The sequence below is a fragment of the Cryptosporangium japonicum genome (genome assembly GCF_039524755.1).
Taxonomy (GTDB): Bacteria; Actinomycetota; Actinomycetes; order Mycobacteriales; family Cryptosporangiaceae; genus Cryptosporangium; species Cryptosporangium japonicum.
This window is the reverse complement of the sequence record NZ_BAAAGX010000033.1, coordinates 31488-145553: the sequence shown is the minus strand read 5'-3', so window position 1 is coordinate 145553 and position 114066 is coordinate 31488. Positions and strand designations below refer to the sequence as shown.

Here is a 114066-nt window from a genome sequence, read left to right as displayed (position 1 = left end):
AGGACGGGTACCACCTCGACGGTGAGTCCTCGATGACGCGGATCAGCCGCGACCCCGCCGATCTCGCCGCCCAGCTGATGCGCAGCCACTTCTACCCCGACGGTGCCGTGCTCTACCTCGGCACGATGTTCGCGCCGACGGCCGACCGGCACACCCCCGGGCTCGGATTCACGCACGACGAGGGAGACGTGGTGACCGTGACGTCACCCCGCCTGGGCACGCTGACCAACCGCATCCGCCCCGCCGACGCGTGCGAACCCTGGACCTTCGGCCTCGCCGATCTGATGCGGAGCCTCCGCGACCGATGACTACTGGCATCAGCAGGTCGCGGAAGCGGTCGGCGACCCGATCGGTCACGCTCGCCGACGCCCCACCATCATCCGTGAAAGCACGTGAGGAGTCTTCGTGAGCACCGTTGAAGCAGTGACCCGGGCGGCCGCGGGAGCGGCGGCCGGGCTGGCGGCGATGGGGCGCGCGGGCCGGGCCCGGCTCCTGCGCGCGGCCGCCGACGAGATCGAGAAGCGCCGGGACGCGCTGATCGCGACCGCCGCGCGGGAGACGCACCTCGGGGAGGCGCGGCTCGACGGCGAGGTGACGCGCACCGCGTACCAGCTCCGTGTGTTCGCCGACGTCCTCGACGAGGGTTCCTACCTCGAGGCCACGATCGACCACGCCGGCGACACCCCGATGGGCCCGGGCCCGGACCTGCGCCGCCTGCTGGTGCCGCTCGGTCCGGTGGCGGTGTTCGGGGCCTCGAACTTCCCGCTGGCGTTCTCCGTGCCGGGCGGCGACACCGCCTCGGCGCTGGCGGCCGGCTGCCCGGTCGTGCTGAAAGCCCACGAGTCCCACCCCGAGACGTCGGAGCTGGCCTTCGAGGCCCTCGCCGCGGCCGTGGTCGCGACCGGCGCCCCCGACGGCACCGTCGGCCTGATCCACGGACGCGAAGCCGGCGCCGAACTCGTCACCGACCCGCGGATCACCGCGGTCGGCTTCACCGGCTCGCTCGGCGGGGGACAGGCGCTGCGCGCGCTGATCGAGACCCGCCCGGAGCCGATCCCGTTCTACGGCGAGCTCGCCAGCCTCAACCCGCTGGTCGTGACGCCGGCCGCGGCGGCCGCCCGCGCCGGGTCGATCGCCGCCGGCCTGGTCACCGCGGTCACCGGCTCGCTGGGTCAGCTCTGCACCAAGCCGGGCCTGATCTTCGTCCCCGCCGACGAGGCCGGCGACACGCTCGTCGCCGCGATGGCCACCGCGCTCGCCGACGTCCCCGCCGGCCTGCTGCTCAACGACCGCGTCGCGGACGGCTACGACTCGATCGGCGCCGACCTGCGCTCCCGGCCGGGGGTCGCCACCGCCGCCACCGGGGCCACCGGGGCCGGCGACGGCGCGACGCCGGCGCTGCTCACCGTGGACGCCGCGAACTTCACCGCGGACCTGGCCGAGGAGTGCTTCGGCCCGCTCGCGCTGGTGGTGCGGTACGAGTCGGAGAAGGACCTGGTCGACGTGCTGTCGACGCTGCCGGGCTCGCTCACCGGCACGATCCACTCCGCCGACGGCGACGACCTGGGCCCGCTGCTGGCCGTGCTGACGCCCCGCGCCGGACGCCTGCTCTTCGACGCCTACCCGACCGGCGTCCTCGTCGCCTGGGCGCAGACGCACGGCGGGCCGTGGCCGTCGACGAACACCGTGCACACCTCGGTGGGCCCGACCGCGATCCGCCGCTTCCTGCGTCCGCTGACGTACCAGAACGCCCCCGAGCAGGTCCTGCCGGAGGAGCTCCGGGACGGGTACACGGGCATTCCGCGTCGTGTGGACGGGGTGTTGCAGGCGTAAGTTGAGGGGGTGCGCCCCCCGCTTCCGCCGTTCACCGCCAAGACCGCCGCCACCAAGGTCCAGGCGGCCGAGGACGCCTGGAACACCCGCGATCCCGAGCGGGTGTCCCTGGCCTACACCGAGGACTCGGTCTGGCGGAACCGGGACACGTTCCTCACCGGCCGCGCCGCGATCGTCGAGTTCCTCACCGCGAAGTGGCAGCGGGAACTCGACTACGCGCTGCGCAAGTCACTGTGGACGTTCGCCGGCCACCGCATCGCCGTGCGCTTCCAGTACGAGTGCCGCGACGAGGCCGGGCAGTGGTGGCGCAGCTACGGCAACGAGAACTGGGAGTTCGACGACCAGGGCCTGATGCGCCGCCGCGAGGCGAGCATCAACGACCTGCGCATCACTGCGGACGAGCGGCGCATCATCGGTCCGCGTGCTCCCGGTGACGAGTCCGAACTGCCGTTGCGCTGAGGCGTCGCAGCACCGGCCAGAGCAGGATCACCGCGATCGTTCCGTAGATCACGTACGACAGCGCGCCGCCGAGCAGACCGGACGGGTCACCGCCGGAGAGCTGGAGCGCCATCCGGCCCTGCCGTTCGGCGATCGGGCCGAGGATGACCCCGACGATGAGCGGCAGGATCGGCAGCCCGAACCGGCGCATCCCGAAGCCGATCAGCCCCAGCACCAGCAGCAGGAGCAGGTCGAACGGCTGGGCGTTGACCGCGTACGCCCCCATCGAGGCGAAGAACAGGATTCCGGCGTACAGGTACGGGCGGGGCACGCGCAGGAGCTTGGCCCAGAGCGGCGCGAGCGGCAGGTTGAGCACCAGCAGCATCAGGTTGCCGATGAACAGGCTCGCGATCAGCGTCCAGACCAGCGAGGACTCGCGTTCCAGCAGCAGCGGGCCGGGCTGGATGCCGTAGCTGGTGAGCGCGGCGATCATCACCGCGGCGGTGGCGTTGGTGGGCAGGCCGAGCGCGAGCAGCGGCACCAGCGTGCCGGCCGCCGACGCGTTGTTAGCGGCCTCCGGCCCGGCGACGCCCTCGATCGCGCCCCGGCCGAACTCCTCCGGGTGCCGGCTGAGCCGTTTCTCCAGCGTGTAGGAGAGATAGGTGGGGATTTCGGCGCCGCCGGCCGGCATCACGCCGAACGGGAACCCCAGCCCGGTGCCGCGCAACCACGGCCGCCACGAGCGGCGCCAGTCCTCGCGCCCCAGCCACGGCCGGCCGACCGGGATGACCTGGCCGATCGTGTGGCGCAGGTGCGCGGCCACCCAGAGCGTCTCGCCGACGGCGAAGATCCCGACGGCGACGACGATGACGTCGATGCCGTCGGCCAGCTGCGCCAGGTCGAGCGTCAGCCGCTGCTGTCCGGTGACCCGGTCGATGCCGACCAGACCGATCGTGAGGCCGAGCAGCAGCGCGGCGAAGCCCCGGATCCGGGAGGCGCCGAGCACCGCGCTGACCGCGATGAAGCCCAGCAGCATGATCGCCAGGTAGTCGGGCGCGCCCAGGCTGACCGCGAACGTCACCATCAGCGGGGTCACCAGCACCAGCAGCAGCGTGCCGATCGTGCCGGCGACGAACGACCCGATCGCCGCGGTGGCCAGCGCCTGGGCCGCGCGGCCGGCCTTGGCCATCTTGTTGCCCTCGATCGCGGTGACGACCGACGACGACTCACCCGGCGTGTTCAGCAGGATCGACGTCGTCGAACCGCCGTACATGCCGCCGTAGAGGATGCCGGCGAACATGATGAACGCCTGGGTCGGCTCCAGCCCGTAGGTCAGCGGGAGCAGGAGCGCGACCGTCATCGCCGGCCCGATGCCGGGCAGCACACCGACCGCGGTCCCCACGGTCACGCCCAGGAGCGCGAACAGCAGGTTCAGCGGCGTGACGACGCCGGCGAATCCGTCGAGCAGGCTGCCCAGGTCGTCGATCACAGGATCCCCTGCAGTATCCCGGCGGGCAGGGCGACGCCCAGCCCGATCGCGAACCCGTAGAACGTGGCCAACGCGAGCGTGACCGCGACCGCGAGCGACACCAGGTGCCGGCGCGCGCCGAGCGCGAACGCGGTGCCCCAGAACAGCAGCGATCCGCTGATCACCCAGCCCAGCGGCTCGATCAGCACCGCGTTGAGCGCGAACGCGGCGATGACCAGCGCGACCGTCCGCCAGTCGATCGGCGAGCCGGGGTCGACGTCCTCTCCGCCCTCCGGCTCGCCCCGGCCGCCGCGCGCCACGTCGATCGTGTACGCGACGGCGACGACCAGCAGCAGCGCGCCGATCAGGATCGGCACCGGCCGCGGCCCGATCGGGTCGTTGCTGTTCGTCGCCGGGTCGGTGCGTGCCGCGTCGATCATCACGAGGACGCCGACGACCGCGAGGAACGCGCACACCCCGTACTGGGCGCGGTCGGGTGGCGCGGTGACCGGCTCGCTCACGTCAGGCCGAGGCTGGTGAGGATCTCCGCGACGGCCTTGTCCTGTTCGGTGAGGAACGTCGCGAACTCGGGCCCGGTCGCGAACGCGTCGGTCCAGCCGTGTTTGGCCAGCTCCGCCTTCCAGGCGTCGGTGCCGTGCATCCGCGTCAGCAGGTCGATCCACCGCTGCTGGTCGGCCTCGGAGATCCCGGGTGGCGCCACGATGCCCCGCCAGTTGGTGAAGATCAGGTCGATGCCCGACTCCTTCAGCGTCGGTGCGTCCTTCACCATGTCCAGCCGGTTCTCGCTGGTCACCGCGAGCACCCGCACCTGGCCGGCCTCGATCTGGTCGATGAACTCGCCGACCCCGCTGGCCCCGAACGCGATCTTGCTGCCCAGCAACGCCGGGAGCAGTTCGCCGCCGCCGTCGTAGGAGACGTAGTTGACCTGCCTCGGGTCGATGCCGACGGCCTTCGCCAGCTGCATCGGCAGCAGGTGGTCCGGGCCGCCGGGCGAGGAGCCGCCACCGACCGCGATCTTCTTCGGGTCGGCCTTCCACGCGGCGACGAGGTCGTCGATGGTGCGGTACGGCGAATTCTTGGGCACGACGATCGCGCCCGACTCCTCGATCAACTTCGCGATCGGCGTCGTCTCGGTCAGCTTGGCCGGCGACTTCTGGGTGTAGGACGAGCCGACCACGCCCAGCCCCATCTGCATGACGAGGTCGCCGTTGCCCTTCTCGTTGACGATGCGCTGGAGCCCGACCACCCCGCCCGCGCCGGAGAGGTTGAACACCTCGACGCCGACGGCGATCCGGCTGTCCTCCATGACCTTCGCGAGGGTGCGCGCGGTCGTGTCGTAGCCGCCGCCGGGGCTGTTGGGCACCAGGATCCGCAGGCCGCTGACGGGTTTTCCGGACGTCCCGCTCGCACCGTCCCGGTCGGCGGTCGCGCCGCAGGCGGTCGTGGCCAGCAGGGTCATCGCGGCGAACGCGGCCAGCACGCGAGGCGTTCTTTTCATCGCGATTTCTCTTTCGTTTCGGGAGCGTCCGACGCGATGATGATGAGCCCCACCGATGCCGTCATTGCGTTGTGTAACCAGTGGAGGTTTTATTCATTGTGGTCGTGACGTCGCGGCGCTCCACGCTCGCGGGCCAGCTCCTGGCGCTCCAGCTCGTCGTCATCGTCGTGGTGCTGGTCGCCATCGCCGCGCTGTCGGTGGCGCAGTCCGCGGCCACGTTCGACCGGGTCGAGGGCCGGCGGGTCGCGGCGCTGGCCGAGCAGCTGGCCGACAACCCGCTGGTGCGCACGCAACTCGCGCAGCCGGCGCCGGGCGAGACGCTGGCGCCGCTGGTGCAGACGATCCGGACCCAGTCCGGCGTCACCTCGGTGACGATCGCCGACGCGGACGGCATCGTGGTGAGCTCGACCGACCCGCTGCTGACGCGGGGCCGGCTGCCGCTGGGCAGCGCCGGGGTCGCCGACGGCCGGAGCTGGTCGGGCGAGCTGCGGCTGAACGGATCGCTCGAGCTGGTCGCGCAGGTGCCGGTGCTCGGCGCCGAACCGCAGAACCTCGGCCGGCAACTCGGCGTCGTGGTCATCGGCGAGGCCTCGCCCACCCTGCAGCAGCGGGCCCTGGACGCCTCGTCGCACCTGGCGATCTACCTGGGGCTGGCCAGCGTCGTCGGGCTGCTCGGCTCCTGGTTGCTGGCCCGGCGCATCAAGCGCCAGACGCTCGGACTCGAGCCACGGGAGATCGCCGGGTTGGCCGAACACCGCGAGGCGATGCTCTACGGCATCGCCGAGGGCGTCATCGCGCTCGATCCGCACGACCGCGTCACGCTCGTCAACGCGGTCGGCCTGCGCCTGCTGGACCTGCCGGAGGAGTGCGTCGGCGCGACGCTCACCGAGCTGGGCGTCGAGGGACGGCTGGGGGAGGTGCTCACCGGGGGCGCGCGCGACGAGGTCGTGCTGCGCCGCGGCCGGGTGCTGGTGCTCAACCGGATGAGCGTCACCAAGGACGGGCGCCGGCTCGGCTCGGTGACCACGCTGCGTGACCGCACCGAGCTCGCCCAGCTCGAGCGGGAGATGGGCTCGTTCCGCAGCTCGACCGAGTTGTTACGCGCACAGGCCCACGAGTTCGCCAACCAGCTGCACACGATCTCGGGTCTGATCCAGATCGGGGAGTACGACGAGGTGGTGCAGTACGTCGAAGCGCTCGCGGACCATCGCGAGTCGCTCGACCTCACGTTGACCAGCCGGATCCAGGACACCGCGGTGGCGGCGCTGCTGATGGCGAAGTCCGCGCAGGCGGCCGAGCGCCGGGTGCGGCTGCGGATCTCCGAACGCACCGCGCTGGGGCGCCTGGAACCCGATGACGCCGCCGACATCGCTACCGTCGTCGGCAACCTCGTCGACAACGCGCTCGACGCCGCGGCGGTCACCGACGGCGCCTGGGTCGAGGTCGAGTTGCGCCAGGACACGTCGACGGTGGAGATCGTCGTGCGTGACTCCGGGCCGGGGATCGCACCGGAGCTGGCCCAGGAGGTCTTCGCCCGCGGGTTCACGACCAAGGCGGCCGAGGGCGGGGAACGCGGGATCGGGCTGGCTCTCACCCGGCTGGTGTGCCAGCGCCACGGCGGTGAGGTATCGGTGGCGAACACCCCGGAGGGCACGATGTTCGTGGCCCGGCTGACCGTCGGCGCACCGGCGCCCGGCCGGGCGCCGGTGGACGCGTGATCACCGTCCTCGTCGTCGACGACGACTTCCGGGTGGCCCGCATCCACTGTGGCTTCGTGGAACAGGTCGCGGGCTTCGCCGTGGTCGGCGTCGCCCACACCGGTCGCGAGGCCCTCGACGCGGTCGCGGACCTGCGCCCCGACCTGGTGCTGCTCGACCTCTACCTGCCGGACGTCTTCGGCCTCGACGTACTGGCCGAGCTGCGCACGTCGGCCCACGACTGCGACGTCCTGGTCATCTCCGCGGCCCGCGAGGCCGACGCCGTGCGCGGGGCCGTCCGCAACGGGATCGTCAACTACCTGCTGAAACCGTTCGGGTTCGACGATCTCCGCCGTCGGCTGCAGCAGTACGCCGCCCAGCGGGCCGGCCTGTACGCGACCGAGCTGGAGAGCCAGGCCGACATCGACCGGGCGCTCTCACAGGCCGCGCGCTCGGCGACCCGGGCGCTCCCGAAAGGACTGAGTGCGGAGACGGCGGCGCTCGTCGAGCGCGTCGTGCGTGCCGCCGCCGTGACCCTGTCGGCGGCCGAGTGCGCGGACCGGGCCGGCATCTCCCGGGTCAGCGCCCGCCGCTACCTGGAGTTCCTCCGCGACGCCGGCCGGGTCACGGTCACGCTCCGGTACGCGCAGGGCCGCCCCGAACGACGCTACCGCTGGTCGGACTGACCCGGCTGCACGCCGCGTACGCCCTCGATGAACAGGTCGAGCCCCAGCTCGAAGTAGGCCGGCTCGTTGCCGCAGTCGGTGAACGCGTCCGCCGAGGCCACGGTGAGCGGGTACCGCTCGGGCGACAACGCCTGCAGCGACGCGCGTTTGAGCCGGATGTGCTCCTCCCGCGCGGCCGGGTCCTCGCCGACCATCAGCCCCGGCTCCTGAGTCACCAGCGCCACGATCGTCTGCAGCGCGTGGCCGGAGAGCTGGGCCGACTGCTCGGCGGTGAACCCCGCCGAGCGCAGCACACCGAGCGTGCGCTCGGCGAGCTGCAGGCCCGGCTCGGACAGCAGCACCCGGGTCTTCACCAGGTCGGCGACGGCCGGGTGGGCGCGGAGCACGGCGAGCAGCTCGGACAGCAGGACACGCAGCTGCTCGGGCCAGGGGTCGTCGGACTCCGGCGGCAGCGTCACGTCGGACAGCACCTTCTCGGCGATGCCGTCGAACAGCCGGTCCTTGTCCTTGAAGTGCCAGTACAACGCCATCGGCGTGACGCCCTGGTCCTGCGCCAGCCGCCGGATGGTCACCGCCTCGAGCCCCTCGGTGCCGGCGAGCGTGATCGCGCAGTCGACGATCCGCTCCCGCGTGAGCCGCTCCTTGACCGCCGTCTCCGCCCGTTTTCTCGCCACGGTTGACAACTATACGGCGTACATGTTTCGCTCTCAACCGTTCCTATACGGCGTACATGTACGTCGTACGTGATGCAGACGAGGCGAATCAGCTATGCGACGCAGTCCGTGGGCCACCCTGGTGGTCCTGGCCCTGGCCCAATTCATGGTGGTGTTGGACGTCACGATCGTGAACGTCGCGCTGCCCGACATCCAGGCCGACCTGGCCTTCACCCCCGACAACCTGCAGTGGGTGATCAGCGCGTACACCCTGGTCTTCGGCGGCTTCCTGTTACTCGGGGGCCGGGCCGCGGACCTCCTCGGCCGGCGGCGGCTTTTCGTCGTGGGGCTCGCGCTGTTCGGGATCACCTCGCTGATCGGCGGGCTCGCGCCGTCCCAGGAAGTGCTGATCGGCGTCCGCGCCCTGCAGGGCCTCGGCGGGGCGCTGCTCTCGCCGGCCGCGCTGTCGATCCTCACGGTCACGTTCGCCCACGGCCGGGAGCGCAACATCGCGCTCGGCATCTGGGGCGGTCTGGCCGGTCTCGGCGGCACGCTGGGCGTGATCGCCGGCGGTGTGCTCGTCGACAGCGCGGGCTGGGAGTGGGTGTTCTTCGTCAACGTGCCGATCGCGGCCGCGCTGGTGCTCGTCACGCCGGCGATCATCCGCGAGAGCAAGGTGGAGACCAGCGGGCCGCGCACGTTCGACGCCGCCGGTGCCGTGCTCGCGACCGGCGGTGTGCTGGCGCTGATCTACGGTGTCATCCGGGCCGAACCGCTGGGCTGGAGCGCCGGCGAGGTCGTCGGCTCGCTGGTCGCGGCGTTCGTCCTGCTGGCCGCGTTCATCGTCGTCGAGCGCCGGTCCGCGGCCCCGCTGGTGCCGATGCGGCTGTTCCGCTCGCGCGGGCTGAGCACCGCCACCGCCGCGCTGGCGCTCAACGGCGCCGCGTTCCTGGCGATGTTCTTCCTGACCGCGATCTTCCTGCAGCAGGTGCGTGGCCTGTCGGCGCTCGAGACCGGGCTGCAGTTCCTGCCGATGGGTATCGCCGCGATCGTGGCCGCGGTCGGCGCGTCCCAGCTGGTGGCGCGGGTCGGCACCCGGCCGGTGATGTTCGTCGGCGCCGGGGTCAGCGTCGCCGGGCTCTGGCTGCTCTCCCTGGTCGACGCGCGCGGCGACTACGTCACCGACCTGCTGCCGGGGCTGCTGCTCTTCGGCGTGGGAATCATGGCCGTCGGTACGGCGGCGCAGATCGCGGCCGTGGCCGACGTGCGTTCCGACGAGGCCGGCGCCGCGTCCGGCGTCGTCTCCTCCGGTTACCAGGTCGGCGGTGCGCTCGGCCTGGCGATCATCACCACGCTGTCCACGTCGCACGTCACCGACCTGGTGTCCTCGGGCACCGCGCCGGGGCAGGCGCTGGTGGAGGGGTTCCACCGCGGGCTGCTGGTGGCGGCCGTCTTCGCCGGCGTCAACCTGGTGATCGCCCTGGCGTCCCCGCAGCTCACCCCCGACGCCGAACAACTCGCCGAAGCCGTCGCGGTCTGAGCCCCCGAGGTACGGGCCGGGCCCTGATCCGGAGCCGGTCGGCGCGTCAGGCGTCGGACCAGCTCCGGATCAGGGCGGCCTGGCCCACCCGTTCGGAGTCCGGCGTGAGCAGGTTCCAGACCGTCACGTCGTCGATCCAGAAGCGACGACCCGACTTCGCGACGCGCGGCCCGCGGTAAGCGTCGGTGTAGCCCTGACGCCGTACCGCGTCCAGCAGCGCGGCGCGGGCGCCCCGGTCCTCTTCCCCGGCCGACAGCCGCGAGGGCAGGCCGACGAACTCGTCCCAGCCGTACCCGAAGTGCTGCTGCGCGGTGCGGTTGGCGTACACGAACACCGGGTCCGGCGAGGTGTCGTGGGCCAGCAGGCCGAACGGCGCGTCGTAGAGCCACCCGGCCACGTCGGACACCCCGTCCGGCACGAGCCGGCCACCCACCAGCCGGGCGTAGCTGCGGGTGAGCAGTTCGGCTAAGTCGTCCATGACGCCTAGTGTCCCGGTCGCCACCACTTGACGGAACGAACATGTTCGTTACGATCGTGTTCATGCCTCCGCGTCGAACTCCGGTCAGCCGTCGCGACCGACCGGCCAAGCCGCCGCTCAGTCGTGACGGCGTGGTGGCGGTCGCGCTGGGCATCCTGCGCGAGGAAGGGCTGGAGCGGGTGACGATGCGGCGGCTGGCCGCGGAGCTCGACACCGGGCCGGCTTCGCTGTACGTCTACGTCCAGAACATGGCCGAACTGCACGGCGCCCTGCTGGACGCGCTGCTGGCGGACTTCCCGCTGACCGCGTCCGACCCGGTCGACCTGCTCGTCGACTACACCACCCTGCTCCTGGAGTACCCGAGCCTCGCCCGCTCGGTGCTCACGCTCTGGCCCTCCGGGCCGAACTACCTCCGCGTCATCGACGCCCTGCTCGGCCGGTTGGCCGCGGCGGGGATACCGCCGCGGCCGGCCGCCTGGGGCGTCGACGTCCTGCTCCAGCACGCCACCGCGAGCGCGGCCGAGCACGGCACGCGCCGGGAGTCGGCGGCGGCCGACGGCGAGTGGGAAGGGCTGCGTGCCGCCGTCCGGGACGCTCCGGACGCGGCCTATCCACACATCGCCGCCCACCGCGAGGAGCTGGTTTCCGGTGCGGGGGAGCAGCGCCTGCGCTGGGCGTTCGCTGCTCTCGTGAACGGAATCGCCACGAGCGCGTGATCGTCGCGCGCCCATCACGAACATGTTCGTCACGAACGTGTTCTTCACCATCGGGAGAATTCATGAACATCGCGATAGTCGGAGCCGGCCTCGGTGGCCTCACGCTGGCTCGGGTGCTGCACGTCAACGGCATCGGCGCCACGATCTACGAGTCGGAACCCTCCGCCGACGCCCGCACCCAGGGCGGAATGCTCGACATCCACGAGGAGGACGGCCAGCAGGCCCTGCGTGACGCCCACCTGCACGACGAGTTCCGGGCCCGGGTGCACGCGGGCGGCGAGGCGACCCGGGTGCTCGACCGGCACAACACCGTGCGGCTCGAGCAGCCCGACGACGGTCAGGGCGGCCGCCCCGAGATCGATCGCGGGCACCTGCGCCGGCTGCTGCTGGACTCGCTGCCCGCGGGCACGATCCGGTGGGGGTGCAAGGTCGTCGGCGCCGCCCCGGTCGGCTGCGGTCGCCACGAGCTGACGTTCGCCGACGGGTCGTCGGTGGTCAGCGATCTGCTGGTCGGGGCGGACGGCGCCTGGTCGCGGATCCGGCCGCTGGTCTCCGGCGCGACCCCGTCCTACACCGGCATCTCGTTCGCCGAGGTGGACCTGCTCGACGCCGACCGTCGTCACCCGGGCCCGGCCGCGGTCGTCGGCGGCGGAATGCTGTTCGCGCTCGGCCCCGACCGGGGCTTCCTGGCCCACCGGGAGGCCGACGGCAGCCTGCACGTCTACGTCGCGGTGCGCAGGGAGGCCGACTGGATCCGCGCGGCCGACCAGGCCGCGCTGCTCGCGGAGTTCGCCGGTTGGACGCCGGAGCTGCGTGCGCTGATCACCGAGGCCGACGGGCCGATCGTCCCGCGCACGATCAACGCGCTGCCGATCGGGCACCGGTGGGACCGGGTGCCGGGGGTCACGCTGATCGGTGACGCGGCCCATCTGATGTCGCCGTTCGCCGGAGCGGGCGCGAACCTGGCGATGTTCGACGGCTCGGAGCTGGCGCGGGCGATCCTCGCGAACCCCGGTGACGTCGAGGCCGCGCTCGCCGCCTACGAGGAGCCGATGTTCGTCCGCAGCGCGCGGATCGCCGCGGAGGCCGCCGGGACGCTGGAGATCTGCTTCCGCGCGGACGCTCCGCAGGGCCTGCTCGACCTGTTCGCCGGAGTGCAGTGACCTACTACAGTCGGCCCATGACTAGGCCAAAACCGTGATCAGCGGGATGAGCGTCAGCCGGCACTCCGACGTTCCGGTCTACCGGCAGATCGTGTCGCAGCTGACGCTGATGATCGAGATGGGGATGCTCGCCGACGGTGAGCGGCTCCCCGGGTCGCGGCTGCTGGCCAGCAACCTCGGCATCAACCGCAACACCGTCGCCCACGCCTACGGTGAGCTGCGTGAACGCGGGCTGGTCGAGCCCCGGGGCCGCAACGGCATGGTCGTGGTCGGCGGGCAGGGCGCCCGCACGTCGTCGGAGGCGCGCAACCGGGCGCGCGAGGTGCTCGCCGCCGCGGCCAGGGAGTGCCTGCGGCTCGGGCTGACCGCACCGGAGATCCGCGACCTGATCGGCGGTCTGGCCGCCTGGGAGGCCGAGAAGGCGCTCGAGGTGTCGTTCGTGGAGTGCAACCGCGAGCGCGCGGAGTACTTCGCGGCCGAACTGGCGGCGGCGCTCGCGGTGCCGGTGAAGCCGCTCGTGCTGGGGGAGTTCGAGGCCGCGACCGAGCGTCCCGACCTGGTCCTGACGACGTTCTTCCACCTCGCCGAGGTGCGCGGCCTGCTGCGCCGCCCGTCCACCGAGGTCGTGGCGATCGTGGCCGCACCGCACATCCAGACGCTCGTGCAGATCGCCCAGGTGCCGAAGGACCGCACGGTGGGGCTGCTGTACTCGACGAACGACCAGGCCGTGAGCATCCGGGACTCGCTGGCCCAGGCCGGCGTCACGAACATCGCGGTGCTCTCCGGCACCGGCGACGCCGAGCTGCGTGGCGTCGACCTGGTCGTGGTTCCGAGTGAGATGCCCGAGCTGGCCCGGGCCCTGGCCGAGAAGCGGGTGCGGGTGATCGAGTACGGCAACGTGCTGGATGCCGCGTCGGTGCGGATGGCCGGCGAAGTGATGCGCGAACTGCAGCTGGCGCGTAGTCTGCGGGAATGAGTGGCATAGATGGCTATGGCAAAAACCTCGTGCGTTACAGCCCCGGGTTCTCGCCGCGGGTGATCTCGCGTGCCGCCGGCTCGTACGTCTACGACGAGGCCGGCACGCCGATCCTGGACTTCACGTCCGGGCAGATGAGCGCGGTACTGGGCCACTCCCACCCCGACGTCGTCGCGGCCGTCACGGCGGCGGTCTCGAACCTCGACCACGTGTTCAGCGGCATGCTCACTCCGCCGCTGATCGAGTTCGCGTCCCGGCTGGCCGGAACGTTGCCCGCCACGCTGTCGAAGGTGCTGCTGCTCACCACCGGGGCGGAGTCCAACGAGGCCGCGCTGAAGATGGCCAAGGTCTACACCGGCCGGTACGAGGTGGTCTCGTTCGACCGGTCGTGGCACGGCATGACCGCCGGTGCCGCGTCGCTGACGTTCTCGGCCGGGCGCCGGAGCCTCGGGCCCGCGATGCCGGGCAGCCTCGTGCTGCCGACGCCCGACCCGGTGCGCTCGCCGTTCCGCCACCCCGACGGATCGCACGACTGGCGCACCGAGCTCGAGTACGGCTTCGGCCTGATCGACCGGCAGTCGAGCGGGAGCCTCGCCGCCTGCCTGATCGAGCCGATCCTCTCGTCGGGCGGGCTGATCGACCTGCCGGCCGGCTACCTGGCGCGGCTCACCGAGCTCTGCCGTGAGCGGGGGATGCTGGTGATCCTCGACGAAGCGCAGACCGGGCTCGGCCGCACCGGAACGATGTACGCGTTCGAACGCGACGGGGTGGCGCCGGACGTCCTGACGCTGTCCAAGACCCTCGGCGCGGGGCTGCCGGTCGCGGCGGTCGTCACGTCCGAGGAGATCGAGGAAGTCTGCCACGCGCGGGGCTTCCTGTTCTTCACCACGCACGTCTCGGATCCGCTCGCGGCGTCGGTGGGGCTGGCGGTGCTCGACGTGATCGAGCGCGAGGGGTTGGTCACGCGCGCCGGGACGCTCGGTGCGCACCTGCGGGAACGGCTGCTCGACCTGCGGAAGCGCCACGACACCGTGGTGGACGTGCGCGGGCGCGGGCTGCTGCAGGGCATCGAACTCGGCGGGGACGAACCGGAGAAGCTGGCCGCCGCGGTCACCGACGAGTGCCTCCGGCGTGGGCTGCACGTCAACATCGTGCAGTTGCCGGGCATGGGCGGCGTGATGCGGATCGCCCCGCCGCTCACGATCAGCGACGCCGAACTCGACCAGGGAGCCGACGTCCTCGACGCCGCGATCACCGCCGTCGGATGACGGCACCGTCCACAGGGAGCAAACGCCGGGGCGACGTTGTCGGTGGAGGCTCCTAGGATCGTTGCCGTGGACGCGCCGACTACCCCCCTGGACGTGCTGCGCCGAACCTTCGGCTACGACGCCTTCCGCGGCGAGCAGCAAGAGATCATCGAGCACCTGGTCGGCGGCGGTGACGCGCTCGTCCTGATGCCCACCGGCGGCGGCAAATCGCTCTGCTACCAGATCCCCGCGCTGGTGCGCGACGGCGTCGGCGTCGTCATCTCGCCGTTGATCGCGCTCATGCAGGATCAGGTCGACGCGTTGACCGCGCTCGGTGTGCGCGCCGGGTTCCTCAACTCGAGCCAGCAGCTGGAGGACCGCCGCACGGTGGAGAAGGCGTTCCTCAGCGGCGATCTCGATCTGCTCTACCTGGCGCCGGAAGCGCTGGCCGGCGGCTCGTCGGCCACGATGCGGCTGCTGGAACGGGGCCGGATCTCCCTGTTCGCCATCGACGAGGCGCACTGCGTCGCCCAGTGGGGCCACGACTTCCGGCCCGATTACCTGGCCCTGTCGATGCTCCACGAGCGCTGGCCCGACGTGCCGCGCATCGCGCTCACCGCCACCGCGACGTCGAACACGCGGGCCGAGATCGCCACCCGCCTGAACCTCGACGACGCCAGGCAGTTCGTCGCCAGCTTCGACCGGCCCAACATCCGGTACCGCATCGCGCCCAAGGCCGAGCCGCGCAAGCAGCTGCTCGATCTGCTGCGCACCGAGCACCAGGGTGACGCGGGCATCGTCTACTGCCTGTCCCGGGCGTCGGTGGAGAAGACCGCCGATTTCCTGGTCGCCCAGGGCGTCCCGGCGCTGCCCTACCACGCCGGTCTCGACTCACGCACCCGCGCCGAGAACCAGTCCCGCTTCCTGCGCGAAGACGGCCTGGTGATGGTCGCGACGATCGCGTTCGGCATGGGTATCGACAAGCCCGACGTGCGGTTCGTCGCCCACCTCGACCTGCCGAAGTCCGTCGAGGGCTACTACCAGGAGACCGGCCGGGCCGGCCGGGACGGGCTCCCGTCCACGGCCTGGCTCGCCTACGGCCTGCAGGACGTCGTCCAGCAGCGGAAGATGATCGACAGCTCCGAGGGCGACCTGGCCCACCGCCGTATGCTGGCCCACCACCTCGACGCGATGCTGGCGCTGTGTGAGACCGTCGACTGCCGTCGGTCGCGGCTGTTGGCCTACTTCGGTCAGGAGGGCACGGCCAATTGCGGCAACTGCGACACGTGCCTGGAACCGCCGGAATCCTGGGACGGCACGGTGCCGGCCCAGAAGCTGCTCTCGACGATCGTCCGGCTCGACCGGGAGCGCGGGCAGAAGTTCGGCGCCGGCCAGTCGATCGACATCCTGCTCGGGCGGCAGACCGAGAAGACCACCCGCTTCAACCACGACGCGTTGAGCGTCTTCGGCATCGGCACCGAGCTGAGCGAACCCCAGTGGCGCGGGGTCGTCCGGCAGTTGCTGGCGCAGGGGCTGGTCGCGGTCGAGGGGGAGTACGGCGTGCTCGGGCTCACCGAGAAGAGCGGCCCGGTGCTCGGCGGCCAGCGCAAGGTGATGATGCGGCGCGAACCCGAGCGGGTGAAGTCCCGGGCCGGCGGAACGAAGGTGGCCAAGGGCAAGCCCGCGGTGGAGCTTGGCCCCGAAGCCCAGAGCCTCTTCGAGCGGCTGCGTACCTGGCGCGGCGCGGCGGCCAAGGAACAGGGCGTGCCCGCGTACGTCATCTTCCACGACGCGACGCTGCGCCAGATCGCCACCGAGTCGCCGACCTCGCTGAGCGCGCTGAGCCAGGTCAACGGCGTCGGCGAGAACAAGCTGGCCAAGTACGGGGAGCAGATCCTGGAGGTGCTCGCCGAGAGCGCGTGAACCTGATGCCCCGATCCTCCGACTGAACCCGGTGAGGAGGTCGGGATGACCGATGAACTGCTGGTGGTGCGGGCCCAGCTCGGCGAGCGGAACGCGTTCGCCGACCTGGTGCGCGCCTGGCACGATCCGCTGACGAGCTACGTCCGGCGCATGCTCGACGCCGAGCGGGCCGACGACGTCGTGCAGGAGGTGTGGCTGGCCGTCGTCCGGGGCCTGCCCCGGCTCCGCGACCCGGCCCGGTTCCCGCCGTGGTTGTTCAGCATCGCCCGACGCGCGGTGACCGACCGGCTACGCGAGGAGTACGCCCGCCCGGAGGCCGCCCACCCGGCCCGCTCCGAGCCGGGCGGTGAGGTGCGCGCCGGCGCCGTCGACGACGCCGTGCTCGATCGGGCCGCGGTGGTGGCGGGCGTCGCCGCGCTGCCGGTGCGCGAGCGGGAGGTCGTGATCCTGTTCTACCTGCTGGACCTGTCCCTGGAGACCTGCGCCGAGATCTGCGGGATCCCGGTCGGCACCGTCAAGTCACGCCTGTCCCGGGGCCGCCGGATGTTACGCACCGAGTTCACCGAGAAAGGGTTCGCGCGATGAACGCCGAGGACGTCGTCTCCCGTCTCGACCGGCGGCTCTCGCTGCGCCGCCGCGTCGCCACCGTGGCCGTGGCGCTCGCCGGTGGCGCGGTCGCCGCGGTGGTGCTCGCGCTCTGGGCCACCGAGCCGCACCTCCCGGCGCGGACGCAGGTGGCGTTCGGGGTGATCGCCGGGGGCGGGCTCGGCTGGGTCGGCTACGGCGTCTGGGTGGTGCGTCGCCGCACGCCGCTGCTGGCGCTCGACCGGGTCGTCGCCGGCTGGTTGGCGCTGGCGGTCAGCACCGTGGTCGGGGTGGTCGTCGGAGTGATCGCGGTCTCCCGTGGCCGCTGGGAGCTCGCGCTGGTCGGGGCGGCGTTCGTGCTGGTCGCGGCGGTCAACCTCGGCCGCGCCCGCGCGCACCGGGCCGCGCTGCTGCGTCGGAAACGCGAACTGGGCGGCTGACCGGTGTATCAGGCCGGCCGCGGCGCGGCTCTGTCTCCGTGAGAACCCGGGGAGGGACCGATGGAGCACACCGAGCGGCTGGCGATCGTCCGGCTCGCGGCCACCTACCACGACACGTTAGGGCGGGTGCAGACCGCGGGTCAGTTGGACGCCGTCCTGCGGCTGGGTCGTGAGCTGGCCACCACGCTCCCGGCCGACCAGGCCGAACTCTTCGCCCGCCTGTGCCGCGCCCGCGACGCGGCCGCCCGGGGAGCCGGTGGCCGCATCCCCCACCCCCGCCAGCCCCGCGACTAGATCCTGCTCCACCGCCCAGCAGCCGGCCCGGACGACGACCGGCCGCGCTGTCGGCCCTTCCGACTACGACAGCCGCCCACTGGCCGGCGGCAGCCGGATGGACCGCCGTGGGACGAACCCCGCGGTCCTGGTCGGCCTCCCGGCCCGGCTGGTCGTGTAGCTCACGCTCGGAATGCGCCGAGCATCTGCTCGTTGAGGGCGGTGACGAAAGCCTGCTCGTCGGGCCCGGCGTTGTGGCGGGAGGCGACCGCGGCGCCGACGGGCCCGGTGTTGACCCAGGGCGGCAGGATCTCCCGCACCCGCACGCTTGTCTCACGCAACATGAACCGCTGGGAGAGCGCGTAGGAATGCAAGGCCGCTTTCGTGGCGGAATAGACGGCGTGCACGGCAATCGGCGCGAAGGCGAGCGTTGAAGTCCGTGATGCTCGCCGGGTCGGAGAGGTCGAGCGCTGCCGTGTCGATGCCCGGCCGTGCGGCGGCGACTTCGTCGAGGACGCTCTGCCGGCGTCCGGCGACATCGTCCGTCGCCGCGGTCACAAGGATCGCCGCGTGGTCACCCTGCACGGGACGTCGAGCGTTCAAGAGAAGGCCGACTCCTTCTACGAGCCCCTGAACGCCGGCCTCCACGAAGTGATGGGGCACTATTCGGCGGCAGAGCTGGACCTCGTCGAGAAGATCGTCGACGAGTTGGGTGCGGTCGTCGGTGGGCCCTCGACGGCCCGAGCTGACTTCGACCTGCCGTTCACGTCGTCGTGGACGCGGGCTCGGTGGGGCCGTGACGCCAGCCCTAGGCTTCCGGGCATGACGGTCGAAGTGCTGCTCGGCGAGGTGACCTGCCCGTCCGGACATCTGGTGATCACGGACGGTGGTTACCTCGATCTGTGGTCCGGCGAGGAGGTCCCACACGACGAGGAACGCGCGGTCACCGACCTCGCGATCGTGGGACCGGACGCTCGAGCCGCAGCGGAGTCCTTCGACCGGCAACCAGGCCTCCGGCAGTACGACATTCCCGTGCACGCGGTCGCCGAGTTCACCGCGATCTTCGACGAGCACTGCCGCGAGCACGGGCACGACGCGCGCTTCCACCGGCTCGACCAGCAGATCCCTCACCGCCAACGGGTCCGGCACGCGATCACGGCGAGGGATCCCGGGTTCCGCGTCATGGGCGTTCCCGTGCACGCGGTGGAGGTGCCGGCCGACCGTGCCCTGCCGGTCATCGCCGTCCCGGGCGACCACGGCTGGCAGTCCATGCGCATCGAACTCAGTGACGCACCGGTGGCCGACTCGTGGGTCTTCTGGCACCTCGGTGTCGACAACGCACGGTTCGTCTTCGCCGACGCGGACGCATTGAGTTCGTGGGAACACGTCAAGCCGCTGGACGGGCTGGCCGACCTGGTCCTCTGGGGCCGCGACCAGGAACAGGTCGCTGCGGAGTTCGGCGCTCCTCGGCTCGGTGACTCCGCCGACGTCGAGTACGGGTGGGTGGACCTGCCGGTCGAGGAGGCCTACCGGCGAGGGCTGGCGATCGAGACGCGGCGCACCGAACCCGACGGGCCGAAATTCGCGTTCGACTTCCGGCCGCACTCGCATCACTGGCAGGTAATGGGTTCGGTGAGAGCCTCCGACCATGGGGCCGGCGTGGTCCAGGTCAACGGCGCTGACATCGTGATGACGATGACCTCTGTCGGTGACGGCTACTTCCCCGTACATCTGGACGTCGACGCCGCCGGCATCCCGGTCGCCCTCCGCATCGACGTCGCCGTCGAAGACTGACCCGTTCCGGATCGCGCCACCGACCGGTCTTCTCCTCCGGATGGTTGCCGGGTCCTCCGGATGGAGGACCCGGGGATCCATCGGGCGACGACCAGCTGACGCATGCCCCCGCGGCCGCGGTCACCCGAAGCTGGAGGCACCCCAAGAGAAGGGAGCCGACAGTGCCCGCCATCACCGCACGCGGACTCCGCAAGAGCTACGCCGGCCGCACCGTCGTCGACGGCATCGACCTCGACATCAACGAGGGCGAGATCTTCGCCGTCCTCGGCCACAACGGCGCCGGCAAGACCACCACGGTCGAGATGATCTCCGGCGTGCGTCACCGGGACGCCGGCGAGATCAGCGTCCTCGGCTTCGACCCCGACCGCGACGCCGAGAAGCTCTCCCACCTCGTCGGCGTGCAGCTGCAGGACTCGCAGCTGCCGGACAAGATGCGCGTCCGGGAGGCGATCGAGCTCTACTCGTCCTTCTACCGCGACCCGGTCAGCGGCGACGACCTGCTCGAACGCCTGCACCTCACCGAACACCGCAACCGTCCGTTCGCGAAGCTGTCCGGCGGGCAGAAGCAGCGCCTGGCGATCGCGCTCGCGCTGGTCGGACGTCCCCGCGTCGCGGTGCTCGACGAGCTGACGACCGGGCTGGACCCGAAAGCCCGCCGGGAAACCTGGGGGCTGATCGAAGGCCTGCGCGACGACGGCGTCACGGTCATCCTCGTCACCCACTTCATGGAGGAGGCCGAGTTCCTCGCCGACCGCCTCGCGCTGTTCGAGAACGGGAAGATCGTCACGGTCGACACCCCGGCCGGGCTGATCAACCAGCGGACCGACGGCCGCCAGGAGATCAAGTTCCGCCTCGACGAGGACCCCAAGTCCGTGATGGACGACTTCCGCGCGCTGGCCGACGTCCGCACCGTCCAGGTGCAGGGCCAGAACATGATCATCACCGGCACCGGCGACGTGATCCTCGCGGTCACCGCCCACATCGCCCGCACCGGCCTCACCGCCCGTGACCTCCGCGTCCACCAAGCCACCCTCGACGACGCCGTCCTCACCGCCGGGAGCCAGTCATGATCAAGACCCTGGTCAAGACCGAAACGAAGCTGCTGCTGCGCGAGCCGATCCTGCTGCTCTGGACCACCGGCCTGCCGATCGTCGCGTTCACGGTGCTGGCCCTGGTGCCCGGCACCAGCCGCCCCACCGATTCCCTCGGCGGCCTGAGCTACGCCCAGGTCTACCTCGGCGTCATCGCGCTGATCGCGCTGGCCCTGCTCACCACGATGAGCCTGCCCGCGGTCCTCGGCTCCTACCGGGAACGGGGGATCCTCAAGCGACTCTCGGTCACCCCGATGCGGCCCTGGCGGCTGCTCGCCACCCAGATCGGCATCAACCTGGCCGTCGTGCTCTCCACCGTGGCGGTCATGCTGATCGTCGCCACGATCACGTTCGACGACGGCTTCCCCGGCAACCCGCTGGGCTGGCTCGTCACGTACCTGCTGGCGGCCGGATCGCTGCTCGGCCTGGCCGCGCTGGTCGCCGCGCTCGCACCGTCGTCGAAGATCGCGAACGCGATCACCAGCATCCTGTTCTTCCCGCTGATGTTCTTCGCCGGCCTCTGGATCCCGCTGCCGACGATGCCCGGCTGGCTGCGCACGATCTCGGAGTTCACGCCGCTGGGTGCCGCGAGCCAGGCGCTGGCCGAGTCGATCGACGGTCACTTCCCGGCCGTGCGGCCGCTGCTCGTCCTGCTGGCCTACGCCGTGGTGTTCATCGGACTGGCGGTGCGCACCTTCCGCTGGCAGTGATTCGATGAGACGACCGACGAGGAGGTGGCCGTGAGCGTCTTGGGGATCGACCCGGTGGCGGAGCCCAGCCTCCGCCGCTGGATGCCGCTGGCGCTGCTCGCGGCGGGCACCGCGGTCGCCGTGGCCGACACGCTGATCCTCGACCGCGGCCACGAGCGCCTCCCGTTCCTCGTCGGGTTCACCGCGCTCACCGCCACCTGGACGATGCTCTGCCATCCTTCGGTGCGGAACATCCCCACCGTCTACCTCCTGGTGCGGCTCGTCCTCACCGCGATCCTCGTGGGACTCAACCCCTGGTACGGCATCTACGCCTGGTACGGATACGTCGAAGCGCCGAACTTCCTGCCCGGCCGGCTCGTGTACCCGGTCACCGGCGCGTTCGCGCTGATCGCGGCGGCCAGTTACATCGGCGGCTACCCGACGACGCCGGTGATGGTCGTCGTCTGGCTGATCCTCGGCGCCGGAAGTTTCGCGCTGGTGTGGTACCTGAGCCGGGCGGTGTTGAAGTCCCGGGAGCAGGAGATCGAGCGCGCTCGCATGCTCGACGAGCTCACCGTCACCAACCAGCGGCTGGAAGAGACCCTCGCGGAGAACCGCGGGCTGCAGTCGCAGCTGATCGGCCAGGCCCGCGAAGCCGGGGTGATGGACGAGAGAGCCCGCTTGGCCGGCGAGATCCACGACACGCTCGCGCAGGCCCTGACCGGCATCATCCGTCAGTTGGAAGCCGCCGAGCGGGGCGGCGAACTGGCCCCGGGCCCGCGACCGCACCTCGACCTGACCGCCGAGCTGGCCCGCGACGGGCTCGCCGAGGCCCGCCGGTCCCTCCGCGCGTTACGCCCCGGGCAGCTGGAAGGATCAACCCTTCCCAAGGCCATCAGCGACGTCGCCGGGCGCGCCGGTCTGCCGGTGGAGGTCGACGTCGCGGGAGCCGTCCGGGTGCTCCCGCCGGACCAGGAGGTCGTTCTGCTGCGCACGGTGCAGGAAGCGCTGACCAACGTCACCAAACACGCGGAGGCCACCCGCGTCGGCGTGACGCTCACCTACTTCGAGGACGCGGTGACGCTCGACGTCCGCGACGACGGCGTGGGGTTCGACCCGGACCGGGTGGGCATGCGTGCGGACGGCACCGGCCTGGGCCTCACCGCGATGCGTGAGCGGCTGGCCCGGGTGGACGGGGCGCTGGTCGTGGAGAGCGCCCCGGGCGAGGGCACGGCCCTGGTGGCCACGGTGCCGGCGGTGGTCGCGTGATCCGGCTCCTGCTCGCGGACGACCACCCGGTGGTGCGCGACGGTTTACGCGGCATGTTCGACAGCGTCGAGGACATCGACGTCGTCGGAGAAGCCTCCGACGGTGAGCAGGCGGTGATGCAGGCGGTGGCCCTGCGCCCGGACGTCGTCGTGATGGACCTGCGCATGCCGGGCGGCGGCGGGGTGGAGGCGATCCGCGAGCTGCGCCGCCGCGGCGTCGCGGCCCGCGTCCTGGTGCTGACGACGTTCGACGACGACGCCGACGTGTTGGACGCGGTGGCCGCCGGCGCCACCGGTTACCTGCTCAAGGACGCGCCCGGCGACGAACTGCTGCGTGCCGTGCGCAGCGCGCACCGGGGCGAGGCCGTGCTCTCACCGGCCGTGGCCAGCCGCCTGATGACCAGGGCCGCGTCACCGCCGCCGGCCGCCGCGGCGCCCGGCCTGAGCAAGCGTGAGCTCGAGGTGCTGCGCCTGGTGGCGGCCGGCGCCACCAACCGCGAAGCGGCCAAGACGCTGTTCATCTCCGAGACGACGGTCAAGACGCACCTGCTGCACCTGTTCGAGAAACTCGGCGTGCGCGACCGGGCCTCCGCGGTCGACGCCGCTCACCGCGCCGGCCTGCTGAGCTGAGACGGCCGGAGCGTCTCGGCCGAGCGGACGTGTGTCCCACCAAAACGGACGTGGTGCGCGCGGGACCGGGTTCGTCCGCGTCGGTCGCCGCATGCTCGGGGCATGACCACGCATGCTCCGGCCCGCCCGGCGTCCCTGCTGCGCCGCTGGCCCACCGCGCTCGCGTTCGCGTTCGCGGCCCTGACGTTGTCCGACGGCGCCGCGGAGCCCGGGGTCGGTGTCGCGCTGGTGGTGGCGGCCGCCGGGTACGTCGCGCTCGCCGCGCTCGATCGGCCGGCGCTGACCTGGCCGATCGTCGTGGCGCTGTTCCTCGGGGTGGTCGCGCTGCGTGCGTTCGAGGTGCCCGAGGTGCCGGTGCTCGCGGTGATCACCGCGGTCGCGGGCGTCGTCGTGGTGGTGCGCCGGCCCGCGCGGTGGCACCGGCTCCAGGTGCCGGTGGGGTTGGTGGGGGTCGCGGTGTTCGCGGTCGCGCTCCAGGTGCCCACCGCGGTCGGTGCGGTCGTCGTCGCGCTCGGACTGCTCGGGCACGCGGCCTGGGACGCGGTGCTCTGGCGTCGCGACGCGGTCATCGCCCGGTCGTTCGCGGAGTGGTGCGGGGTCTTCGACGTCGTCGTCGCGGTGGGTCTGGTTCTCCTGGTCGCGGTGGGGAGCTGACGCCGGCCCGCCGGAGCGGGCCGGCGGCGGATCAGGACCCGGAGTAACCGGCCGCGACGTCGAGCACCCAGGTGACCCCGAACCGGTCGGTGAGCATGCCGTACAGCGGTGACCAGCCGGCCGGCGCGAGGTCCTCGACGATCGTCGCGCCCTCGGAGAGGCCTTTCCAGAACGTCGAGATCTCGTCCGCCGACGTGCCCCGGACCGAGACGAAGAACGAGTTCGCGCCCCGCTCGAACGGCCGCCGGACCTGCACGTCGTAGGCCATCACGGAGAACCCGTTCTCGGCCGTGACCTGCCCGAACGTGATCCAGTTCGGCTCGGCCGCGTCCTGGGCGGTGTGCGCGTCGGCGTAGGTGGCGAGCACGATCTCGCCGCCGAAGATCGAGTGGTAGAACTCCAGCGCCGCCCGGGCGTCGCCGCGGAAGTTCAGGTGGGTGGTGGTGGTGATCGTCATGAGGTGAACAGTGATCCCAGTAGCGGTCAACTTCTGACCTCTACCGCCGGGCACAATCGATGACATGGGTCACCCGTCGGCGCGGTTGCTCGCGCTGCTCTCGTTGTTGCAGGCCCGCCGGGACTGGGCGGGGGAGGCGCTCGCCACCCGGCTGGCGGTCAGCCCGCGCACGGTGCGTCGCGACGTCGACCGGCTGCGTGAGCTGGGTTACCCGATCCGGGCGATCAAGGGCCCCGACGGCGGGTACCGGTTGGACGCCGGTACCCAACTGCCACCGCTGCTGTTCGACGACGAGCAGGCGGTCGCGCTGGCCGTGGCGCTGCGGATCGCGGTGACGTCCGGGGCCGGCATCGAGGAGGCGGCCGCGCGTGCGCTCACCACCGTGCGCCAGGTGATGCCCGCCCGCCTGCGTCACCGGATCGACGCGCTGGAGCTCACCGCGGTGGGCGACGCTCCGCAGGCCGACACCGCCGTGCTCCTGGCCGTGGCCGCCGCGATCCGGGCCGAGGAGATCCTCCGGTTCGACTACGGCGAGGCCGTCCGGCGGGCCGAACCGCACCACCTGGTGACCCGGCGCGGGCGCTGGTACCTGGTGGGCTGGGACACCGACCGCGACGACTGGCGCACGTTCCGGGTCGACCGGATCGTGCCGCGAATCCCCACCGGTCCCCGCTTCGCCCGGCGGGAGATCCCCGGCGGTGACGTCGCGACCTTCATCACCGCGCGGTTCCGTGGCTCGGACACCCCGGAGTGGCCGTGCCGGGGCGAAGTGGTGCTGGCGGCGCCGGCCGAGACGGTGGCCCTGTTCGCCGGGGACGGCGTGGTGGAGGCCCTCGGCCCGGACCGCTGCCGGCTGGTGGCCGGGTCGTGGTCGTGGATCGGCCTCGCCGCGAGCCTCGGCCGCTTCGACGCCGACCTCGAGGTGATCGGGCCGGTGGAACTGCGCCGGGCCTTCGCCACGCTGGCCCGGCGTTACGACGCCGCCGCGCTCAGATCGGGGTGACGAGCGTCCCGGTCTCCAGGAACGAGCGCAGGTTCGCGAGCGTCAGGTCGGCCATCGCCGCCCTGGTCGCGACCGTCGCGCTCCCGACGTGCGGCAGCAGCACGACGTCGTCGCGGTCGAGCAGTTCCGCCGGCACGTGCGGCTCGTCGGCGAAGACGTCGAGCCCGGCACCGCCGAGCTTCCCGGCGCCGAGCAGCTCGACCAGCGCCGCCTCGTCCACCACGCTGCCCCGGGCCACGTTGACCAGCACGCCGTCCGGGCCGAGTGCCTCCAGCACGTCGCGGCTGACCAGCCCGCGCGTCCCCGGGCCGCCGGTCACGGCCACCACCAGCACGTCGACCGCGGCCGCCAGCCGCACCAGCGACGGCTCGTACCGGTACGTCGAGCCGGGCACCGGGCGCCGGTTGTGGTACGCGATCGGGCAGTCGAACGCGGTGAGCCGGGTGGCGATCGCGGTGCCGATGTGGCCCAGGCCGACGATGCCGACGCGGGAGCCGCTCACCGTCCGCTGCAGCGGGTACGGCCCGTCGGTGGCCCACCGGCCGGCCCGTACGTAGCGGTCGCTCGCGCTCAACCGGCGCAGCACGTCGATCGTCAGCCCGACCGCGGTGTCGGCCACGCTGTCGTCGAGCACGCCCGGCGTGTTGCTCAGAACGATGCCCCGGGCCCGCGCGGTGTCGACGTCGGTGCCGTCGTACCCGGCCCCGAAGTGCACGATCGCGCGGAGCCCGGGCAGCGCGTCGAGCAACGCGGTGTCGACGCCGGCGTGCCCGCCGGTCACCACCACCCGCACCGAGTCCGCGTACGACGCCAGGCGCGCGGGATCGTGCACGACCGCGTCGTAGTCCCGGGCCAGTACGTCAGCCACCGCGGGCATCAGCCCACCGACCTGCAGAACCGTAGTCACGTCCTCATCGTGCCAGTGCGGGCCGTTTGGGATCGAACGTCCACCCCGGGATCAGGTGCTGCATCGCCACCGCGTCGTCGCGGCCGCCCAGACCGTACTCCCGGTACAGCTCGTGCGCGGCGGCCAACCGCTGGCGGTCCAGCGCGACACCGAGCCCGGGTGTGCTCGGCACCTCGATCCGCCCGTCCGCGATGACGAACGGCTCCCGGGTGAGACGCTGCCCGTCCTGCCAGATCCAGTGCGTGTCGATCGCCGTGATCCGCCCCGGTGCGGCCGCCGCCACGTGCGTGAACATCGCCAGCGACACGTCGAAATGGTTGTTGGAGTGCGAGCCCCAGGTCAGGCCCCAGGCGTCGCAGAGCTGCGCGACCCGCACGCTGCCGGCCATCGTCCAGAAATGCGGGTCGGCGAGCGGGATGTCGACCGCGCCCAGCTGGACGGCGTGGGCCAGCTGGCGCCAGTCGGTGGCGATCATGTTCGTGGCCACCGGCAGCCCGGTCGCGCGCCGGAACTCGGCCAGCACCTCACGCCCGGAGTACCCGTCCTCGGCACCGCACGGGTCCTCGGCGTAGGCGAGGACGTCGCGCAGCGAGCGGCCCAGCCGGATCGCGTCCGGCAACGACCAGGCGCCGTTCGGGTCGAGCGTGATCCGGGCGTCGGGGAAGCGCTCGGCCAGCGCGGTGACGGCGGCGGCCTCCTCGTCGCCGTCGAAGACACCGCCTTTGAGCTTGAAGTCGGAGAACCCGTACCGTTCGCGGGCCGCCTCGGCCAGCCGCACGACGTCGTCGGGCGTGAGCACCGGGCGGTTCCGCGCGCCGAACCACCCCGGTTCGTCGGAGGCCCGGTAGCCCAGGCCGGTCCCGTCGCCGACGTAGAAGAGGTACCCGAGCACCGGCACGTGATCGCGTCTGCGTCCCTCGCCGAGCAGGTCGGCCACCGGCACGGACAGGTGCTGGCCCAGCAGGTCGAGCAGCGCCGACTCGATCGCGGTGAGCACGTGGACGGTCGTGCGCAGATCGAACGTCTGCACGCCGCGCCCGCCCGCGTCGCGCCCGGCGAACGCGGTGCGCACCGCGTCGAGCACCGCGTGGTGGCGCCCGAGCGGCGCCCCGACGACGAGCGGCTCGGCCTCGACGAGCGTCGCGCGGATCGCCTCCCCGCCGGGCACCTCGCCCAGCCCGGTGTTGCCCGCGCTGTCGGTCAGCACCACCACCGTGCGCGTGAAGTACGGGGCGTGCGCGCCGCTGAGGTTGAGCAGCATGCTGTCCTGCCCGGCCACCGGCACCACTTCCATGCCGACGACGACCGGCGTCCCGCTCACCGCGGCGCCCCGTCGATCAGCCGCGTCCGTGGGTCGCGGCCGTGCACGGTCCCCGCCGTGCCCCCGACCGACCGGGCACCGATCAGCATCTCGCCGGTGAGCTCCATAGTCTGAAGCTAGGCACCAGGGTCGATACCTGTCCAAGTCGAAAAGTGCATCGAGTGATGCCCGGACCGGGGCCGGCACCAGTTCCGAGGCGCACGATCCCCGTGCCGGGCCGGTGACGCCCCCGGCCGTGCCCCCACCAGCATCCTCCGGACGAGGGAGCACACCAGCCCCGAACGTCGCCCCCGACCCGAACCGACGTCCAGACCTGCTCCGGGCGACTCGGAACCGACGAAAACGGAATTACAGTGCGCCCGTGGCCTCTGTGGACCCCTCTTCCGGACGACTCGCGTACGACGTGTGCCTCTCCTACGCGAGCGAGCAGTCCGGGTACGTCACGAAGGTCGCCGAGGACCTGAGAAGCCACGGTGTCCGCGTCTACTTCGACCGCTTCGCGACCGAACAGCTCTGGGGCGCGGATCTCTACCAGCACCTGAGCCAGGTGTACTCGGAGGAAGCCCGGTACTGCGTCGTGTTCGTGTCGAAGGCGTACGAGCGCAAGCTCTACACCAGGCACGAGCTGCGGATGGCGCAGGCGCGGGCGATCAAGGAGAAGAACGTCTACGTGCTGCCGGCCCGCTTCGACGACACGGTACTGCCCGGGCTGCCGTCGACCGTCGCTCATGTTGATTTGCGGAGCACCTCTCCGGCGGAGCTGAGCGCGCTCATCCGGAAGAAGCTCGACCTTCCGGTGGAGCCGCCGGACCCTCGGCCCTGGCCGCGTACCCCGCTGCTCGTCCTCGGCGCGGTGCTCGCCGTCCTTCTCGTGGCGGTCACGCTCTGGAAGATCAACTCCGACGACGGATCGTCGGACGACGCCACCTCCGAGGCGCCGGCCACGCTGGAGGAGGCCACCGGCGAGATCGCCGAGCCGGCGCCGGGCGCCGAGGTGAAGAGCTGCGCCTACTTCGCCGGCACGGCGGCCCTGCCTCCGGACACCACCCTCGTGCTGCTCAAAAGCAACATCTCCGCGGGCGGCGGGACCCGGTACGTCGAGACGATCTTCGGCTGGGACGAGCCGACGAAGAACGCGCGCCGGTGGCGGGGAGCGCAGTACTTCGGAGACGGGAGTGAGTCGGCGGGGCAGCGCTACCGGATCGAGCTGATGGTCGTCGACCTCGATACGGCCGTCGCGGCGATCCGTACCCGTCAGGACGACCTGATCAACGGCCTCGCCGGGCAGGGCAGGGTGCTGGACACGATCTCGGTCGAGCGCGTGCCGGGGCAGGCGAAGGACGACTGTCCGGGGCCGGCCTGAACGGGGCGTGGCGGCGCCCTCACCGGGGCGCCGCCGGCGGTGTTCGGCTCCTTCCTCGAGGTCGCGGTGGGGTCACACCCGGTCGGGCGGTGAGCGCTCCGTGCGGCGCGGAGCGCCGGTCGGGCGGAGGTCGGGGCGGAAGCGGCCGCGGGGGAACGCGCCGGGTGTTCCGGGCCCGGGGAACCCGGGCGCCGGCCGGGGAGCGGGCGGCTCCGGTGGCGGTTCCCAGACCGCGTCGATCAGCGCCTCGAACTCCGCCCTGACGAGCTCCGGGTCGGCCGTGACCAGCGCCAGGAACTCGTCGACGCCCGTGTCGGTGGCGTCCATGGCCGGGTCAGGCGTTGATCTGCTTCCGGTCCGGCTCGGAGTGGGCGATCGCGATCTTGCGCGGTTTCGCCTGCTCGCGAACCGGGATGCGGAGCGTCAGCACACCGTTGGCGTAGGCGGCGTGGATGCGCTCGGGATCCAGCGTGTCGCCGAGGAACAGTTGCCGGGTGAAGACACCCAGCGGGCGCTCGCGGACCTCCATCTCGGCGGGCTGTTCGGCGTGCGGCCGACGCTCGGCGCGGACGGTCAGGACGTTGCGCTCCACGTCGAGCTCGACGGCGTCCGGGGAGATGCCCGGCAGGTCGAACTCGACCACGAACTCGTCGCCGAGGCGGTAGGCGTCCATCGGGATCACCGCGGGCTTGGACCAGGTTCCGGGGATGCCGGCGAAGAGCTGGTCGAGCTGCCGGAACGGGTCGGTGCGCATCAACATGGCGTCCTCCTCGAATCCAGTAGTGGGTTCGTCAACGCGCACCTCAGTAATAGCACGTCATCGAAACGATGACAAGAACAAAGTCATCGTGACGATGACGGAACCAGCCGGGTCCCGGTGAGGCTGTCCAGGTGGCACGCGCCGTAGGAGTTCCGGTAGCCCCGGCTGAACGCGGCGAGGCGGTCGGCATCGGAACCGTGCGCGGTCGCGTCGAACCACGGCACCCCCGCCGGATCGGCGATCGTCATGATCGTCGTCATGATCTCCGCGGCGTCGCCGCGCTCCAGCTGCAGCGTCCCGGCCCGGGTCGAGTCGCCGATCACGGCGCCGGCCAGGCAGTCGGCCTGCAGCTCATAGGTGCGGCTGACCAGCCGGTTCGTGTTCACCCGGGTCTGGATCGCGTGGCCGTACTCGTGGGCCAGCAGCAGGTAGAGGAAACCGTCGCCGATCTTCTCGTAGCCGTCGCGCACGAAGTTGGCGTCGTAGCCGAGCAGGTCCGACGGCGGGCAGTAGAACGCGTTGTTCGTCGTCAGCGGCTCGCCGGCGCAGCTCAGCTCACCGTCCTTCGTGTACGACCTGACGTTCTTCACCGGCTCGAAGGCCACGGCGTTCGCGGTGAACTCCTGGCGCCAGTACGCGGTGACGAGCTCGAGCGCCTGGCTGAACTCGGTGTCGAACTCCGTCGACGGGCTCGCGGCGGCGGAGACCGACGTGGCCGGGTTCGCCCCGGCCGGCGCCGGCCCGCCCGAGCCCGCCGGGGACGCCGACGAGGCCGGGGCGCAGGCCGCGGTCACCAGCACCGCCGCCGCGCCGATCGACGCCGCCAGCCGGCGGGCCCAGGACTGTGTTACGCGCATTGTCGGTTCCCCTGTCTCCACTGTCGTCACACCGCACTGAAGCAGGGTGGGGGAGCGCTGTTTGTAGGCGGAACGACAGTCAGCCGGGGGAACCGCCGTGATCCGCGTTACGGTGCTGGCGCGTGCTGCCGCGCACCGCGTCGGTGCGGTCGATCAGGTCACCGATCGACCGGGCCAGCGCGGGGTGGCTCTCGCCGAGCGTGTCCCGGGCGTCGCGCAGCGGGCCGAGCAGCGCCGCGGAGTCGTCCTCGCCGAGCGTCCGGCGCACCACCTCGACGCTCTGCCGCGCGGTCTCCGGCGGGTCGCTCAGCTCGGCGACCCTGGCGGCGATCCGGCGCAGCACGGCCGCGTGCGCCCGCGCCCAGTCCACCACCGCGCGGTCCTCGGCGCGCCGGTCGCGTTCGTTCTGCACCCGCTGGTCGCGGGTGTCGCCGGCCTCGTCCGGCCGGGCCGGGCGAAGCCGCAGGTACCGACGTTCGGCGGCCTGCCTGCTGGCGACCCCCAGTGCGGGCGCGAGGTCGTTCCAGCTGACGCCGAGCGTGCGTGCGGCGTCGATCAGGCGCGGTTCCCAGTCCGCGAGCTCGGTGCGCAGCGCACGCAGCATGCGCAGCGCGGACAGGATCGTCGCGGCGTCGGCCGACTCGGCGTCGTCCGGCTGGGGGAGGACACCGTGGACCAGCCGCACCAGGTCCGCCGCCGCGGACTCGGGGACCGCCGCGTCGGAGAAGTGCGCCCGGAGCGCGTCGTCGGGTTGAGCCGACACCGTCGTCCTCCCGATGACGAGAAGTATCGACGCCAGTCTAGAGCGGAGGCAACGGCAGTGACTTCAGCCGGTCCGGGTCCGACAGGACGGTGATCGCCGCGACCGCCCCGCCGCTCACCGTGAACCCCATCACGGTCACGGGGCGCCCGGCGACCGTCACGACCACCCCGGCGGCCCCGTTGACCAGCACCGGGTGCAGCGCGGCCTCCGGCCGGGCGAACAGCAGCGCCCGCCGGGCGACCGCGGCGGCGCCCCGCACCAGCACGGACCCCGGCGCACCGGCGCCGACGTCCACCCGCAGCTCCACGTCCGGATCCAGCACGGCCACCAGCGCGTCGAAGTCGCCGGCGCGGGCGGCGCCGAAGAACGCGTCGACCGCCGCGCGCTGGCCGGCCGGATCCGCGTCCGGTCGCGGCCCGGCCGTACGCACCCGCTTGCGCGCACGCGAAGCCAGCTGCTTGGCGGCCGCCGGAGTACGCCCGAGCAGCGCCCCCACCTCGTCGAACGGCACGCCGAACGAGTCGTGCAACACGAACGCGAGCCGCTCCGCCGGTGACAGCTCCTCGAGCACGATCGTCAGCGCCATCCCCACCGACTCGGCCAGCAGCGCCTCCTGCACCGGGTCCATCGTGTCCGGCGCGGACACCACCGGGTCGGGCACGGCCACGAACGTCTCGCGTCGCGACGTCCGCGAGCGCAGCATGTCCAGGCAGATCCGGCCGGTCACGGTGGTCAGCCAGCCGCCGAGGTTGGCCACCGCCGAGGTGTCCGACCGGCTCAGCCGCAGCCACGTCTCCTGCACCGCGTCGTCCGCCTCGTGCAGTGAGCCCAGGAGACGGTAGGCCACCGCCCGCAGGTGCGCCCGGTGTTCGTCGAACTGCTCGGCCAGTGCTCGGTCACTCATCACAGCACTCTGACGTGAGTGAAGACGTGAACGTCACGGAGTCAGTGGCAAAACCTCGATCTGTGGAGTAACAAAACACTCTGTCTCTACCGTTACTACGGATAGTCAAGGGGGCGCAGCCATGATGGAGACGTTCACTCTCCACAAGCACCAGTTTGACCAGTATCGGGGAGAGATCGCGACGCGGTCGGGTCCGGCCAGCTACGTCGACACCGGAGGGGGCGGAACACCGGCGCTGTTCCTGCACGGCGTCGGCACCAGCAGTTATCTGTGGCGCAACGTGTTCGCCGAGCTCGCCGGCGACCGCCGGTGCATCGCGATCGACCTGCCACTGCACGGGCGCACACCCGCCGCGGACAACCAGGACTTCTCCCTCCCGGCGCTGGCCGAGTTCGTCGCGCACTGCTGCGACGCGCTCCGCCTCGGCCGCGTCGACCTGGTCGCGAACGACACCGGCGGCGCGGTCGCCCAGATCTACGCGGTGCGCCATCCCGAGCGGCTGAACTCGCTGACGCTCACCAACTGCGAGGCGCACGACAACGTCCCGCCGACGGCGTTCCTCCCGACGGTGCTGCTGGCCCGGGCCGGGATGCTCGCCCGCAGCGGGCCGCGGCTGCTGCGTGACCTGCCCCGCACCCGCGCGCTGGTGTACGGCGTCGGCTACCAGGACGTCGACGCGTTACCCGAGGAGATCGTGCGGGCCAACCTGACCCCGCTGATCGGCACGCACGACTCCGCCCGCCAGTTCCAGCGTTTCCTCACCTCGCTCCGGGCCCCCGACCTGCTCGCGGTCGAGCCGGAGCTGGCCCGGCTGAACGTGCCGACCCAGATCGTGTGGGGTACCGCCGACATCTTCTTCCGACGCAAGTGGGCCTACTGGCTGCGTGACACGATCTCCGGCGCGTCCCGCGTGGTCGAGATCCCCGGCGGCAAACTGTTCTTCCCCGACGAGCGCGCCCGCGAGTTCGCCGCCACCCTGCGCCGGCACTGGGCCCGCCCTTAACGGCGCAGAACGAAGAACACCACGACAGCGGTGACGACGAGCAGCGCGGCGATGACGGCGAGGGCGATCTTCACCTTGCTGTACGGACGCTGACCGGCGACCTCGGCCGTGCGGCCGTTGATCAGCACCTGGAACGAGCGACCCGCGTACAGGTACACGCACACCCACACCGGCAGCAGCATCAGCTTGAACATCACCCGCGAATAGCTGGTGTTGACCGAGTGCACGCGCTGCTCGTCGCCACCGATGTCACGACGGCAGTCCTGCTCGATCACCGAGGCCATCCGGCTCTGCGCGACGCTCATGCCCCGCTCGGGCTCGACGTCGTAGCGCAGCGTCTGGTGCCCGGCGAGGTAGTCGGCGTCGTAGGGCCTGGCGTCGGTGAGCGGCCACGGCTCGAGCGCGTCGAGATGGTCCGGCGGCACCTTCGACGTGCCACGCACCAGGACGTCGTCGAAGTCCCGGGAGACGTGGCCGCTCGCCGGCCACCACCGCGTCTTGCGGACCTGGCGGGTCTCGGTGCGATCGTTCCCGTCGCTGTCGCGCACGGTGTAGGTCTCGGTCTCGTAGTAGTACTCGCCGCGCTCGCCGGTGTAGGACGACGACGTGTTCGCGTCGTAGGTCCAGTGCGGCAGGTAGGTGCTGCGTACCGACTCGGCCGTGGTGACCTTCTTGAGCGCGTTGGGCGCGAACCAGCGGCTCTTCACCCAGCCCTGCAACGCCTCGCGCACGTGCGGACGGTCGACGGTGAACGGCAGCACCGCCTCCGGGACGACCATCTCGCCGCCGTCCACGCCGGCCACCACGGGGGCGCCGCAGAACTGGCAGCGGTCGGAGATCGCGTCGGACTCGGTGACCGCGCCGCAGCCCGGGCAGGTGAACACGTGTGCGCCCAGGGTGGCGACGGGCTTGCGCGGCAGCCGGACGAACTCGTCCCAGGAGTGCTCGCGGACGACCCGGCCGGCGGCGACCTCGATGTGCTGCGCGCTGCCGCAGTACGGGCAGCGCAGCGACTCGGTGCCCGGCGCGAACTCCAGCGTCGCCCCGCAGTTGGTGCACGGGAAGACCCGCTGCGTCGACGCGGGCGCCCCGGAGGGCGGCGCGCCGTGCTCCGGCGCGCCGCTGCTGGGGGCGCTCACTGCGGCGGGAGCGGCGGCGGGACGGAGCCCAGCACGCCGGCCAGCTCGGGCACCTGCTCGGCCGGCACCCACTGCGCCATGCCGGTCTTCCACACCAGCGTGGAGCGGGTGAGCGCGCCGGAGGCGACCTGGGCGGCCAGCGCGGCCTGGTCGTAGGGCCCGGCCTGCTGACCGCCGACGCCGAGGTACCACTGCGCCTGGGCGGGCAGCGGGGGAGGCCCGGCCGCCGGGGCCGGGGCCGGAGCCGGGTTCAGCGACTGGGCCATCCGCTGCCCGGCCGCCATGCCGAGGCCGAGGCCGAAGCCCTCACCGGCGCCGCCGCCCGGGTTGTTCGCGGCGTCCTCGATCGCGTTCGCGGTCTGGAACTTCGTGTACTGGTCGAGATCGCCGAGCACGCCCATCTGGGTGCGCTTGTCCAGCGCCTGCTCGACCTCCGGCGGCACCGAGATGTTCTCGATGATGAACTTCGGGATCACGATGCCGATCGGCGCGAGCTCCTCGCTCAGCACCCCGGCGAGCGTCTGCCCGATCTGCTGCTGGTGCGCGGCCAGATCGATCATCGGCACCTGCGCGGTGGCCAGGGCGCTGCCCAGGTGGCTGACGGTCAGCTGACGCAGGTACTCGGCGACCTCTTCGGTACGGAACTGCGGGTCGGTGCCGACGAGCTCGGTGAGCAGCCTCTTGGGGTCGGCCACCCGGACCGCGTACGCCCCGAAGGCACGCAGGCGCACGACGCCGAACTCCGGGTCGCGCACCGTCACCGGGTTCTGCGTGCCCCACTTCAGGTCGGTGAAGACCCGGGTGTTGACGAAGTACACCTCGGCCTTCCAGGGCGAGTCGAACCCGTACTTCCAGCCCTTGATCGTGCTCAGGATCGGCAGGTTCTGCGTCTCGAGCGTGTACGTGCCCGGCCCGAACGCGTCCGCGATCTGGCCCTCGTTCACGAACACCGCGACCTGCGATTCGCGGACGATGAGCTTCGCGCCCATCTTGATCTCGTTCTGGTAGCGCGGGAAGCGCCAGACGATCGTGTCGCGGCTGTCGTCCAGCCACTCGATGATGTCGATGAACTCGCCGCGGATCTTGTCCATCAGGCCCATCGGAATCTCCCCACCTTTGGTTACGCAAGCCCTGTGTAGCAGGCGACTCCGACGGATCGTTAAGCGTGGGATCCGATTCGGCAGGGTTTGTCAGGGGCGTGAGTCAACTATCCATCAGGCCGACCGCCGCGCGGCCCTCCTGGCAGGATCAACGCCATGACCAGGCCGCTCTACCAACTCAAAGCCGAGTTCTTCAAGACGCTGGGTCACCCCGCACGGATCCGGGTGCTGGAGTTGCTGAGCCGGCGCGAGCACTCGGTCGCCGAGATGCTGCCCGAAGTGGGCGTGGAGGCCGCGAACCTCTCCCAGCACCTCGCGGTGCTGCGGCGCACCGGCCTGGTCCAGACCCGCAAGGAGGGCTCGACCGTCTACTACTCGCTCACCGCACCGGAGGTGGCGGAGCTGCTCGCGGTGGCGCGGCGCATCCTCACCGAGGTGCTGAGCGGGCAGGCCGAGCTTCTTGCGGACTTGCGAACTCCAGCAAGTTAGAAACTGTTAATCTCCATCCGGACTCCAGGGGGCGCCTGGACCGAAGGGCTCTTCGGATGGCGAGCGTAGATGTCGCTCTGAAGGACGCCATGACGATCGAGGGATCGATCGGCGTGGCACTCGTCGATTACCACAGTGGAATGGCGCTCGGCACGCTGGGCGGCACGAAGGACTTCGACCTCGACGTGGCCGGCGCCGGCAACACCGACGTCGTGCGGGCGAAGATGCGTGCGATGGAGATGCTCGGCCTCGGTGACGTCATCGAGGACGTGCTGATCACGCTCACGCACCAGTACCACCTGATCCGGCCGGTGCAGTCCCGCTCGGGCCAGGGGCTCTTCCTGTACCTGGCGCTGGACCGTTCCCGGGCCAACCTCGCGATGGCCCGCCACCAGCTGGGCCGGGTGGAGGGGCAGCTCGAAGTGTGAGGAGCCGGGGGCGCGCCGCGCCCCCGGCTTCCGGTTACAGCTGGCCGCCGGCGTCGACGTAGTGCGTCGTGCCGGTGATGTAGCGCCCGGTGTCGGACACCAGGTACAGGATCGCGTTGCTGATGTCGCTCGGGTCGAGCGCGACCACCGGCAGCTTGTTCAGCTCCTTGGCGGCCACGTCGAAGTCCTCGCGGGTCGGGTTCTCCAGGTCCGGGCGGAAGAGCCGGTACGTGGGGTCGTTGAGGATCATCCCGGTGGCCACCGTCGTCGGGTGCACGGTGTTGACCCGGATGCTCTCCGGCGCCAGCTCCTTGGCCATGACCTTCGCGAGCATCACGATGCCGGCCTTGGCCGCGGAGTAGTGCGCGGTGTTGGCGTTGACCCAGGTCGCCGCCAGCGAACTCGTGATCACGACCGCGCCGCCCCGGCCGCCGGCCCGGATGTGCGGCACCGCCGCCTTGACCGTCTTCCAGACTCCGGTCAGGTTGATCTCGATCATCTCGTCCCAGACCGTCTCGTCCATGTCGAGCGTCGGCGCGGGTGTGGAGATGCCGGCGTTGGCCAGCACGATGTCGAGGCGGCCGAGCTCGGCGACGCCGGCCTCGACCGCGGCCGTCAACCCGGCCAGGTCGCGGACGTCGACCTGCGAGGCGATGATGCGCCGGTCCAGCGCCTCGACCTCTTTGACGGTCTCGGCGAGGTCCTCGGGCGTGGCCATCGGGTAGGGGACGGTCTCGGCCTGTGCGCAGAGGTCGATCGCGATGATGTCGGCGCCCTCGCGGGCCAGCGTCAGCGCGTGGCTACGACCCTGGCCACGAGCGGCGCCGGTGATGAACGCGACTTTGCCGTCGAGCTGTCCCATGTCGGAGTGTCCCTTCGTTGGGAGGTGGTCCCAGCCGACGCTATGCCTAACGGACAGCTGTCGTCCAGGGCGCGCAGATCGGTTCTCAGCTGGGTCTTTGCCTTTTCGACACGGAGTGCCACAAACCCGACGGCAGGTGTTCTGTCAAACAACTCTTCTGTGTGGAAGAATAGTTGCCATGACTGACTACGGACACGACCTGGTGTTCGGCACGTTCCTCACGCCGAGTGCCGACGACCCCGGGCGCGTCGTCGCGCTGGCCCAGCTCACCGAGCAGCTCGGCTTCGACTTCGCCAGCGTGCAGGACCACCCCTACCAGGCCCGGTTCCTCGACACCTGGACGCTGCTCTCGGTGATCGCCGCACGCACGACGACGTTGCGGGTCACGCCGAACGTGGTCAACCTGCCGCTGCGGCCGCCGGCGGTGCTGGCCAAGAGCGTGGCCTCGCTCGACCTGCTCAGCGGCGGCCGGGTGGAGCTCGGGCTCGGGTCGGGTGCGTTCTGGGACGGGATCGCCGCGCTCGGCGGGCGCAAGCTCGGTCCGGCCCAGGGCGTCGACGCGCTGGCCGAGGCGATCGGCGTCATCCGGGCGCTCTGGGCGCCGGGCGGGTCGGTCCGGCTCGACGGGGAGTTCTACCCGGTCCGCGGCGCGCACGCCGGGCCGGCGCCGGCCCACGACGTCGGGATCTGGCTCGGTGCGTACAAGAAGCGGATGCTCGCGCTGACCGGCCGGGCGGCCGACGGGTGGCTCCCGAGCAGCCCCTACGCCGGGCCGGAGAAGCTGCCGGCGATGAACGCCGCGATCGACGCCGCCGCCGAGGAGGCCGGGCGTGATCCGCGCGCGATCCGCCGCCTCTACAACATCACCCCGGAGTTCACCGCCGAGCAGCTCGCCGAGCTCACGCTCGAGCAGGGGATGAGCGGCTACTTCGTGATGGGCGACGACCCCGAGGTGGTGCGCCGGTTCGCCGCCGAGGTCCTCCCCGCCGTCAAAGCCCAGGTCGACGCCGAACGCGCGCGCCGCACCGCCGGCGCACCGGCCACCGGGACCGCACCGGCCATCGTCCCCGCCGCGTCCCCGGGCGATCACCGGGCGCCCAGCGGTCTGGGCGTCACGCCCACCCCCGACGACGGTGTGCGCCGATCCGACGTCACCCTGTGGGACGAGACGGACCGGCCCACCGGGCCGGCGCCCGAGCCGGGCCGCACCTACACGGCGGCGCAGCGCGCCTCCGGGCAGCACCTGATCGACGTGCACGACCACCTGCGCTCCGAGCTGGCCACCGTGCGCGACCTGATCGAGCAGGTCGCGGCCGGCCTCACCGATCCGGGCGCGGCCCGCTCGGCGATCAACGCGATGACGATGCGCCAGAACAACTGGACGCTCGGGACGTACTGCGAGTCCTACTGCCGGGTGGTGACCACGCACCACACGCTCGAGGACACCGCGCTGTTCCCGCGGCTGCGCCGGGCCGACGCGGGGCTCGCGCCGGTCGTCGACCGGCTGGCCGCCGAGCACGGGGTGATCCACGAGGTGCTGGAGCGGGTCGACCGGGCGCTCGTCGGCCTGGTCACCGACGAGAAGGACATCGACCAGGTCAGGGCCGAGGTCGACCTGCTGTCGGACACGCTGCTCTCGCACCTGGCGTACGAGGAGCGCGAGCTGGTGGAGCCCCTGGCCCGCCTAGAGATCCTCTGACCAGCGCCAGCCGGGTTCGGCCTCGTCGGTGACGAGGCCGGCCAGGCCGGTCACCTCCAGCACCCGCCGCACGAACAGGGTGGGGCGCGAGAGCACCAGTTGCGCGCCGTGGCGCCCGGCGGCGCGCGCGGCGGCGTCGAAACACCGCGCGCCGGGCCCGCCGATCCAGGACACCTGCAGCAGGTCGGCGATCACCAGGTCGACCGCGTCGATGCGTGCCGCCGCGACCAGGAGCTCCAGCAGCTGGGGCGCGGTGCCCTCGTCGAGGGTTCCGGACAGCTGGAACAACGCCCAGCGCTGGTCTTCGTCCACCGCGCGCGAGACCTCCAGGATGCCGTCGAGCGAGGCGAGCGGCACGAGGACGTCCGGCGGGCGGGAAATGGGCAGAAGAATGCGCTGTTGGTGCGCGACCACTACGTCTCCCCGGGTTCGGGCACGCGTGCAGAGTGCACTACCTGGTTCTCACTATGGAACGTGTTTGTCCCCTTCGCGATCCACTAGGCATGAATGCTGGCAAATCATATCTTCCCGGACGTTGGGAAGGCCGCCCGGACGACGTCGTGTGGGAGCGCGGGTACGTGGTGTCCCCGATAGCCGGTCATGTCGGCGTTCGCGACCAGGGCGTTGAGGACCGCTTCCTCGACCGCCTGCACCGCGGCGGCGTAGAACGCGTCGATCCGGCCCCAGGGCACGAACCGCAGGTGCTCGTACTCGTCGTCGCCGACCGGACCGGCGGGGAACGTGCTGCTCAGCGCTCCGGCGTTGGCGGTGGAGAAGGCCAGGAACAGGTCGCCGGAGAAGTGGCTCCCGGTGGTGCCGGTACGGCCGATGCCGAGCGTCGCCCGGCGGGCGAGCGCGGCGCACTGACCGGGGAGCAGCGGCGCGTCGGTGGCGAGCACCACGATGACCGATCCGGCCCCCGGCGGCGCGGCCGGCGGTGGGGTCGGTTCGGCCGTGCGGATCGGGGTGCCCGCGATCGTCAGCTCGCGACGGGCGCCGTGGTTGGCCTGGACGAACGCGGCCACGGTGTAGCGGTCGGACGGTCCGTACCCGAGCACCCGGGACGCGGAGCCGGAGCCGCCCTTGAAGCCGTGGCAGATCATGCCGGTGCCGCCGCCGACGCTGCCCTCGTCGACCGGGCCGATCCGGGCCGCGTCGAGCGCGGCGAGCGCGTGCTCGGGCCGGACGTGGCCGCCGTAGAGGTCGTTGAGCAGGCCGTCGTAGGTCTCGGCGACCACCGGCAGGGCCCACTGCGTGGTCAGCTCGGGGCGGTTGATCGTCAGCCACTCGACGACACCGGCGTGCGCGGGGCCGACCGCGGCCGTGTTCGTGATCACGATGGGCGAGTTCAGCGCGCCGGACTCGGCGATCCAGGCGGTGCCGGTCATCTCGCCGTTGCCGTTGAACGAGTGAGTGCCCGCGGCGCACGGCACACCGACGCCGTCGCGCCCGCGCGGAAAGATCGCGGTGACGCCGGTGCGGACGTCCGCGCCCTCGATCAGCGTCGTGTACCCCACCTCGACGCCGACGACGTCGGTGATCGCGTTCCAGCGTCCGGGCGTGCCGTCGAGGGGGATGCCCAGTGCGCGGGCACGCGTCCGCCCCGAGGGCGTGGTCAGCAGGTGTTCAGCCATGCGGGCATGATCGCCGACGTCGGCCGGCGCGGGTCAGCGGGCCAGGTGGTTGACGAGCGTGGTGAACGCTCGGGGCAGGCGCGTGGCGGCGGGCACGATGGCCCGGGAGAGCAGCGGACGGTTGCGGGCCCAGAGCAGGCCGCCGGTGAGCAGGCGGTAGCGGCGGGACGCGGCCGCCCAGCGGCGCTCGTAGTCACCCGGCCGGTCGGCGGCCACGCAGGCGACGAGTTCGGCCGCGCCGGCCCAGGCCACCGCGAGACCTTCGCCGGTGAGCGCGTCGACGTAGCCGGCGGCGTCGCCGACCAGCAGGATCCGGCCGTGCACCCGGGCCGACACCCGCTGGCGCAGCGGGCCGGCGCCGCGCACGGAACCGGCCGGGGAGTGCAGTTTCGCGGCGAGGGCCGGGAAGCGGGCCAGCTGCTCGGCGTAGGGGCCGCGGGTGGTGGTCAGGATCGCGACGCCGACCAGCTCGGGCGCCACCGGGGTCACGTACGCCTCGGCCCCGGGGGCCCAGTGCACCTCGACGAGGTCCGCCCACGGGCTCACCGCGTAGTGCTGCCGGAGCCCGTGGCGCGACGGCCCGCGCGACGGACGTTGCAGACCGAGCGCGCGGCGGATCGGGGAGTGCAGGCCGTCGGCCGCGGCCAGGTACCGCGCCCGGAACCCGGCGGTGCGCACCCCGTCGGCGTCCTGGGTGATCCGGTCGGCCGCGCGGGGCACGATCTCGATGCCGGCCCGCGCCGCCGCGTCGGTCAGGCCCGCGTGCAGCGTGGTGCGCCGCACGCCCCGGCCCGTGCCGGTCGCGAACAGCGCGTCGACGCCGCGCCGGGCGTCGGCGTAGTGGATGCCGCGGAAGGGCAGGCCGGGGACCTGGACGCCGAGCTCGGACAGGAGCTCGACCGCGTGCGGCATCAGCCCTTCGCCGCACGCCTTGTCGACCGGCAGCGCCCGTGGTTCGAGCACCGTGACGCTCAGCCCGCGACGGGCCGCCAGCAGCGCGGTGACCAGCCCGGCCGGCCCGCCCCCGGCCACCAGAAGGTCGATCACACCGTGGCCAGGGCTCTGTTCTCGGCGCGGATGCGGACGGTGAGCAGGCCGGCGTTGAGCACGGTGAAGACCAGCGCGGTGAGCCAGGCCGAGTGCACCAGCGGCAGCGCGAACCCCTCCACCACCACCGCGACGTAGTTCGGGTGCGCGAAGTAGCGGTACGGGCCGCCGGTGACCAGCGGCATCCCCGGCACGACGATGATCTTGGTGTTCCACTGGTGTCCGAGCGTCCGGATGCACCACCAGCGCAGCACCTGCGCGGCCACCGCCAGCACCAGCATCGGCCAGCCCAGCCAGGGCAGGAACGGGCGGTGGAACGCCTCGGCGATGCAGCCGGCCAGCAACGCGGTGTGCAGCACGACCATGAACGGGTAGTGGCCGGCGCCGTACTCCCGGCCGCCCCGCTCCACCGCCCACTTCTTGTTGCGTACCGCGACCACCAGCTCGGCGAGACGCTCCACGCCGACCAGCAGCACCAGGACGACGTAGAAGGTCACCACCGCAGCAACACCAGTTCCGCCGAGAAGCCAGGTCCCATCGCGATCAGCATGCCGGGTGTGCCGGGTTCCGGTGGGCGATCGACCAGAGTGTCCCGCAGGATGTGCAGCACCGACGCCGACGAGACGTTGCCGATCCGGCGCAGCGAGTTCCAGCTCGCGCCCAGTGCGCCCTCGGGAAGCTCCAAACCGGACTCGATCGCTTCGAGCACCTTCGGCCCGCCCGGGTGGCAGACCCAGGTCGTGATGTCCTTGCGGGTCAGCTCGTGCTCGGCGAGGAACTCGTCGACGCCGAGGCGCAGGTGCTTCTCGGCGAGCGTCGGGACCTCGGTGCCGAGCACGACCTTGAGACCGCTCGCGCCGACGTCGAAGCCCATCGTGCGCAGCGTGCCGCGGTAGAGCACGCTGCGGGTGGCGAGCACGGTGGGGCCCTGGACCGCGCGGCCGGGACCGACCGCCACCACCGCGGCCGCACCGTCGCCGAACAGGCCGCTGGCGACGAGGTTCGTCGGCGACCGGTCGTCGTACTGCACGGTGAGCGAGCAGAGTTCGACGTTGACCAGCACCGCGACCTGGTCGGGCCAGGCGCGGACGTAGTCGTGCAGGCGCGAGATGCCGACCGCGCCGGCCGCGCAGCCGAGCCCGACGATCGGCGTGCGCTTCACGTCCGGGCGCAGGCCGAGACGACCGGCCAGGTGCGCGTCCAACGACGGGATCGCGAGGCCGGTGGAGGTCACGGCCAGGATCGTGTCGACGTCGTCGGCGGTCAGGCCGGCGTCGGCGAGCGCGGCCTCGACCGCGCGGGCGCCGAGGTCGATCGCGCCGGTGAGGAACGCGTCGTTGGCGGCGCCGAAGTCCGGTAACGGGTACTGCTCGAGCGGGAGGGTGAGGTGCCGGGTGGCGACACCGGACGATCGGTGGACACGCTCGAGGAACCGGCGCTGGTTGTCGTCGAGCCCGCACGCCTCGGCGACCGCGTCGGTCAGCTCGGCTTGCGGATAGCGGTAGGCGGGCAGGACGCCGTGGACAGCGGCGAGCTGTGTCATTACTCGACCGTAAGCGGTTCAAGCCGATACCGCCCGTCAGCAAAGCCCACGGCGCCCCGACGACTATTCGACGACCAGTTCCACCGGGATGTTGCCGCGGGTGGCGTTGGAGTAGGGGCACACCTGGTGGGCGGCCTCGACCAGCTCGCGGCCGGCCTCGCCCTGGAGCGACTCGGGCAGCTCGACCCGCAGCGTCACGGCCAGGCCGAAGCCGCCGCCGTCGGTGGGGTTGAGGCTCACCTCGGCGGTGACGGCCGCGTCCTTGGCGTCGAGTTTGCGCTGCTGCGCGAGCATGCCGAGCGCGCTGGAGAAGCACGCCGCGTACCCGGCGGCGAAGAGCTGCTCCGGGTTCGTGCCGGCGCCGCTGCCCCCCATCTCCTTCGGGAACGAGAGCTGGACGTCGAGCTTCCCGTCGTTGGTGCGGGTGCGCCCGTTGCGGCCGTTGCCGTCGGCGGTGGCGATCGCGGTGTAGAGCGCTGACATGTCGTCGTCCCTTCGTTCGGTGGCCAGACAGACCTGTCTGTGCGAACCCCAGACTAGACAGACCTGTCTGGTACTTTCAAGGGGTGTCGTCGATCCCACTCGAACTGCCCGGTGCGCTGGTTCCCACACCCCGGGGGCGCCCGCGTGACCGTGTCCTGGCCACCGCGAGCGTGCTGTTCTACACGGTGGGTATCCGCGCGGTGGGCATCGACCGGATCATCGCCGAGGCGGGCGTGGCGAAAGCCACCTTCTACCACCATTTCCCCACCAAGGACGCGTTGGTCTGCGCGTACCTCACCGACCTGCACGACCGCTCGGCCTCGGCGTTCGCCGCGCTGGCGTCGTCGGTCGAGCCGGTCGACGCGGTGCTGGCGCTGTTCGACGCGCTGGGGGAGTTCACCTGCGGCCCCGGCTTCCGGGGGTGCGCGTTCGTCAACGCCGCGGTGGAGTACCCGGATCCGGCCAGCCCGGTGCGTGCGGTCGTGGCCGACCACCGCCGCTGGTACGCGGACGCGGTGCGCGACGTGCTGGTCGCGGCCGAGCACCCGAGCCCGGACGAGACGGCCCGGATGCTGGTGATGCTGCGCGACGGGGTGGTGATCGGCGGCCAGGTCGACGACCCGGCCGCGGTGAAAGCGACGCTGCGCGCCGCCGTGACGGCGCTGGTCGCCGCCTGAGCGGGCCCGCCCCGCGGCGTTTCGCGGCGGGGCGGGCCGGCGCGACTAGCTGGCCGGGGTGGTCGGCTGGGGCGAGACGACCGAGGGGTCGGTCGCGGTCTGCGTGGTGGTGGTCGTGGTCGTCGTCGTGGTGGTCGTGGCCGGAGCCTCGGCCGCCGCGTCGGTGTCCGGGACCTGCGCCGGGTCCGGGGCGTCGGTGACGGTGGTGGCCGTGTCGACGGTGCCGTCGGCGTCGGTGTCGGAGTAGACCGTGTCGAAGACGCCGTCGTCGTCGGTGTCGACGACGACGGAGTCCACGTCGCCGTCGTAGTCGCTGTCGACCTCGACCGCGTCGAAGTCGCCGTCATTGTCGGTGTCGGCGGCCGTGGCGTCGATGACGCCGTCGCCGTTCTCATCGACGACCGCGTAGTCGAAGTCGCCGTCGCCGTCGCGGTCGTAGAGCGCGGTGTCGGCGACGTGGTCGCCGTCGGTGTCCACGATCGCGTAGTCCACGTTGCCGTCGCCGTTGGTGTCGCTCACCACGACGTCGACGTACCCGTCACCGTCCGTGTCGCCCGCGACGGTCTCGGAGGTGCCGTCGTGGTCGAGGTCGAGCACCGCGTAGGCCGTGCCGTCCTCGTTCTGGTGCAGGTAGCCGTCGACGGTTCCGTCGCCGTCGTAGTCCAGCGGCACGTCGTTGTCGGCGATCGTGCTGGTGGGGGCGTCTGCGCCGGAGTCGATCGTGTCGCCGGAGTCGCTCATTGCCAGTCCTGTTCCTCGTGGGGGTCGTACGTGCTTGCCGACGACAGTAGGGGTGTCACCAGGCCCGGGGATCCCGGTTTCGTGCCACCCGGTGCGCGATCGTGCGGGCGAGTCGGGCACCCGACACCGTCGTGGCCACCGTTGGGAGGCCACCGACAACCGGTGCGGGGTCCGGGCGCCTTCCCGACTAGCATCGGAGCGTCGTACCCCACTCGAATCCGAGGAGACCGATCGTGTCCGCAGCACAAGCCGTCCACGCGCCCGCCCCCGTCGTGGTGCCGGCCGGGACGACGGCCGCGGACGCGCTGGTGGCCGCCGGGATCCCGGTCGAGGGCGGTGCCGCCGCGGTGGTCGTGCGGGACGCCGAGGGCACCCTGCGTGACCTCGAGTGGGCGCCCGAGGCCGACGCCGAGGTCGAGCCGGTGTTCCTGGACTCGCCCGACGGGCTGAACGTTCTGCGCCACTCCACCGCGCACGTGCTCGCCCAGGCCGTGCAGGACGTCTTCCCCGGCACCCTGCTGGGCATCGGCCCGCCGATCGAGAACGGCTTCTACTACGACTTCCTGCCGGAGAAGCCGTTCACCCCGGAGGACCTGAAGCGCCTCGAGAAGCGCATGCAGGAGATCATCAAGGCCAACCAGCGCTTCCACCGCCGGCCGATCAGCGACGACGAGGCCCGCAAGGAGCTCTCGCACGAGCGCTTCAAGCTGGAACTCATCGACCTGAAGGGCTCGGCCGACGCCGAGGGCGCGAACGTCGAGGTCGGCGAAGGCGCGCTGACCATGTACGACAACCTCGACCGCAAGACCGGCGACCGGGTCTGGACCGACCTGTGCCGCGGCCCGCACCTGCCCACCACCCGCAACATCCCGGCGTTCAGCCTGCAGCGGTCGGCGGCGGCCTACTGGCGGGGCAGCGAGAAGAACCCGCAGCTGCAGCGCATCTACGGCACCGCGTGGCCCAGCCGGGACGCGCTCAAGGAGTACCTGAACCTGCTGGCCGAGGCGGCCAAGCGCGACCACCGCAAGCTCGGTGCCGAGCTCGACCTGTTCAGCTTCCCCGACGAGCTGGGTTCCGGCCTGCCGGTGTTCCACCCCAAGGGCGGCATCATCCGCCGGGAGATGGAGAACTACTCCCGGCAGCGGCACGAGGAAGCGGGGTACGCGTTCGTCAACACCCCGCACATCACCAAGGGTCACCTGTACGAGGTGTCGGGTCACCTCGACTGGTACGCCGACGGCATGTTCCCGCCCATGGAGGTCGAGGGCGCGAACTACTACCTCAAGCCGATGAACTGCCCGATGCACGACCTGATCTTCCGGTCGCGTGGGCGGTCCTACCGCGAGCTGCCGCTGCGCATGTTCGAGTTCGGCACCGTGTACCGGTACGAGAAGTCCGGCGTGATCCACGGCCTCACCCGCGTGCGTGGCATGACCCAGGACGACGCGCACATCTTCTGCACCCAGGAGCAGATCGAGGAGGAGCTCACCTCGCTGCTGCAGTTCGTCCTGGACCTGCTCAAGGACTACGGGCTCGACGACTTCTACCTGGAGCTGTCGACCAGGAACCCGGAGAAGTACATCGGGGCCGACGACGTCTGGGAGCGCGCCACCGAGACCCTGCGCCGGGTCGCGACCGACTCCGGGCTCGAGCTGGTGCCCGACCCGGGCGGCGCGGCGTTCTACGGCCCGAAGATCTCGGTGCAGGCGCGTGACGCGATCGGCCGCACCTGGCAGATGTCGACGATCCAGCTCGACTTCATGCTGCCGGAGAAGTTCGAGCTCGAGTACCAGGCCGCGGACGGCAGCCGGCAGCGGCCGGTCATGATCCACCGCGCGCTGTTCGGCTCGATCGAGCGGTTCTTCGGGGTGCTCACCGAGCACTACGCCGGGGCGTTCCCCGCGTGGCTGGCCCCGGTGCAGGTCACCGGCATCCCGATCGGCGACAACCACGTCGAGTACCTGTCGCGGTTCGTCGCCGACCTGAAGGCCCGGGGGATCCGCGCCGAGGTCGACTCGGCGAGCGACCGGATGCAGAAGAAGATCCGGAACGCGCAGAAGCAGAAGGTGCCGTTCATGGTGATCGCTGGGGACGACGACGTGGCCGCCGGCACCGTCTCGTTCCGCTACCGCGACGGCTCGCAGCGCAACGGCGTCCCGCTGGACGCGGCGATCGAGCACGTGCTCGACGTGGTGCGCTCCCGCACCAACGTCAGCCCGTCGGCACCCCCGGAGACCGCGGTGGCCGACGGCGTCGTCGCCGAGGCCTAGGGCCAGGCGTCGGCCAGGAGGAGTCGGGTCTCCCCGAGGAGTTCGGGGAGCACCTTCGTCTGGCCGACGACCGGCATGAAGTTGGTGTCGCCGCCCCACCGGGGCACCACGTGCTGGTGCAGGTGGGCGGCGATGCCGGCGCCGGCCACCGAGCCCTGGTTCATGCCGATGTTGAACCCGTGCGCCCCGGACACCTTCCGCACGGCGCGCATGGCGTCCTGGGTGAACGATCCGAGTTCGGCGACCTCGTCCTCGGAGAGGTCGGTGTAGTCCGGCACGTGCCGGTACGGCACGACCATCAGGTGCCCGGAGTTGTACGGGTACAGGTTGAGCAGGGCGTACACCGTGCTGCCGCGGGCGACGACCAGCCCGTCGGAGTCGGACAGCGTCGGCATCACGCAGAACGGGCACCCGTCGGGCGACTCGTTCTCACCCTTGATGTAGGCCATCCGGTGCGGCGTCCACAGCCGCTGGAAGTGATCGGGGTCGCCGGCCCCCTGCTGGTGTTCGATCTCCGGGCCCGTCATGCCGGCAATCTTACGAATCGCCGCCGAGCGCCTTGGCCACCAGGTTCGGCGGCATCGGTTCGTAGCGCGCGAACGTGCGGGTGAACGTCGCGGTCCCCGACGTCAGCGAACGCAGCTCGGGGGAGTAGCGGGTGAGCTCCGCCGCCGGCACCTCGGCGTGCACGACCGTGCGCTCGTGCTCGTCCGGTTCGGTGCCCAGCACGCGGCCGCGGCGTCCGGACAGGTCGCTCATCACCGGACCGACGTAGCTGTCCGGCACCGTGATGTCGACCTCGTCCACCGGTTCGAGCAGGCTGATCGAGCCCGACGTGGCCGCCTCGCGCAGCGCCAGCGCCCCGGCCAGCTGGAACGCCGCGTCGGACGAGTCGACGCTGTGCGCCTTGCCGTCGACGAGCGTCACCCGGATGTCGACGACCGGGAAACCGGCCACCAGGCCGCGCTCCATCTGCTGGCGGACGCCCTTCTGCACCGACGGGATGTACTGGTGCGGCACCGCGCCGCCGACGACCCGGTCGACGAACTCGAACCCGCCGCCGGTGGGCAGCGGCTCGATCTCGAGGTCGCAGATCGCGTACTGGCCGTGCCCGCCGGACTGCTTCACGTGCCGCCCGTGGCCTTTCGCCGGGCCGCCGAACGTCTCCCGCAGCGGTACCCGCACCTCCTCGGTGTCCAGGTCGACGCCGCCGGCACGCAACCGGTCGAGCACGACGTCCGCGTGCGCCTCGCCCATCGTCCAGAGCACCAGCTGGCCGGTCTCCGGGTTGCGGTCCATGCGCAGCGTGGCGTCGCCGGCGATGAGGCGGGACAGGTTCTTGGCCAGCGCGTCCTCGTCGCTGCGGGTCTTGGCCACCACGGCGACCGGCAGCAGCGGCTCCGGCAGGTCCCACGGCGCGACCAGCAGGGGGGTCTCCCGCGAGGAGATCGTGTCGCCGGTCTCGGCGCTGCCGACCTTGGTCAGCGCGCAGAGGTCGCCGGCCACCGCGTACGGCACCTCGCGCAGCGACGGGCCGAGCGGCGAGTAGAGGTGCGCGGCGCGCTCGTCGGCGTCGTGGTCGTCGTTCCCGTCCCGCACGCCGTGGCCGGAGACGTGCACGGTGTCCTCCGCGCGCAGCGTCCCGGAGAAGACGCGCACCAGCGAGACCCGTCCGACGTAGGGGTCGACGGTGGTCTTCACGACCTCGGCCACGAGGGGGCCGGCCGGATCGGCGGTGATCATGTCGTACGGCTCGCCGTCGACCGTGGTGACCGCGGGCGCCGGCCGCTCGTCCGGTGGCGGGCAGGCACGCACGATGCCGTCGAGCAGTTCCATCAGACCGACGCCGGTGCTCGGGTCGGCCGGCAGCACCGGGTAGAACGAGCCGCGCGACACCGCGGTCTCCAGGTCGGCGATCAGGACGTCGGGGTCGATCTCCTCACCGGCCAGGTACCGGTCCATGAGGGTCTCGTCCTCGCTCTCGGCGATGATGCCCTCGATGAGGTTGTTGCGGGACTCCTCGATCAGGTCCAGGTGCTCGGGGTCGGCCGGCCGCAGCACCGGCTCTCCGCCCTCGCTGTAGTCGTAGATCTGCTGGGTGATCAGACCGAACAGCCCGGCGGTGCGGGTCTGCTCGGTCGCGCCGTCGATGCCGCCGAGGAAGTCGGCCAGCGACTGCTTGCCCGCGGTCGGCGGCGCGCCCTCGACGGCCTCGTGGACCGGCAGGTAGAGCGGCAGCACGCCGTCGCCGAACACCCGCTGGCAGATCGCCACCGACTCGTCGAAGTCGGCGCGGGGGTGATCGAGGCGGGTCACGACGACCGCGCGGGGCATGCCCACCCGCGCGCACTCCTCCCAGAGCGCGATCGTGCTGGCGTCGATGCCGTCGACGGCCGAGATCACGAACAGTGCGGCGTCGGCCGCGCGCAGGCCCGCGCGCAGCTCCCCGACGAAGTCCGCGTACCCCGGGGTGTCGAGCAGGTTGATCTTCACGCCCCGGTGCACGATCGGCGCGAGGTTCAGCGTCACCGACCGCTGCTGCCGGACCGCGGCCGGATCGTTGTCGCAGACCGTGTTCCCGTCGACCACCGACCCGGCTCGGCCGATCGTGCCGGTCGCCACGAGCAACGCCTCGACCAGAGTGGTCTTCCCGGCCCCGGAGTGACCGACCAGGACGACGTTGCGCAACGACCGGGGGTCGTCCACGACCGGCCCGGCGGAGCCCGCCCGGTCGGGGCTTCCCGCCACTTTCTGTGCCATCGGGGCCTCCTCGCGCTCGCCGGGACGCCGGTGCGGCGGCCAGAGCGCGTGTTCCGGCCGCGCCACCGGAGACAGGTCCGTGTGACCGATCCCACACCGCTGCCCCCGATTGGGCAAGACCCGTGTGGTGCGGAACCGGGCTGCACCGATCCGCGGGTCGATTCTTTCGCGTGCCCCACCGGCGGTCCGGGTAAGGCAGTCCTCACTCGCCTCCGCGGCCAGAGGTGTCCTGGTCGCGGGCTATCGTGGTCTGACCCCCGCCCTTCGAGAACGGATCGGCATGCTCAGTCAGGCGCGTGACCGGATTCAACGTGTCACCGGCCCGATCGGAACCGCGCTGGTGCGCACGGGGCTCACCCCGGACGCCATGACGCTGATCGGCACCACCGGCGTCGTGCTGTCGTCGATCTTCCTCGTCGTTCCCGGGCACGTGCTGGCCGGCGGCCTGGCGATCACGTTCTTCGCGCTCACCGACATGCTCGACGGCGCGATGGCCAGGGCCCGCGGCTGGTCCAGCCGCTGGGGCGCGTTCCTCGACTCGACCTGCGACCGGCTCGCCGACGCGTCGATCTTCGCCGCGGCCGCCTACTGGCTGTTCCGGGAGGACCGGGACTCGGCCGGTGTCGCGGCGCTGCTCTGCCTCATCACCGGCGTGCTCGTCTCGTACGCGAAGGCGCGGGCCGAGGGGCTCGGGCTCACCGCGAACGTCGGCATCGCCGAGCGCACCGAACGCCTGGTGCTGGTGGGTGTCGGCGGCGTCCTCGAGGTGCTCGGGGTGCCCGGCGGCATCGAGTGGATCCTGTGGCTGCTGACCGCGCTGGCCGCGTTCACCGTCGGCCAGCGGGTGCACGCGGTCTGGACCCAGACCAAGGACGACCGCGTCCGCCCCGACCGGCGCCTGGACACCGGTCCGGTGCCGCCACCGACCGGCTATCCCGGGCCGGCCCCGGACCTCGCCCCCGGCGCCCCGGCGCCGAGTGCGGAACCGGCCGCCGACGCCGGGCGGGAGACGGCGTGAACCAGCGCGTCACGGTGGCGGCCTACGCCGCCGGGTGGAAGTTGGTCCGGGTGCTCCCGGAGCGCCCGGTGAAGGCGTTGTTCCAGTTCGGTGCCGCGCGGTTCGCGCGGCGCGGCGGCGCCGGGCCGACGCGGCTGGCCGCGAACCTGCGCCGGGTGGTGGGCCCGGACGCCGACGTCGACGCGCTCACCGAGCAGGCGATGCGGTCCTACGCGCGGTACTGGCACGAGGCGTTCCGGCTGCCGGACTGGTCCGAGGAGGAGATCAACCGGCGGTTCGTCCTGGAGAACGCCGAGGTGCTCGACAAGGCGGTCGCGGCGGGCAAGGGCGCGATCGTGGCGTTGCCGCACGCCGCGAACTGGGACCTCGCCGGCGCGTGGGCGACGCTGCACGGCATCCCGGTCACCACGGTCGCCGAGCGGCTCAAGCCCGAGGACCTCTACCAGCGCTTCCTCGATTTCCGGCGCAAGCTCGGGATGGAGATCCTGCCGCTCACCGGAGGCGTCCGGCACCCGCTGGACGTGCTGGCCGAACGCATCCGCGAGGGCCGCGTCGTCGTGCTGCTGGCCGACCGCGACCTGTCGTCGCGCGGCGTCGAGGTGGAGTTCTTCGGCGAGACGACGAAGATGCCGGCCGGTCCGGCGATCCTGGCGCTGCGCACCGGCGCGCCGCTGTTCGGGCTGAAGGCCTGGAACGACGGTCCGATGACCCGCGCCCGGGTGATCGGGCCGCTGGAGGTCCCCGACGAGCCGGACGCGCACCGCGACACCGCGCAGATCGCCGCGGTGACGCAGCGGATCGCCGACGCGCTGGCCGAGGGCATCGCCGAGCACCCGGTGGACTGGCACATGCTGCAGCCGCTGTGGCTGGCCGACCTGCCCGCCCGCAAGAAGCGCACGGGCTGATGCGCGTCGGGATCGTCTGCCCCTACTCGTTCGACGTACCCGGCGGTGTGCAGGCGCACGTCCGCGACCTGGCCGAGGCGCTGATCGGCCTCGGTCACGAGGTGTCGGTGCTGGCGCCGGCCGAGGAGCCGGCCGACGGCGGCCAGGAGCTGCCGCCGTACGTCGTGGCCGCCGGGCGCGCGGTGCCGGTGCCGTACAACGGCTCGGTGGCCCGCCTGGCGTTCGGCCCGCTCTCGCTGGCGCGGGTGCGGCGCTGGCTGCGTGACGGCCGGTTCGACGTGCTGCACGTGCACGAACCGATCGCCCCGTCGCTCTCGCTGCTGGCCTGCGTCGCGGCCACCGGCCCGATCGTGGCGACGTTCCACACCGCCACTCAGCGCTCGCGCACGCTCGCCGCGGTGCACAGCGCGCTGCAGCCGGTGCTGGAGAAGATCACCGCCCGGATCGCGGTGTCGGCGCTGGCCCGGCGCGTGCAGGTCGAGCACCTCGACGGCGGCGCGGTGGAGATCCCGAACGGGGTGGCGGTCGGGAAGTTCGCCGACGCGGTGCCGCTGCCGGGGTGGCCGGGCGAGGGCGGCGCGCTGGGGTTCCTGGGGCGCTTCGGCGAGCCGCGCAAGGGCTTCACCGTGCTCGCGGACGCGTTCGCCCGGCTCGCGCCGGACCGGCCGGGCCTGCGGCTGCTGGTCGCCGGCCCGGGCGACGCCGACGACGCGCTCGACGCACTGCCGCGCGCGCTGCGTCCCCGCGTCACGCTGCTCGGCATGGTCTCGGAGACCGACAAGGCCCGGATGCTGCGCAGCGTCGACGTGTACGTGGCCCCGAACACCGGCGGGGAGTCGTTCGGCATCATCCTCACCGAGGCCATGGCCGCCGGCGCGACGATCGCGGCCAGCGACCTCGACGCGTTCCGGCGCGTGCTCGACGACGGGCGGGCCGGCGCGCTGTTCCCCACCGGGCAGCCGGCCGCGCTCGCGCACTGCCTCGGTGAGCTGCTCGACGACCCGGCGCGGCGGCGGGCGCTGGCCGCGGTGGGCCAGTCGACAGTGGCCGCGTTCGACTGGCCGGTGGTGGCCGCGCGGGTGGTCGACGTCTACCAGAGCGCGATCGCCGCCTACCCGAGCGAGCCGACGGTCACCGACGAGGACGAGGTTTCCACCCTGCGGTTGCCGCATTACCTTCGGGAACGGCTGCGGTAACAAACCCGATTCACCGACCCGATACAGTCGTTCCGTGGACTGGCCGGTCGTCATCGTCGTGGCGCTGGTGTTCGTCCTGCTGTACGTCTGGTGGCTCGCCCGGCGCATCGCCCGGCTCACCGCACGCACGGCTGCCGCCCTCGACGCGCTCGCCGAGCAGCTCGGCCGCCGCGCGCGGGCCGCCGCCGCGCTCCCCGCCGCCGCCGACCTGGCCACGGCCACGCTCACCAGCGGCTCTCCGGACACCGACGCGCGCCAGGGCGCGGAGAACGACCTGGTCCGCGAGCTGCGTCAACTCGGCACCGCGGCGCTCGACGCACCGGGCCTGCTGGCCGAGAACCGCCGGCTGGTCGTCGCCAGGCAGGTCTACAACGACGCCGTGCGCGACACCCGTTCGCTGCGGTCCGCACGCATCCCGCGGATCTTCTGGCTTGCGCGCCGGCAACCGCTCCCGCAGTATTTCGACGTCGACGAGCTGGACCTGGACGCGGTGGAGAACGACCGTCGCGAGCGCGAAGCCGTGCGCCGGGCCGCCGCGGAGGATGTCGGCAGGGCCACAAGCGGCCAGTCGTAATCAGCTCCCGCGCAGAGCTAGCATGAAGAGATTTCCCCGCCCCGAAACCTGAAAGGCCGGATAGCCGTGTCCGCCCAGCCCCAGAATCCCGCAGGTACGACCGGTACCGCCCGAGTGAAGCGCGGCATGGCCGAGATGCTCAAGGGTGGCGTGATCATGGACGTCGTCACGCCGGAGCAGGCGAAGATCGCCGAGGACGCCGGTGCGGTCGCGGTCATGGCGCTGGAGCGCGTGCCGGCCGACATCCGCGCCCAGGGCGGCCTGGCCCGGATGAGCGACCCGGACATGATCGAGGGCATCGTCTCGGCGGTGTCGATCCCGGTGATGGCCAAGGCGCGGATCGGGCACTTCGTCGAGGCCCAGGTGCTGCAGGCGCTCGGCGTCGACTACGTGGACGAGTCGGAGGTGCTCACGCCGGCCGACGAGGAGCACCACATCGACAAGTGGGCGTTCACGGTTCCGTTCGTGTGCGGTGCGACGAACCTGGGTGAGGCGCTGCGCCGCATCGCCGAGGGTGCGGCGATGATCCGTTCCAAGGGCGAGGCCGGCACCGGCAACGTCGTCGAGGCCACCCGGCACATGCGCTCGATCCGCACGGAGATCCGCCGGCTGACGACGCTCGACGAGACCGAGCTGTTCGTCGCGGCGAAGAACCTGCAGGCGCCGTACGAGCTGGTCAAGGAAGTCGCGTCGCTGGGCAAGCTGCCGGTCGTGCTGTTCACCGCCGGCGGCATCGCCACCCCGGCCGACGCCGCGATGATGATGCAGCTGGGCGCCGAGGGGGTGTTCGTCGGTTCCGGCATCTTCAAGTCCGGCGATCCGGCCAAGCGCGCCGAGGCGATCGTCAAGGCCACCACGTTCCACGACGACCCCGACGTCATCGCGAAGGTCTCGCGTGGCCTGGGCGAGGCCATGGTGGGCCTCAACGTCGACACCCTGCCGGTCGACCAGAAGTACGCGAACCGCGGCTGGTGATCGGGGTCTTCGCCCTCCAGGGCGACGTTCGTGAGCACGTCTCGGCGCTGCGGGCGGCCGGTGCCGACGCGGTGCCGGTGCGCCGGCCCGCGGAGCTGGCCGCCGTCGACGGGCTGGTGATCCCGGGCGGCGAGTCCACCGTGATGAGCCGGCTGGCCAAGGTGTTCGACCTGCTCGAGCCGATCCGGGAGCGGATCGCCGAGGGGATGCCGGTGTACGGCTCGTGCGCCGGGATGATCATGCTCGCCTCCGACGTGCTCGACGGGCGTGCCGATCAGGAGAGCTTCGGCGGCATCGACATGGTCGTGCGCCGCAACGCGTTCGGCCGCCAGGTCGACTCGTTCGAGACGGATCTGAACTTCGAGGGTGTGGACGGCGAGCCGGTGCACGCCGTCTTCATCCGGGCACCGTGGGTCGAAAAGGTCTCATCGGACGTCGAGGTGCTCGCCCGGGTCAGCGGCGGACCGGCGGACGGTAGGATCGTCGCCGTTCGGCAGGGCAACCTGCTGGCGACTTCCTTCCACCCGGAGTTGACGGGTGACCTCCGCGTGCACGATCTGTTCGTGCGGATGGTCCAGGACGCGCAGACGAAAGAGGAGGCAGTACGGTGAGCGGCCACTCCAAATGGGCGACTACGAAGCACAAAAAGGCCGTCATCGACGCCAAGCGCGGCAAGATGTTCGCCAAGCTGATCAAGAACGTCGAGGTCGCGGCCCGCACCGGCGGCGGCGACCCGGCCGGTAACCCCACGCTCTACGACGCCATCCAGAAGGCGAAGAAGAGCTCGGTGCCCAACGACAACATCGATCGTGCGGTCAAGCGCGGTTCCGGGGCCGAGGGCGGCGGAGCCGACTACCAGAACATCACGTACGAGGGCTACGGCCCCAACGGCGTCGCGGTCCTGATCGAGTGCCTCACCGACAACCGCAACCGGGCCGCGTCCGAGGTGCGCATCGCGATGACGCGCAACGGCGGTCAGATGGCCGACCCGGGCAGCGTCTCGTACCTGTTCCACCGCAAGGGCGTCATCATCGTCCCCAAGGGCGAGCTCTCCGAGGACGACGTGCTGCTGGCGGTGCTGGAGGCCGGCGCCGAGGAGGTCAACGACCTCGGCGAGGAGTTCGAGGTCGTCAGCGAGTCCACCGACCTGGTCGCGGTGCGCACCGCGCTGCAGGAGGCCGGCATCGACTACGACTCGGCCGACTCGTCGTTCGTGCCGAGCATGCAGATCCCGCTCGACGCCGAGGGCGCGCGCAAGGTGTTCAAGCTGATCGACGCCCTCGAGGACAGCGACGACGTGCAGAACGTCTACGCGAACTTCGACGTCTCCGACGAGGTCATGGCCGAGGTCGACTGACCCCGTATGGTTTGATCCTCTCCGTACGAACAACTGTACGGAGGTGGACGGGCTTGCGCGTGCTCGGAGTCGATCCGGGGCTCACCCGCTGCGGTGTCGGTGTGGTGGACGGTGCGCCCGGCCGGAGGTGCGGTCTCGTCCACGTGGACGTGATCCGCACGCCGGCCGACGCCGAGCTCGGCCACCGGCTGATGGCCATCGCGGACGGGCTCGCCGCCGCGATCGCGGAGTTCCAGCCGGACTTCGTCGCGGTGGAGCGGGTGTTCGCGCAGCACAACGTGCGCACGGTGATGGGCACCGCGCAGGCCGCCGGGCTGGCCCTGGTGGCCGCGACCCGCGCCGGGGTACCGGTCGCGATGCACACCCCGTCCGAGGTCAAGGCCGCGGTCACCGGGTCGGGCTCGGCCGACAAGGCGCAGGTCGGCACGATGGTGGCACGCATCCTCGGCCTGGGCGCGGTCCCGAAACCCGCCGACGCGGCCGACGCGCTGGCCCTGGCCATCTGTCACCTCTGGCGCGCGCCGCAGCAGGCCCGCCTGGCCGCCGCCATCGCGAAGGGACGCCCGTGATCGCGTCGGTGCGTGGCGACGTCGCCGCGGTGGGGCCCGACGGGGCCGTGGTGGAGGTGGGCGGGGTCGGCATCGCGGTGCACTGCACGCCGGCCACGCTCAGCGGGCTGCGGGTCGGGTCACCGACGCGCCTGGCGACCAGCCTCGTCGTCCGCGAGGACTCGCTCACGCTCTACGGTTTCGCCACCGACGACGAGCGGATGATCTTCGAGCTGCTCCAGACCGCGAGCGGCGTCGGGCCCCGCCTGGCCCTCGCGGTGCTCGCCGTCCATTCCCCCGACGCGGTGCGGGTGGCGATCGCGAGCGCGGACACCGCGGCGCTGACCCGGGTGTCCGGCATCGGCAAGAAGGGCGCCGAGCGGCTCGTGTTGGAACTGCGCGACAAGATCGGCTCGGTCGACCCGGTCGCGGTACCCGGCCTCGCCCCGGCCGGCGGCTGGCCGGAAGCGGTGCGTGAGGGCCTGACCGGGCTGGGCTGGTCGGCCAAGGAGGCCGAGGACGCGGTGGGCATCGTGGCGGCCGACTTCGAGGGCAGGCCGGTCGAGGTCGCGGCCGCGCTCCGCCGGGCGATCCAGGTGCTGGGGAAGAACCGATGACCGCCGACGACGTCGTCTCGGCCTACGCCGCGCCGGAAGAGCGCGACGTCGAGACCAGCCTGCGTCCACGCCAGCTCGACGAGTTCATCGGGCAGCACCGCGTCCGCGAGCAGCTCGACGTCCTGCTGCGCAGCGCGCAGCGGCGCAACCGCCCGCCCGACCACATCCTGCTCTCCGGCCCCCCGGGCCTGGGCAAGACGAGCCTGGCGATGATCGTCGCGGCCGAGCTCGGCAGCGCGATCCGGGTCACCAGCGGCCCGGCGATCGAACGCTCCGGTGACCTCGCCGCGGTGCTCACCACGCTCGCCCGCGGCGACGTGCTGTTCATCGACGAGATCCACCGCATCGCGCGTCCGGCCGAGGAGTTGCTGTACTCGGCGATGGAGGACTTCCGCGTCGACGTCGTCGTCGGCAAGGGCCCCGGCGCCACCGCGATCCCGCTCGACGTGGAGCCGTTCACGCTGGTCGGGGCCACCACCCGGTCGGGTCTGCTGACCGGCCCGCTGCGTGACCGCTTCGGGTTCGTCGCCCACCTGGACTTCTACGGGCCCGCCGACCTGGAGCGGGTACTGGACCGGTCGGCGAACATCCTCGGTGTCCGCGTCGATCCGGCGGGCGCGGCCGAGATCGCCGGCCGCTCGCGGGGCACACCCCGGATCGCGAACCGGCTGCTGCGCCGGGTGCGCGACTACGCCGAGGTGCGCGCGGACGGAATCGTCACCGAGGACATCGCCCGGGCCGCGCTCGCGGTGTACGAGGTGGACCGGGTCGGGCTCGACCGGCTCGACCGCGCGGTGCTGGACGCGCTGGTGTCGTCGTTCGGCGGCGGCCCGGTGGGGCTCTCGACGCTCGCGGTGGCGGTGGGGGAGGAGCCGGGCACCGTCGAAGAGGTCGCCGAGCCGTTCCTGGTGCGTGCCGGGCTGCTCGCCCGGACACCACGCGGCCGGATCGCGACGCCGGCCGCCTGGGCGCACCTGGGCCGGACCCCACCCCCCGGCTCGCCGGCGGCGCTGGCCGCGGGCACCGCGCCGGTCGATCCGAACGATCTCTTCGGCGGCGGTTTCCGCGCCGCGCCGTGATTCGTCATCGGTGAAACAGCGAGGAGTCGGCGTCCGTGCGTTCCTCCCGGACTCGATTCGACGACAATTCCCGCGGGGTCACCTCGGCCCGGAACGATGGCGCCGGACCGGGCGTTGACGATCCGTCGTCGGGAAAGTAGGCGACGCGACCGGCCGTGTCGGGTTACCGAGTGACGGCGGCCTGAGCGTCTGCTACTAGACTTCCGCAGTCGCACCCCCGTACGACCCCGCTGACGAATGTATGAAAGGGCTCTCCGTGCCTGCTGTCGTAGCTGCAGAACAGTCCCAGAGCGGTGGGAGCATTTTGCCGCTGCTGCTCCTGGTCGGTGTGTTCGCGCTGATGTACTTCCTGGTCATCCGGCCGCAGTCGCAGCGTCGCAAGCAGATGACCCAGATGCAGAGCACGGTCGAAGAGGGCGCGCCGGTGATGACGCTCGGCGGCCTCTACGGCACGGTGGTCACCGCCGACAGCGAGTCGGTCGTCCTCGAGGTCTCGCCGGGTGTGACGAACCGGTACGCGCGTCAGGCGATCGCCAAGGTGCTCTCGGACGAGGAGGCCGTGAAGGCCGGCCTCGCCCCGAACGACGACGTGGTCGACGAGGACGACGTCCCGGTGACCGACGCCGCGGTCGTGGACACCACCCCGGTCGTGGACACCACTCCCGTCGTCGAGACCCCGGCGCCCAAGGCCCCCGAGGCCCCCGCGGCCCCCGCGGCCCCGGCCGCGCCGAGCGACCCCACCGCGGACCCGCGGCCGGCCTCCGAGGCCGACAGCAGCACCGACCGCCGTTGATCACCGGCCGGTGGCGCGATCGGAGTAGCGTCGTGCCACCGGTCGTACCCGGCACGGGCCCACGCGGCACGGGCCGACCGGATAGCGTCACCAATCGGACGTACCGCCGTGCTGCCGGGCCGAACCGGCCGGACCACGCACGAGCACGGCGGTAGCGCGAACTCACCCGGGGCAGCAGGAATTGCCGCCCGGAGCACTGAAGGAGACCTTTCAGCGTGGCACCACCTCGCGGACAGCTGCGTGCCGGGCGGTATCTCGCCGTCCTCGCGGTCATCGTGATCGCGCTCTACGCGCTCGTATTCCTTCAGGGCAAGGGGTCGGTCGCCGACAAACTCACGCCCCGCCTCGGCCTCGACCTGCAGGGCGGCACCACGGTGACGCTCCACGCGGCGCAGGAGAACGGCAAGGCGCCCGACGCCGAGCAGCTCGAACAGGCGCGGCAGATCATCGAGAACCGGGTCAACGGCACCGGTGTCGCCGAGGCCGAGGTCGTCACCGAGGGCGACAGCAACATCGTCATCAACGCCCCGGGCGAGAACAACGACGCGATCAAGCAGGTCGGCGAGCCGGCCCAGCTGCGGTTCCGCGCCGTCCTCGAGTCGGCGCAGGACATCGACGCGATCAAGGCCACCGCGTCGCTCGCGGCCACGCCGGCCCCGTCGACGTCCGGCACGGCCACCCCGACCCCGTCCGGGAGCGCGAGCCCGTCGGGCAGCGCGTCGCCGTCGGCCCAGACCAACGCGAGCCCGTCCGCCTCGGGCAACGGTGGCGGCGGTGGCGGCTCGGTGCCGCAGGCCGCGCCGGCCGCCGTCCCGGCCGCCGAGGACACCCCCACCCCGACGCCGTCGACCGCCGGTTCGGCGAGCCCGGCGCCGAGCACGTCCGCGAGCCCGTCGGGCAGCGCCAGCCCCACCCCGGCCGCCTCGCCGACGTCGGCGAGCCAGGCCGCGCTGCAGAAGTCGGCGCTGGCCAAGTTCCCGAAGGACGCCGCGACCTACGTCCAGCAGGGCACCGCGCAGGACTTCGCCGGTGCGGCCACCAACCCGCAGCTCGCCGCGATCTTCGAGCCGGGCGCGAAGAAGCTCACCGAGGCCGAGGTCGCCGCGCTGCCGATCGACTGGCAGTACAAGGTCCCGTGGATCACCTGCAAGATGCTCGACGAGCGTCCGGCCGGTTCGATCGACCCGGTCAACCAGCAGGTCGTCGCCTGCCAGGACACCACGAAGTACAAGCTGGAGAAGGCCGGTGTCGTCGGCACCGACATCAACACCGCGAGCTTCACGTTCAACCAGCAGCAGGGCGGCTGGGTCGTCAACCTGAAGTTCACCGGCAAGGGCCAGGACAAGTGGACCGCGCTGACCAAGGCGACGCTGCAGAAGCAGGTCGCGGTGGTGCTCGACAACGAGGTCATCTCGGCGCCGACCACCAACGAGGTCATCACCGGTGACACCCAGATCAGCGGTCAGTTCACCAAGGTCGAGGCGCAGGACCTCGCGGCGAAGCTGAAGTTCGGCGCGCTGCCCCTGTCGTTCACGGTGGAGACCGCGGAGACGATCAGCCCGACGCTCGGCATCGAGCAGCTCGAAGCCGGCCTGCTCGCCGGCGGCATCGGCCTGGCTCTGGTGGTCGTCTACTCACTGCTCTACTACCGGGCCCTGGGCCTGGTGACGATCGCCAGCCTCGCGATGTCCGGCGCGATCATCTACGCCGCGATCATCCTGCTCGGCCGCCAGATCGGCCTCACGCTGACGCTCGCCGGGGTCGCCGGCTTCATCGTCGCGGTCGGTATCACCGCCGACTCGTTCGTCGTCTTCTTCGAACGCCTGAAGGACGAGGTGCGTGACGGCCGCAGCGTCCGTTCGGCCGTGCCGCGGGCCTGGGCCCGTGCCCGGCGGACGATCCTGTCGGCCGACGCGGTCTCGTTCCTCGCCGCCGCGGTGCTCTACATCCTGGCCGTCGGGGCGGTGAAGGGCTTCGCGTTCACGCTGGGCCTCTCCACGCTCGTCGACGTCATCATCGTGTTCCTCTTCACGCACCCCCTGGTCGCCCTGCTCTCCCGGTCGCGCCGGTTCACGTCACCGCGCTTCTCCGGGCTGGGTACGCTGCGTAAGGCCTCCGACGCACCTGCCGTCGGAGCTGCCGGACGGCGCGCGACCGCCCGTCGTGTCAGCCCGAAGGAGTCCTGAGATGGGACTGGCCGGACGCCTCTACCGGGGCGAGACCAACTTCGACTTCATCGGTACGCGGAGGCGGTGGTACATCGCGTCCGTGGTGATCGGGGTCCTCCTGATCGGCACGATCGCGATCCGGGGCTTCAACTGGGGCATCGAGTTCTCCGGTGGTACCTCGTTCGTGTTCAAGCAGCCGAGCGGCGTGTCGCTCGAGCAGGTCTCGGAGACGATCGACGAGACCGGCGTCGAGGTGCAGACCGGCCAGGAGGCCGGCCGCGGCAACGACGCGAAGTTCGTCATCAAGACCGCGTCGCTCTCGCCGGAGAAGACGGCCGAGGTCAAGGACGCGATCGCGTCGACGTACGACATCAACCCCAACGACATCACCGACAACGCGGTGAGCTCGTCGTGGGGCGGTCAGGTCACCGACAAGGCGTTGATCGCGCTCGTCGTGTTCCTCGTCCTGGTCGCCGCGTACCTGGCGATCCGGTTCGAGTTCAAGATGGCGATCGCCGCGCTCGCCGCGCTGCTGCACGACCTGCTGCTGACGGCCGGTATCTACTCGATCGTCGGGTTCGAGGTCACACCCTCGACGATCGTCGGTCTGCTCACGATCCTCGGTTTCTCGCTGTACGACACGGTCGTCGTGTTCGACAAGGTCTCCGAGGACACCCGGGGCATCGTCGGCGGTTCGCGGATCGACTACGCCGAGGCCGCGAACAACGCGGTGAACGAGACGCTGATGCGTTCGATCAACACCTCGCTGATCTCGCTGCTGCCGGTCGGTGGCCTGCTCTTCGTCGGCGCCGGCCTGCTCGGCGTCGGCACGCTCAAGGACCTCGCGCTGGTGCTGTTCGTCGGTCTGGCCGCCGGGGCCTACTCGTCGCTGTTCCTGGCGACGCCGTGGCTGGTCGACATGAAGGAGCGCGAGCCCCGCTACCGGGCGCTCAAGGAGCGGGTCGCGAACAAGCGCGCGAACGCGGCCAAGGCCACGCCGGAGACGGTCGCGGACGTCGACGACCTGGTCGACGACACGGCCGAGGCCGACGAGGACGAGGACGACAGCGATCGTGAGCCGGCGGCCGCCGCCGCCCGCACGAACCGCAGCTCCACCCGGCCCGCCCAGCAGCCGAACCGGCGCCGCACCGGCGGCAACCGTCCGGGTCGTCCGAGCGGAAGCCGCAAGAAACGATGACCGCACCGTCGCACGGGCCCATCGCCGGCCGGGTCGGCGGTGGGCCGGTCACGCCGGCCGCCGTGAGTGAGCTGATCACCGCGCACGTCGTCGACGTCCCCGACTTCCCGAAGCCGGGGGTCGGCTTCAAGGACCTCACCCCGCTGTTCGCCGACGGCCCGGCGTTCGCGCAGGTGATCGACGTGATCGCGACCGAGCACGGCGGCGCGTTCGACGTCGTCGCCGGCATCGAGGCGCGCGGGTTCGTGCTGGCGGCGGCCGTGGCCTACGCCAGCGGCGCGGGCCTGGTGCCGATCCGGAAGGCGGGCAAGCTGCCCCGCGAGACCGTGTCGGCCGCGTACGCGCTCGAGTACGGCGAGGCGGTGCTCGAGGTCCACGCCGACGCGTTCGAGCCCGGCGCGCGGGTGCTGCTCCTCGACGACGTGCTCGCCACCGGCGGGACGGCCGCGGCCGCGATCTCGCTGGTCGAGCAGGCCGGCGGCGAGATCGTCGGGTTCTCGGTGCTGATGGAGCTCGCGTTCCTGGACGGCCGTGCGCGCCTCGGCGGGCGCGAGGTACACGCCTTGTTGACGGTGTAAGGGCATCAACCGTACGGACACGGTGTTGTGACCAGTAGGGCAGCGGTCGCTGTCCTGGGCTCCTGTGGAAGGCGACGCGGTCGGTGGTGGCCGTCCGCGTAGCATGGAGAGAGCTCGATGCGTCCAGCAGAGGGAGCGGCCTGTGTCAGACGTCGCGCCGACGGTCACCGGTGGGCAGCGGGATCCCGTCCCCGTCTCCGGTGCCGACGCGGCTGTGCCCGACGGCGCGCTTCCGCACGCTGATTCGTCGGTCGTCTCCGCGAACGGGGCCGGCTCCGAGCCGGCCGGCATCGGTGCCCCCACCGGGCGCCGGGTCCGGGCCGCGCTCGCGCGCTTCAGCGCCCCCTCGTGGCAGGGCGCGGTGAACGTCGTTCTCGAGCCGCTGGTCGCCACGCACCGCGGCGCCCACCCGAAGGCCGACGTCCGGCTGCTGCAGAAGGCCTACGACGTCGCCGAGCAGTTCCACCGCGGTCAGCTGCGCAAGTCCGGCGATCCGTACATCACCCACCCGCTCGCGGTCGCGACGATCCTGGCCGAGCTGGGCATGGACACCACCACGCTGGTCGCGGCGCTCCTGCACGACACCGTGGAAGACACCGGCTACACGCTCGAGCAGCTGCACGCCGACTTCGGCGGCGAGGTCGCGCACCTCGTCGACGGCGTGACCAAGCTCGACAAGGTGCAGTTCGGCGACGCCGCCGAGGCCGAGACGATCCGCAAGATGGTCGTCGCGATGGCGCGCGACCCGCGCGTCCTGGTCATCAAGCTCGCCGACCGGCTGCACAACATGCGCACGCTGCGCTTCCTCCCGCGTCCCAAGCAGGAGAAGAAGGCCCGCGAGACGCTCGACGTGCTGGCGCCGCTGGCCCACCGGCTGGGCATGAACACGGTCAAGTGGGAGCTGGAAGACCTCGCGTTCATGACCCTGTACCCGAAGCGGTACGAGGAGATCGCGCGGCTGGTGCAGGAGCACTCCCCGGCGCGTGACCGGGGCCTGGCCGACGTCACCACGCAGGTCCAGGGCGACCTGAAGAACGCGAAGATCCGCGCCACCGTGGTCGGGCGCCCGAAGCACTACTACTCGATCTACCAGAAGATGATCGTGCGCGGCCGCGACTTCGCCGACATCTACGACCTGGTCGGCATCCGCGTCCTGGTCGATTCGGTGCGCGACTGCTACGCCGCGCTCGGCGTCATCCACGCGTCCTGGCAGCCGGTCCCCGGCCGCTTCAAGGACTACATCGCGATGCCGAAGTTCAACATGTACCAGTCGCTGCACACCACGGTCATCGGGCCCGAGGGCAAGCCGATCGAGCTGCAGATCCGCACGCTGGCGATGCACCGCACCGCCGAGTACGGCATCGCCGCGCACTGGAAGTACAAGGAGACCAAGGGCGCCGAGGTCGCCGGTCCGCCGGCCACCGTCGACGACATGGCCTGGCTGCGCCAGTTGCTCGACTGGCAGCGCGAGGCGAGCGATCCGGGGGAGTTCCTCGAGGCGCTCCGGTTCGACCTGGGCGGCCAGGAGGTCTACGTCTTCACGCCCAAGGGCGACGTGGTGGCGCTGACCAAGGACTCCACCCCGGTCGACTTCGCCTACGCCGTGCACACCGAGGTCGGGCACCGCTGCATCGGCGCCCGGGTCAACGGCAAGCTGGTTCCGCTGGAGAGCACGCTCAACAACGGCGACACGGTCGACATCTTCACGTCGAAGTCCGAGAACGCCGGCCCCAGCCAGGACTGGCTCTCGTTCGTGAAGTCGCCGCGGGCGCGCACGAAGATCCGCCAGTACTTCGCCAAGGAGCGCCGGGAAGACGCGATCGAGTCCGGCAAGGACGCGTTGCAGCGGGTCATGCGCAAGCAGGGTCTGCCGCTGCAACGGCTGCTCGGCGGCGACGCGCTGCTGACGATCGCGCGTGATCTGCACCTGTCCGACATCAGCGCGCTCTACGCCGCGGTCGGGGAGAACCAGGTGTCCGCGCAGGCGGTCATCCAGCGGGTCGTGGCCTCGCTCGGCGGGGCCGAGGGCGCCACCGAGGACCTGGCCGAGACCGCGCGCCCGGCCAAGCACCGCTCGCGCCCGGCCGGCCCCGGCGATCCGGGGGTCATCGTCAGCAACGCCGGCGACGACGTCTGGGTGAAGCTGGCGAAGTGCTGCACGCCGGTGCCGGGGGATTCGATCCTCGGGTTCGTCACGCGCAGCGGCATGATCAGCGTGCACCGGGAAGACTGCACGAACGCGTCCGACCTGAAGAGCAAGGAAGAGCGCCTGGTCGAGGTGTCGTGGGCACCCACCGCCGGGTCGACGTTCCTGGTCGCGATCCAGGTGGAGGCGCTCGACCGGCACCGCCTGCTCTCCGACGTCACGAAGGTGCTCTCGGACGAGAAGGTCAACATCCTGTCGGCGACGGTGAGCACCACCCGCGACCGGGTGGCGGTCTCGAAGTTCACGTTCGAGATGGCCGACCCGAAGCATCTCGGGCACCTGCTCCGTGTCGTCCGCCGGGTCGAGGGCGTGTACGACGCGTACCGTGTGACGTCAGGTTAAGGAGGCGCCGCTATGAGCATCGAGCGCAGGTTGCCCAGCAAGGTCGCGGGTGAGCCGCTGGAGCCCGGGAAGGTCCGGGCGAAGATCGTCGGCCTGGAGACGTTCCGCGAGACGGGTTCGCTCCAGGAGACGACCGCCCCGGCGCCGGACCCCGCGCCGGACATCGCCCAGCAGGGCTAGCTCTGCCTCGGGTCACCAAGGGCTCGCCCTCCCGGAGTGCCCGCACGCCGCGGCGTGCGGGCACTCGCGCGTTGCGCCCGGGGTCGCGAGCCCGGCCCCACGGCAAGTTCTCGGCCCTACGACGAGTTGTCGGGCCTTCGCTGGCCCGGGTTGGCCCGAGAAGTGGTCGTAGGCCCGGAAACGTGTCGCCCGGAAACGCCGCGGGGGTCAGCCGGCCGCGGGTGACACCGTCAGGGTGTTGATCGTGACGGCCTGCTTGGGCTTGCCGTCACCCGGGTTGCTGGGGTCGGCGGGCGTGACGCCCTTCTCGGCGGCCTTCGCGACCAGGTCGAGGCCCTTCGTGACCTTCCCGACCACGGTGTAGTCGGCCCCGAGCGACCCGTCCGGGATGTCCTTGTACACGATGAAGAACTGCGAACCGACCGAGATCGCCTCGGACGACTTCGCCATCGCGATGGTGCCGGCCGGGTACGGCGGGTGCTGGTTGGTGGGCAGGTTCTCGGTGCCGTAGCGGTACGCCGGGCCACCGGTTCCGTCGGCGAACGGGTCACCGCACTGCAGGACGAAGATGCCGGCCGTCGTCAGCCGGTGGCACGACGTCTTGTCGTAGAACTTCTTGCCCGCGAGGAACGCGAAGCTGTTGCTGGTGCACGGCGCGGCGGCCTGGTCGAGCGTGAAGTCGATCTCGCCGATGCTCGTCGCCATCGTGACCGTGCGCGTCCCGGTCTCGGGAACGTTCGTGGTCGGCGGCGTGCCGACGTCCTTTACCTGGCCGGTGCTGCTGTCGGCCTTCTGGTAGTCGCACTTCGGGCCGGAGGCGGCCTCGGTGGCGGTACCGGAGGACTTCTTGTCGTCGTCACCACTCAGGTTCGCGACCAGGAAGCCCACGCCGACGACCACGAGCAGGAGCGCGAGGCCCGCACCCACGGCGGCCTGGGTCTGACGGCGCCGCTTGGCCGCCGCGGCCCGCCGGGCCATCTGCCGTTCGAGTTTGGCGCGGGCCAGCTGCCGCTGGCGATCCTTCGTCGGCACTCCGTGCTCTCCGTTCGGGTCCTGGGCTCGCAGGGGCGGGCCGAGGAGACCCGCGCGAGGCGGGCCTGGGCCCGCGCGTGCGGCCGAGTGTACGGCGCGCCCTTAGGGAAGGGACTGATACCCCGCGGGAGAAACGCGGTCGGCCCCCGCCCATCACCATCGGTAGGCTGGTACAAACAGGCCCGAAGAAAGGACTCTCGTGCTCATCGCCGGATTTCCGGCCCCCGCACTCGGCACCAACTGCTGGATCGTGGCCCCCGCGGCCGGCGAGCAGTGCGTGATCATCGATCCGGGGATCGGCGTGGTCGACCAGCTCGAGGACGTCCTGACCAAGCATCGGCTCCATCCGGCGGCCGTGATCCTCACCCACGGTCACATCGACCACACGTTCTCGGTGGCCCCGGTCTGCGGCGCGAAGGACATCCCCGCCTACATCCACCCGGCCGACGCCGACCAGCTGGCCGATCCGTGGAGTTACATCGGGGCGCCGAAGGGCACGCCGATGTTCGGTCTCGAGTACACCGAGCCGAGCGACGTCAAAGCGCTCGCCGACGGGGAGACGATCACGCTGGCCGGGGTGGAGATCACCACCACGCTCGCTCCGGGCCACACCCCGGGCTCGCTGGTGTTCGGCGTCGAGACGCCGGACGCCCCGGTGCTGTTCTCCGGTGACCTGCTGTTCGCCGGCTCGATCGGCCGGGTGGACCTGCCCGGCGGCAGCGCCCAGGCCATGCTTGAGTCGCTCGCGAGAGTCGTGCTGCCGATGGACGACGCCACCGTGGTGAAGCCGGGCCACGGCCCCGACACCACTATCGCGCGCGAGCGCGCCACGAACCCCTATCTGCTGCAAGTGGCCACTGACCTGCCGAGGACCGGACTGTGACAGGCTTTACCGCTCCGAAGGGCACCTTCGACACCCTTCCCCCCGACTCCGCGGCGTTCCTCGCCGTGCGGGACGCCCTCACCGCGCCGCTGCGCCGGGCCGGCTACGGCTACGTCGAGACGCCGGTCTTCGAGGACACCGCGCTGTTCGCGCGGGGCGTCGGCGAGTCGACCGACGTCGTCAGCAAGGAGATGTACACGTTCACCGACCGGGGAGGACGGTCGCTGACGCTGCGGCCCGAGCTCACCGCGGGCCTGATGCGTGCGTTCATCGAGCACAAGCTGTACGCCGGGCAGCTGCCGGTGAAGCTGTACGCGGTCGGGTCGAACTTCCGCTACGAGCGCCCGCAGGCCGGCCGGTACCGGCACTTCACCCAGGTCGACATGGAGGCGCTCGGCGTCGACGACCCGGCGCTGGACGCCGAAGTGGTGGCCCTGGGGGTCGAGGGCTTCCGGAAACTCGGGCTGACCAACTTCGAACTGCAGCTCACGTCGCTGGGTGACGCGAACTGCCGCCCGCAGTACCGGGAGAAGCTCCAGGAGTTCCTGGCCGGTCTCGACCTCGACGAGGAGACCCGCCGCCGGGCCGCGATCAACCCGCTGCGCGTGCTCGACGACAAGCGCCCCGAGGTCGCCGCGCAGCTCACCGACGCGCCGCTGATGGTCGACCACCTCTGCGACGGCTGCCAGCAGCACTACGACGAGGTCCGCGAGCACCTGCGCAACCTCGGCGTGCACTGGATCGAGACCCCGAAACTCGTCCGGGGCCTCGACTACTACACGAAGACGACGTACGAGTTCGTCCACAACGGGCTCGGCGCGCAGTCGGCGATCGGCGGCGGCGGCCGGTACGACGGGCTCTCCAAGGAGCTCGGCGGCCCGGACGTGTCCGGCATCGGCTACGCGGTCGGCATCGACCGGACGCTGTTGGCGCTGCGTGCCGAGGGCCTGATCGGCGAACCGCCGGCCAAGGTCCGGGCGTTCGTGGTGCCGCTCGGCGACGAGGCCCGACGCCGGGGGATGCGGCTCCTCACCGAGCTGCGTGACGAGGACGTCCCCGCCGACTTCGCGTTCGGTGGCAAGAGCCTCAAGGGCGCCATGAAGGCCGCCGACCGTTCCGGCGCCCGCTACGCGATCGTCCTGGGGGAGCGCGACCTCGCCGAGGGCACCGCGCAGCTGAAAGACCTGACCACCGCCGAGCAGCGGGCCGTACCGCTGACCGACCTCGCCCGCACCGTCAAGGAGCTCCTGTCGTGACCACCTACCGCACCCATAAGGCCGGCGCGCTGCGTGCCGAGCACGCGGGGCAGACCGTCACCCTCTCCGGGTGGGTGGCCCGCCGCCGTGACCACGGTGGGGTCATCTTCGTCGACCTCCGGGACGCCTCCGGCTACGTCCAGGTCGTCCTGCGCGAGGAGGAGGGGCACGCGCTCCGGTCGGAGTTCTGCATCCGCGTCACCGGCGAGGTGCGCCCGCGTCCGGAGGGCAACGAGAACCCCGACCTGCCCACCGGCGCGATCGAGGTGGTGGCGAACGAGCTCACCGTGCTGAGCGAGGCCGCTCCGCTGCCGTTCCCGATCGACGGCCAGTCCGCCGGCGAGGTCGGCGAGGAGGCCCGCCTCAAGTACCGCTACCTCGACCTGCGTCGCGCCCAGCAGGCCGCGGCGCTGCGGCTGCGCAGCAAGGTGAGCGCCATCGCCCGGCGCGAACTGGGCGAGCGGGAGTTCTTCGAGATCGAGACGCCGACGCTGACCCGCTCGACGCCGGAGGGCGCCCGCGACTTCCTGGTGCCCGCGCGCCTGCAGCCGGGCTCCTGGTACGCGCTGCCCCAGTCGCCGCAGCTGTTCAAGCAGCTGCTCATGGTGGCCGGGATGGAGCGGTACTACCAGATCGCCCGCTGCTACCGGGACGAGGACTTCCGCGCCGACCGGCAGCCGGAGTTCACCCAGCTCGACATCGAGATGTCGTTCGTCACCCAGGACGACGTGATCGAGGTCGGCGAGGCGGTCGTGTCGGCGATCTGGCGTGAGGTGGCCGGGTACGAGATCCCGCTGCCGCTGCCGCGCCTCACCTACGCCGAGGCGATGACCCGGTACGGCTCCGACAAGCCCGACGTCCGATTCGGTCAGGAGCTCGTCGACCTCACGTCGTACTTCGCCGGCACCAGCTTCCGGGTGTTCCAGGCCGCGCACGTCGGTGCGGTCGTGATGCCCGGCGGCGCGGCGCAGACGCGCAAGGAGCTCGACGGCTGGCAGGAGTGGGCCCGCGCGCGCGGCGCGAAGGGCCTGGCCTACGTGCTGTTCGACGCCGAGACCGGCGAGCCCCGCGGCCCGGTGGCCAAGAACCTGTCCGAGGAGCACCTGGCCGGGCTGGCCGACGCCGTCGGCGCGAAGCCCGGCGACGCGGTGTTCTTCGGCGCGGGGGAGCGGTCCGGAACGCTGGAGCTGCTCGGCGCGGCCCGGCTGGAGATCGGCCGCCGCGGGAAGCTGATCGACGAGTCCCGCTGGGAGTTCCTCTGGGTCGTCGACGCGCCGATGTTCGAGCCGGTCGGCGGCGGCGAGATCGGCGTCGAGGGCGCGCAGGGCAACTGGACAGCCGTGCACCACCCGTTCACCTCGCCCAACGCGGAGTGGATCGACAAGTTCGAAGAGGCCCCCGGCGAAGCGCTGGCCTGGGCCTACGACATCGTGCTCAACGGCAACGAGATCGGCGGCGGCTCGATCCGTATCCACGACCGAAAGGTCCAGGAGCGGGTGTTCGAGGTCCTGGGCCTCACCGAGGAGGACCAGCAGGGCAAGTTCGGCTTCCTGCTCGAGGCGTTCAAGTACGGCGCGCCGCCGCACGGCGGTATCGCGCTCGGCTGGGACCGGCTCTGCGCGCTGCTGGCCGGCGTGGAGTCGATCCGTGACGTCATCGCCTTCCCGAAGCTGGGCTCCGGTGGCGACCCGCTGACCGGTGCGCCGGCGCCGATCTCCCCGCGTCAGCGCAAGGAAGCCGGCGTCGACGGGAAGCCGTCGAAGGCCTGACGTTCCGCCGGCGGCGCCTCCCGGAGCCCGTACCGCTCGTGGAGGCGCCGCAACGGCTTCGGCGCCCACCAGTTCGCCTCGCCGAGCAGCGCCATCGTCGCCGGTACCAGCAGGCACCGCACGACGGTGGCGTCGACGGCCACCGCGATCGCCATCGCGACGCCCAGCTCCTTGATCGCGAGCATCCGCCCCACCGCGAACCCGGCGAACACGATGATCATCAGCAGCGCCGCGGACGTGATGATCTTGCCCGACCGCTGCAGTCCGATCTCGACCGCGCGGTCGTTGTCCATCCCGGCGTCACGCAGTTCCGTGATGCGTGAGAGCAGGAACACCTCGTAGTCCATCGAGAGCCCGAACGCGAAGCAGAACACCAGCACCGGCACGAACGGCTCCAGCCCGCCGGTGGGCGTGAAACCCAGGTACCCGTGCAGGTACCCGTCCTGGAAGATCAGCTTCAGCGCCCCGAACGACGCCGCCAGCGACAGCACGTTCATCACCAGCGCCTTGACCGGCACCAGCAGCGAACCGGTCATCGCGAACAGCAGCACGAACGTCGCCACCACCATCAGCGTCACCGCCCACGGCGCGTACCGGCGCACCTCGTCGAGGAAGTCCACCAGCACCGCGGTCTCGCCGGTGACCCAGATCCGGAACGACGGCTGGTCGGCCCGGATCCGGGTGACGAGCTGCCGTCCGATCCGGTCGTGCTCGCTCGCCTCCGGCACGACGTCGATGCTGGACAGGCCCGCGGTGACCTGGGTCGGCGGCAGAACCCGGGCGATGTCGTCGTCGTCGCGCTCCAGTTCCGCCGCCCAGAGCGCCAACTCGCTGCGGCTCGTGCTCGCCACGATCGTGATCGGCGGGGCGCCCTGGCCGGGGAACCGCTCGGCGGTGAGCTCGGCGAAGCGTCGGGCCTCGAAGCCCTCGGGCAGCAGGTTCGCGCTGCTGTTCACGAACGTCACCGACGCGAACGGGGCGCCGGTGGCCAGCAGCGCCGCGGTGAGCAGCACGGTCGCGACCAGCGGGCGGCGACGCGTGAGCCGGGCCAGGCGGGCGAACGTGCCGTCGTCGCTGGGCCGCTCCGGACGGTGTCTCCCGACGCCGACGCGCCGGGACGCCATCCCGAGCAGCGCCGGCACGAGCGTCACGCCGGCGATCAGCGCGAACAGCACGACGCCGACGCCGGCCGAGCCGATGCCGCGGAAGATCGGGCTGGGGAACACGAACAGCCCGGCCAGCGAGAGCGCGACCGTGAGCGCGGAGAACGTGATCGTGCGCCCCGCCGACGCGACCGTCCGCTCGATCGCCGCGGGCACCGTGCGCCCGGCGTACCGCTCCTCGCGGAACCGGTTGACCATGAGCAGCGCGTAGTCGATCGACAGGCCGAGTGCCAGCACCGTGCTCACCGACAGCACGTTCGGGTCCAGGTCCATCAGCCGCTGCAGTCCCAGCATCACGAGCATGCCGCACGCGATCGACGCCAGCGCACCGACGATCGGGATGCCCGCCGCCACCGCGCCCCCGAAGATCGCCACCATCGCGAGCAGCGTCAGCGGCAACGCGATCAGTTCGCCCTTCTCGGTGTCGCGTCGGGTCTGCTCGTTGATCTCGCGCTGCAGCAGCGCGGGTCCGCCGACCGTCACCCGCGCGCCGGGGACCGCGTGCAGGCGAGCGGCGATCGCCTCTTCGGTGCGGTGCTGCTCGTCGACCGACAGGTTCCGTTCCATGTCGACGACGACCAGGACGGCGCCGCGGTCGTCGGCGACGAACAGGGCCCGGCCCGCCTCGGGCAGGTGCGGGGAGAACGGGTCGAGCACCCGGCCGACGCCGTCGACGCGGCCCAGGTCGTCGCGGGCTCCGACGATCCGGCCCCTCAGGTCGGTGCCCTCGACGACCGCGGAGACCCGGCCGCCGAACTCCGAGTGGTCGGTGAGCAGCCGCGCGGCCAGGACCGACTCCATCGACTCCGACGCCTGCTGGCCGCCGCCGAGCCGGTCGGTGACCCGGCCGGTGTTCGCGATGCCGGCGACGAACACGACCAGCCAGAGCACGACCACGAGCTTGCGGCGGCGGTAACAGAACCGCCCGAGACGCGCGAACAAATCGGGACTCCCGGCGACGTTGCCACCGTTCACTGGTGGAACAGCAGGGTAAGCCGTTCCCCGCGTCGCCGTCCGGGGAATCAACCGTGGATAAGGTCGGGACCGTGGAGACCGAAAGTTTGTTCGACGGGCTCGCGGAGGACCCGGCGCCCGCTCCGCGCCCGGCCCGGATCGCGGGCGCGGTGGACGCCGACCGCGTCGACCCGCACGCGCCGCTGGCCGTGCGGATGCGGCCACGGACGCTCGACGAGCTGGTCGGGCAGCGTCACCTGCTCGCGCCGGGGTCGCCGCTGCGCCGGCTGGTCGAGGGCGACGCACCGCTCTCGGTGATCCTCTGGGGGCCGCCGGGTGCCGGGAAGACCACGATCGCGCACCTGGTCTCGCGGGCCACCTCGCGCCGGTTCGTCGCGCTCTCCGCGCTCTCGGCCGGGGTGAAGGACGTGCGTGCGGTGATCGAGCAGGCCAAGCTCGAACGCCGCCGGGGCGTCTACACGGTGTTGTTCGTCGACGAGGTGCACCGGTTCTCCAAGACCCAGCAGGACTCGCTGCTGGCCGCGGTCGAGGACCGCACGGTCACGCTGGTGGCGGCCACCACCGAGAACCCGTCGTTCGCGGTCGTGGCGCCGCTGCTGTCGCGCTCGCTGCTGCTCACGCTGATGCCGCTCGACGAGGCCGACATCCGCGAACTGCTCCGCCGCGCGGTGACCGACCCCCGCGGCCTCGACGGTCGCGTCCAGCTGGCTTCCGAGGCCGAGGACCACCTGGTCCGGCTGGCCGCCGGCGACGCGCGACGCTCGCTCACCGCGCTGGAGGCCGCCGCCGACGCCGCACTGGCCGCGGCGCGCGCGGAGATCGACCTGGCCACCGCCGAGGCCGCGGTGGACAAGGCGGCGGTGCGCTACGACCGCGACGGCGACGCGCACTACGACGTCACCAGCGCGTTCATCAAGAGCATGCGCGGCTCCGACGTCGACGCCGCGCTGCACTGGCTGGCGCGGATGCTCACCGCGGGGGAGGACCCGCGCTTCATCGCCCGGCGGCTGATGATCTTCGCCAGCGAGGACATCGGCATGGCCGACCCCACCGCGCTGCAGACCGCGGTCGCCGCCGCCCAGACCGTCCAGCTGATCGGCCTGCCCGAAGGTCAGCTCACGCTCGCGCACGCGGTGGTGCACTGCGCCACCGCTCCGAAGTCGAACGCGGTCACCACCGCGATCAGCGCCGCGCTGGGCGACGTCGCGGCCGGTAAGACCGGCACCGTGCCGCCCGCGCTGCGCGACGCCCACTACCCCGGGGCGAAATCGCTGGGCCACGGCAAGGGCTACAAGTACCCGCACGACGACCCGGCCGGCGTCGTGGCGCAGCAGTACGTGCCGGACGAGCTGATCGGGCGCGACTACTACCGGCCCACCCGGCGCGGTGCCGAACGTCCGATCGCCGAACGCCTCGACCGCATCCGCGCCGTGGTCCGCGGCACCCCCGACGCGTCCTGACGTCGGCGCCGAAGGGTTCCCCGGGTTGGACGGTTTACTCACGACCGGGGCGTCTCGTGCGCCACACCGGGTCCTGCGCTGAGCGTGATCGCCGCAGGCGGTAGGGTCTGTTCACCCCGAGCCCACTCATCCAAGGAGACTCGCCGGTGTCTCTCGGCGGAATCGCGGCCATCATCGCCGCCGTTGCGTTCGTCCTTCTGGTCGGTGCGCTCGCCGTGCCGCTGATCAAGCTCGGCCGCACGGTCGACGCGGCCACCAAGGCCATCACCGACATCACCGAGCAGGCGGTGCCGATCCTGGCCAGCGCCCACGTGACGGTCGAAGGCGTGAACCAGACGCTGGGCGGTGTGAACCACCAGCTCGACAAGGTCGACACGCTCACCGACCACGTCGGCGCCGTGACCGGCAGCATCGCCCAGGTCACGACCCTGTTCGGCGCCACCGTCTCCGGCCCGCTGGTGAAGGCCGCGGCGTTCAGCTACGGCGTGCGGTCCGCGCTGCGTGCGCGCAAGGCCACCGAGGTCGAGCGGGAGATCCGCGACGAGCTCAAGAAGCGGCGGAGGGGCGCCTGATGCGGCGGCTGTTCTGGATCGGCGTCGGCGCCGCGGTCGGCATCCTCGTCGTCCGGAAGATCAGCCGGACCGCGGAGGCCTACAGCCCGAAGGGTCTGGCGAATTCCGCCCGCGGCTCGGCGATCGGCCTGCTCGACTCGGTGCGCGACTTCCTCGAGGACGCGCGCGTCGCGATGGCCGAGCACGAGGTCGAGCTGACCCGCGCACTGCAGGAAGGCACCACCGAGGGTGGAGCCCACCGCGCGCCCTAATTGGGCAGCGCCTCCGCGTCCCGGCGAGAGATAGTGTCGGGACGGAGTACCCCCTATCGGAACCGACGGACACCTGGCGATGAAGACCTCTGAGATCCGGCAACGCTTCCTCGATCACTTCGCGAACCGCGGCCACACCGTGGTCCCGAGCGCGGGGCTGATCGCCGACGACCCCAACCTGCTGTTCGTCAACGCGGGCATGGTGCCGTTCAAGCCGTACTTCCTCGGTCAGGTGACGCCCCCGTACCCGCGGGCCACCAGCGTCCAGAAGTGCGTCCGGACGCTCGACATCGACGAGGTCGGCAAGACCACCCGGCACGGGTCGTTCTTCCAGATGAACGGCAACTTCAGCTTCGGGGACTACTTCAAGGACGGAGCGATCCGCTACGCCTGGGAGCTGGTCACCAACTCGATCGCCGACGGTGGGTACGGCTTCGACGAGTCGAAGCTGTGGGTCTCGGTCTACGAGGAGGACGACGAGGCGTACCGGCTCTGGCACAACGAGGTCGGCGTCCCCGAGTCGCGCATCATCCGGCTCGGCAAGGGCCCGAACTTCTGGTCGATGGGTGTGCCCGGGCCGTGCGGTCCGTGCTCGGAGATCCTGATCGACCGCGGCCCGGAGTACGGCCCCGAGTACGTGAACACGCCCGGGGTCGAGCCCGACGGCGACCGGTACCTGGAGTTCTGGAACCTCGTTTTCATGCAGTACGAGCGGGGGCCGGGTCAGGGCAAGACCGACTACCCGATCCTCGGTGACCTGCCGGCCCAGAACATCGACACCGGCATGGGCATGGAGCGCGTCGCGTTCCTGCTGCAGGGCGTCGACAACTTCTACGAGGTCGACGAGGTCCGCCCGATCCTGGATCGCGCGGCGGCGCTGTCGGGCAAGAAGTACCCGGCCCACGAGCAGCACGACGGTCACCCCAACCCGGACGACGTCCGGCTGCGCGTCGTCGCCGACCACGTGCGCACCGCGCTGATGCTGATCGGCGACGGGGTCACGCCCGGCAACGAGGGCCGCGGTTACGTGCTGCGCCGCATCCTGCGCCGCGCGGTGCGCTCGATGCGTCTGCTCGGCTACGAGGACCCGTCGTTCCCGGAGCTGTTCCCGGTGGCCCGGGACGCGATGAAGGCGTCCTATCCCGAGGTCGAGACCGACTACACGCGCATCGCCGGCTACGCCTACGCCGAGGAGGACGCGTTCCGCACGACGCTGCGCTCGGGAACCACCATCTTGGACACCGCGGTCGCCTCGACCAAGTCCAGCGGGGGCTCGCAGCTCTCCGGCGCGTCGGCGTTCCAGCTGCACGACACGTACGGCTTCCCGATCGACCTCACCCTCGAGATGGCGGCCGAGCAGGGCCTCACCGTCGACGAAGAGGGCTTCCGCCGGCTCATGACCGAGCAGCGGCAGCGGGCCAAGGCCGACGCGCAGGCGCGCAAGACCGGCCACGCCGACACCTCGGTGCTGCGCTCGATCCTCGACCGCACCGGCCCGACGAACTTCACCGGCTACCTCGAGGTGGAGCGCGAGGCGCGGATCGGCGGCATCGTCGGCAAGGACGGCGCGGTGCGCAGCGGCGCCGGCCAGGGCGAGGAGGTCGAGGTCGTCCTCGACGCCACTCCGTTCTACGCCGAGGGCGGTGGCCAGCAGCCCGACCAGGGTGTGATCGTCACGCCGGCCGGCAAGCTCGACGTGTTCGACGTCCAGCAGCCGCTGCCGGGCCTGTACGTGCACCGCGGCACGGTCGTCGACGGGGAGATCAAGGTCGACGACCCGGTGCTGGCGACGATCGACGTCGACCGCCGCCGGGCGATCTCGCGCGCGCACACCGCGACGCACCTGATCCACACCGCGATCCGGGGCGCGCTCGGGGAGTCGGCCACCCAGGCCGGTTCGCTGAACGCGCCCGGGCGCCTGCGCTTCGACTTCAACACGCCGGGCGCGGTGCCGCAGTCGGTGCTCTCCGACGTCGAGGACGAGGTCAACGCGGTGCTGCTCGACGACCTCGAGGTGCGCGCGTTCATCACCTCGCAGGCCGAGGCGCGGCGGATCGGCGCGATGGCGCTGTTCGGCGAGAAGTACGGCGACGAGGTCCGGGTCGTCGAGGTCGGCGAGTACGCCCGCGAGCTGTGCGGTGGCACGCACGCGGCGCGCTCCGGCCAGCTCGGCGTCGTCAAGCTGCTCTCCGAGGCGTCGATCGGGTCCGGCGTGCGCCGGGTCGAGGCGCTGGTGGGCCTGGACGCGTTCCGGTTCCTCGCGAAGGAGCACCTGCTCGTCTCCAAGCTGGCCGAGCAGTTCAAGGCCAAGCCCGACGAGCTGCCCGACCGGGTCGCGTCGGTCGTCGCCCAGCTGCGTGACGCCGAGCGCGAGCTCGAGAAGCTGCGTGCGGCGGCCGTGCTGAGCGGCGCCGGTGACGTCGCGTCGCGCGCCGCGGACGTGAACGGGGTCGCGGTGGCGGCCATCGAGGCGCCGGAGGGCACGGCCGGGAACGACGTGCGCTCGCTGGCGCAGGAGATCCGGGGCCGCCTCGGCGCCGACCGGCCGGGTGTGGTGGCGGTCGCGGCCCGCGCGAACGGCAAGGCGTCGCTCGTCGTCGCGGTCAACCAGGCCGCGCGCGACCGGGGGATCTCGGCGTCCGCGCTGGTCAAGGGCGCGTTGTCGGGCCGCGGTGGCGGCAGCGACGACCTGGCGCAGGGCGGCGGTGTGCCGGCCGACGCCGCGCCGAGCGTGCTGGCGTCGATTTCCGAGCTGGTGGCGTCTGCGTGAGTTTTTTATTCGGGCCTGGTTCGCGCTTGCGAACCAGGCCCGGATGGCCGATAGGGCACAATCTGTGATGTGGAAGCGCTCTCGGGGTTCACACCCGTGAAACGTGGTGTCAGGATCGGCGTCGACGTCGGTTCGGTGCGGGTCGGTGTCGCGGCGAGCGACCCGTCCGGAATCCTCGCGTCCCCGGTCGAGACGGTCCGCCGGGATCAGCGTTCCGGAACCGACCTGGACCGGATCGTGGCGCTGGTCGCCGAGTACGAGGCGATCGAGGTCGTCGTCGGCCTGCCCCGCTCGCTCTCCGGCGCCGAGGGCGCGGCCGCGGTGGCCGCCCGCGAGTACGCTGCCCTTTTGGCCGAACGGCTGGGTGATTCTCCGCACCCGGTGCCGGTCGAGTTGTCCGATGAACGGCTGACGACGGTCATCGCGGGACGTACTCTCTCTCAGAGGGGCGTACGCGGGAAGAAGCACCGAGCCGTGGTGGACCAGGCCGCCGCGGTACTCATCCTCCAGGCCTGGTTGGACGCGGAGCGGAGTGCGGATCAACCGTGAACGACCTCGACCTCGTGCCGTTCACGGATGAGTCCGGCGGCTACGGCCCGGGCAATCCCGGACGTCACCGCCGCAAGAAGGAACGCAGTGGCGGCCGGACGTTAGTGGCTCTGGCGGTTGTGGTCGCGGTGCTCGGCGGGCTCGCGTTCGGTGGTTGGTACGGCATCACCAAGGTGCGTGACTTCTTCACCGCCGACGACTACCCGGGTCCGGGCAGCGGCGCGGTGACGATCGTCATCAACCAGGGTGACAACGTCACCGACATCGCCAACACGCTCTTCGAGAACGACGTCGTGGCGAGCGCGAAGGCGTTCGTCAACGCGGCGGCCGACAACCCCGACTCCACGTCGGCGTTGCAGCCGGGCAACTACAAGCTCAAGAAGCAGATGAAGGCGGAAGACGCCCTCGCGATCTTGATGGACCGTGCCAACCGGGAGAGCGGCCCGAAGGTGACGATCCCCGAGGGTCTCGCCGTGGTGGAGATCCTGCCGATCCTGGCCAAGGCCACCAGCATCCCGCTGGAGGACTTCCAGGAGGCCGTGAAGGACCCGGCCGCGCTCGGCGTGCCCGAGTGGGGCGGCCCCAGCCCCGACAAGCTGGTGCTCGAGGGCTTCCTGTTCCCGTCGACGTACGAGCTCACCGGCAAGGAGACCGCGCAGAGCCTGCTGCAGGAGATGGTCAAGCTGGCCGTGCAGGCCGCGACCAAGGACGAGCTCGCGCAGAAGGCGCAGGAGCTCGGCGTCACCGAGTGGCAGATGCTGACGATCGCGTCGCTGATCGAGCAGGAAGGCATCGACGACGACTTCGGCAAGGTCTCGCGGGTCATCTACAACCGGCTGAGCGAGAAGACCGGCGCGCTGACCTACCTGCAGTTCGACTCGACGACCCAGTACTGGCTGATCATCACCGGCAAGGGCCGGAAGAAGATCGTCACCGACGCCGAACTGAAGGACCCGGACAACAACTACAGCACCCACGTGGACCGGGTGCAGGGCCTGCCGCCGACGCCGATCGGCAACCCGGGTGACGCCGCGCTGAAGGCGGCCGCGAACCCGGAGCCGGGCGACTGGACGTACTTCGTGGTGACGTCCAAGGACGGGCACTCGTCGTTCACGAGCGACTACAACCAGCACCTGGCCAACATCGAGAAGTGCCGGGCGGTCGGTCGCTGCTGACGGCGTGCCGCAGGCCTGTGGACGGCGTCGGCGGGGTGCGCGGGGAAGCGCCTACTGTGAGCGCGTGCCTACGTTCTCTTCAGCGCCCTCGGCGGGGGCTTCGGTCGAGCCGGTAGCGGCGGTGGTGCGGCGGGCCGCGGTGCTCGGGTCGCCGATCGCGCATTCGCTCTCGCCGGTGCTGCACGGTGCGGCGTACGCGGCGCTCGGCCTCGAGGCGTGGACGTACACGCGGGTCGAGTGCGCCGAGGACGGGCTGGCGGGCTTCGTCGGCGCTCTCGGCCCGGAGTGGGCCGGGCTGTCGCTCACGATGCCGCTGAAGCGGGTCGCGCTCGACGTCGCCACCGAGGTCAGCCCGGAAGCGGCGGCCATCGGGGCGGCGAACACGCTGCTGCTGGCCCCCGGCCGGCGCCGCGCGGAGAACACCGACGCGCCCGGCATGGCCGATGCGCTGCGCGAGGCCGGCCTGCGGTCGGCGGCGGCCCCGCTGCTGCTCGGCGCGGGCGGCACCGCCCAGGCCGCGCTGGCCGCCCTGGCCGGCCCCGTCCCGCTGGCCACCGGCCCGGTCACCGCGCTCGTACGCTCACCCCACCGCGCGGCGGAGCTGCGCACCACCGCCGAGCGGCTCGGCCTCCCGCTCGACGTCCGCCCGCTCGACCAGGCCCCGGCCCGGCTGGCCGCCGCCGACCTGGTGATCTCCACGCTCCCGAAGGGCGCGGCCGACCCGCTCGCGCACGCGGCCCTGCGCCCGTCCGCGGTGGTGTTCGACGTCGTCTACGACCCGTGGCCCACCGCGCTGGCCACCGCGGCGGTCGCGGCCGGCTGCCGGGTGGTGTCCGGGCTCGATCTGCTGCTGCACCAGGCTGGCCACCAGGTCCGCCTGATGACCGGCTGCCCGGCTCCCATCGAGGCGATGCGAGCCGCGCTGGCGCTGGCCCGGTAGCACCCGGTGGAGCCGCTGCTCAGCGTGCTGCTCGTCGCGCCGGCGGCGGCAGCGGCCGGGCCGTGGCTGGCCGACCTGCTGGAACGCACGGCGACGGTGGCCACCGGTCCGGTGGCCGGTGAGCCCGCGCTGGCCCGGGCCGCCGCCGCGGCCGTGCCGATCGTCCGGGCGCGTTCGGGCCCGGTGCGCCTCGCGGCCGGGTCCGCGGCGGTGGGGGTGTGCGCGGCCGCGCTGGGTGCGGTGCTCGCGTGGGTGGCGGAGCCTCCGGTGCTGGTCGGCCTGGTGTTCCTGGCCGGGCTCGGCCTCGTCCTGGCCGCGGTCGACGTCCGGGCCCACCGCCTGCCCGACGCGCTCGTCCTGCCGGCCTATCCCGTCCTCGCCGCGCTGCTGGCCGCGGGTGGGCTGCTCGGCGCCACCGGCACCGCAGCGCTGGTGCGCGCGGCCGCGGCCGGCGCGGTCGCGTTCGGCGTCCTGTACCTGCTCGCGGTGGTGGTCCCGGCCGGCTTCGGCTACGGCGACGTGAAGCTCACCGGCCTGCTGGGCGCGGCCCTCGGCTGGTACGGCTGGCCGGAACTGGGCGCCGGCCTCACCTACGGCTTCGTCTACGGCGGCCTCGCCGCCACCGCCCTGCTGGTCACCCGCCGTCTGTCTCGTACCGACCGCCTGGCCTTCGGCCCTTTCCTGCTGGCGGGAGCGCTCACCGCCCTGTGCACGTCGAGCTGACGGCGGGCCGGACGCGGTGGATCCGGTGGTCACACTGCGGGACAGGGCCTTGCGGCGCGGCGGCGGGCGTCGCGTACGTGGAACACTGCACGTTATGTTGCGCTGGATGACCGCCGGTGAGTCCCACGGGCCCGCCCTCGTCGCGATGCTGGAGGGCCTGCCCGCCGGCATCTCGGTGACCACGACCGAGATCTCCGAACAGCTCGCCCGCCGCCGCCTGGGTTACGGCCGCGGCGCCCGGATGAAGTTCGAGCAGGACCAGGTGGAGATCCTCGGCGGTGTCCGCCACGGCTCCACGCTCGGCAGCCCGGTCGCGATCCGGATCGGCAACACCGAGTGGCCCAAGTGGGAAGAGGTCATGGCGGCCGACCCGGTGGACGAGGAGATCCTCGCCGGGCTGGCCCGCAACGCGCCGCTCACCCGGCCCCGCCCCGGCCACGCCGACCTCGCCGGGATGCAGAAGTACGGCTTCACCGACGCCCGTCCGATCCTGGAGCGCGCCAGCGCCCGGGAGACCGCCGCGCGGGTGGCGCTCGGCACCGTGGCGCAGTCGCTGCTCCGCCAGGCGCTCGGCGTCGAGATCGTCAGCCACGTCGTCGAGCTCGGCTCGGTCGCGGTCAAGGACGGCACCGAGCCCCCCACCCCGGCCGACCGGGAGCGCATCGACGCCGACCCGCTGCGCTGCGCCGACCCGGACGCGTCGGCCCGGATGGTCGCCGAGGTCGACGCCGCGAAGGCCGACGCCGACACGCTCGGCGGCATCGTCGAGGTGCTCGCCTACGGGCTGCCGCCGGGCCTGGGCAGCCACGTCCAGTGGGACCGCAAGCTCGACTCGCGGCTGGCCGCCGCGCTGGTGAGCATCCAGGCGTTCAAGGGCGTCGAGATCGGCGACGCGTTCACCCAGGCGCGTTCGCGCGGCTCCAAGGCCCACGACGAGATCGTCAACACCCCCGACGGGGTCCGGCGGCTCTCCGGCCGCGCCGGTGGCCTCGAGGGCGGCATCACCACCGGTGAGGTGCTGCGCATCAAGGGCGCGATGAAGCCGATCGCGACGATCTCGCGCGCGCTGCAGACCGTCGACGTCACGACCGGTGCGGCCGCCAAGGCGATCGCCCAGCGCAGCGACGTGTGTGCGGTGCCGGCCGCGGCGATCGTGGCCGAGGCGATGGTCGCGCTGGTGCTCGCCGACGCCGCGATGGAGAAGTTCGGCGGCGACTCGGTCGAGGAGATCCGCCGCAACCTGGCCGGGTACAAGGCCGCGCTGGTGATCGAATGAGCCCGACCGTCGTGCTGGTGGGGCCGCCGGGAGCGGGCAAGACGACGATCGGCGGCCTGCTCGCCGCCGAGCTCGGGGTCGAGTTCCGGGACGTCGACCACGACATCGAGGCCACCGCGGGCAAGCCGATCAGCGAGATCTTCGTCGACGACGGGGAGCCGGCGTTCCGCGCGCTCGAAGTGGACGCCGTCGCGGCCGCGCTCGAGTCGCACGACGGCGTGCTGGCCCTGGGCGGCGGCGCGGTGCTGGCCGACGCCACCCGCGCCGCGCTGCGTGGTCACCGCGTCGTGCACCTGAACGTGGGGCTGTCCGACGCGGCCGAGCGGGTCGGGCTGAACACCGCCCGCCCGCTGCTCTCGCTGAATCCCCGCGCGACGCTGCGCACGCTGCTGGCCGAGCGGGCCCCGATCTACGCGGAGGTGGCCACGATCACCGTCGACACCGACGGCCGCACCCCGGAGGACATCGCCGCCGACGTGCTGAAGCAGGTGAACGCATGAGCGACGTGACGACGATCCACGTGGGCGGCGACCAGCCGTACGACGTGCTGGTCGGGCACGGCCTGCTCGGCGAGCTCGCCCCGCTGCTGCAGGGCGCCCAGCGCGTCGCCGTGATCCACCCGGGTGCGTTGCGCACCACCGGCGAGGCGGTCCGCGACGACCTGCGCACGGTCGGCTTCGAGGCCCACTCGCTGGAGATCCCCGACGCCGAGGACGGCAAGACGCTCGAGGTCGCCGGCTTCTGCTGGGACGTGCTCGGCCAGGCCGGCTTCACCCGCACCGACGCGATCGTCGGCCTCGGCGGCGGCGCCGTCACCGACCTCGCCGGGTTCGTCGCGGCCTGCTGGCTGCGTGGCGTCCGCGTGGTGCAGGTGCCGACGACGTTGCTCGGCATGGTCGACGCCGCGGTCGGCGGCAAGACCGGCATCAACACCGCGGCCGGCAAGAACCTGGTCGGCGCGTTCCACCCGCCGGCCGGCGTCCTGGTCGACCTGGCGACGCTCGAGACGCTCCCGCGGCACGAGCTGGTCGCGGGCATGGCCGAGGTCGTGAAGACCGGCTTCATCGCCGACCCGCGCATCCTCGAGCTGATCGAGGCCGACCCGGCCGCGGCCACCGACCCGGCGTCGCCGGTGCTGCGTGAGCTGGTGGAGCGCTCGATCCGGGTGAAGGCCGACGTGGTCTCGGCCGACCTGCGCGAGTCCGGGCTGCGCGAGACGCTCAACTACGGGCACACGCTCGGGCACGCGATCGAGAAGAACGAGCGCTACCGGTGGCGCCACGGTGCCGCGGTGAGCGTCGGGCTGGTGTTCGCGGCCGAGCTCGGCCGCTTGGCCGGCCGCCTCGACGACGCCACCGCGGACCGGCACGCGTCGGTGTTGAAGCTGCTCGGGTTGCCGCTGACCTACTCGGCCGCGGCCTGGCCGAAGCTGCTCGACTCGATGCGCGTGGACAAGAAGTCACGCGGCAACCGGCTGCGCTTCATCGTCCTCGACGGGCTGGGGAAACCGACAGTGCTGGAGGACCCGGATCCGGGGGTGCTGGTGGCGGCGTACTCGGCCGTGGGCACCGAGAGCAGCCCCGGTTCGGCGGTGCGGCTGTGACCCGCGTGTACGTGCTGAACGGGCCGAACATCGGCCGGCTGGGCACCCGCGAGCCGGAGATCTACGGCGCCGACACCCACGACGACCTCGCGGCGCTGTGCGTGAAGACCGGCGAGGAGCTGGGCCTGGACGTCGTCGTGCGCCAGACCGACGCCGAGCACGAGATGCTCGGGTGGTTGCACGCGGCGGCCGACGAGCGTGCGCCGGTCGTGCTCAACCCCGGCGCGTGGACGCACTACAACATCGCGGTGCGCGACGCCTGCGCGATGCTGGTGGCGCCGCTCATCGAGGTGCACATCAGCAACGTCCACAAGCGTGAGGAGTTCCGCCACCACTCGGTGATCTCCCCGGTGGCCACCGGCGCCGTCATCGGCCTCGGCCTCACCGGTTACACGCTCGCGTTGCGCCACATCGCGGCCGCCTGAACCGGGGTGGGGTCGCCCCCACCCCGGTCGGTTCACAGCCGTGACTGGAGCGTCACCGCGATCAGGGCGGTGGCGGTGAAGTCGATCGCCGGCTCGACGCTGGAGTAGGCGTGCGGCTGGTCGACGAAGCGGGCGTTCTGCCCGTCGAACCGGCTCACGTCGACCCCGGTGCAGTTCTTCGCGGTCGACGACTTCGTCAGCGACTTGAACGCGCTCGCCGCGTTCGGCCCGTTCAGCACCGCCCCGGTCGCGATCTTCCCCTTGCCGCTCAGGTCGCCGGCCAGGTTCGCGATCTGGTGGTGGATGCACTTCGGGTACGTGTTCCCGACTCCGACCACCAGCGACAACCCCCACCCGTTGGTGCCGAGCGCGATGTTGCGCTGCTCGGTGCCGAACGCGTCGTACGAGTCGTCCTCGGCGGCCCGCCGGTACAGCGCCGCGACCGCGCTCCAGCCGAACGTCTTCGTCGTGAAGTCCGACTGGGTCATCGGCGCCGCCGCCCCGATCGGGCTCTTGTTCGCCGCCGTGACCCCGGCGTCCAGGCGCGTCTTGAGGTCGGCGACCAGCGCTTCCGGCGTCACCCCGGCCGGTTTGTTGCCGGTCTCGGCCATCAGCCCGTAGAGCTCGGCGTCGGCCACCGGCCCCACGTCGTACAGGTTCAGCGGCTGCTTGCTGGCCGCACCCACCATCTGACCGGCCCACTGGGCGGCCTGCCCGGCCCAGGTCGACCAGCGGTCGTCACCGAGCACGAACCCGGCCCGCGCGACCTCGGTCGCGGCCAGCGTCATGTCGTCGGTCCAGGTGCTCTCCGCGTAGTACGAGCGCGGGTACGTCGTCAGCAGCGTGCCGGGGTCGTCGGTGTCGGCCAGGCTCAGGATCGTCGCGGCCGCGTCCAGGTGCGCCCGCGCGCGTGTCGGGTCGTCCCCGGCCTCGACCTGCGCGGCCAGCGCGAACGCCGCCGCGACCCGGCCGGCCACGTTGGGGCTGATCAGTTCGCCGGGGGAGTTGGCCCGGAACACCGGCCGGTCGCGCAGGTAGCGCTTCCCGTCGCCGGACGCGCTGTCGTCGTCCTGCGGGAGCCGCCAGACGTCGTGGTCGCCGACGATCCCGTCGACGCCGCCGCTGCCCAGCCCGACCTGCAGGTACAGCGTGCCGGTCTTCTCGTCCCACATCTTGTCGAGCCAGTCCATGCCGAACGCGGTCTCGTCGGACAGGCCCTCGATCGCCTTGCCGTTGCCGATGCTCGCGTCGCCGCCCCGCTGGGCCAGCTGCATCAGCGTCAGCGCGTACGCGGTGGTGTGGGTGAACTTGAGGTAGTCGCCGGCGTCGAACCACCCGCCGCTGACGTCGACGTCGGGCGCGCCGTCGACCGTGCTCAGCCCGGCGCCGAGGTCGTCGCCGTCGGAGAACTCGGGCGGCTGGTAGACCGTCGCGGCGTCGTCGTGCAGGTGCGACGGTTTCCGGGGGATCGGCTCGGACAGCACGTCCGAGCCGTCGCGCTGGACCCCGAAGAACTTCACGGTGTCGGCCGCGACCTGCCCGAACAGCTCCTTGCTCGCCCCCACGACGAACACCTGCGACGCGGCGGTGACGCCACCGCTCACCCGGATGCGGTAGGTGCCCGCGGTCCGTAACTCCGAGACGTCGATCGGGTAGGTGGCCGGGTACCGGCTGCTCCAGGCGCCGCGGTTCTCGCCGACCGTGCCCTTCAGCGCGACCGAGCCGTCCTGACGTTCGACGAGGAACGCGGCGTCGTCGGCCGCGCGCGGAGCCAGCAGCACCGCGACCTTCGTCTCGGTGGTGCCGTAACCGACCTGGTCGGTGCGGACGACGGCGTCGGTGGGGCCCACCGGCTCCCAGCTGCCCACCGGCGCGTCCTGGTCGGGGGTCTCGTTGTCGGGATCATCGCCCGTGCAGCCGGCGACCAGTGCCAGTGTGGTCAGGACAGCGGCTGCTCCCACGAGTAGCCGGGATAGGACCGCTGGGCGGCGGTTATGCACGAGTTCCCTTCCTGCCGTTTCGGTTCGACCCGGTCGGGTCGTTCGGTGCCGGCCAGCCGGTGGACGGACCTGCGCCCGTCAGCCGACCACCTTCCGGTAGACGTGGAGCCGGTAGGGTCGGCTTTCGGATACAGGTAGTATCTGGTGACCTGACAAGCGGGTGGCAGCCGCCGCCCCGCTTCTCAGAGAATCCCTACGACTTGCGCACCGGTCCCCACTGCGCCCCGCGCTGGGCAGGCCGGCCGACCAGGAGACGAAGAGCTTCCGCATGGCCACCACGAACGACCTGAAGAACGGCATGACGCTGAACCTCGACGGTCAGCTCTGGAACGTCGTCGAGTTCCAGCACGTGAAGCCCGGCAAGGGCGGCGCGTTCGTGCGGACGACGCTGAAGAACGTGCTGACCGGCAAGGTCGTCGACAAGACGTTCAACGCCGGCGTCAAGGTCGACACCGCGAACGTGCACAAGGCCGCGATGTCGTACCTGTACAAGGACGGCGGCGACTTCGTCTTCATGGACTCGGACACCTACGACCAGATCACGGTTCCGGCCGCGACGGTCGGCGGCAACGCCGACTACCTGCTGGAGAACGCCGAGGTCACGGTCGCGCTGCACGACGCGACCCCGCTCTACGTCGAGCTCCCGGCCTCGGTCGAGCTCGTCGTCGCGCACACCGACCCGGGCCTGCAGGGCGACCGGTCCACCGGTGGCACGAAGCCGGCCGAGCTGGAGACCGGCGCCACGATCCAGGTGCCGCTGTTCGTCAACACCGGCGACAAGCTGAAGGTCGACACCCGCGACGGGCGGTACATCGGCCGGGTCACCGGGTGACCAGCCCCACCTCGAAGGACCCGGAGAAGCGCTCGGCGCGGCGGAAAGCACGCAAGCGTGCCCTCGACATCCTGTTCGAGGCCGACGTCCGCGGCACCGAGCCGCTCGCGACCGCTCGCGACCGGCTCGCGCAGTCCGACCCGCCGGTGCCGCAGTACGCGGTCACGCTCATCGAGGGCGTGACCCAGAACCGGGCGCGGCTCGACGAGCTGATCGCGACGTACGCCGAGGGGTGGACGATCGACCGCATGCCCGCGGTCGACCGGAACCTGCTCCGGCTCGGTATCTACGAGCTGCTGTTCCGCGACGACATCCCGGACGTCGTGGCGATCGACGAGGCCGTCGACCTGGCCCGCGAACTCTCCACCGACGAGAGCCCCCGCTTCGTCAACGGCCTCCTGGGCCGGCTGCAACTGGTCAAAGCTGAACTGTGAACGAAACGAAGCCCCCCGCGCCAACGGCGCGGGGGGCTTCGTCGTGTTCCAGCCGACACCCCCGGCTGGAACCAGGGGTGTTACGGACGGATCGGCGTCGCGACCAGCACGTTCCACTCGGTGAGCTTCTCGATCAGGCCGGCCGGCGAGAGGTCGAACACGATCGCGAGCGTGCGCAGGTCGTCGGCGCGGATGGAGAGCACCCGGCCGTTGTAGTCGCCGCGCTGCTGCTGGATGCTGCGGGCGAACCGCTGCACCGCGCCGAGCTCGTCACCGGGCAGCTGCTCGAGACGCTCGAGGTCGATGACGACCTTGCTCGCACCCTCGTGACGGCCGGGGCCGTCGCCGGGGAGGAGCTCCGCGATCGGGACCCGGTAGAACTCGGCCAGCTCGTTGAGGCGGGCGACGGTCACGGCACGGTCGCCGCGCTCGTACGACCCGACGACTACGGCCTTCCAGCGGCCGCCGGACTTCTCCTCCACCCCCTGTAGAGACAGACCCTGCTGCTGCCGGATGGCTCGCAGCCGGGCACCGAGGGCCTTGGCGTAATCGGACATTCGTACTCCGAGGGGTAAAGCGCATGCCCGGGGAAAGCATGCGGGCGGACGAGCAGCGACATGCCGGACCTTGTCACTGCGCCCGGTCGCTACGGAGAGTGACCGTAGAGCCGAAAGGGCAATCCGGTCAAGGGGAATGACGAAACCGTAGCCGCCCGGCGATGTGACGTTGAACGCCCCAGTCGATTCCACGCGGTGAGCAACCGTGCCCGTTCTCGCTGCGAAGTGTGACCGGAACAGTTCATCATCCTCTCGTCACATGGTTCACATCGGTACCGGAAGTCGCGCTATCTCCCGTACGAAACGGGCCGAAAGGCTGAGGTGTGAGCGCCGGGAAAGCACATGTGACGTGGGTCGCGCGGGCCTCGTGAGGGCGCTGCGGCGAATCGTCGCGCACCGTACCGGCGCTGATAGGTTTGCTCCCGACAGCCCATCCTTTAACGACCCGTCCCGTGAGGCGGGGAAGGAGGTGGCCGGCGGTGACGCCTGCCCTTGACGAAGTCCGCGAGATCCTCGACGAATCCGCGGTCGCGCGCACCATCGACCGGATCGCTCACCAGATCCTGGAGAAGACCGACGGCGGCGCCGACACCGTGCTGATGGGTATCCCCACCCGCGGCACCCCGCTCGCCCGCCGGCTGGCCGAGCGCATCGAGACGTTCACCGGCGTGGCCCTCCCGGTCGGCGCGCTGGACGTCACCCTCTACCGCGACGACCTCCGGCTGCGCGGTCCCCGCGCGCTGGAGAAGACCGACCTGCCCAGCGAGGGCATCGACGGCCGCCGGGTGGTCCTGGTCGACGACGTCCTGTTCTCCGGCCGCACGATCCGGGCCGCGCTCGACGCGCTGTCCGACCTCGGCCGCCCGCAGAGCGTCCAGCTCGCGGTGCTGGTCGACCGCGGGCACCGCGAACTGCCGATCCGGGCCGACTACGTGGGCAAGAACCTGCCGACCTCGCGCACCGAGAACGTGCGGGTGCAACTGCGCGAGGTCGACGGCCGGGACGCGGTCGTGATCGCGAAGGCGGACGCATGATCCCCCACCTGCTCTCCGCCGCCGACCTGGACGCCGACACCGCCACCCTGGTGCTCGACACGGCCACCGAACTGGCGGCGGCCGCCGGGCGCAGCGTCAAGAAGTTCCCGACGCTGCGTGGCCGCACGGTCGTCAACCTCTTCTACGAGGACTCCACCCGCACCCGGATCTCGTTCGAGGCCGCGGCCAAGCGCCTCTCCGCCGACGTCATCAACTTCTCGGCCAAGGGCTCGAGCGTCAGCAAGGGCGAATCGCTCAAGGACACCGCGCTCACGCTGCAGGCGATGGGCGCGGACGCCGTGGTGATCCGCCACCAGGCGTCGGGTGCTCCGCACAACCTGGCGAAGTGGGTCGACGGCGCGGTGGTCAACGCCGGCGACGGCACGCACGAGCACCCCACCCAGGCCCTGCTCGACGCGTACACGATGCGCAGCCGGCTCGGCCGCCTCGAAGGGCTGCGTGTCGGCATCGTCGGGGACGTGCTGCACAGCCGGGTGGCCCGGTCCAACGTGCTGCTGCTCGCGACGCTCGGCGCCGAGGTGACGCTCGTGGCGCCGCCGACGCTGGTGCCGGTGGGCGTCGGCGCCTGGCCGGTGGAAGTGTCGTACGACCTCGATACGGTCCTGCCGAAGCTGGACGTGGTGATGGCGCTGCGCGTGCAACGGGAACGGATGAACGCCTCGTTCTTCCCCACCGAGCGCGAGTACGCCCGCCGCTACGGCCTCGATGCCAAGCGCCTGGCCGCGCTGCCCGAGCACGCGATCGTCATGCACCCCGGGCCGATGAACCGCGGCATGGAAATCACTCCGGAAGTAGCGGATTCCCCTCGTTCCACGATCGTCGAACAGGTCACCAACGGCGTGAACGTCCGGATGGCCGTCCTATACCTGTTGCTCGGAGGCTCGCAGTGAACTACCTGATCCGCGGGGCCACGTTCCCCGACGGCACCGTGCGGGACTTCGCGATCCGCGACGGGCTGATCGCGGAGGGCACCGACGGCGAGGTCGTCGACGCCAGCGGGCTCCGGGTGCTGCCCGGCCTCGTCGACATCCACACCCACCTGCGCCAGCCCGGCCGGGAGGACGCGGAGACGATCGAGACCGGCAGCCGGGCCGCCGCGCTCGGCGGGTACACCGCGGTCTGTGCGATGGCCAACACCGATCCGGTCGCCGACGCGGCCGGCATCGTCGAGCAGGTCTGGCGCCTGGGCCGCGAGGTCGGGCTGGTCGACGTCCAGCCGGTCGGCGCGGTGACGCTGGGCCTCAAGGGCGAGCGGCTGGCCGAGCTCGGCGCGATGGCCGAGTCGGCCGCGCAGGTGCGGGTGTTCTCCGACGACGGGCACTGCGTGCACGACGCCGCGGTGATGCGCCGGGCGCTGGAGTACGTCAAGGCGTTCGACGGCGTCATCGCCCAGCACGCGGAGGACCCGAAGCTCACGGTCGGCGCGCAGATGAACGAGGGGGAGCAGTCGGCCCGGCTCGGGCTGGCCGGCTGGCCCGCGGTCGCCGAGGAGGCGATCATCGCGCGGGACGCGCTGCTGGCCGCGCACGTCGGCTCCCGGCTGCACGTCTGTCACGTGTCCACGGCCGGCTCGGTCGAGGTGCTGCGCTGGGCCAAGAGCCGCGGCGTCCGGGTCACCGCCGAGGTGACGCCGCACCACCTGCTGCTCACCGACGAACTGGCCGCCACCTACGACCCGGTGTACAAGGTCAACCCGCCGCTGCGCACCACCGAGGACGTCACCGCGCTGCGCGAGGCCCTGGCCGACGGCACGATCGACGCGGTCGCCACCGACCACGCGCCGCACGCCCGTGAGGACAAGGAATGCGAGTGGGCCGCGGCCCGGCCCGGCATGCTCGGGCTGGAGACCGCGCTCCCGATCGTCGTCAAGACGATGGTGGAGACCGGCCTGCTCGACTGGGCGGGGGTCGCCGAGCGGCTCAGCCACGCCCCGGCACGCATCGCGAACCTGGAGAGCCGCCACGGCCGTCCGCTCACGCCCGGTGAGCCCGCCAACCTGACCCTGGTGGACCCGTCGCAGCGCTGGACGGTCACCCCCGACGGGCTGGCCAGCATCAGCCGCAACACCCCGTACGCCGGGCTGGAGCTGCCCGGTGCGATCGTCGCCACGTTCCTGCGCGGGCGTGCCACGGTGCTGGACGGGAAGGCTCAGGCATGATCGCCGCCGCCTACGAGCGCCCGCCCGACAACTGGACCGGGCGGATCCTGTTCACCGCCGTCGTGCTGGCGCTGTTCGCGCTGATCGTGTGGGGTGCCCGCCGGGCGTGGAAGCGCCGCGTGGCCGCCCACGCCGAGCTGCTGCCGCTGCCCACGGGAACCGTCACCGACGCTGTGGAGGCCGCCGACGGGTTGTACGTCGGCACCACCCAGGCCGGCGAGTGGCAGGCCCGCGTCTACGCGGGCGGCCTGGCCAACCGGGCCGCCGCGACGCTGCACACCGGCCCCGAGGGCGTCCGGATCGAGCGCGACGGCTCGGAGCCGCTCTTCATCCCGGCCGCGGCCATCAGAGAAGCCCGCCTCGACGCCGGGCACGCGAACAAGGTCGTCGGCGGGGCCGGAATGCTGGTGATCACCTGGGAGCAGAACGCCTTCCTGCTCGACACCGGGTTCCGCGCCGACCACCGCATCGACAACGCCACCCATCTGCGTGAGATCGAGAAAGTGATCCTGGAGAAGACCGCATGAGCACCACTCCCGCACTGCTGGTCCTGGAAGACGGCCGAACGTTCCGCGGCGAGGCGTTCGGCGCGATCGGCGAGACGTTCGGCGAAGCCGTGTTCACCACCGGTATGACCGGTTACCAGGAGACGCTCACCGACCCCTCGTACCACCGCCAGATCGTCGCGATGACCGCGCCGCACGTCGGTAACACCGGCGTCAACGGCGAGGACGACGAGTCCGCGAAGATCTGGGTGGCCGGGTACGTCGTGCGCGACCCGGCCCGGATCTCGTCGAACTGGCGCGCCACCGGCGCGCTGGGCGACCGCCTGGCCGAGGAGGGCGTCGTCGGCATCGCCGGCGTCGACACCCGGGCGCTCACCCGCCACCTGCGCGAGCGCGGCGCCATGCGTGCCGCGATCTCGAGCATCGAGGACCGGGAAGCGGTCCTGGAGAAGGTGCTGGCCAGCCCGTCGATGGCCGGCGCCGACCTGGTCGGCGCCGTCACGACGCCGGAGCCCTACGTGGTGAACGCCGAGGGCCCGGCGCGCTTCCGGGTCGCGGCGATCGACCTCGGCATCAAGCGCAACACCCCGCGCCGGATGGCGGCCAGGGGCATCGAGGTGCACGTGCTCCCGGCGACGACCTCGCCGGAGGCGCTGCTGGAGCTCGACCCCGACGGTGTCTTCTTCTCCAACGGCCCCGGCGACCCGGCCACCGCCGACGGGCCGGTCGCGCTGGCCCGCACCAGCCTGGGCGCCGATCTCCCGACGTTCGGCATCTGCTTCGGCAACCAGGTGCTCGGCCGCGCGCTGGGCTTCGGCACCTACAAGCTGCGCTACGGCCACCGCGGCATCAACCAGCCGGTCCTGGACCGGGAGACGGGCAAGGTCGAGGTCACCGCGCACAACCACGGGTTCGCCGTGGACGCGCCGCGCGAGGGCACCGCCGAGACCGAGTTCGGCCGGGCCGAGGTCAGCCACGTCTGCCTCAACGACGACGTCGTCGAGGGCCTGAACTGCCTCGACAAGCCCGCGTTCAGCGTCCAGTACCACCCCGAAGCGGCGGCCGGCCCGCACGACGCCGACTACCTGTTCGACCGCTTCGTGAAGCTGATGGAAGGTAAGAACTGATGCCCAAGCGCGACGACATCCGGCACGTGCTGGTCATCGGTTCCGGGCCGATCCTGATCGGTCAGGCCGCCGAGTTCGACTACTCCGGCACCCAGGCCTGCCGCGTCCTGCGCGAGGAGGGCCTGCGGGTCAGCCTCGTCAACTCCAACCCGGCGACGATCATGACCGACCCGGAGTTCGCCGACTCGACCTACATCGAGCCGATCACCCCGGAGTACGTCGAGCAGATCATCGCGAAGGAGCGCCCCGACGCGCTCCTGGCCACCCTCGGCGGCCAGACCGCGCTCAACACCGCGGTCGCGCTGCACGAGCGCGGCGTGCTGGAGAAGTACAACGTCGAGCTGATCGGCGCCGACATCGACGCGATCCAGCGCGGCGAGGACCGGCAGCGCTTCAAGGACATCTGCGCGTCGGTCGGCGCCGAGACCCCGCGCTCGGCGGTCTGCCACTCGATGGACGAGGTCCGCGCCACCGTCGCCGAGCTCGGCCTGCCGGTCGTCATCCGGCCCTCGTTCACGATGGGCGGCCTCGGCTCCGGCATGGCCCACACGTCCGAGGACCTGGAGCGCATCGCGTCGGCCGGCCTCGCCGCCAGCCCCACCACCGAGGTGCTCATCGAGGAGAGCGTGCTCGGCTGGAAGGAGTACGAGCTCGAGCTCATGCGTGACCGCAACGACAACGTCGTCGTGGTCTGCTCGATCGAGAACGTCGACGCGATGGGCGTGCACACCGGCGACTCGGTGACCGTCGCCCCGGCGATGACGCTCACCGACCGCGAGTACCAGCGCCTGCGTGACGTCGGCATCGCGGTGCTGCGCGCGGTCGGCGTCGACACCGGCGGCTGCAACATCCAGTTCGCGATCAACCCCGAGACCGGTCGTCTGGTCGTCATCGAGATGAACCCGCGGGTGTCCCGCTCGTCCGCGCTGGCCTCCAAGGCCACCGGGTTCCCGATCGCGAAGATCGCCGCGAAGCTCGCGGTCGGCTACACGCTCGACGAGATCCGCAACGACATCACGAAGCAGACCCCGGCGAGCTTCGAGCCGGCGCTGGACTACGTGGTGGTGAAGGTGCCGCGGTTCGCGTTCGAGAAGTTCCCCGGCGCCGACCCGGAGCTCACCACGACGATGAAGTCGGTCGGCGAGGGCATGGCGCTGGGCCGGTCGTTCCCGGAGGCGCTGAACAAGGCGCTGCGCTCGGCCGAGACCACCGCCGGTGGTTTCTGGACGACGCCCGACCCGGACGACGACCCGCTCGAAGCCCTCAAGACGCCCCACGACGGGCGCCTCTACGACGCCGAGCGGGCGCTGCGCCTCGGGCACTCGGTGGCCGAGGTCTCGGCGGTGAGTGGCTACGACCCGTGGTTCGTCGACCAGATCGCCTCGCTGGTGGAGCTGCGGGCCGAGCTCGTCGACGCGCCGGTGCTCGACGCCGACCTGCTCGGCCGGGCCAAGCGCGCCGGCCTCTCCGACCGGCAGGTGGCGTCGCTGCGTCCGGAGTTCGCCGGTGAGGACGGCGTCCGCACGCTGCGCCACCGGCTGGGCGTCCGGCCGGTCTACAAGACCGTCGACACCTGCGCGGCCGAGTTCGCCGCGTCCACCCCGTACCACTACAGCGCGTACGAGACCGACCCCGAGGCCGAGACCGAGGTCGCGCCGAGCACCGGGGCGAAGGTGCTGATCCTCGGCTCCGGCCCCAACCGCATCGGCCAGGGCATCGAGTTCGACTACTCCTGTGTGCACGCCGCGATGTCCCTGCGCGACGCCGGCTACGAGACCGTGATGGTCAACTGCAACCCGGAGACGGTGTCGACCGACTACGACACGTCCGACCGCCTCTACTTCGAACCGCTGACGTTCGAGGACGTGCTCGAGGTCTGGCACGCCGAGGACTCGTCGGGCAAGGCCGCCGGTGGGCCCGGCGTCGTCGGCGTCATCGTCCAGCTCGGTGGCCAGACGCCGCTGGGCCTGGCCCGTCGCCTGGCCGCGGCCGGCGTCCCGATCGTCGGTACGCCGCCGGAGAGCATCCACCTCGCCGAGGAGCGGGGCGCGTTCGGCCGGGTGCTGGAAGCCGCCGACCTGCCCGCGCCCAAGCACGGCCTGGCCACCTCGTACGCCGAGGCGCACAAGATCGCCGCGGAGATCGGCTACCCGGTCCTGGTCCGCCCGTCCTACGTGCTCGGCGGGCGCGGCATGGAGATCGTCTACGACGACGCCACGCTGGAGTCCTACATCGGCCGGGCCACCCAGGTCAGTCCGGAACATCCGGTGCTGGTGGACCGCTTCCTCGACGACGCGATCGAGATCGACGTGGACGCGCTGGCCGACGGCACCGGCGAGGTCTACCTGGGCGGCGTCATGGAGCACATCGAGGAGGCCGGCATCCACTCCGGCGACTCGGCGTGCGCGCTCCCGCCGATCACGCTCGGCTCGGCCGACATCGAGAACGTGCGCCGTTCCACCGCGGCGATCGCGGCCGGGGTGGGCGTCAAGGGCCTGCTGAACGTCCAGTACGCGCTCAAGGACGACACGCTCTACGTGCTGGAGGCCAACCCGCGCGCGTCGCGGACGGTGCCGTTCGTCTCCAAGGCCACGGCGGTGCCGCTGGCCAAGGCCGCGGCCCGCATCATGCTCGGCGCGACGATCGCCGAGCTGCGCGCCGAGGGCCTGCTCCCGCCCACCGGCGACGGCGGGTCGCTGGCGCTCGAGCAGACGCCGATCGCGGTCAAGGAGGCCGTGCTGCCGTTCAAGCGGTTCCGCACGATCACCGGCGCCGGCGTCGACAGCCTGCTCGGCCCGGAGATGAAGTCCACCGGCGAGGTGATGGGCATCGACACCGCGTTCGGCGCGGCGTTCGCCAAGAGCCAGGCCGGTGCGTACGGGTCGCTCCCGACGTCGGGGCGGGTCTTCGTCTCGGTCGCCAACAAGGACAAGCGCTCGATCGTGTTCCCGGTCAAGCGCCTGACCGACCTGGGCTTCGAGGTGATCGCGACGCACGGCACCGCCGAGGTGCTCTGGCGGCACGGCATCCCGGCGCGCGTCGTGCGCAAGCACTTCGAGCCGGCCGGGGGCGAGGACGATCACGACGTGGTCACGTTGATCCGGGCCGGAGAGGTTCAACTGGTCGTCAACACGCCCTACGGAAATTCCGGGCCGCGGGTCGACGGCTACGAGATCCGGTCGGCCGCGGTGGCGGCCGACGTGCCCTGCATCACGACCGTGCAGGCCGCCGCCGCGGCCGTGTTCGGCATCGAGGCGCAGCTGCGCGGGGAGCTCTCCGTGCGGCCGCTGCAGGAGCTGCACCGGGCGCTGCGTTCGTGAACGCGTACGACGTCCTGCGCAAGCAGGTGCTGTTCCGCCTCGGCGACGCGGAGACCGCACACGAGCGCACGCTGGCGGCGCTGACCCGGTTCGGGCGCTCACCGGCGGGCGGCGNNNCCCCCCCCGCCGCCCGCCGCTGGGCCCACGGCGACGCACCCGGCCTGGCCCGCACGCTGTTCGGCGTGCGGTTCCCCGGGCCGGTCGGCCTGGCCGCGGGCATGGACAAGAACGGGGTCGCGCTGCCGGCCTGGGCCGGGCTCGGCTTCGGGTTCGTCGAGGTCGGCACCGTCACCGCGCACGCCCAGCCGGGCAACCCGCGGCCGCGGCTGTTCCGGCTGCCCGAGTCCGAGGCGATCGTCAACCGGATGGGCTTCAACAACCGGGGCGCGGCCGCGCTGGCGGCCCGCCTCGCGGACCTGAGCGCCGGTGGCAAGCCCCCGCTGCCGATCCCGGTCGGGGTCAGCCTCGGCAAGTCCAAGGTGACGCCGCTCGAGGACGCGGTCGCCGACTACGTGACGTCGCTGCGTCACCTCGGCCGCTACGCCGACTACGTGGCGGTCAACGTCAGCTCCCCGAACACCCCGGGCCTGCGCGCGCTGCAGGACCGGGCCGCGCTCGACGAGCTGCTGGCCGCGCTCACCGCCGAGGCGGGCATCCCCGGCCCGCGCCGCCCGGCCGGGCAGCCGGTGCCGCTCGTCGTCAAGATCGCGCCCGACCTCACCGACGCCGCGGTCGGCGAGGTGCTCGAGGTGTGCGCGGCGCACGGCGTCGCGGGGGTGATCGTCTCGAACACCACGCTGAGCCGCACCGGGGTCGAGACGCCCGAGGCCGGCGGGCTCTCGGGCGCGCCGCTGACCCGCCGGGCCCGGGAGCTGGTCGCGTTCGTCGTCCGGGAGACCGACGGGCGCCTGCCGGTGATCGGCGTCGGGGGAGTGCTCACCGCCGCCGACGCCACCGCGCTGTTCGACGTCGGCGCCGCGCTCGTGCAGGTGTACACGGGCCTGGTCTACCGGGGTCCCGGCCTGGTCCGGGCGATCAACAAATCCGTCACTCAGCGTGGTGTCGGGCGCCTTGGCTCCGACGAGGGCGTTTCCAGCCCGCTGAGAGCGCCCCAGAGCGATTTTCCGGGGTCGACGCAGGGATCGGTGACCATGGAGGGTTCACCGACGCTCAGCGGCCCCGTAGCGAGGGAGGGGTCCGAGTGACCGTTAACACGGCGACAGCGCCGCAGGTCGCACCGACCACGGATCACTTCGGGGCCCGGCTCGCCCGCGCGGTCGAAGCCCGGGGGCCACTCTGCGTGGGCATCGATCCGCACCCCGGTCTGCTCGACGCGTGGGGGCTCACCAGGACCGTCGACGGGGTCGAGCGCTTCGCCCGCACGCTCGTCGAGGCGCTCGCCGACCGGGTCGCGGTCCTCAAGCCGCAGTCGGCGTTCTTCGAGCGCCACGGCAGCCGGGGCATCGCGGTGCTGGAGACCGTGATCCGCGAGGCCCGCGCGGCCGGCGCCCTGATCCTGAACGACGTCAAGCGCGGCGACATCGGCAGCACCGTCGACGCCTACGCGGGGGCGTACCTGCACCCGGAGTCGCCGCTGTGCGGTGACGCGATGACCGCGAGCCCCTACCTGGGCTTCGGGTCGCTCGCTCCGCTGATCGAGACCGCGAAGGCCAACGGCAACGGCGTCTTCGTGCTCGGCCTGACGTCCAACCCCGAAGGACCCCAGGTGCAGCACGCGGTGGCCGCCGACGGGCGGACCGTCGCGCAGACCGTACTGGACTCGGTCGGCGAGGCCAACGCCGGGTACGAGCCCTACGGGCCGGTCGGCGTCGTCGTCGGCGCGACCGTGGGGGAGACCGGGCACGACCTCAGCCGGGTCGGCGGGCCGTTCCTCGCGCCCGGTCTGGGGGCGCAGGGCGCGGGCGCCGAGGACCTCCGGACGGTGTTCGGCGACGCCCGCCGTGCGGTGCTCCCGTCGGTCTCGCGGGAGGTGCTCCGCGCGGGCCCGGACGTGTCGAGTTTGCGTTCGGCGGCATCCCGGGCAGCGGACGATTTCCGGGCTGTGCTTGCCTAGAGAAGGGCCGGTTCGAGCGCCCGATCGGGGCGTAGGTGTTGCCTACGCCACGATGGGTACTCCCCGACCTGCATGAACCCCTCGCGGCGAACCCTCGTTGCTGTCAGTGTGGAGTGTGTCATCGATCACTGCTTTGTTCCGGTGGAGGTCGACAAAGTCGGGCATGCGCAGACAAATCGGAGTTTTCTGCGGTTTCATGCAACGATTAGTCGGGGACCAACACCGGGCCGCATTGATTCCTGTCGCACTTCCTCGCTAGGTTCACGCGCTGGAATCGTCCGCTTCCCCAACGAACACCCGAGGTGACCTGTGGCTCTTCCGTCGTTGAGCCCCGAGCAGCGCGCTGCTGCTCTGCAGAAGGCTGCCGAGGCGCGCAAGCAGCGTGCCGCGGTCAAGGACAAGCTCAAGCACGGTGGGCTGTCCCTGTCGGAGGTCCTCGAATCGGCCGAACAGGACGACGTCATCGGCAAGATGAAGGTCTCGGCCGTCCTCGAGGCGCTGCCCGGCATCGGCAAGGTCCGTGCCGTCCAGATCATGGAGAAGTTCAAGATCGCCGAGAGCCGGCGGGTGCGTGGCCTGGGTGACAACCAGAAGCGCGCGCTGCTCACGGAGTTCGGCTCCCCCTCCGGTGGACGCTGAATTTCCCGGCCTCCCGTCCCGCGCCGCTGACGCGGCGCGGCTGACGGTGCTCTCCGGTCCGTCCGGAGTCGGCAAGGGCAGCGTCGTGGCCGAGATCCGGCGCCACCACCCCTCGGTGTGGCTCTCGGTCTCGGTGACGACGCGCGCGCCCCGGCCTGGCGAAGAGCACGGCAAGCAGTACTACTTCGTCAGCCGGGACGAGTACGACGCGATGGTGGCCGCCGGCGAGCTCCTGGAACATGCGGAGTTCGCCGGCAACGGCTACGGCACTCCTCGGCATGCGGTCGAGGAGCGCCTCGCTGCCGGTCGTCCCGCGCTGCTCGAGATCGAGCTGCAGGGGGCCAGGCAGGTTCGGGCCGCGATGCCCGAAGCGCAATTCGTCTTCCTGGCGCCCCCGTCCTGGGACGAGCTGGTCCGCCGGCTCGTGGGGCGGGGCACCGAGGACGAGGACACGATCCGCCGGCGTCTGGACGCCGCGGTCGTCGAGCTCGCCGCGGAAAAAGAGTTCGACGTGACGATCGTCAACGACAATGTCGGCCAGGCTGCCACGGAGTTGGTAGAGTTGCTCTCCGTGCCGGTCCGCTGAGGGACGGTCGGGCGCTGATGTGGAGCTCGCTCTCCACGAGAAACCACAAATTCCCGCTTACTTTTTGAGGCTGATCAGTCTTGGCTGGAACCGTCGCCGCTCCCGAGGGCATCACCAACCCGCCGATCGACGAGTTGCTGGAGAAGACCTCCTCCAAGTACGCACTCGTCATCTACGCGGCGAAGCGCGCGCGTCAGATCAACGCCTACTACTCGCAGCTCGGCGAGGGCCTGCTCGAGTACGTCGGCCCCCTGGTGGAGACCTCCCCGCAGGAGAAGCCGCTCTCGATCGCGCTCCGCGAGATCAACAGCGACATGCTCACCCATGAAGCAATCGCCGAAGAGGGCGCGACGAACTAAGTACTTCACACTCGGACGGACGCTCGGCAACCGCCGGGCGTCCGTCTCGGTGTGTGCGGGGTACCGCGGGCGCGTTAGGTTTCGAGCGTGACCGAAGTCGTGCTGGGTGTGGCGGGCGGTATCGCGGCGTACAAGGCCTGCGAGTTGTTGCGGCGACTCAAGGAGTCAGGGCACGCGGTGACCGTCGTGCCCACCGAGAGCGCGCTGGAGTTCGTCGGCGCGCCGACCTGGGCCGCGCTCTCCGGGCGCCCGGTCGCCAGCGACGTCTGGACGTCCGTGCACGAGGTGCCGCACGTCGCGCTGGGCCGGCGGGCCGACCTCGTGGTCGTGGCGCCCGCCACCGCCGACGTGCTGGCCCGCGCCGCTCACGGGCTGGCGAACGACCTGCTCACCAACACGCTGCTCACCGCCCGGTGCCCGATCCTGTTCGCGCCCGCGATGCACACCGAGATGTGGGAGCACCCCGCCACCCGGGCCAACGTGGCCACGCTGCGCTCCCGGGGCGTCGTCGTGCTGGAGCCGGCGGTGGGGCGGCTGACCGGGGCCGACACCGGCAAGGGGCGGCTGCCCGAGCCGGCCGAGATCTTCGAGGCGGCGGTCGCGCTGCTCCGCCGGGGTGCGGCCGCGCCGGATCTGGCCGGCCGCCGGCTCGTCGTCTCCGCCGGCGGAACCCGCGAATACCTCGATCCGGTGCGCTTCATCGGCAACCGCTCGTCCGGGCGCCAGGGGTACGCGCTGGCCCGCACCGCGGCCGCGCGCGGAGCGAAGGTGACGTTGATCGCAGCGAACACCGCGCTGCCCGACCCGGCCGGCGTCGACGTCGTCCGTGTCGTCAGCACGCGTGACCTGCAGGAAGCCGTCTTCGAGGCCAGCGCCGACGCGGACGCGGTCGTGATGGCCGCCGCGCCGGCCGACTTCCGCCCGGCCTCCTACGTCGACAACAAGATCAAGAAGACCGACGACACCAGCGCGCCCACGGTTTCGCTGGTGCAGAACCCGGACATCCTCGCGGGGCTGGTCCGGCGCCGGTCGGAAGCCGGTGGAGGGCCGGTGATCGTCGGCTTCGCGGCCGAGACCGGAGACCACACCGGCTCGGTGCTCGAACTCGGCCGGGCCAAACTCGCCCGCAAAGGCTGCGACCTGCTCGTCGTCAACGACGTGTCCGACGGCAAAGCCTTCGAATCGACCGAGAACGCAGCCGTCGTGCTGGCCGACGACGGCACGTCGACCGAGGTGCCGCACGGCCCGAAAGAGGTGCTGGCGGACACGATCTGGGATCTGGTCGCGCCCCGGCTGCGCTAGATGTTTCCGGAGGTCGACAACTTGCCGTCGAGGGCCCCGCTCTTTCCGGGGCTCACCCACCGGATCGGTAGACTCGCGCCGATACGAACCCACCCTCGACCCTGGGAGCACCGTGGCCCGCCGTTTGTTCACCTCCGAATCCGTGACCGAGGGTCACCCCGACAAGATCGCCGACGCGATCAGTGACGGCATCCTCGACGCGCTGCTGGCCCAGGACCCGCGCAGCCGGGTCGCGGTGGAGACCCTGATCACCACCGGCCAGGTCCACGTCGCCGGTGAGGTCACCACCGACGCGTACGCCGACATCCCGAGCATCGTCCGGGAGACGATCCTCGGCATCGGCTACGACTCGTCGAAGAAGGGCTTCGACGGCGCGTCCTGCGGGGTCAGCGTCTCGATCGGGTCGCAGTCGCCCGACATCGCGCAGGGCGTCGACACCGCCTACGAGGCCCGTGTCGAGGAGTCCGAGGACGACGCGCTCGACCGCCAGGGCGCCGGCGACCAGGGCCTGATGTTCGGGTACGCCAACAACGACACCCCCGAGCTGCTGCCGCTGCCGATCGCGCTCGCCCACCGCCTCGCGCGCCGCCTCGCGCAGGTCCGCAAGGACGGGCTGATCCCGTACCTGCGTCCCGACGGCAAGACCCAGGTCACGATCGAGTACGACGGCCCGAAGGCGGTCCGTCTCGACACCGTCGTCGTCTCGTCGCAGCACGCCTCCGACATCTCGCTGGAGACGCTGCTCGCGCCCGACATCGCCGAGTACGTCGTCGCGCCCGAGCTCGCCGAGCTGGGCCTGGAGACCGAGGGCTACCGCCTGCTGGTCAACCCCACCGGCCGCTTCGAGATCGGTGGCCCGATGGGCGACGCCGGTCTCACCGGCCGCAAGATCATCGTCGACACCTACGGCGGTTTCGCCCGCCACGGCGGCGGCGCGTTCTCCGGCAAGGACCCGTCCAAGGTCGACCGGTCCGCCGCCTACGCGATGCGCTGGGTCGCGAAGAACATCGTCGCGGCCGGCCTGGCCGACCGGGCCGAGGTGCAGGTCGCCTACGCGATCGGCAAGGCGCACCCGGTGGGCCTGTTCCTGGAGACGTTCGGCACCGAGACCGTCGACCCGGACCGGATCACCAAGGCCGTCAACGAGGTGTTCGACCTCCGCCCGGCCGCGATCATCCGCGACCTGGACCTGCTGCGCCCGATCTACCGCCAGACGTCGGCCTACGGCCACTTCGGCCGCGAACTCCCCGACTTCACCTGGGAGAAGACCGACCGTGCCGCGGCGCTGAAGGACGCCGCCGGCGCCTGATCCCCCGCGTCTGTCGGAGGGTGCTGGTAGACCAGAGGCATGACGCTGCTGGACAGGGAGCCCGCCGAGCCGGAAGGCACGGCGGGCTCCGCGCGTCCGGCGGCCCTGCCGCTCGACCTCCCCGAGGCCGCACCCTCCGCCCCGGAGGGCCGCCGGGCGAAACCGTCCACCCCGCGCCGCACGGCGGCACGCACCGAGGACGCGGCGCTCCCGTTCGACCTCGCGCCCGATCCGCCGCCCGCGCCGGAACCGGCCGCGCCGGAACCGGGGGTGCCCGACCCGGCGGTGCCCGAGCCGCCCGCCGGGGCCGAGCCGGCCGCGGGGAAGCCCGCGGCGAAGAAGAAGCGGGCGGCCAAGCCGAAGGGCGCGCGCGAGCCCGCGGCGGAGCTCCCGGTCGCCCGCATCTGCGTCGACCTGCCGCTCCCGCATCTGGACCGCCCGTTCGACTACCTGGTCCCGTCGGACCTCGCCGACACCGCGGTCGTCGGCGGCCGTGTCCGGGTCCGCTTCGCCGGGCAGCTCGTCGACGGCTACGTGCTCGATCGCGTCGCCACCACCGAGCACACCGGCAAACTCGCCTACCTCGAGAAGGCGCTCTCGGCCGAGCCGGTCGTCAGCCCCGAGATCGCCCGCCTGGCCCGCGCGGTCGCCGACCGCTCCGCCGGCACGCTCGCCGACGTGCTGCGCCTGGCGATCCCGCCCCGGCACGCCCGCGCCGAGGCGGCCCGGCGCGGCGACGGGGTGCTCCCGGTCGACGAGCAGGGCCGCCACCGCCCGCCGTCCGAGGGGTTCGCGCGGTACCGCGGCGGCGCCGCCTACCTGCGGCTGCTCGCCGAGGGCGGGTCACCGCGCGCGGTGCTCTCCGCGCTCCCCGGCGAGGACTGGCCGCGTCGCGTCGCCGAAGCGGTCGCCGCCACCCTGGCGTCCGGGCGTGGAGCCGTCGCGGTGGTGCCCGACGCCCGCGATCTCGACCGGCTCGACGGCGCCCTCGGCGACGTCCTCGGCTCCGGGCGCCACACCACGCTGGCCGCCTCGCTCGGCCCCGAGGAGCGGTACCGGCGCTGGCTGGCCGTGCGCCGCGGTGAAGTGCTCGCGGTCGCCGGCACCCGCGCCACCGCGTTCGCCCCCGTCCACGACCTCGGGCTGGCGATCCTCTGGGACGACGGCGACGACCTGCACGCCGAACCGCGCGCGCCCTACTGCCACGCCCGTGACGTGCTCCTCGTCCGCAGCCAGCTGGCCGGCGCCGGGCTGCTGCTCGGCGGGTACGCGCGCACGGCCGAAGCGCAGCTGCTGCTGGAGACCGGCTGGGCCAAGCCGCTCGAGGCCGACCGCGAGGTCGTTCGCGCCGCCGCGCCCCGCGTCGTCCCGGTCGGTGACGACCGCGATCTCGCCGCCGACCCCACCGCGTCGGCCGCCCGGCTGCCCACCGTGGCCTGGCGCGCCGCCCGCGAGGCACTCGCCGCCGACGCACCGGTGCTGGTCCAGGTGCCCCGCCGCGGCTACGTGCCCTCGGTGGCCTGCGGCCGGTGCCGCCGTCCGGCCCGGTGCACGGCCTGCTCCGGGCCCCTGGAACTGCGGGGCAGCGGCACCGACGACGTGCCGGCCTGCCGGTGGTGCGGGCACCTCGCCGGCACCTGGGCCTGTCCCGAGTGCGGCCACCGCGGCCTGCGCGCGTCGATCCTCGGTGCGCGTCGCACCGCCGAGGAGCTGGGTCGCGCGTTCCCCGGTGTCACCGTCCGCACGTCCGGCCGCGACGGCGTCCTCGGTTCGGTCGGCCCGGGCGCCGCGCTGGTCATCGCCACGCCGGGCGCCGAACCGGTCGCCGAGGGCGGCTACGGCGCGGCGCTGCTGCTCGACACCTGGGCCCTGCTCACCCGGGCCGATCTGCGGGCCTCCGAGGAGGCGCTGCGCCGCTGGGCCAACGCGGTCGCGCTGGTGCGCCCGGCCCGCGCGGGCGGTCGCGTCGTCGTCGCCGCCGACGGCGCGATCCCGGTCATCCAGGCGCTGCTGCGGTGGGATCCGGCCTGGCACGCCGCGCGCGAGCTGGCCGACCGGGCCGAGCTCGGCTTCCCGCCCGCGGTGAAGATGGCCAGCGCCACCGGCACCCCGGATGCGGTCGCCGACTTCCTCCGGCTCGCCGAACTCCCACCCGAGGCCGAGGTACTCGGCCCGGTGCCGGTCGCACCCACGCACCGCGCGGGCGCCGAGGACGAGGACCTGGAACGCGCCCTGATCCGCGTACCCCGCTCCCTCGGCCCGGCCCTCGCCACGGCACTGCACGCCGCGGCCTCGGTCCGAAGCGCCCACAAGGCCCCCCAACCGGTCCGCGTCGAGATCGACCCGCTCGAGCTGCTGTGAGGCCGTCCGCTGGCTGGCGGACAGGGCGGATCGGCGGCGCCCGTAGAATCAAGGGCTGGCGCGTTGCGTGCGCCGGTTCTGCCATGCCTGCCGCTCGTCGCGAGAGGAACTGCGTGTCCGTCCGTCCCGTCCGGCTCTTCGGAGATCCGGTCCTGCGCACCCCCGCCGACCCGGTCGTCGACTTCGACCGTCAGCTGCGCAGCCTGGTGAAGGACCTCACCGAGACGATGCTCCAGGAGCGCGGCGCCGGCCTGGCCGCCCCGCAGCTCGGCGTCTCGCTCCGGGTTTTCACGTTCGACGTCGGCGACGTCGTCGGCCACCTCGTCAACCCGGTGCTCGAGTTCCCCGACGAGCAGGACCAGGACGGCCCCGAGGGCTGCCTGTCGATCCCCGGCCTCTACTTCGACACCAAGCGCCGCCTGAACGTCGTCGCCAAGGGGTACGACATGCACGGCGAGCCGGTGCAGATCGTCGGCACCGAGCTGATGTCGCGGTGCCTCCAGCACGAGACCGACCACCTGGACGGCGTCCTGTTCGTCGACCGGCTCGACGCGGCCACGAAAAAAGAGGCGATGAAAGCCATCCGTCAGGCCGAGTGGGCCAACCAGCCCGCGCCGGCGGTCAAGGTGAGCCCGCACCCGCTGTTCGGGAAGATCCGATGAGGCTCGTCTTCGCCGGGACGCCGTCGGTCGCGGTGCCACCGCTGGAGCGGCTGTTGCGCAGCGGCCACGAGGTCGTCGCCGTCGTCACCCGCCCCGACGCGCCGGCCGGCCGCGGCCGCAAGCTGCAGCGCTCGCCGGTGGGTGAGGTCGCGGACGCGCACGGCATCGAGGTGCTCACCCCGGCGAAAGCCGGTGACCCGGAGTTCCTGGCCCGCCTGGCCGCGCTGGCGCCCGACCTCGCGCCGGTCGTCGCGTACGGCGGCCTGATCCCCCCGTCGGCACTCGAGGTGCCGCGGCTGGGCTGGGTGAACCTGCACTTCTCGCTGCTGCCGGCCTGGCGGGGTGCCGCGCCGGTGCAGCACGCGATCCTGCACGGCGACGAACTCACCGGCGCCGCGGTGTTCCAGCTCGAGAAGGGCCTCGACACCGGGCCGGTGTTCGGCCAGCTCACCGAGGTGATCCGCCCCGACGACACCGCCGGGGCGCTGCTCGAGCGGCTGTCGGAGGCCGGGGCGGAGCTGCTCGCGCAGGTCGTCGACGGCATCGCCGCGGGAGCGTTGCAGGCCGTGCCGCAGCCGGCCGACGGGGTCTCGCTGGCGCCGAAACTCACCGCCGAGGACGCCCATCTCGACTGGTCGGTGCCCGCGTTCGCGGTGGACCGGCGGATCCGGGCGTGCACGCCGGCGCCGGGTGCGTGGACGACGTTCCGCGGCGACCGGGTGAAGATCGGTGCCGTGCGCACGGCGCCGGACGCGGAGCGGCTCGAACCGGGGGAGCTCCGGGTCGAGCGCAAGCGGATACTTGTCGGCACCGCGACCGACCCGGTGGTGCTGGGTGAGGTCGTGCCGCCGGGCAAGAAGGCGATGCCGGCCACCGACTGGGCGCGCGGCGCCCGCCCCGAACCCGGCGAGCGGTTCGAGTGACGATCTCCTCCGAAGTGAAGGTGCAGCGGTGACCGAGGGCCAGGGCCGATTCCAGGGACGCCGCTCCGACGGTGACCCCGATGCTTCCCGCACGGCGGGTCGCCCGGACCCCGACCGTTCTTCCCGGGGCGGCGATCGTTCTTCGCCGGGCGGCGACCGTTCCTCCCGGGGCGGCGAGCGTCCTTCGCGGAGCGGCGATCGTCCCTCGCGGGGCGGCGATCGTCCTTCGCGGGGCGGCGAGCGTTCCTTCCCGGGTGGTGATCGTTCGTCGCGAGGCGGCGATCGTCCTTTCCGGGGTGGCGATCGTTCGGCCCCGGGCGGCGATCGTCCTTCGCGCGGGTCGGATCGGCCCGAACGTGGTGGCGACAACCGCTTCGGACGGCCCGATCGGGGTCGTTCGGCTTCGGAGGGGCGTGGGTTCAACCGCTCCGATCGGGATCGTCCGGCGGCGGACGGCCGGGGGGCCGACCGTCCGGACCGGGAGCGCCCCGCCTCGGGCGGCCGGAGCTTCGGCCGGCCGGATCGGGACCGCCCGGCCTCCGGCGACCGCCCCGATCGCGGCTTCGGCCGCCCGGATCGTGATCGCCCGTACAACGCCGATCGCGGCGCCCCGAGCGACCGCGGCGACCGCCCGTACCGCGGTGACGGCCCGGGCCGTAGCGACCGCCCGGACCGAGGCGACGGTCCGAGCCGCGGTGACGGCCCGAGCCGCGGCGACCGGCCGTACCGGGGCGACCGTCCGACCGGGGGCCCGCGCGACGACCGCGCCGCCGGAGGACGGGGCCCGCGACCGGACCGCGGCGATCGCCCCGCGAGTGGCGGCCGTGAGGACCGGGCGTTCGGGTCACGTCCGCCCCGGGGTGATCGCCCCACGGGCGGGTCGCGTGACGATCGAGGGTTCGGGCCCCGGGGCGACCGGCCGACCGGCGGGTCGCGTGACGACCGGGCGTCCGGACCGCGTGGTCCCCGTCCGGATCGGGGGGACCGGGCGGCGGGATCGCGCCCGGACCGTGGGCGGTCGGGCGGCGAGCGGCCGCGCAACGCCGCCGGGCACGAAGGCGAGAAGCGGGCCTGGGGCTCGTACCAGAAAGCCACCCCGGACCCGGCCCGCCGAGCGGCGTTCGACGTCCTGGTCGCCGTAGCGGCCCGCGACGCCTACGCGAACCTCACCCTGCCCCCGATGCTCGTCGAACGCCGTATCACCGGTCGCGACGCGGCCTTCGTCACCGAGCTGACCTACGGCACCCTGCGTCACCGGGGCACGCTCGACGCGATCCTCGCCGCGGGCAGCAGCCGTCCGATCGACAAGGTCGACCTGCGCGTGCTCCAGGCGCTCCGGCTCGGCGCCTACCAGCTGCTCTTCACGCGCGTCCCCGACCACGCGGCGGTCGCGGGCACCGTCGAGGTGGCCCGGGTCGCGCTCACCGACGGTCCGGCCCGGTTCGTGAACGCGGTGCTCCGCCGGGTGGCCGAACGGGATCTCGCCGACTGGCTCACCGAGGTCGTGCCGCCGCTGGGCGACGACCCGGTCGCGCACCTCGCGATCCGCTACAGCCACCCCGAGTGGGTGGTCCGTGCGTTCGCCGACGCGCTCGGCGAGGACGTCGCCCGCCTGGCCGAGCCGGAGAGCGAGACCGCGAAGGCGCTCGCCGCCGACAACGAGCGCCCCGGCGTCGACCTGGCCGCCCGCCCCGGCCGCATCGACCCGCTCGAACTGGCCACCGAGATCCGCACCGAACTGACCCGCTGGACCCGCCCACCGGCCCCCGAAAAACCCGCCGAGCCCACCAGCCCGGAGCCCGGCCCCGAGCCCACCGGCCCCGAGCCCACCGGCCTGGAGCCCGGCCTGGAGCCCGGCCCGGAGCCCACCGGCCCGGAGCCCGGCCCGGAGCTCACCGGCCCGGAAGCCCCGTCCGGAGAAGATTCCGGGCCCGCGGCGGCTCCCGAACCCGAGAACCCCGCCGCCGAACGAACCGAACCCGCACCCCCGGCCGACGACCCGAGCAGCCTCCTGGGCCGGTGGTCGCCGGTCGCGGTCAAGCTTCCCGAAGGCGCACCCGGCAACATCCCGGCGGTCGCCGACGGCCGCGCGCACGTCCAGGACGAGGGCAGTCAGCTCTGCGCCTGGAGCCTCGCCACCGCCCCGCTCGACGGCCCCGACGCCCGGTGGCTCGACCTCTGCGCCGGCCCGGGCGGCAAGGCCGGCCTGCTGGCGTCGATCGGCGTCGACCGTGGCGCCCACCTCACCGCGGTCGAGATCACCGAGCACCGCGCCGTGCTCGTCCAGCAAGCCGTCGAAGGCCTGCCCGCGACCGTCCTGACCGCCGACGGGCGCGACGTCGGCACCCACCCCGACCTGCCCGAGGGCGGCTTCGACCGGGTACTCGTCGACGCGCCGTGCACCGGCCTCGGCGCCCTGCGCCGCCGCCCCGAGGCGCGCTGGCGCAAGGAGCCGGGCGACGTGCCCGCGCTGGCCAAACTCCAGCGCGAACTGCTCGTCGCGGCGTTGCGTGCCGCGCGCCCCGGCGGCCTGGTCGCGTACGTCACCTGCTCACCGCACCTGGCCGAGACACGTGTGCTGGTGGCCGACGTGTGCCGTCGCACCGGCGCCGAGCCGGTCGACGTCCGCATCGTGCCGGAAGCCGCGGCCGCCGCGGAGCTGAACCCGACGCCGGAGCGGGTGAGCGCGTCCCGCGCGGCCGCGTTGCAGCTCTGGCCGCACCGCCACGGCACCGACGCGATGTTCCTGTCGCTGCTGCGCAAGCCGGTCGGGCGCCACGACTAAGCTTCTGGACGTGGAGCTATTCGTCGCACCGAGCATCCTGTCCGCCGACTTCGCCCGCCTCGCGGACGCGGCCGCATCGGTCGCCGGTCGCCCCGGCACGCCGGGCGCGGACTGGCTGCACGTCGACGTCATGGACAACCACTTCGTCCCGAACCTCACGCTCGGCCTCCCGGTCGTGAAGAGCATCAAAGCGGCGACGGGCATCCCGCTCGACTGCCACCTGATGATCGAGGACCCGGCGCGCTGGGCGCCGGGGTACGCCGAGGCGGGCGCGCACAACGTCACGTTCCACGCGGAGGCGACGGACGACCCGGCGGCGGTCGGCCGTGACCTGCGCAAGGCCGGGGCCAAGGCCGGGCTGGCGCTCAAGCCGGGCACGCCGCTCGAGCCCTACCTGGAGATCCTCAAGGATTTCGACACGCTGCTCGTGATGACCGTGGAGCCGGGCTTCGGGGGCCAGGAGTTCATGGCCGAGGTGCTGCCCAAGGTCACCGAGGCCCGTAAGCGCGTCGAGTCCGGGCACCTGGAGCTGCGCATCGAGGTCGACGGCGGCATCAACGCCGACACGATCCACGCGGCGGCCGAGGCCGGCGCCGACACGTTCGTCGCCGGCTCCGCGGTCTACAACGCCGACGACCCGGCCCGGGCGGTCGCCGCCCTGCGTGCCGCGGCGGCCGAGAACTCCGCCCTCCGGTGACCGGGCACGCGGCGGGCGACGCCGGGGAGGTCCCCGGTGGCCGTTCCGGCCGCGGTTCCGACGGGCTGATCCTGGTCGTTGACGACGACGCCGACGTCGCGGCGCTGGTGGCGATGAACCTGCGCTTCGAGCGGTTCGACGTGGTGACGGCGAGCGACGCCCGCGGTGCGCTCGCCGCGATCGAGCGTCACCGGCCCGACCTGGTGCTGCTCGACGTCATGATGCCGCGTGTCGACGGCTTCGAGCTGTGCCGGCAGTTACGGGCGTCCCCGCTGACCGCCGCGCTGCCGATCATCATGCTCACGGCCAAGGACCTGTCGGCCGACCGCATCCAGGGCCTCACCGCGGGCGCCGACGACTACATCGTCAAGCCGTTCGACGTCACCGAGCTGGTCGCGCGGGTGAAGTCGACGCTGCGCCGCAACCGGGAGATGCGCGACGTCTCCCCGCTGACCGGTCTGCCGGGCAACACACGAATCCTCGAGGCCATCTCCGAGCGGATCGTGGCCCGCCAGGACCACGGCTGGGAGTACGCGGTCTGCTACGTCGACCTCGACAACTTCAAGACCGTCAACGACGTCTACGGGTTCTACCGGGGCGATCAGATGCTCACCGCCGCCGCCGGCGCGCTGCACTCGTCGACGATCGGGGTGGCCGGCTCGCCGCCGTTCCTCGGTCACATCGGCGGCGACGATTTCCTGGTGGTGTGCACGCCGGAGCAGGTACGTCCGATCACCGACCGGGCGATCACCCTGTTCGACCAGGCCAGCCGGGTGTTGTACGACCCCGAGGACCTGGCCCGGGGCTACTTCGAGGTGGTCGACCGGCAGGGCCGGTTACGTCGCCACGGCCTGCTGACGCTCTCGATCGGCGTCGCGGTCTCGACTCAGCGCCACTTCGGTGACCACCGGGAGGTCGTCGCCGCGGCCAGCGAGATGAAGTCGGTGGCCAAGCGCACCGAGGGGTCGATGGTGGCGGTGGACCGGCGCCGCGATCCCGAGCCGGGGCGCGGGGCCGCGGCCCGCCACCCGGCCGCCCTGAAGCCCCGGCCCGACCCCGACACGCCCTGACCCCGACACGCCCTGACCCCGCCGGCGTGACCAAGGTCGCACCGGGCGGAAGACCAGCCGGTAACCGTGTCAGACTGGCGCGTAACGGTGGGATTTCGGCGGCTTCGGTGGCGATCTCCCGTCGGACGACGTAAGACAGAGAAAGAGCACCAGACAACCACAACGCAGTACGCGCGCTCCGGGGTCGGTGAAATTCCGAACCGGCGGTTACAGTCCGCGACCCGTTAGCCCCTCGGGGCGAGCGGTTGACCCGGTGGAACTCCGGGACCGACGGTTAAAGTCCGGATGGGAGGAAGCGCGCGGGCTGGCCGGCGTGCCCGTCCGCGGGCAGCGCCGTCGCGCCCGTGCACGCCCATGTCCGCGCTCCGGAGCCTGCTCGAGGCGAGGAGGCGCACGGCGCACATGTTCACCGGCATCGTGGAAGAACTCGGCACGCTGGCCGCGGTCGAGGAGCTCGACCGGGCGGCCCGGCTCCGGCTGAAAGGTCCACGCGTCGCCGTGGACGCCGCGCACGGCGACTCGATCGCGGTCAACGGCGTCTGCCTGACGGTCGTGGAGAACACCGGCGACGAATTCACCGCCGACGTCATGGCCGAGACGCTCACCCGCTCCGCCCTCGGCGGGCTCGCCCCCGGCGACCCGGTCAACCTCGAACGGGCCGCCACGCTCAGCACCCGGCTCGGCGGGCACCTGGTGCAGGGGCACGTCGACGGCGTCGGCACCGTGCTCGAACGGCGACCGGACACCCACTGGGAGGTGGTCCGGATCGGCCTGCCCCCCGAGCTCGGCCGGTACGTCGTCGAGAAAGGCTCGATCGCCGTCGACGGCGTCTCGCTCACCGTCACCGCCGTCACCGGCGAGTGGTTCGAGGTGAGCCTGATCCCGACGACGCTCGCCGCGACCACGCTGGGCGCCCGTGAGCCCGGCTCACGCGTCAACCTCGAGGTGGACGTCGTCGCGAAGTACGTCGAGAAGCTCTTGCCGACGACGAAGGAGCAGTCATGACGTTCGGAAGCATCGAGCAGGCGATCGCCGACGTCGCGGCGGGCAAGGCCGTCGTGGTCGTCGACGACGAGGACCGCGAGAACGAGGGTGACCTGGTGTTCGCGGCGTCCGCGGCCACCCCGGAGCTGCTCGCGTTCACGATCCGGTACACCTCCGGGGTGGTGTGCGCACCGGTCACCGGCGCCGACGCCGACCGGTTGGGCCTGCCCCCGATGCACCACACCAATCAGGACAGCAAAGGCACCGCCTACACCGTCTCGGTGGACGCGCGGGACAAGACCACGACCGGGATCTCGGCGGGCGAGCGCGCGCTGACGATCCGCGCGCTCGGCGATCCGGGTGCGTCGGCGGCCGACTTCACCCGCCCCGGCCACGTGTTCCCGCTGCGTGCGGCGGACGGCGGCGTGCTCGTCCGTCCCGGCCACACCGAGGCGGCCGTCGACCTGGCCCGGCTGGCCGGCCTGCACCCGGCCGGCGCGGTGAGCGAGGTCGTCAACGACGACGGGACGATGGCCCGCCTGCCGGAGCTGATCGAGTTCTCCCGCGTACACGGCCTGACGCTGGTGACGATCGCCGATCTGGTGGCCTACCGGCGGCGCACCGAGCGCCAGGTGGCCCGGGAGGTCGAGGCCCGGCTGCCCACCCGCCACGGCGCGTTCCGTGCCGTCGGCTACCGCAGCACGGTCGACGACACCGAGCACGTCGCGTTCGTGCTCGGCGAGGTGGCCGGCGCCGACGACGTGCTGGTGCGCGTCCACTCCGAATGTCTGACCGGCGACGTGTTCGGGAGCCTGCGCTGCGATTGCGGCCCGCAGCTGGAGTCGGCGCTGGCCGCGGTCGCCGCCGAGGGGCGTGGCGTGGTGGTCTACCTGCGTGGACACGAGGGCCGGGGGATCGGGCTGCTGCCGAAGCTCCGGGCGTACCAGCTGCAGGACAGCGGCGCGGACACGGTCGACGCGAACCTCGAGCTGGGGTTGCCGGTGGACGCGCGCGACTACGCGACCGGCGCGCAGATCCTGCTGGACCTGGGTGTGCGGTCCGCGCGGCTGCTGACCAACAACCCGGCCAAGCGGGAGAGCCTCGAACGCTACGGCCTGCGGGTCTCCGACCGGGTGGCGCTTCCCACCCACGCGCACCCGGAGAACGTCCGGTACCTGACCACGAAACGGGACCGGATGGGGCACGAGATCGTCGGCCTGCCCGACGAGATCGCGGTGGCCTCGGCCGTGCTCGACCAGGCGGCGCTGGCATGAGCGGCGGCGGGCTGGCCGACCTGGGCGCCCTCGACGCGGGCGGTGTACGGCTCGGGGTGGTGGCCACGCGCTGGCACGCGGAGATCACCGACCGGCTGCTCGACCGCGCGCTGGCCACGGCGGCGCTCAGCGGCGTCACCGACGTGCTCACCGCGCGGGTCGCCGGCGCGGTGGAACTGCCGGTGGTGACGCAGGAGCTGGCGCAGCGGTGCGACGCGGTCGTGGCGCTGGGCGTCGTCATCCGGGGCGGGACACCGCACTTCGAGTACGTCTGCGACGCGGTCACGGCCGGGCTCACCCGGGTGGCGCTGGACTCCGCGACACCGGTCGGCAACGGGGTGTTGACCTGCGACACCGAGGCGCAGGCCCACGACCGGGCCGGGTTCGAGGACAGCGCCGAGGACAAGGGCCGCGAGGCGACGCTCGCCGCCCTCGACGCCGCCCTGACGCTGCGTGATCTGCGTCGCGCCCCGGTGCCGCAGGTGGGCTTCGGGGTGAGCTGAGCACGGCGGCCCGGGTACCACG

At 72.1% G+C, this 114066-nt stretch carries 111 protein-coding genes, 2 pseudogenes and 1 riboswitch (1 of these 114 cut by a window edge); of the genes and pseudogenes, 83 read left to right on the top strand and 30 right to left on the bottom strand.

The features are described 5' to 3' along the window. From ABD437_RS36180 to ABD437_RS36170, 3 genes are all read left to right on the top strand, one after another. Positions 1-308, top strand: partial view of a fumarylacetoacetate hydrolase family protein gene (locus ABD437_RS36180; protein WP_344653470.1) — the 3' portion only. Its footprint begins 841 nt before the window's first position; the window shows 308 of its 1149 coding nt (coding positions 842-1149); its start codon lies beyond the left edge, outside the window; its stop codon occupies positions 306-308. A gap of 97 nt (positions 309-405) precedes the next feature. Next, positions 406-1833: an aldehyde dehydrogenase (NADP(+)) gene (locus ABD437_RS36175; protein WP_344653469.1), complete on the top strand. Its 1428-nt coding sequence runs from the start codon at positions 406-408 to the stop codon at positions 1831-1833. 9 nt (positions 1834-1842) lie between these two features. Continuing rightward, positions 1843-2292 (top strand): nuclear transport factor 2 family protein, encoded by a 450-nt coding sequence (locus ABD437_RS36170; protein WP_344653468.1) that lies wholly within the window; start codon positions 1843-1845, stop codon positions 2290-2292. Here ABD437_RS36170 and ABD437_RS36165 read toward each other — a convergent pair. Genes ABD437_RS36165 through ABD437_RS36155 form a run of 3 tightly spaced genes read right to left on the bottom strand, consistent with a single transcriptional unit; the run spans position 2243 to position 5258 of the window. Beyond that, complete coding sequence (locus ABD437_RS36165; RefSeq protein WP_344653707.1) at positions 2243-3757, bottom strand: tripartite tricarboxylate transporter permease; 1515 nt, start codon at positions 3755-3757, stop codon at positions 2243-2245. The genes ABD437_RS36170 and ABD437_RS36165 overlap by 50 nt on opposite strands. Continuing rightward, the gene (locus tag ABD437_RS36160; RefSeq protein WP_344653467.1) at positions 3757-4260 is read right to left on the bottom strand and encodes a tripartite tricarboxylate transporter TctB family protein; all 504 of its coding nucleotides are present in this window, start codon (positions 4258-4260) and stop codon (positions 3757-3759) included. The genes ABD437_RS36165 and ABD437_RS36160 overlap by 1 nt, the downstream gene beginning before the upstream one ends. Next, complete coding sequence (locus ABD437_RS36155; protein WP_344653466.1) at positions 4257-5258, bottom strand: Bug family tripartite tricarboxylate transporter substrate binding protein; 1002 nt, start codon at positions 5256-5258, stop codon at positions 4257-4259. The genes ABD437_RS36160 and ABD437_RS36155 overlap by 4 nt, the downstream gene beginning before the upstream one ends. A gap of 98 nt (positions 5259-5356) precedes the next feature. Here ABD437_RS36155 and ABD437_RS36150 point away from each other — a divergent pair, with 98 nt between their 5' ends. After that, positions 5357-6976 (top strand): sensor histidine kinase, encoded by a 1620-nt coding sequence (locus tag ABD437_RS36150; RefSeq protein ID WP_344653465.1) that lies wholly within the window; start codon positions 5357-5359, stop codon positions 6974-6976. Then, positions 6973-7641 carry a response regulator gene (locus tag ABD437_RS36145; protein ID WP_344653464.1) on the top strand — a complete coding sequence of 223 codons (669 nt, stop codon included), beginning with the start codon at positions 6973-6975 and terminating at the stop codon, positions 7639-7641. The genes ABD437_RS36150 and ABD437_RS36145 overlap by 4 nt, the downstream gene beginning before the upstream one ends. Here ABD437_RS36145 and ABD437_RS36140 read toward each other — a convergent pair. Continuing rightward, complete coding sequence (locus ABD437_RS36140; RefSeq protein WP_344653463.1) at positions 7623-8315, bottom strand: TetR/AcrR family transcriptional regulator; 693 nt, start codon at positions 8313-8315, stop codon at positions 7623-7625. The two genes, ABD437_RS36145 and ABD437_RS36140, sit on opposite strands and share 19 nt — an antisense overlap. 94 nt (positions 8316-8409) lie before the next feature. On the opposite strand from ABD437_RS36140, the gene ABD437_RS36135 reads away from it, so the two are divergent. Further along, positions 8410-9834: an MFS transporter gene (locus ABD437_RS36135; RefSeq protein ID WP_344653462.1), complete on the top strand. Its 1425-nt coding sequence runs from the start codon at positions 8410-8412 to the stop codon at positions 9832-9834. A gap of 46 nt (positions 9835-9880) precedes the next feature. On the opposite strand, the gene ABD437_RS36130 is transcribed toward ABD437_RS36135, so the two are convergent. Then, positions 9881-10312, bottom strand: coding sequence for an MEKHLA domain-containing protein (locus ABD437_RS36130; RefSeq protein WP_344653461.1), 432 nt, complete (start codon positions 10310-10312; stop codon positions 9881-9883). A 62-nt stretch (positions 10313-10374) separates the two neighbouring features. Between ABD437_RS36130 and ABD437_RS36125 the strand changes: the two genes are divergently transcribed. The 8 genes from ABD437_RS36125 to ABD437_RS36090 all read left to right on the top strand — a co-directional run bounded on the left by ABD437_RS36125 (position 10375) and on the right by ABD437_RS36090 (position 17656). After that, complete coding sequence (locus tag ABD437_RS36125; RefSeq protein ID WP_344653460.1) at positions 10375-11028, top strand: TetR/AcrR family transcriptional regulator; 654 nt, start codon at positions 10375-10377, stop codon at positions 11026-11028. A 62-nt stretch (positions 11029-11090) separates the two neighbouring features. Next, positions 11091-12191 carry an FAD-dependent oxidoreductase gene (locus ABD437_RS36120; RefSeq protein ID WP_344653459.1) on the top strand — a complete coding sequence of 367 codons (1101 nt, stop codon included), beginning with the start codon at positions 11091-11093 and terminating at the stop codon, positions 12189-12191. Between the two features lie 34 nt (positions 12192-12225). After that, positions 12226-13167: a GntR family transcriptional regulator gene (locus ABD437_RS36115; RefSeq protein ID WP_344653458.1), complete on the top strand. Its 942-nt coding sequence runs from the start codon at positions 12226-12228 to the stop codon at positions 13165-13167. Beyond that, positions 13164-14435, top strand: coding sequence for an aspartate aminotransferase family protein (locus ABD437_RS36110; RefSeq protein ID WP_344653457.1), 1272 nt, complete (start codon positions 13164-13166; stop codon positions 14433-14435). Before ABD437_RS36115 ends, ABD437_RS36110 begins: the two co-directional genes overlap by 4 nt. A 66-nt stretch (positions 14436-14501) precedes the next feature. Beyond that, positions 14502-16337 (top strand): DNA helicase RecQ, encoded by a 1836-nt coding sequence (gene recQ, locus ABD437_RS36105; RefSeq protein ID WP_344653456.1) that lies wholly within the window; start codon positions 14502-14504, stop codon positions 16335-16337. 45 nt (positions 16338-16382) lie between these two features. Beyond that, complete coding sequence (locus ABD437_RS36100; protein WP_344653455.1) at positions 16383-16922, top strand: RNA polymerase sigma factor; 540 nt, start codon at positions 16383-16385, stop codon at positions 16920-16922. Further along, the gene (locus ABD437_RS36095) at positions 16919-17362 is read left to right on the top strand and encodes a hypothetical protein (protein ID WP_344653454.1); all 444 of its coding nucleotides are present in this window, start codon (positions 16919-16921) and stop codon (positions 17360-17362) included. Before ABD437_RS36100 ends, ABD437_RS36095 begins: the two co-directional genes overlap by 4 nt. Positions 17363-17422: 60 nt before the next feature. After that, positions 17423-17656: a hypothetical protein gene (locus ABD437_RS36090; RefSeq protein ID WP_344653453.1), complete on the top strand. Its 234-nt coding sequence runs from the start codon at positions 17423-17425 to the stop codon at positions 17654-17656. Positions 17657-17817: 161 nt separating this feature from the next. On the opposite strand, the pseudogene ABD437_RS36085 reads toward ABD437_RS36090, so the two are convergent. Next, positions 17818-18072 (bottom strand): annotated as a pseudogene (locus ABD437_RS36085) (SDR family NAD(P)-dependent oxidoreductase); the annotation flags it as partial. A gap of 133 nt (positions 18073-18205) precedes the next feature. Between ABD437_RS36085 and ABD437_RS36080 the strand changes: the two are divergent. The 6 genes from ABD437_RS36080 (at position 18206) to ABD437_RS36055 (ending at position 23761) form a co-directional block, all read left to right on the top strand. Next, positions 18206-19429: a hypothetical protein gene (locus ABD437_RS36080; RefSeq protein ID WP_344653452.1), complete on the top strand. Its 1224-nt coding sequence runs from the start codon at positions 18206-18208 to the stop codon at positions 19427-19429. Between the two features lie 161 nt (positions 19430-19590). Further along, positions 19591-20499 carry an ABC transporter ATP-binding protein gene (locus ABD437_RS36075; protein ID WP_344653451.1) on the top strand — a complete coding sequence of 303 codons (909 nt, stop codon included), beginning with the start codon at positions 19591-19593 and terminating at the stop codon, positions 20497-20499. Further along, on the top strand, positions 20496-21230 hold the full coding sequence (locus ABD437_RS36070; protein ID WP_344653450.1) for an ABC transporter permease: 735 nt from the start codon (positions 20496-20498) through the stop codon (positions 21228-21230). The genes ABD437_RS36075 and ABD437_RS36070 overlap by 4 nt, the downstream gene beginning before the upstream one ends. Positions 21231-21260: 30 nt before the next feature. Next, a complete protein-coding gene (locus tag ABD437_RS36065; RefSeq protein ID WP_344653449.1) occupies positions 21261-22478 on the top strand; it encodes a sensor histidine kinase in 1218 nt (405 codons plus the stop codon). Beyond that, positions 22475-23107 carry a response regulator gene (locus ABD437_RS36060; protein ID WP_344653448.1) on the top strand — a complete coding sequence of 211 codons (633 nt, stop codon included), beginning with the start codon at positions 22475-22477 and terminating at the stop codon, positions 23105-23107. Before ABD437_RS36065 ends, ABD437_RS36060 begins: the two co-directional genes overlap by 4 nt. A 102-nt stretch (positions 23108-23209) precedes the next feature. Further along, positions 23210-23761, top strand: a complete 552-nt coding sequence (locus ABD437_RS36055) for a hypothetical protein (protein WP_344653447.1) — start codon at positions 23210-23212, stop codon at positions 23759-23761. Between the two features lie 31 nt (positions 23762-23792). Here the strand turns inward: ABD437_RS36055 and ABD437_RS36050 are convergent, their stop codons facing one another. Next, positions 23793-24218 carry a VOC family protein gene (locus tag ABD437_RS36050; protein ID WP_344653446.1) on the bottom strand — a complete coding sequence of 142 codons (426 nt, stop codon included), beginning with the start codon at positions 24216-24218 and terminating at the stop codon, positions 23793-23795. A gap of 64 nt (positions 24219-24282) precedes the next feature. Here ABD437_RS36050 and ABD437_RS36045 point away from each other — a divergent pair, with 64 nt between their 5' ends. Beyond that, positions 24283-25221 carry a helix-turn-helix transcriptional regulator gene (locus ABD437_RS36045; RefSeq protein ID WP_344653445.1) on the top strand — a complete coding sequence of 313 codons (939 nt, stop codon included), beginning with the start codon at positions 24283-24285 and terminating at the stop codon, positions 25219-25221. On the opposite strand, the gene ABD437_RS36040 is transcribed toward ABD437_RS36045, so the two are convergent. Both ABD437_RS36040 and ABD437_RS36035 read right to left on the bottom strand, forming a co-directional pair. Continuing rightward, entirely contained in the window at positions 25208-26098 is an 891-nt protein-coding gene (locus tag ABD437_RS36040; RefSeq protein WP_425558327.1) for a 2-hydroxyacid dehydrogenase, read from the bottom strand. The two genes, ABD437_RS36045 and ABD437_RS36040, sit on opposite strands and share 14 nt — an antisense overlap. A 34-nt stretch (positions 26099-26132) precedes the next feature. Then, complete coding sequence (locus tag ABD437_RS36035) at positions 26133-27422, bottom strand: enolase C-terminal domain-like protein (protein WP_344653706.1); 1290 nt, start codon at positions 27420-27422, stop codon at positions 26133-26135. Positions 27423-27810: 388 nt separating this feature from the next. On the opposite strand from ABD437_RS36035, the gene ABD437_RS36030 reads away from it, so the two are divergent. Next, positions 27811-28812: a TIR domain-containing protein gene (locus ABD437_RS36030; protein ID WP_344653443.1), complete on the top strand. Its 1002-nt coding sequence runs from the start codon at positions 27811-27813 to the stop codon at positions 28810-28812. Positions 28813-28884: 72 nt separating this feature from the next. Here ABD437_RS36030 and ABD437_RS36025 read toward each other — a convergent pair whose 3' ends face one another. The 5 genes from ABD437_RS36025 to ABD437_RS36005 form a co-directional block, all read right to left on the bottom strand. Then, positions 28885-29139, bottom strand: coding sequence for a hypothetical protein (locus tag ABD437_RS36025; protein WP_344653442.1), 255 nt, complete (start codon positions 29137-29139; stop codon positions 28885-28887). 7 nt (positions 29140-29146) lie between these two features. Continuing rightward, positions 29147-29572 carry an Hsp20/alpha crystallin family protein gene (locus tag ABD437_RS36020; protein WP_344653441.1) on the bottom strand — a complete coding sequence of 142 codons (426 nt, stop codon included), beginning with the start codon at positions 29570-29572 and terminating at the stop codon, positions 29147-29149. Positions 29573-29655: 83 nt separating this feature from the next. Beyond that, positions 29656-30429 (bottom strand): neutral zinc metallopeptidase, encoded by a 774-nt coding sequence (locus tag ABD437_RS36015; protein WP_344653440.1) that lies wholly within the window; start codon positions 30427-30429, stop codon positions 29656-29658. A gap of 79 nt (positions 30430-30508) precedes the next feature. Beyond that, positions 30509-31192: a hypothetical protein gene (locus ABD437_RS36010; protein ID WP_344653439.1), complete on the bottom strand. Its 684-nt coding sequence runs from the start codon at positions 31190-31192 to the stop codon at positions 30509-30511. 37 nt (positions 31193-31229) lie between these two features. Further along, positions 31230-32096, bottom strand: coding sequence for a sigma-70 family RNA polymerase sigma factor (locus ABD437_RS36005; RefSeq protein WP_344653438.1), 867 nt, complete (start codon positions 32094-32096; stop codon positions 31230-31232). 121 nt (positions 32097-32217) lie between these two features. Here ABD437_RS36005 and ABD437_RS36000 point away from each other — a divergent pair, with 121 nt between their 5' ends. Further along, positions 32218-33099 carry an alpha/beta fold hydrolase gene (locus ABD437_RS36000; protein ID WP_344653437.1) on the top strand — a complete coding sequence of 294 codons (882 nt, stop codon included), beginning with the start codon at positions 32218-32220 and terminating at the stop codon, positions 33097-33099. Here the strand turns inward: ABD437_RS36000 and ABD437_RS35995 are convergent. Both ABD437_RS35995 and ABD437_RS35990 read right to left on the bottom strand, forming a co-directional pair. After that, positions 33096-34238 (bottom strand): TFIIB-type zinc ribbon-containing protein, encoded by a 1143-nt coding sequence (locus ABD437_RS35995; protein WP_425558321.1) that lies wholly within the window; start codon positions 34236-34238, stop codon positions 33096-33098. The genes ABD437_RS36000 and ABD437_RS35995 overlap by 4 nt on opposite strands. Next, a complete protein-coding gene (locus tag ABD437_RS35990) occupies positions 34235-35338 on the bottom strand; it encodes an SPFH domain-containing protein (RefSeq protein ID WP_344653436.1) in 1104 nt (367 codons plus the stop codon). Before ABD437_RS35990 ends, ABD437_RS35995 begins: the two co-directional genes overlap by 4 nt. Positions 35339-35494: 156 nt before the next feature. On the opposite strand from ABD437_RS35990, the gene ABD437_RS35985 reads away from it, so the two are divergent. Together ABD437_RS35985 and ABD437_RS35980 are read left to right on the top strand one after the other, a co-directional pair. Continuing rightward, entirely contained in the window at positions 35495-35827 is a 333-nt protein-coding gene (locus ABD437_RS35985; RefSeq protein ID WP_344653435.1) for an ArsR/SmtB family transcription factor, read from the top strand. A 56-nt stretch (positions 35828-35883) separates the two neighbouring features. Further along, the gene (locus ABD437_RS35980; RefSeq protein ID WP_344653434.1) at positions 35884-36255 is read left to right on the top strand and encodes a hypothetical protein; all 372 of its coding nucleotides are present in this window, start codon (positions 35884-35886) and stop codon (positions 36253-36255) included. 34 nt (positions 36256-36289) lie between these two features. Here ABD437_RS35980 and ABD437_RS35975 read toward each other — a convergent pair whose 3' ends face one another. Beyond that, complete coding sequence (locus ABD437_RS35975; protein WP_344653433.1) at positions 36290-37117, bottom strand: mycofactocin-coupled SDR family oxidoreductase; 828 nt, start codon at positions 37115-37117, stop codon at positions 36290-36292. A 178-nt stretch (positions 37118-37295) separates the two neighbouring features. On the opposite strand from ABD437_RS35975, the gene ABD437_RS35970 reads away from it, so the two are divergent. Further along, positions 37296-38816, top strand: a complete 1521-nt coding sequence (locus ABD437_RS35970) for an LLM class flavin-dependent oxidoreductase (RefSeq protein WP_344653432.1) — start codon at positions 37296-37298, stop codon at positions 38814-38816. On the opposite strand, the gene ABD437_RS35965 is transcribed toward ABD437_RS35970, so the two are convergent. The 6 genes from ABD437_RS35965 to ABD437_RS35940 form a co-directional block, all read right to left on the bottom strand. Beyond that, entirely contained in the window at positions 38802-39230 is a 429-nt protein-coding gene (locus tag ABD437_RS35965) for an STAS domain-containing protein (RefSeq protein WP_344653431.1), read from the bottom strand. The genes ABD437_RS35970 and ABD437_RS35965 overlap by 15 nt on opposite strands. 104 nt (positions 39231-39334) lie before the next feature. Then, positions 39335-40450, bottom strand: a complete 1116-nt coding sequence (locus ABD437_RS35960; RefSeq protein ID WP_344653430.1) for a DmpA family aminopeptidase — start codon at positions 40448-40450, stop codon at positions 39335-39337. Positions 40451-40483: 33 nt separating this feature from the next. Beyond that, complete coding sequence (locus ABD437_RS35955) at positions 40484-41497, bottom strand: NAD(P)/FAD-dependent oxidoreductase (RefSeq protein ID WP_344653429.1); 1014 nt, start codon at positions 41495-41497, stop codon at positions 40484-40486. After that, positions 41494-41994: an isoprenylcysteine carboxyl methyltransferase family protein gene (locus ABD437_RS35950; RefSeq protein WP_344653704.1), complete on the bottom strand. Its 501-nt coding sequence runs from the start codon at positions 41992-41994 to the stop codon at positions 41494-41496. Before ABD437_RS35950 ends, ABD437_RS35955 begins: the two co-directional genes overlap by 4 nt. Then, positions 41991-43040 carry a type III polyketide synthase gene (locus ABD437_RS35945; RefSeq protein ID WP_344653428.1) on the bottom strand — a complete coding sequence of 350 codons (1050 nt, stop codon included), beginning with the start codon at positions 43038-43040 and terminating at the stop codon, positions 41991-41993. The genes ABD437_RS35950 and ABD437_RS35945 overlap by 4 nt, the downstream gene beginning before the upstream one ends. Before the next feature lie 63 nt (positions 43041-43103). Then, a complete protein-coding gene (locus ABD437_RS35940; protein ID WP_344653427.1) occupies positions 43104-43523 on the bottom strand; it encodes an organic hydroperoxide resistance protein in 420 nt (139 codons plus the stop codon). An 83-nt stretch (positions 43524-43606) separates the two neighbouring features. Here ABD437_RS35940 and ABD437_RS35935 point away from each other — a divergent pair, with 83 nt between their 5' ends. Beyond that, on the top strand, positions 43607-44200 hold the full coding sequence (locus ABD437_RS35935) for a TetR/AcrR family transcriptional regulator (protein ID WP_344653426.1): 594 nt from the start codon (positions 43607-43609) through the stop codon (positions 44198-44200). Between the two features lie 45 nt (positions 44201-44245). Here the strand turns inward: ABD437_RS35935 and ABD437_RS35930 are convergent, their stop codons facing one another. Beyond that, entirely contained in the window at positions 44246-44941 is a 696-nt protein-coding gene (locus ABD437_RS35930) for a hypothetical protein (protein WP_344653425.1), read from the bottom strand. Between the two features lie 233 nt (positions 44942-45174). Here ABD437_RS35930 and thrS point away from each other — a divergent pair, with 233 nt between their 5' ends. Next, complete coding sequence (gene thrS, locus ABD437_RS35925; protein ID WP_344653424.1) at positions 45175-47211, top strand: threonine--tRNA ligase; 2037 nt, start codon at positions 45175-45177, stop codon at positions 47209-47211. Here the strand turns inward: thrS and ABD437_RS35920 are convergent. Both ABD437_RS35920 and ABD437_RS35915 read right to left on the bottom strand, forming a co-directional pair. Next, the gene (locus tag ABD437_RS35920) at positions 47208-47738 is read right to left on the bottom strand and encodes an HIT family protein (protein WP_344653423.1); all 531 of its coding nucleotides are present in this window, start codon (positions 47736-47738) and stop codon (positions 47208-47210) included. The two genes, thrS and ABD437_RS35920, sit on opposite strands and share 4 nt — an antisense overlap. Before the next feature lie 10 nt (positions 47739-47748). Next, positions 47749-49971: an elongation factor G-like protein EF-G2 gene (locus tag ABD437_RS35915; RefSeq protein WP_344653422.1), complete on the bottom strand. Its 2223-nt coding sequence runs from the start codon at positions 49969-49971 to the stop codon at positions 47749-47751. Between the two features lie 280 nt (positions 49972-50251). Here ABD437_RS35915 and pgsA point away from each other — a divergent pair, with 280 nt between their 5' ends. The 16 genes from pgsA to ABD437_RS35835 all read left to right on the top strand — a co-directional run bounded on the left by pgsA (position 50252) and on the right by ABD437_RS35835 (position 65705). Further along, positions 50252-50989 carry a phosphatidylinositol phosphate synthase gene (pgsA, locus tag ABD437_RS35910; protein ID WP_344653421.1) on the top strand — a complete coding sequence of 246 codons (738 nt, stop codon included), beginning with the start codon at positions 50252-50254 and terminating at the stop codon, positions 50987-50989. Continuing rightward, positions 50986-51894: a phosphatidylinositol mannoside acyltransferase gene (locus tag ABD437_RS35905; RefSeq protein WP_344653420.1), complete on the top strand. Its 909-nt coding sequence runs from the start codon at positions 50986-50988 to the stop codon at positions 51892-51894. Before pgsA ends, ABD437_RS35905 begins: the two co-directional genes overlap by 4 nt. Further along, positions 51894-53090 carry a glycosyltransferase family 4 protein gene (locus ABD437_RS35900; protein WP_344653419.1) on the top strand — a complete coding sequence of 399 codons (1197 nt, stop codon included), beginning with the start codon at positions 51894-51896 and terminating at the stop codon, positions 53088-53090. Before ABD437_RS35905 ends, ABD437_RS35900 begins: the two co-directional genes overlap by 1 nt. Before the next feature lie 34 nt (positions 53091-53124). Continuing rightward, a complete protein-coding gene (locus tag ABD437_RS35895) occupies positions 53125-53664 on the top strand; it encodes a hypothetical protein (protein ID WP_344653418.1) in 540 nt (179 codons plus the stop codon). 60 nt (positions 53665-53724) lie between these two features. Next, positions 53725-54639, top strand: coding sequence for a pyridoxal 5'-phosphate synthase lyase subunit PdxS (gene pdxS / locus ABD437_RS35890; protein WP_425558326.1), 915 nt, complete (start codon positions 53725-53727; stop codon positions 54637-54639). Then, a complete protein-coding gene (gene pdxT / locus ABD437_RS35885) occupies positions 54633-55250 on the top strand; it encodes a pyridoxal 5'-phosphate synthase glutaminase subunit PdxT (RefSeq protein ID WP_344653703.1) in 618 nt (205 codons plus the stop codon). The genes pdxS and pdxT overlap by 7 nt, the downstream gene beginning before the upstream one ends. Beyond that, positions 55247-55996, top strand: coding sequence for a YebC/PmpR family DNA-binding transcriptional regulator (locus ABD437_RS35880; protein ID WP_344653416.1), 750 nt, complete (start codon positions 55247-55249; stop codon positions 55994-55996). Before pdxT ends, ABD437_RS35880 begins: the two co-directional genes overlap by 4 nt. 53 nt (positions 55997-56049) lie before the next feature. Beyond that, positions 56050-56565, top strand: a complete 516-nt coding sequence (gene ruvC / locus ABD437_RS35875; protein WP_344653415.1) for a crossover junction endodeoxyribonuclease RuvC — start codon at positions 56050-56052, stop codon at positions 56563-56565. After that, complete coding sequence (gene ruvA / locus ABD437_RS35870; RefSeq protein WP_344653414.1) at positions 56562-57161, top strand: Holliday junction branch migration protein RuvA; 600 nt, start codon at positions 56562-56564, stop codon at positions 57159-57161. Before ruvC ends, ruvA begins: the two co-directional genes overlap by 4 nt. Then, complete coding sequence (ruvB, locus tag ABD437_RS35865; protein ID WP_344653413.1) at positions 57158-58240, top strand: Holliday junction branch migration DNA helicase RuvB; 1083 nt, start codon at positions 57158-57160, stop codon at positions 58238-58240. Before ruvA ends, ruvB begins: the two co-directional genes overlap by 4 nt. Before the next feature lie 304 nt (positions 58241-58544). Continuing rightward, a complete protein-coding gene (gene yajC, locus ABD437_RS35860) occupies positions 58545-59033 on the top strand; it encodes a preprotein translocase subunit YajC (RefSeq protein WP_344653412.1) in 489 nt (162 codons plus the stop codon). A gap of 215 nt (positions 59034-59248) precedes the next feature. Continuing rightward, positions 59249-61219 carry a protein translocase subunit SecD gene (secD, locus tag ABD437_RS35855; protein ID WP_344653411.1) on the top strand — a complete coding sequence of 657 codons (1971 nt, stop codon included), beginning with the start codon at positions 59249-59251 and terminating at the stop codon, positions 61217-61219. Position 61220: 1 nt separating this feature from the next. After that, positions 61221-62399, top strand: a complete 1179-nt coding sequence (gene secF, locus ABD437_RS35850) for a protein translocase subunit SecF (protein ID WP_344653410.1) — start codon at positions 61221-61223, stop codon at positions 62397-62399. Continuing rightward, the gene (locus ABD437_RS35845) at positions 62396-62977 is read left to right on the top strand and encodes an adenine phosphoribosyltransferase (RefSeq protein ID WP_344653409.1); all 582 of its coding nucleotides are present in this window, start codon (positions 62396-62398) and stop codon (positions 62975-62977) included. The genes secF and ABD437_RS35845 overlap by 4 nt, the downstream gene beginning before the upstream one ends. Positions 62978-63080: 103 nt before the next feature. Beyond that, positions 63081-65525, top strand: a complete 2445-nt coding sequence (locus ABD437_RS35840) for a RelA/SpoT family protein (RefSeq protein WP_425558320.1) — start codon at positions 63081-63083, stop codon at positions 65523-65525. 12 nt (positions 65526-65537) lie between these two features. Then, entirely contained in the window at positions 65538-65705 is a 168-nt protein-coding gene (locus ABD437_RS35835) for a hypothetical protein (protein ID WP_344653408.1), read from the top strand. A gap of 207 nt (positions 65706-65912) precedes the next feature. Here the strand turns inward: ABD437_RS35835 and ABD437_RS35830 are convergent, their stop codons facing one another. Next, positions 65913-66737 carry a peptidylprolyl isomerase gene (locus ABD437_RS35830; protein WP_344653407.1) on the bottom strand — a complete coding sequence of 275 codons (825 nt, stop codon included), beginning with the start codon at positions 66735-66737 and terminating at the stop codon, positions 65913-65915. Positions 66738-66936: 199 nt separating this feature from the next. Here ABD437_RS35830 and ABD437_RS35825 point away from each other — a divergent pair, with 199 nt between their 5' ends. From ABD437_RS35825 to aspS, 3 genes are read left to right on the top strand one after another with little or no spacing between them, the layout of a single operon-like run. Then, complete coding sequence (locus ABD437_RS35825) at positions 66937-67620, top strand: MBL fold metallo-hydrolase (RefSeq protein WP_344653406.1); 684 nt, start codon at positions 66937-66939, stop codon at positions 67618-67620. After that, positions 67617-68876, top strand: a complete 1260-nt coding sequence (gene hisS, locus ABD437_RS35820; protein ID WP_344653405.1) for a histidine--tRNA ligase — start codon at positions 67617-67619, stop codon at positions 68874-68876. The genes ABD437_RS35825 and hisS overlap by 4 nt, the downstream gene beginning before the upstream one ends. Then, a complete protein-coding gene (gene aspS, locus ABD437_RS35815; RefSeq protein ID WP_425558319.1) occupies positions 68873-70645 on the top strand; it encodes an aspartate--tRNA ligase in 1773 nt (590 codons plus the stop codon). Before hisS ends, aspS begins: the two co-directional genes overlap by 4 nt. Here aspS and ABD437_RS35810 read toward each other — a convergent pair. Further along, positions 70600-72750: an MMPL family transporter gene (locus ABD437_RS35810; protein ID WP_425558318.1), complete on the bottom strand. Its 2151-nt coding sequence runs from the start codon at positions 72748-72750 to the stop codon at positions 70600-70602. The two genes, aspS and ABD437_RS35810, sit on opposite strands and share 46 nt — an antisense overlap. 104 nt (positions 72751-72854) lie before the next feature. On the opposite strand from ABD437_RS35810, the gene ABD437_RS35805 reads away from it, so the two are divergent. The 12 genes from ABD437_RS35805 to aroQ all read left to right on the top strand — a co-directional run bounded on the left by ABD437_RS35805 (position 72855) and on the right by aroQ (position 84527). After that, entirely contained in the window at positions 72855-74243 is a 1389-nt protein-coding gene (locus tag ABD437_RS35805; RefSeq protein ID WP_425558317.1) for a replication-associated recombination protein A, read from the top strand. 146 nt (positions 74244-74389) lie between these two features. After that, positions 74390-74815 carry a DUF948 domain-containing protein gene (locus ABD437_RS35800; RefSeq protein WP_035850600.1) on the top strand — a complete coding sequence of 142 codons (426 nt, stop codon included), beginning with the start codon at positions 74390-74392 and terminating at the stop codon, positions 74813-74815. Next, positions 74815-75066, top strand: coding sequence for a hypothetical protein (locus ABD437_RS35795; RefSeq protein ID WP_344653404.1), 252 nt, complete (start codon positions 74815-74817; stop codon positions 75064-75066). Before ABD437_RS35800 ends, ABD437_RS35795 begins: the two co-directional genes overlap by 1 nt. Before the next feature lie 79 nt (positions 75067-75145). Further along, positions 75146-77836, top strand: a complete 2691-nt coding sequence (gene alaS, locus ABD437_RS35790) for an alanine--tRNA ligase (RefSeq protein WP_344653403.1) — start codon at positions 75146-75148, stop codon at positions 77834-77836. 96 nt (positions 77837-77932) lie between these two features. Further along, the gene (gene ruvX, locus ABD437_RS35785; RefSeq protein WP_344653402.1) at positions 77933-78385 is read left to right on the top strand and encodes a Holliday junction resolvase RuvX; all 453 of its coding nucleotides are present in this window, start codon (positions 77933-77935) and stop codon (positions 78383-78385) included. Then, positions 78382-79560 carry an endolytic transglycosylase MltG gene (gene mltG / locus ABD437_RS35780; protein ID WP_344653401.1) on the top strand — a complete coding sequence of 393 codons (1179 nt, stop codon included), beginning with the start codon at positions 78382-78384 and terminating at the stop codon, positions 79558-79560. Before ruvX ends, mltG begins: the two co-directional genes overlap by 4 nt. A 121-nt stretch (positions 79561-79681) precedes the next feature. Then, complete coding sequence (locus ABD437_RS35775) at positions 79682-80500, top strand: shikimate dehydrogenase (protein ID WP_344653700.1); 819 nt, start codon at positions 79682-79684, stop codon at positions 80498-80500. Between the two features lie 6 nt (positions 80501-80506). Next, positions 80507-81223, top strand: coding sequence for a prepilin peptidase (locus tag ABD437_RS35770; RefSeq protein ID WP_344653400.1), 717 nt, complete (start codon positions 80507-80509; stop codon positions 81221-81223). A 94-nt stretch (positions 81224-81317) separates the two neighbouring features. Beyond that, on the top strand, positions 81318-82499 hold the full coding sequence (gene aroC / locus ABD437_RS35765; protein WP_344653399.1) for a chorismate synthase: 1182 nt from the start codon (positions 81318-81320) through the stop codon (positions 82497-82499). Next, the gene (locus tag ABD437_RS35760; protein ID WP_344653398.1) at positions 82496-82999 is read left to right on the top strand and encodes a shikimate kinase; all 504 of its coding nucleotides are present in this window, start codon (positions 82496-82498) and stop codon (positions 82997-82999) included. Before aroC ends, ABD437_RS35760 begins: the two co-directional genes overlap by 4 nt. Continuing rightward, entirely contained in the window at positions 82996-84102 is a 1107-nt protein-coding gene (aroB, locus tag ABD437_RS35755) for a 3-dehydroquinate synthase (RefSeq protein WP_344653397.1), read from the top strand. The genes ABD437_RS35760 and aroB overlap by 4 nt, the downstream gene beginning before the upstream one ends. Continuing rightward, entirely contained in the window at positions 84099-84527 is a 429-nt protein-coding gene (aroQ, locus tag ABD437_RS35750) for a type II 3-dehydroquinate dehydratase (RefSeq protein WP_344653396.1), read from the top strand. The genes aroB and aroQ overlap by 4 nt, the downstream gene beginning before the upstream one ends. Positions 84528-84559: 32 nt before the next feature. On the opposite strand, the gene ABD437_RS35745 is transcribed toward aroQ, so the two are convergent. Continuing rightward, positions 84560-86488: a glycoside hydrolase family 9 protein gene (locus ABD437_RS35745; protein WP_344653395.1), complete on the bottom strand. Its 1929-nt coding sequence runs from the start codon at positions 86486-86488 to the stop codon at positions 84560-84562. Between the two features lie 307 nt (positions 86489-86795). On the opposite strand from ABD437_RS35745, the gene efp reads away from it, so the two are divergent. Both efp and nusB read left to right on the top strand, forming a co-directional pair. After that, positions 86796-87359: an elongation factor P gene (gene efp, locus ABD437_RS35740; RefSeq protein WP_344653394.1), complete on the top strand. Its 564-nt coding sequence runs from the start codon at positions 86796-86798 to the stop codon at positions 87357-87359. Beyond that, positions 87356-87793: a transcription antitermination factor NusB gene (gene nusB / locus ABD437_RS35735; protein WP_344653393.1), complete on the top strand. Its 438-nt coding sequence runs from the start codon at positions 87356-87358 to the stop codon at positions 87791-87793. The genes efp and nusB overlap by 4 nt, the downstream gene beginning before the upstream one ends. Positions 87794-87873: 80 nt before the next feature. On the opposite strand, the gene bldD is transcribed toward nusB, so the two are convergent. Further along, positions 87874-88350, bottom strand: coding sequence for a transcriptional regulator BldD (gene bldD / locus ABD437_RS35730; RefSeq protein ID WP_035850614.1), 477 nt, complete (start codon positions 88348-88350; stop codon positions 87874-87876). A 479-nt stretch (positions 88351-88829) separates the two neighbouring features. Between bldD and pyrR the strand changes: the two genes are divergently transcribed. The 22 genes and pseudogenes from pyrR (at position 88830) to ribH (ending at position 114044) form a co-directional block, all read left to right on the top strand. Continuing rightward, positions 88830-89384 (top strand): bifunctional pyr operon transcriptional regulator/uracil phosphoribosyltransferase PyrR, encoded by a 555-nt coding sequence (pyrR, locus tag ABD437_RS35725; protein ID WP_344653392.1) that lies wholly within the window; start codon positions 88830-88832, stop codon positions 89382-89384. Continuing rightward, positions 89381-90295 carry an aspartate carbamoyltransferase catalytic subunit gene (locus ABD437_RS35720; protein ID WP_344653391.1) on the top strand — a complete coding sequence of 305 codons (915 nt, stop codon included), beginning with the start codon at positions 89381-89383 and terminating at the stop codon, positions 90293-90295. The genes pyrR and ABD437_RS35720 overlap by 4 nt, the downstream gene beginning before the upstream one ends. Next, positions 90292-91563 carry a dihydroorotase gene (locus ABD437_RS35715; protein WP_344653390.1) on the top strand — a complete coding sequence of 424 codons (1272 nt, stop codon included), beginning with the start codon at positions 90292-90294 and terminating at the stop codon, positions 91561-91563. Before ABD437_RS35720 ends, ABD437_RS35715 begins: the two co-directional genes overlap by 4 nt. Continuing rightward, positions 91560-92090, top strand: coding sequence for a PH-like domain-containing protein (locus ABD437_RS35710; protein ID WP_344653389.1), 531 nt, complete (start codon positions 91560-91562; stop codon positions 92088-92090). Before ABD437_RS35715 ends, ABD437_RS35710 begins: the two co-directional genes overlap by 4 nt. Then, a complete protein-coding gene (carA, locus tag ABD437_RS35705) occupies positions 92087-93196 on the top strand; it encodes a glutamine-hydrolyzing carbamoyl-phosphate synthase small subunit (RefSeq protein WP_344653388.1) in 1110 nt (369 codons plus the stop codon). Before ABD437_RS35710 ends, carA begins: the two co-directional genes overlap by 4 nt. Then, a complete protein-coding gene (carB, locus tag ABD437_RS35700) occupies positions 93196-96516 on the top strand; it encodes a carbamoyl-phosphate synthase large subunit (protein ID WP_344653387.1) in 3321 nt (1106 codons plus the stop codon). The genes carA and carB overlap by 1 nt, the downstream gene beginning before the upstream one ends. Beyond that, positions 96513-97565: pseudogene (locus tag ABD437_RS35695) on the top strand (quinone-dependent dihydroorotate dehydrogenase); the annotation flags it as partial. The gene carB and the pseudogene ABD437_RS35695, both read left to right, overlap by 4 nt. A gap of 152 nt (positions 97566-97717) precedes the next feature. Then, positions 97718-98590, top strand: a complete 873-nt coding sequence (gene pyrF, locus ABD437_RS35690) for an orotidine-5'-phosphate decarboxylase (protein WP_344653386.1) — start codon at positions 97718-97720, stop codon at positions 98588-98590. 309 nt (positions 98591-98899) lie between these two features. Further along, the gene (gene mihF / locus ABD437_RS35685; protein WP_035850625.1) at positions 98900-99229 is read left to right on the top strand and encodes an integration host factor, actinobacterial type; all 330 of its coding nucleotides are present in this window, start codon (positions 98900-98902) and stop codon (positions 99227-99229) included. Continuing rightward, positions 99219-99815, top strand: coding sequence for a guanylate kinase (gmk, locus tag ABD437_RS35680; protein WP_344653385.1), 597 nt, complete (start codon positions 99219-99221; stop codon positions 99813-99815). Before mihF ends, gmk begins: the two co-directional genes overlap by 11 nt. A gap of 80 nt (positions 99816-99895) precedes the next feature. Beyond that, positions 99896-100174, top strand: coding sequence for a DNA-directed RNA polymerase subunit omega (gene rpoZ, locus ABD437_RS35675; protein ID WP_344653384.1), 279 nt, complete (start codon positions 99896-99898; stop codon positions 100172-100174). Positions 100175-100261: 87 nt separating this feature from the next. Beyond that, positions 100262-101476 carry a bifunctional phosphopantothenoylcysteine decarboxylase/phosphopantothenate--cysteine ligase CoaBC gene (gene coaBC, locus ABD437_RS35670; RefSeq protein WP_344653383.1) on the top strand — a complete coding sequence of 405 codons (1215 nt, stop codon included), beginning with the start codon at positions 100262-100264 and terminating at the stop codon, positions 101474-101476. Positions 101477-101588: 112 nt separating this feature from the next. Then, positions 101589-102785, top strand: coding sequence for a methionine adenosyltransferase (gene metK / locus ABD437_RS35665; protein ID WP_344653382.1), 1197 nt, complete (start codon positions 101589-101591; stop codon positions 102783-102785). A gap of 39 nt (positions 102786-102824) precedes the next feature. Continuing rightward, on the top strand, positions 102825-105146 hold the full coding sequence (locus ABD437_RS35660; protein WP_344653381.1) for a primosomal protein N': 2322 nt from the start codon (positions 102825-102827) through the stop codon (positions 105144-105146). Between the two features lie 113 nt (positions 105147-105259). Then, the gene (def, locus tag ABD437_RS35655; RefSeq protein WP_344653380.1) at positions 105260-105808 is read left to right on the top strand and encodes a peptide deformylase; all 549 of its coding nucleotides are present in this window, start codon (positions 105260-105262) and stop codon (positions 105806-105808) included. Next, the gene (fmt, locus tag ABD437_RS35650) at positions 105805-106731 is read left to right on the top strand and encodes a methionyl-tRNA formyltransferase (protein WP_344653379.1); all 927 of its coding nucleotides are present in this window, start codon (positions 105805-105807) and stop codon (positions 106729-106731) included. The genes def and fmt overlap by 4 nt, the downstream gene beginning before the upstream one ends. Beyond that, positions 106643-109516, top strand: coding sequence for an RsmB/NOP family class I SAM-dependent RNA methyltransferase (locus ABD437_RS43160; RefSeq protein ID WP_425558316.1), 2874 nt, complete (start codon positions 106643-106645; stop codon positions 109514-109516). Before fmt ends, ABD437_RS43160 begins: the two co-directional genes overlap by 89 nt. Before the next feature lie 10 nt (positions 109517-109526). Then, positions 109527-110213: a ribulose-phosphate 3-epimerase gene (gene rpe, locus ABD437_RS35640; protein ID WP_344653378.1), complete on the top strand. Its 687-nt coding sequence runs from the start codon at positions 109527-109529 to the stop codon at positions 110211-110213. After that, on the top strand, positions 110210-111283 hold the full coding sequence (locus ABD437_RS35635; RefSeq protein ID WP_425558315.1) for a GGDEF domain-containing response regulator: 1074 nt from the start codon (positions 110210-110212) through the stop codon (positions 111281-111283). The genes rpe and ABD437_RS35635 overlap by 4 nt, the downstream gene beginning before the upstream one ends. Positions 111284-111452: 169 nt before the next feature. Then, positions 111453-111586, top strand: a riboswitch (FMN riboswitch). Positions 111587-111685: 99 nt separating this feature from the next. Next, entirely contained in the window at positions 111686-112288 is a 603-nt protein-coding gene (locus ABD437_RS35630; RefSeq protein WP_344653698.1) for a riboflavin synthase, read from the top strand. Beyond that, on the top strand, positions 112285-113541 hold the full coding sequence (locus ABD437_RS35625; protein WP_344653377.1) for a bifunctional 3,4-dihydroxy-2-butanone-4-phosphate synthase/GTP cyclohydrolase II: 1257 nt from the start codon (positions 112285-112287) through the stop codon (positions 113539-113541). Before ABD437_RS35630 ends, ABD437_RS35625 begins: the two co-directional genes overlap by 4 nt. Then, on the top strand, positions 113538-114044 hold the full coding sequence (ribH, locus tag ABD437_RS35620; RefSeq protein ID WP_344653376.1) for a 6,7-dimethyl-8-ribityllumazine synthase: 507 nt from the start codon (positions 113538-113540) through the stop codon (positions 114042-114044). Before ABD437_RS35625 ends, ribH begins: the two co-directional genes overlap by 4 nt. Positions 114045-114066: the final 22 nt, after the last annotated feature.

What these genes read in the sequence shown, in the direction of transcription:
- ABD437_RS36090 (WP_344653453.1), top strand. Translation starts at nt 17,423, where the DNA reads ATGGAGCACACCGAGCGGCTGGCGATCGTCCGGCTCGCGGCCACCTAC.
- secF (WP_344653410.1), top strand. Translation starts at nt 61,221, where the DNA reads ATGGGACTGGCCGGACGCCTCTACCGGGGCGAGACCAACTTCGACTTC.
- ABD437_RS36130 (WP_344653461.1), bottom strand. Translation starts at nt 10,312, where the DNA reads ATGGACGACTTAGCCGAACTGCTCACCCGCAGCTACGCCCGGCTGGTG.
- bldD (WP_035850614.1), bottom strand. Translation starts at nt 88,350, where the DNA reads ATGTCCGATTACGCCAAGGCCCTCGGTGCCCGGCTGCGAGCCATCCGG.
- ribH (WP_344653376.1), top strand. Translation starts at nt 113,538, where the DNA reads ATGAGCGGCGGCGGGCTGGCCGACCTGGGCGCCCTCGACGCGGGCGGT.
- ABD437_RS35630 (WP_344653698.1), top strand. Translation starts at nt 111,686, where the DNA reads ATGTTCACCGGCATCGTGGAAGAACTCGGCACGCTGGCCGCGGTCGAG.
- pgsA (WP_344653421.1), top strand. Translation starts at nt 50,252, where the DNA reads ATGCTCAGTCAGGCGCGTGACCGGATTCAACGTGTCACCGGCCCGATC.
- ABD437_RS36005 (WP_344653438.1), bottom strand. Translation starts at nt 32,096, where the DNA reads ATGAGTGACCGAGCACTGGCCGAGCAGTTCGACGAACACCGGGCGCAC.
- ABD437_RS36110 (WP_344653457.1), top strand. Translation starts at nt 13,164, where the DNA reads ATGAGTGGCATAGATGGCTATGGCAAAAACCTCGTGCGTTACAGCCCC.
- ABD437_RS35945 (WP_344653428.1), bottom strand. Translation starts at nt 43,040, where the DNA reads ATGACACAGCTCGCCGCTGTCCACGGCGTCCTGCCCGCCTACCGCTAT.
- ABD437_RS35970 (WP_344653432.1), top strand. Translation starts at nt 37,296, where the DNA reads ATGACTGACTACGGACACGACCTGGTGTTCGGCACGTTCCTCACGCCG.
- ABD437_RS35900 (WP_344653419.1), top strand. Translation starts at nt 51,894, where the DNA reads ATGCGCGTCGGGATCGTCTGCCCCTACTCGTTCGACGTACCCGGCGGT.
- ABD437_RS36020 (WP_344653441.1), bottom strand. Translation starts at nt 29,572, where the DNA reads ATGTTGATGCGCACCGACCCGTTCCGGCAGCTCGACCAGCTCTTCGCC.
- ABD437_RS36135 (WP_344653462.1), top strand. Translation starts at nt 8,410, where the DNA reads ATGCGACGCAGTCCGTGGGCCACCCTGGTGGTCCTGGCCCTGGCCCAA.
- aroC (WP_344653399.1), top strand. Translation starts at nt 81,318, where the DNA reads ATGTTGCGCTGGATGACCGCCGGTGAGTCCCACGGGCCCGCCCTCGTC.
- carB (WP_344653387.1), top strand. Translation starts at nt 93,196, where the DNA reads ATGCCCAAGCGCGACGACATCCGGCACGTGCTGGTCATCGGTTCCGGG.
- ABD437_RS36045 (WP_344653445.1), top strand. Translation starts at nt 24,283, where the DNA reads ATGGGTCACCCGTCGGCGCGGTTGCTCGCGCTGCTCTCGTTGTTGCAG.
- ABD437_RS36070 (WP_344653450.1), top strand. Translation starts at nt 20,496, where the DNA reads ATGATCAAGACCCTGGTCAAGACCGAAACGAAGCTGCTGCTGCGCGAG.
- ABD437_RS36120 (WP_344653459.1), top strand. Translation starts at nt 11,091, where the DNA reads ATGAACATCGCGATAGTCGGAGCCGGCCTCGGTGGCCTCACGCTGGCT.
- ABD437_RS35975 (WP_344653433.1), bottom strand. Translation starts at nt 37,117, where the DNA reads ATGGGACAGCTCGACGGCAAAGTCGCGTTCATCACCGGCGCCGCTCGT.
- ABD437_RS36035 (WP_344653706.1), bottom strand. Translation starts at nt 27,422, where the DNA reads ATGGAAGTGGTGCCGGTGGCCGGGCAGGACAGCATGCTGCTCAACCTC.
- fmt (WP_344653379.1), top strand. Translation starts at nt 105,805, where the DNA reads ATGAGGCTCGTCTTCGCCGGGACGCCGTCGGTCGCGGTGCCACCGCTG.
- ABD437_RS35845 (WP_344653409.1), top strand. Translation starts at nt 62,396, where the DNA reads ATGACCGCACCGTCGCACGGGCCCATCGCCGGCCGGGTCGGCGGTGGG.
- ABD437_RS35985 (WP_344653435.1), top strand. Translation starts at nt 35,495, where the DNA reads ATGACCAGGCCGCTCTACCAACTCAAAGCCGAGTTCTTCAAGACGCTG.
- ABD437_RS35940 (WP_344653427.1), bottom strand. Translation starts at nt 43,523, where the DNA reads ATGTCAGCGCTCTACACCGCGATCGCCACCGCCGACGGCAACGGCCGC.
- ABD437_RS35625 (WP_344653377.1), top strand. Translation starts at nt 112,285, where the DNA reads ATGACGTTCGGAAGCATCGAGCAGGCGATCGCCGACGTCGCGGCGGGC.
- ABD437_RS36100 (WP_344653455.1), top strand. Translation starts at nt 16,383, where the DNA reads ATGACCGATGAACTGCTGGTGGTGCGGGCCCAGCTCGGCGAGCGGAAC.
- ABD437_RS36050 (WP_344653446.1), bottom strand. Translation starts at nt 24,218, where the DNA reads ATGACGATCACCACCACCACCCACCTGAACTTCCGCGGCGACGCCCGG.
- ABD437_RS36055 (WP_344653447.1), top strand. Translation starts at nt 23,210, where the DNA reads ATGACCACGCATGCTCCGGCCCGCCCGGCGTCCCTGCTGCGCCGCTGG.
- ABD437_RS36000 (WP_344653437.1), top strand. Translation starts at nt 32,218, where the DNA reads ATGATGGAGACGTTCACTCTCCACAAGCACCAGTTTGACCAGTATCGG.
- ABD437_RS35720 (WP_344653391.1), top strand. Translation starts at nt 89,381, where the DNA reads ATGATCCCCCACCTGCTCTCCGCCGCCGACCTGGACGCCGACACCGCC.
- ABD437_RS36155 (WP_344653466.1), bottom strand. Translation starts at nt 5,258, where the DNA reads ATGAAAAGAACGCCTCGCGTGCTGGCCGCGTTCGCCGCGATGACCCTG.
- ABD437_RS35840 (WP_425558320.1), top strand. Translation starts at nt 63,081, where the DNA reads ATGGAGAGAGCTCGATGCGTCCAGCAGAGGGAGCGGCCTGTGTCAGAC.
- efp (WP_344653394.1), top strand. Translation starts at nt 86,796, where the DNA reads ATGGCCACCACGAACGACCTGAAGAACGGCATGACGCTGAACCTCGAC.
- alaS (WP_344653403.1), top strand. Translation starts at nt 75,146, where the DNA reads ATGAAGACCTCTGAGATCCGGCAACGCTTCCTCGATCACTTCGCGAAC.
- ABD437_RS35835 (WP_344653408.1), top strand. Translation starts at nt 65,538, where the DNA reads ATGAGCATCGAGCGCAGGTTGCCCAGCAAGGTCGCGGGTGAGCCGCTG.
- ABD437_RS35920 (WP_344653423.1), bottom strand. Translation starts at nt 47,738, where the DNA reads ATGACGGGCCCGGAGATCGAACACCAGCAGGGGGCCGGCGACCCCGAT.
- ABD437_RS36125 (WP_344653460.1), top strand. Translation starts at nt 10,375, where the DNA reads ATGCCTCCGCGTCGAACTCCGGTCAGCCGTCGCGACCGACCGGCCAAG.
- ABD437_RS36095 (WP_344653454.1), top strand. Translation starts at nt 16,919, where the DNA reads ATGAACGCCGAGGACGTCGTCTCCCGTCTCGACCGGCGGCTCTCGCTG.
- ABD437_RS36025 (WP_344653442.1), bottom strand. Translation starts at nt 29,139, where the DNA reads ATGGACGCCACCGACACGGGCGTCGACGAGTTCCTGGCGCTGGTCACG.
- ABD437_RS35930 (WP_344653425.1), bottom strand. Translation starts at nt 44,941, where the DNA reads ATGAGCGACTCCGGCGACACGATCGACTCCGGCGCAGACGCCCCCACC.
- ABD437_RS35710 (WP_344653389.1), top strand. Translation starts at nt 91,560, where the DNA reads ATGATCGCCGCCGCCTACGAGCGCCCGCCCGACAACTGGACCGGGCGG.
- ruvB (WP_344653413.1), top strand. Translation starts at nt 57,158, where the DNA reads ATGACCGCCGACGACGTCGTCTCGGCCTACGCCGCGCCGGAAGAGCGC.
- ABD437_RS35990 (WP_344653436.1), bottom strand. Translation starts at nt 35,338, where the DNA reads ATGGGCCTGATGGACAAGATCCGCGGCGAGTTCATCGACATCATCGAG.
- ABD437_RS35760 (WP_344653398.1), top strand. Translation starts at nt 82,496, where the DNA reads ATGAGCCCGACCGTCGTGCTGGTGGGGCCGCCGGGAGCGGGCAAGACG.
- ABD437_RS36015 (WP_344653440.1), bottom strand. Translation starts at nt 30,429, where the DNA reads ATGCGCGTAACACAGTCCTGGGCCCGCCGGCTGGCGGCGTCGATCGGC.
- ABD437_RS36040 (WP_425558327.1), bottom strand. Translation starts at nt 26,098, where the DNA reads ATGCCCGCGGTGGCTGACGTACTGGCCCGGGACTACGACGCGGTCGTG.
- ABD437_RS35960 (WP_344653430.1), bottom strand. Translation starts at nt 40,450, where the DNA reads ATGGCTGAACACCTGCTGACCACGCCCTCGGGGCGGACGCGTGCCCGC.
- aroB (WP_344653397.1), top strand. Translation starts at nt 82,996, where the DNA reads ATGAGCGACGTGACGACGATCCACGTGGGCGGCGACCAGCCGTACGAC.
- ABD437_RS35660 (WP_344653381.1), top strand. Translation starts at nt 102,825, where the DNA reads ATGACGCTGCTGGACAGGGAGCCCGCCGAGCCGGAAGGCACGGCGGGC.
- ABD437_RS35915 (WP_344653422.1), bottom strand. Translation starts at nt 49,971, where the DNA reads ATGGCACAGAAAGTGGCGGGAAGCCCCGACCGGGCGGGCTCCGCCGGG.
- ABD437_RS35795 (WP_344653404.1), top strand. Translation starts at nt 74,815, where the DNA reads ATGCGGCGGCTGTTCTGGATCGGCGTCGGCGCCGCGGTCGGCATCCTC.
- ABD437_RS35980 (WP_344653434.1), top strand. Translation starts at nt 35,884, where the DNA reads ATGGCGAGCGTAGATGTCGCTCTGAAGGACGCCATGACGATCGAGGGA.
- carA (WP_344653388.1), top strand. Translation starts at nt 92,087, where the DNA reads ATGAGCACCACTCCCGCACTGCTGGTCCTGGAAGACGGCCGAACGTTC.